This window comes from Enterobacter cloacae complex sp. HYC033_NIDB (assembly GCF_056673335.1).
Genome location: NZ_CP115123.1, coordinates 858410 through 973215, shown reverse-complemented (window position 1 = coordinate 973215; position 114806 = coordinate 858410). Strand labels below are relative to the sequence as shown.

General features: G+C 55.1%; 110 protein-coding genes and 5 tRNA genes (2 of these 115 running past the window's edge). 52 read left to right on the top strand and 63 right to left on the bottom strand.

Annotation, left to right across the window (positions count from 1 at the left end; all coding sequences use genetic code 11):
- Nucleotides 1-797, bottom strand: the 5' portion of a protein-coding gene (dapF, locus tag O1721_RS04640; RefSeq protein WP_017383590.1) for a diaminopimelate epimerase. The gene continues 28 nt to the left of window position 1, outside the view; only the first 797 of its 825 coding nucleotides appear in the window; the start codon lies at nt 795-797; its stop codon lies beyond the left edge, outside the window.
- A 35-nt stretch (nt 798-832) separates the two neighbouring features.
- Nucleotides 833-1036, bottom strand: coding sequence for an LPS translocon maturation chaperone LptM (gene lptM, locus O1721_RS04635; RefSeq protein WP_003860815.1), 204 nt, complete (start codon nt 1034-1036; stop codon nt 833-835).
- Nucleotides 1037-1171: 135 nt separating this feature from the next.
- Here lptM and cyaY point away from each other — a divergent pair, with 135 nt between their 5' ends.
- On the top strand, nt 1172-1492 hold the full coding sequence (cyaY, locus tag O1721_RS04630; protein ID WP_006812374.1) for an iron donor protein CyaY: 321 nt from the start codon (nt 1172-1174) through the stop codon (nt 1490-1492).
- Nucleotides 1493-1583: 91 nt separating this feature from the next.
- Here cyaY and cyaA read toward each other — a convergent pair whose 3' ends face one another.
- On the bottom strand, nt 1584-4127 hold the full coding sequence (gene cyaA / locus O1721_RS04625; protein ID WP_017383591.1) for a class I adenylate cyclase: 2544 nt from the start codon (nt 4125-4127) through the stop codon (nt 1584-1586).
- 350 nt (nt 4128-4477) lie between these two features.
- On the opposite strand from cyaA, the gene hemC reads away from it, so the two are divergent.
- Genes hemC through hemY form a run of 4 tightly spaced genes read left to right on the top strand, consistent with a single transcriptional unit; the run spans nt 4478 to nt 8572 of the window.
- On the top strand, nt 4478-5419 hold the full coding sequence (gene hemC / locus O1721_RS04620; protein ID WP_032646806.1) for a hydroxymethylbilane synthase: 942 nt from the start codon (nt 4478-4480) through the stop codon (nt 5417-5419).
- Nucleotides 5416-6156, top strand: a complete 741-nt coding sequence (gene hemD / locus O1721_RS04615) for a uroporphyrinogen-III synthase (protein ID WP_017383593.1) — start codon at nt 5416-5418, stop codon at nt 6154-6156. Before hemC ends, hemD begins: the two co-directional genes overlap by 4 nt.
- A 20-nt stretch (nt 6157-6176) precedes the next feature.
- On the top strand, nt 6177-7370 hold the full coding sequence (gene hemX, locus O1721_RS04610) for a uroporphyrinogen-III C-methyltransferase (protein WP_015570012.1): 1194 nt from the start codon (nt 6177-6179) through the stop codon (nt 7368-7370).
- 2 nt (nt 7371-7372) lie between these two features.
- Nucleotides 7373-8572: a protoheme IX biogenesis protein HemY gene (gene hemY / locus O1721_RS04605; RefSeq protein WP_026080629.1), complete on the top strand. Its 1200-nt coding sequence runs from the start codon at nt 7373-7375 to the stop codon at nt 8570-8572.
- 538 nt (nt 8573-9110) lie between these two features.
- Here the strand turns inward: hemY and O1721_RS04600 are convergent.
- The 17 genes from O1721_RS04600 to trxA form a co-directional block, all read right to left on the bottom strand.
- Nucleotides 9111-9187: transfer RNA gene (locus O1721_RS04600), tRNA-Pro, on the bottom strand.
- A gap of 44 nt (nt 9188-9231) precedes the next feature.
- Nucleotides 9232-9318 (bottom strand) — tRNA-Leu (locus O1721_RS04595).
- Nucleotides 9319-9339: 21 nt separating this feature from the next.
- A tRNA-His gene (locus O1721_RS04590) sits at nt 9340-9415 on the bottom strand.
- 67 nt (nt 9416-9482) lie between these two features.
- Nucleotides 9483-9559: transfer RNA gene (locus O1721_RS04585), tRNA-Arg, on the bottom strand.
- Between the two features lie 102 nt (nt 9560-9661).
- The gene (gene thrP, locus O1721_RS04580) at nt 9662-11047 is read right to left on the bottom strand and encodes a bifunctional threonine/serine APC transporter ThrP (protein ID WP_017693946.1); all 1386 of its coding nucleotides are present in this window, start codon (nt 11045-11047) and stop codon (nt 9662-9664) included.
- A gap of 197 nt (nt 11048-11244) precedes the next feature.
- Nucleotides 11245-11985: a lipopolysaccharide N-acetylmannosaminouronosyltransferase gene (gene wecG, locus O1721_RS04575; protein WP_032104528.1), complete on the bottom strand. Its 741-nt coding sequence runs from the start codon at nt 11983-11985 to the stop codon at nt 11245-11247.
- A gap of 12 nt (nt 11986-11997) precedes the next feature.
- Nucleotides 11998-13350: an ECA oligosaccharide polymerase gene (wzyE, locus tag O1721_RS04570; RefSeq protein WP_017693948.1), complete on the bottom strand. Its 1353-nt coding sequence runs from the start codon at nt 13348-13350 to the stop codon at nt 11998-12000.
- The gene (locus O1721_RS04565) at nt 13347-14426 is read right to left on the bottom strand and encodes a TDP-N-acetylfucosamine:lipid II N-acetylfucosaminyltransferase (protein WP_032646803.1); all 1080 of its coding nucleotides are present in this window, start codon (nt 14424-14426) and stop codon (nt 13347-13349) included. The genes wzyE and O1721_RS04565 overlap by 4 nt, the downstream gene beginning before the upstream one ends.
- Entirely contained in the window at nt 14423-15673 is a 1251-nt protein-coding gene (wzxE, locus tag O1721_RS04560; RefSeq protein ID WP_032646801.1) for a lipid III flippase WzxE, read from the bottom strand. Before wzxE ends, O1721_RS04565 begins: the two co-directional genes overlap by 4 nt.
- Before the next feature lies 1 nt (nt 15674).
- Nucleotides 15675-16805: a dTDP-4-amino-4,6-dideoxygalactose transaminase gene (rffA, locus tag O1721_RS04555; RefSeq protein ID WP_015570019.1), complete on the bottom strand. Its 1131-nt coding sequence runs from the start codon at nt 16803-16805 to the stop codon at nt 15675-15677.
- Between the two features lie 4 nt (nt 16806-16809).
- Nucleotides 16810-17487 (bottom strand): dTDP-4-amino-4,6-dideoxy-D-galactose acyltransferase, encoded by a 678-nt coding sequence (gene rffC, locus O1721_RS04550; RefSeq protein ID WP_032646798.1) that lies wholly within the window; start codon nt 17485-17487, stop codon nt 16810-16812.
- Nucleotides 17484-18746: a UDP-N-acetyl-D-mannosamine dehydrogenase gene (gene wecC / locus O1721_RS04545; protein ID WP_015570020.1), complete on the bottom strand. Its 1263-nt coding sequence runs from the start codon at nt 18744-18746 to the stop codon at nt 17484-17486. Before wecC ends, rffC begins: the two co-directional genes overlap by 4 nt.
- Nucleotides 18743-19873, bottom strand: coding sequence for a non-hydrolyzing UDP-N-acetylglucosamine 2-epimerase (gene wecB / locus O1721_RS04540; protein ID WP_006812390.1), 1131 nt, complete (start codon nt 19871-19873; stop codon nt 18743-18745). Before wecB ends, wecC begins: the two co-directional genes overlap by 4 nt.
- 56 nt (nt 19874-19929) lie before the next feature.
- Entirely contained in the window at nt 19930-20976 is a 1047-nt protein-coding gene (gene wzzE / locus O1721_RS04535; RefSeq protein ID WP_032646792.1) for an ECA polysaccharide chain length modulation protein, read from the bottom strand.
- Nucleotides 20977-20989: 13 nt separating this feature from the next.
- Nucleotides 20990-22111 carry a UDP-N-acetylglucosamine--undecaprenyl-phosphate N-acetylglucosaminephosphotransferase gene (gene wecA, locus O1721_RS04530; protein WP_045324788.1) on the bottom strand — a complete coding sequence of 374 codons (1122 nt, stop codon included), beginning with the start codon at nt 22109-22111 and terminating at the stop codon, nt 20990-20992.
- Between the two features lie 222 nt (nt 22112-22333).
- Complete coding sequence (gene rho, locus O1721_RS04525) at nt 22334-23593, bottom strand: transcription termination factor Rho (RefSeq protein ID WP_001054528.1); 1260 nt, start codon at nt 23591-23593, stop codon at nt 22334-22336.
- Nucleotides 23594-23934: 341 nt separating this feature from the next.
- On the bottom strand, nt 23935-24264 hold the full coding sequence (gene trxA, locus O1721_RS04520) for a thioredoxin TrxA (RefSeq protein ID WP_006812392.1): 330 nt from the start codon (nt 24262-24264) through the stop codon (nt 23935-23937).
- Between the two features lie 144 nt (nt 24265-24408).
- Here trxA and rhlB point away from each other — a divergent pair, with 144 nt between their 5' ends.
- Nucleotides 24409-25677 (top strand): ATP-dependent RNA helicase RhlB, encoded by a 1269-nt coding sequence (gene rhlB, locus O1721_RS04515; RefSeq protein WP_006812393.1) that lies wholly within the window; start codon nt 24409-24411, stop codon nt 25675-25677.
- Between the two features lie 5 nt (nt 25678-25682).
- Entirely contained in the window at nt 25683-27167 is a 1485-nt protein-coding gene (gppA, locus tag O1721_RS04510) for a guanosine-5'-triphosphate,3'-diphosphate diphosphatase (RefSeq protein ID WP_017383602.1), read from the top strand.
- A gap of 51 nt (nt 27168-27218) precedes the next feature.
- On the opposite strand, the gene rep is transcribed toward gppA, so the two are convergent.
- Complete coding sequence (gene rep / locus O1721_RS04505; RefSeq protein ID WP_032646789.1) at nt 27219-29243, bottom strand: DNA helicase Rep; 2025 nt, start codon at nt 29241-29243, stop codon at nt 27219-27221.
- Between the two features lie 85 nt (nt 29244-29328).
- On the opposite strand from rep, the gene ppiC reads away from it, so the two are divergent.
- Nucleotides 29329-29610, top strand: coding sequence for a peptidylprolyl isomerase PpiC (ppiC, locus tag O1721_RS04500; protein WP_006812396.1), 282 nt, complete (start codon nt 29329-29331; stop codon nt 29608-29610).
- 54 nt (nt 29611-29664) lie between these two features.
- On the opposite strand, the gene cysE is transcribed toward ppiC, so the two are convergent.
- From cysE to O1721_RS04475, 5 genes are all read right to left on the bottom strand, one after another.
- The gene (gene cysE / locus O1721_RS04495) at nt 29665-30486 is read right to left on the bottom strand and encodes a serine O-acetyltransferase (protein ID WP_022646641.1); all 822 of its coding nucleotides are present in this window, start codon (nt 30484-30486) and stop codon (nt 29665-29667) included.
- Nucleotides 30487-30561: 75 nt separating this feature from the next.
- Nucleotides 30562-31581 (bottom strand): NAD(P)H-dependent glycerol-3-phosphate dehydrogenase, encoded by a 1020-nt coding sequence (gene gpsA, locus O1721_RS04490; protein WP_006812398.1) that lies wholly within the window; start codon nt 31579-31581, stop codon nt 30562-30564.
- Nucleotides 31581-32048, bottom strand: coding sequence for a protein-export chaperone SecB (secB, locus tag O1721_RS04485; RefSeq protein ID WP_014168079.1), 468 nt, complete (start codon nt 32046-32048; stop codon nt 31581-31583). The genes gpsA and secB overlap by 1 nt, the downstream gene beginning before the upstream one ends.
- Nucleotides 32049-32079: 31 nt before the next feature.
- Entirely contained in the window at nt 32080-32331 is a 252-nt protein-coding gene (grxC, locus tag O1721_RS04480; RefSeq protein WP_003860837.1) for a glutaredoxin 3, read from the bottom strand.
- Nucleotides 32332-32342: 11 nt separating this feature from the next.
- Nucleotides 32343-32774 (bottom strand): rhodanese-like domain-containing protein, encoded by a 432-nt coding sequence (locus O1721_RS04475; protein WP_032646787.1) that lies wholly within the window; start codon nt 32772-32774, stop codon nt 32343-32345.
- A 248-nt stretch (nt 32775-33022) separates the two neighbouring features.
- On the opposite strand from O1721_RS04475, the gene gpmM reads away from it, so the two are divergent.
- The 3 genes from gpmM to O1721_RS04460 are packed head-to-tail and all read left to right on the top strand — an operon-like array spanning nt 33023 to nt 36796.
- Nucleotides 33023-34567 (top strand): 2,3-bisphosphoglycerate-independent phosphoglycerate mutase, encoded by a 1545-nt coding sequence (gene gpmM / locus O1721_RS04470; RefSeq protein ID WP_032646785.1) that lies wholly within the window; start codon nt 33023-33025, stop codon nt 34565-34567.
- Nucleotides 34568-34600: 33 nt separating this feature from the next.
- Nucleotides 34601-35860, top strand: a complete 1260-nt coding sequence (gene envC, locus O1721_RS04465; RefSeq protein WP_026094345.1) for a murein hydrolase activator EnvC — start codon at nt 34601-34603, stop codon at nt 35858-35860.
- 3 nt (nt 35861-35863) lie between these two features.
- Nucleotides 35864-36796 (top strand): divergent polysaccharide deacetylase family protein, encoded by a 933-nt coding sequence (locus tag O1721_RS04460; protein ID WP_017383607.1) that lies wholly within the window; start codon nt 35864-35866, stop codon nt 36794-36796.
- 11 nt (nt 36797-36807) lie between these two features.
- Here the strand turns inward: O1721_RS04460 and O1721_RS04455 are convergent, their stop codons facing one another.
- Nucleotides 36808-37608 carry a glycosyltransferase family 2 protein gene (locus O1721_RS04455; RefSeq protein ID WP_032646783.1) on the bottom strand — a complete coding sequence of 267 codons (801 nt, stop codon included), beginning with the start codon at nt 37606-37608 and terminating at the stop codon, nt 36808-36810.
- Nucleotides 37609-37814: 206 nt separating this feature from the next.
- On the opposite strand from O1721_RS04455, the gene O1721_RS04450 reads away from it, so the two are divergent.
- Nucleotides 37815-39020, top strand: coding sequence for a glycosyltransferase (locus O1721_RS04450; RefSeq protein WP_017693957.1), 1206 nt, complete (start codon nt 37815-37817; stop codon nt 39018-39020).
- Between the two features lie 15 nt (nt 39021-39035).
- Nucleotides 39036-39950: a hypothetical protein gene (locus tag O1721_RS04445; protein WP_015570028.1), complete on the top strand. Its 915-nt coding sequence runs from the start codon at nt 39036-39038 to the stop codon at nt 39948-39950.
- Between the two features lie 26 nt (nt 39951-39976).
- On the opposite strand, the gene tdh is transcribed toward O1721_RS04445, so the two are convergent.
- Together tdh and kbl are read right to left on the bottom strand one after the other, a co-directional pair.
- Nucleotides 39977-41005, bottom strand: coding sequence for an L-threonine 3-dehydrogenase (gene tdh / locus O1721_RS04440; protein ID WP_017383610.1), 1029 nt, complete (start codon nt 41003-41005; stop codon nt 39977-39979).
- A gap of 9 nt (nt 41006-41014) precedes the next feature.
- Complete coding sequence (gene kbl, locus O1721_RS04435; protein WP_015570030.1) at nt 41015-42211, bottom strand: glycine C-acetyltransferase; 1197 nt, start codon at nt 42209-42211, stop codon at nt 41015-41017.
- Between the two features lie 213 nt (nt 42212-42424).
- On the opposite strand from kbl, the gene rfaD reads away from it, so the two are divergent.
- From rfaD to O1721_RS04405, 6 genes are read left to right on the top strand one after another with little or no spacing between them, the layout of a single operon-like run.
- Nucleotides 42425-43357, top strand: coding sequence for an ADP-glyceromanno-heptose 6-epimerase (rfaD, locus tag O1721_RS04430; protein ID WP_003860858.1), 933 nt, complete (start codon nt 42425-42427; stop codon nt 43355-43357).
- 2 nt (nt 43358-43359) lie between these two features.
- Nucleotides 43360-44406, top strand: a complete 1047-nt coding sequence (rfaF, locus tag O1721_RS04425; protein ID WP_015570031.1) for an ADP-heptose--LPS heptosyltransferase RfaF — start codon at nt 43360-43362, stop codon at nt 44404-44406.
- 3 nt (nt 44407-44409) lie between these two features.
- The gene (rfaC, locus tag O1721_RS04420) at nt 44410-45393 is read left to right on the top strand and encodes a lipopolysaccharide heptosyltransferase RfaC (protein WP_032646779.1); all 984 of its coding nucleotides are present in this window, start codon (nt 44410-44412) and stop codon (nt 45391-45393) included.
- A gap of 3 nt (nt 45394-45396) precedes the next feature.
- Entirely contained in the window at nt 45397-46506 is a 1110-nt protein-coding gene (locus O1721_RS04415) for a glycosyltransferase family 9 protein (RefSeq protein ID WP_017693958.1), read from the top strand.
- A gap of 5 nt (nt 46507-46511) precedes the next feature.
- On the top strand, nt 46512-47411 hold the full coding sequence (locus O1721_RS04410) for a glycosyltransferase family 2 protein (RefSeq protein WP_032646777.1): 900 nt from the start codon (nt 46512-46514) through the stop codon (nt 47409-47411).
- Nucleotides 47399-48610 (top strand): O-antigen ligase family protein, encoded by a 1212-nt coding sequence (locus tag O1721_RS04405; protein ID WP_032646775.1) that lies wholly within the window; start codon nt 47399-47401, stop codon nt 48608-48610. The genes O1721_RS04410 and O1721_RS04405 overlap by 13 nt, the downstream gene beginning before the upstream one ends.
- 26 nt (nt 48611-48636) lie before the next feature.
- Here the strand turns inward: O1721_RS04405 and O1721_RS04400 are convergent, their stop codons facing one another.
- Nucleotides 48637-49590, bottom strand: coding sequence for a polysaccharide deacetylase family protein (locus tag O1721_RS04400; RefSeq protein ID WP_032646773.1), 954 nt, complete (start codon nt 49588-49590; stop codon nt 48637-48639).
- A gap of 150 nt (nt 49591-49740) precedes the next feature.
- Here O1721_RS04400 and rfaQ point away from each other — a divergent pair, with 150 nt between their 5' ends.
- The 7 genes from rfaQ to coaD all read left to right on the top strand — a co-directional run bounded on the left by rfaQ (nt 49741) and on the right by coaD (nt 56633).
- Entirely contained in the window at nt 49741-50811 is a 1071-nt protein-coding gene (gene rfaQ / locus O1721_RS04395) for a putative lipopolysaccharide heptosyltransferase III (RefSeq protein ID WP_072199595.1), read from the top strand.
- A complete protein-coding gene (locus O1721_RS04390; protein WP_032646770.1) occupies nt 50808-51935 on the top strand; it encodes a glycosyltransferase family 4 protein in 1128 nt (375 codons plus the stop codon). The genes rfaQ and O1721_RS04390 overlap by 4 nt, the downstream gene beginning before the upstream one ends.
- Before the next feature lie 2 nt (nt 51936-51937).
- Nucleotides 51938-53038, top strand: coding sequence for a glycosyltransferase (locus tag O1721_RS04385; protein ID WP_017693963.1), 1101 nt, complete (start codon nt 51938-51940; stop codon nt 53036-53038).
- An 11-nt stretch (nt 53039-53049) separates the two neighbouring features.
- A complete protein-coding gene (locus O1721_RS04380) occupies nt 53050-54039 on the top strand; it encodes a glycosyltransferase (protein WP_015570038.1) in 990 nt (329 codons plus the stop codon).
- Nucleotides 54040-54105: 66 nt separating this feature from the next.
- Nucleotides 54106-55380, top strand: a complete 1275-nt coding sequence (gene waaA, locus O1721_RS04375) for a lipid IV(A) 3-deoxy-D-manno-octulosonic acid transferase (RefSeq protein WP_003860874.1) — start codon at nt 54106-54108, stop codon at nt 55378-55380.
- Nucleotides 55380-56150 carry a glycosyltransferase family 2 protein gene (locus O1721_RS04370; RefSeq protein WP_032646768.1) on the top strand — a complete coding sequence of 257 codons (771 nt, stop codon included), beginning with the start codon at nt 55380-55382 and terminating at the stop codon, nt 56148-56150. Before waaA ends, O1721_RS04370 begins: the two co-directional genes overlap by 1 nt.
- A 3-nt stretch (nt 56151-56153) precedes the next feature.
- Nucleotides 56154-56633, top strand: a complete 480-nt coding sequence (gene coaD, locus O1721_RS04365; protein WP_015570040.1) for a pantetheine-phosphate adenylyltransferase — start codon at nt 56154-56156, stop codon at nt 56631-56633.
- 2 nt (nt 56634-56635) lie between these two features.
- Here coaD and mutM read toward each other — a convergent pair whose 3' ends face one another.
- From mutM to radC, 4 genes are all read right to left on the bottom strand, one after another.
- The gene (mutM, locus tag O1721_RS04360) at nt 56636-57445 is read right to left on the bottom strand and encodes a bifunctional DNA-formamidopyrimidine glycosylase/DNA-(apurinic or apyrimidinic site) lyase (protein WP_003860879.1); all 810 of its coding nucleotides are present in this window, start codon (nt 57443-57445) and stop codon (nt 56636-56638) included.
- 72 nt (nt 57446-57517) lie between these two features.
- The gene (rpmG, locus tag O1721_RS04355) at nt 57518-57685 is read right to left on the bottom strand and encodes a 50S ribosomal protein L33 (protein ID WP_003024094.1); all 168 of its coding nucleotides are present in this window, start codon (nt 57683-57685) and stop codon (nt 57518-57520) included.
- A 22-nt stretch (nt 57686-57707) separates the two neighbouring features.
- Nucleotides 57708-57944, bottom strand: a complete 237-nt coding sequence (gene rpmB / locus O1721_RS04350) for a 50S ribosomal protein L28 (protein WP_002436699.1) — start codon at nt 57942-57944, stop codon at nt 57708-57710.
- Nucleotides 57945-58161: 217 nt separating this feature from the next.
- Nucleotides 58162-58827, bottom strand: coding sequence for a RadC family protein (radC, locus tag O1721_RS04345; protein ID WP_006812419.1), 666 nt, complete (start codon nt 58825-58827; stop codon nt 58162-58164).
- 173 nt (nt 58828-59000) lie between these two features.
- Here radC and coaBC point away from each other — a divergent pair, with 173 nt between their 5' ends.
- The 3 genes from coaBC to slmA all read left to right on the top strand — a co-directional run bounded on the left by coaBC (nt 59001) and on the right by slmA (nt 61366).
- A complete protein-coding gene (gene coaBC / locus O1721_RS04340) occupies nt 59001-60212 on the top strand; it encodes a bifunctional phosphopantothenoylcysteine decarboxylase/phosphopantothenate--cysteine ligase CoaBC (RefSeq protein WP_168728665.1) in 1212 nt (403 codons plus the stop codon).
- Nucleotides 60190-60648, top strand: a complete 459-nt coding sequence (gene dut, locus O1721_RS04335) for a dUTP diphosphatase (protein ID WP_015570042.1) — start codon at nt 60190-60192, stop codon at nt 60646-60648. Before coaBC ends, dut begins: the two co-directional genes overlap by 23 nt.
- A 121-nt stretch (nt 60649-60769) precedes the next feature.
- Complete coding sequence (gene slmA / locus O1721_RS04330; protein WP_003860901.1) at nt 60770-61366, top strand: nucleoid occlusion factor SlmA; 597 nt, start codon at nt 60770-60772, stop codon at nt 61364-61366.
- An 82-nt stretch (nt 61367-61448) separates the two neighbouring features.
- On the opposite strand, the gene pyrE is transcribed toward slmA, so the two are convergent.
- A complete protein-coding gene (gene pyrE, locus O1721_RS04325) occupies nt 61449-62090 on the bottom strand; it encodes an orotate phosphoribosyltransferase (protein ID WP_015570043.1) in 642 nt (213 codons plus the stop codon).
- Nucleotides 62091-62156: 66 nt separating this feature from the next.
- Entirely contained in the window at nt 62157-62873 is a 717-nt protein-coding gene (gene rph / locus O1721_RS04320; protein WP_015570044.1) for a ribonuclease PH, read from the bottom strand.
- Nucleotides 62874-62998: 125 nt separating this feature from the next.
- On the opposite strand from rph, the gene O1721_RS04315 reads away from it, so the two are divergent.
- Nucleotides 62999-63862: a YicC/YloC family endoribonuclease gene (locus O1721_RS04315; protein ID WP_003860907.1), complete on the top strand. Its 864-nt coding sequence runs from the start codon at nt 62999-63001 to the stop codon at nt 63860-63862.
- Between the two features lie 208 nt (nt 63863-64070).
- Nucleotides 64071-64688, top strand: coding sequence for a trimeric intracellular cation channel family protein (locus O1721_RS04310; RefSeq protein ID WP_015570045.1), 618 nt, complete (start codon nt 64071-64073; stop codon nt 64686-64688).
- 26 nt (nt 64689-64714) lie between these two features.
- Here O1721_RS04310 and etk read toward each other — a convergent pair whose 3' ends face one another.
- The 8 genes from etk to ligB all read right to left on the bottom strand — a co-directional run bounded on the left by etk (nt 64715) and on the right by ligB (nt 74781).
- On the bottom strand, nt 64715-66892 hold the full coding sequence (gene etk, locus O1721_RS04305; RefSeq protein ID WP_017693966.1) for a tyrosine-protein kinase: 2178 nt from the start codon (nt 66890-66892) through the stop codon (nt 64715-64717).
- 22 nt (nt 66893-66914) lie between these two features.
- On the bottom strand, nt 66915-67358 hold the full coding sequence (locus O1721_RS04300) for an arsenate reductase/protein-tyrosine-phosphatase family protein (protein ID WP_023302880.1): 444 nt from the start codon (nt 67356-67358) through the stop codon (nt 66915-66917).
- The gene (locus tag O1721_RS04295; protein ID WP_032646765.1) at nt 67346-68479 is read right to left on the bottom strand and encodes a polysaccharide export protein; all 1134 of its coding nucleotides are present in this window, start codon (nt 68477-68479) and stop codon (nt 67346-67348) included. The genes O1721_RS04300 and O1721_RS04295 overlap by 13 nt, the downstream gene beginning before the upstream one ends.
- A gap of 43 nt (nt 68480-68522) precedes the next feature.
- Nucleotides 68523-70616, bottom strand: a complete 2094-nt coding sequence (locus O1721_RS04290) for a YjbH domain-containing protein (protein WP_072258142.1) — start codon at nt 70614-70616, stop codon at nt 68523-68525.
- On the bottom strand, nt 70616-71353 hold the full coding sequence (locus O1721_RS04285) for a capsule biosynthesis GfcC family protein (protein ID WP_032646761.1): 738 nt from the start codon (nt 71351-71353) through the stop codon (nt 70616-70618). The genes O1721_RS04290 and O1721_RS04285 overlap by 1 nt, the downstream gene beginning before the upstream one ends.
- Nucleotides 71350-71994: a YjbF family lipoprotein gene (locus O1721_RS04280; protein ID WP_032646760.1), complete on the bottom strand. Its 645-nt coding sequence runs from the start codon at nt 71992-71994 to the stop codon at nt 71350-71352. The genes O1721_RS04285 and O1721_RS04280 overlap by 4 nt, the downstream gene beginning before the upstream one ends.
- 115 nt (nt 71995-72109) lie before the next feature.
- Nucleotides 72110-72406: a hypothetical protein gene (locus tag O1721_RS04275; RefSeq protein ID WP_017383628.1), complete on the bottom strand. Its 297-nt coding sequence runs from the start codon at nt 72404-72406 to the stop codon at nt 72110-72112.
- Nucleotides 72407-73110: 704 nt separating this feature from the next.
- Nucleotides 73111-74781 (bottom strand): NAD-dependent DNA ligase LigB, encoded by a 1671-nt coding sequence (gene ligB, locus O1721_RS04270; protein ID WP_032646758.1) that lies wholly within the window; start codon nt 74779-74781, stop codon nt 73111-73113.
- Between the two features lie 250 nt (nt 74782-75031).
- Between ligB and gmk the strand changes: the two genes are divergently transcribed.
- From gmk to recG, 5 genes are read left to right on the top strand one after another with little or no spacing between them, the layout of a single operon-like run.
- Nucleotides 75032-75655 carry a guanylate kinase gene (gene gmk, locus O1721_RS04265; RefSeq protein WP_006177710.1) on the top strand — a complete coding sequence of 208 codons (624 nt, stop codon included), beginning with the start codon at nt 75032-75034 and terminating at the stop codon, nt 75653-75655.
- Nucleotides 75656-75709: 54 nt separating this feature from the next.
- A complete protein-coding gene (gene rpoZ, locus O1721_RS04260; RefSeq protein WP_000135058.1) occupies nt 75710-75985 on the top strand; it encodes a DNA-directed RNA polymerase subunit omega in 276 nt (91 codons plus the stop codon).
- A 19-nt stretch (nt 75986-76004) separates the two neighbouring features.
- Nucleotides 76005-78119 (top strand): bifunctional GTP diphosphokinase/guanosine-3',5'-bis pyrophosphate 3'-pyrophosphohydrolase, encoded by a 2115-nt coding sequence (spoT, locus tag O1721_RS04255; protein WP_003860921.1) that lies wholly within the window; start codon nt 76005-76007, stop codon nt 78117-78119.
- Nucleotides 78120-78123: 4 nt separating this feature from the next.
- The gene (trmH, locus tag O1721_RS04250; protein WP_003860922.1) at nt 78124-78813 is read left to right on the top strand and encodes a tRNA (guanosine(18)-2'-O)-methyltransferase TrmH; all 690 of its coding nucleotides are present in this window, start codon (nt 78124-78126) and stop codon (nt 78811-78813) included.
- Nucleotides 78814-78816: 3 nt separating this feature from the next.
- A complete protein-coding gene (gene recG, locus O1721_RS04245; protein WP_015570052.1) occupies nt 78817-80898 on the top strand; it encodes an ATP-dependent DNA helicase RecG in 2082 nt (693 codons plus the stop codon).
- Between the two features lie 3 nt (nt 80899-80901).
- Here recG and gltS read toward each other — a convergent pair whose 3' ends face one another.
- Nucleotides 80902-82104: a sodium/glutamate symporter gene (gltS, locus tag O1721_RS04240; RefSeq protein ID WP_006812438.1), complete on the bottom strand. Its 1203-nt coding sequence runs from the start codon at nt 82102-82104 to the stop codon at nt 80902-80904.
- 225 nt (nt 82105-82329) lie between these two features.
- Here gltS and xanP point away from each other — a divergent pair, with 225 nt between their 5' ends.
- Nucleotides 82330-83721 carry a xanthine/proton symporter XanP gene (gene xanP / locus O1721_RS04235; protein ID WP_479953628.1) on the top strand — a complete coding sequence of 464 codons (1392 nt, stop codon included), beginning with the start codon at nt 82330-82332 and terminating at the stop codon, nt 83719-83721.
- A 118-nt stretch (nt 83722-83839) separates the two neighbouring features.
- The gene (locus tag O1721_RS04230) at nt 83840-85534 is read left to right on the top strand and encodes an AsmA family protein (RefSeq protein WP_032646756.1); all 1695 of its coding nucleotides are present in this window, start codon (nt 83840-83842) and stop codon (nt 85532-85534) included.
- Nucleotides 85535-85662: 128 nt separating this feature from the next.
- Here the strand turns inward: O1721_RS04230 and yicI are convergent, their stop codons facing one another.
- Entirely contained in the window at nt 85663-87981 is a 2319-nt protein-coding gene (gene yicI / locus O1721_RS04225) for an alpha-xylosidase (protein WP_032646753.1), read from the bottom strand.
- Nucleotides 87982-87993: 12 nt separating this feature from the next.
- A complete protein-coding gene (locus O1721_RS04220) occupies nt 87994-89385 on the bottom strand; it encodes a glycoside-pentoside-hexuronide family transporter (RefSeq protein WP_032646751.1) in 1392 nt (463 codons plus the stop codon).
- Nucleotides 89386-89672: 287 nt separating this feature from the next.
- Between O1721_RS04220 and O1721_RS04215 the strand changes: the two genes are divergently transcribed.
- Nucleotides 89673-89767 (top strand) — tRNA-Sec (locus tag O1721_RS04215).
- A 5-nt stretch (nt 89768-89772) separates the two neighbouring features.
- Here O1721_RS04215 and O1721_RS04210 read toward each other — a convergent pair.
- Together O1721_RS04210 and O1721_RS04205 are read right to left on the bottom strand one after the other, a co-directional pair.
- Nucleotides 89773-90579, bottom strand: coding sequence for a toll/interleukin-1 receptor domain-containing protein (locus O1721_RS04210; protein ID WP_032646750.1), 807 nt, complete (start codon nt 90577-90579; stop codon nt 89773-89775).
- Between the two features lie 23 nt (nt 90580-90602).
- Nucleotides 90603-90794, bottom strand: a complete 192-nt coding sequence (locus O1721_RS04205) for a toxin-antitoxin system HicB family antitoxin (RefSeq protein ID WP_032649915.1) — start codon at nt 90792-90794, stop codon at nt 90603-90605.
- A 125-nt stretch (nt 90795-90919) separates the two neighbouring features.
- Between O1721_RS04205 and O1721_RS04200 the strand changes: the two genes are divergently transcribed.
- Entirely contained in the window at nt 90920-91261 is a 342-nt protein-coding gene (locus O1721_RS04200; protein WP_032646747.1) for a SymE family type I addiction module toxin, read from the top strand.
- A gap of 50 nt (nt 91262-91311) precedes the next feature.
- Nucleotides 91312-92349 (top strand): virulence RhuM family protein, encoded by a 1038-nt coding sequence (locus O1721_RS04195; protein WP_032646744.1) that lies wholly within the window; start codon nt 91312-91314, stop codon nt 92347-92349.
- On the opposite strand, the gene O1721_RS04190 is transcribed toward O1721_RS04195, so the two are convergent.
- The 4 genes from O1721_RS04190 to O1721_RS04175 all read right to left on the bottom strand — a co-directional run bounded on the left by O1721_RS04190 (nt 92339) and on the right by O1721_RS04175 (nt 95235).
- Complete coding sequence (locus O1721_RS04190) at nt 92339-92794, bottom strand: GNAT family N-acetyltransferase (RefSeq protein WP_015570066.1); 456 nt, start codon at nt 92792-92794, stop codon at nt 92339-92341. The two genes, O1721_RS04195 and O1721_RS04190, sit on opposite strands and share 11 nt — an antisense overlap.
- 47 nt (nt 92795-92841) lie before the next feature.
- Nucleotides 92842-93612, bottom strand: coding sequence for a GlxA family transcriptional regulator (locus tag O1721_RS04185; RefSeq protein ID WP_223230145.1), 771 nt, complete (start codon nt 93610-93612; stop codon nt 92842-92844).
- A gap of 353 nt (nt 93613-93965) precedes the next feature.
- A complete protein-coding gene (locus O1721_RS04180) occupies nt 93966-94445 on the bottom strand; it encodes a hypothetical protein (RefSeq protein ID WP_032646742.1) in 480 nt (159 codons plus the stop codon).
- A 1-nt stretch (nt 94446) separates the two neighbouring features.
- Nucleotides 94447-95235: a winged helix-turn-helix domain-containing protein gene (locus O1721_RS04175; RefSeq protein WP_032646739.1), complete on the bottom strand. Its 789-nt coding sequence runs from the start codon at nt 95233-95235 to the stop codon at nt 94447-94449.
- An 834-nt stretch (nt 95236-96069) separates the two neighbouring features.
- Here O1721_RS04175 and O1721_RS04170 point away from each other — a divergent pair.
- From O1721_RS04170 to O1721_RS04145, 6 genes are read left to right on the top strand one after another with little or no spacing between them, the layout of a single operon-like run.
- The gene (locus tag O1721_RS04170; RefSeq protein ID WP_015570068.1) at nt 96070-96672 is read left to right on the top strand and encodes a helix-turn-helix domain-containing protein; all 603 of its coding nucleotides are present in this window, start codon (nt 96070-96072) and stop codon (nt 96670-96672) included.
- 52 nt (nt 96673-96724) lie between these two features.
- Entirely contained in the window at nt 96725-97309 is a 585-nt protein-coding gene (locus tag O1721_RS04165; protein WP_032646736.1) for a fimbrial protein, read from the top strand.
- A 53-nt stretch (nt 97310-97362) separates the two neighbouring features.
- Nucleotides 97363-98040 (top strand): fimbrial biogenesis chaperone, encoded by a 678-nt coding sequence (locus O1721_RS04160; RefSeq protein ID WP_032104018.1) that lies wholly within the window; start codon nt 97363-97365, stop codon nt 98038-98040.
- A gap of 23 nt (nt 98041-98063) precedes the next feature.
- The gene (locus O1721_RS04155; RefSeq protein WP_032646733.1) at nt 98064-100589 is read left to right on the top strand and encodes a fimbria/pilus outer membrane usher protein; all 2526 of its coding nucleotides are present in this window, start codon (nt 98064-98066) and stop codon (nt 100587-100589) included.
- Entirely contained in the window at nt 100580-101098 is a 519-nt protein-coding gene (locus O1721_RS04150) for a fimbrial protein (protein ID WP_022650129.1), read from the top strand. Before O1721_RS04155 ends, O1721_RS04150 begins: the two co-directional genes overlap by 10 nt.
- Nucleotides 101098-102105 (top strand): fimbrial protein, encoded by a 1008-nt coding sequence (locus tag O1721_RS04145; RefSeq protein WP_032646732.1) that lies wholly within the window; start codon nt 101098-101100, stop codon nt 102103-102105. The genes O1721_RS04150 and O1721_RS04145 overlap by 1 nt, the downstream gene beginning before the upstream one ends.
- Nucleotide 102106: 1 nt before the next feature.
- On the opposite strand, the gene O1721_RS04140 is transcribed toward O1721_RS04145, so the two are convergent.
- Nucleotides 102107-102631 carry a lipocalin family protein gene (locus O1721_RS04140; RefSeq protein WP_015570073.1) on the bottom strand — a complete coding sequence of 175 codons (525 nt, stop codon included), beginning with the start codon at nt 102629-102631 and terminating at the stop codon, nt 102107-102109.
- Between the two features lie 117 nt (nt 102632-102748).
- Between O1721_RS04140 and O1721_RS04135 the strand changes: the two genes are divergently transcribed.
- The 5 genes from O1721_RS04135 to O1721_RS04115 all read left to right on the top strand — a co-directional run bounded on the left by O1721_RS04135 (nt 102749) and on the right by O1721_RS04115 (nt 107026).
- Nucleotides 102749-103474 (top strand): MerR family transcriptional regulator, encoded by a 726-nt coding sequence (locus O1721_RS04135; RefSeq protein ID WP_032103799.1) that lies wholly within the window; start codon nt 102749-102751, stop codon nt 103472-103474.
- A 99-nt stretch (nt 103475-103573) separates the two neighbouring features.
- Nucleotides 103574-103984, top strand: coding sequence for a hydroxyisourate hydrolase (gene uraH, locus O1721_RS04130; protein WP_017383647.1), 411 nt, complete (start codon nt 103574-103576; stop codon nt 103982-103984).
- 102 nt (nt 103985-104086) lie between these two features.
- Nucleotides 104087-105046 carry a YbgA family protein gene (locus O1721_RS04125; RefSeq protein WP_032646730.1) on the top strand — a complete coding sequence of 320 codons (960 nt, stop codon included), beginning with the start codon at nt 104087-104089 and terminating at the stop codon, nt 105044-105046.
- A gap of 146 nt (nt 105047-105192) precedes the next feature.
- Complete coding sequence (locus O1721_RS04120) at nt 105193-106281, top strand: AAA family ATPase (RefSeq protein WP_032646728.1); 1089 nt, start codon at nt 105193-105195, stop codon at nt 106279-106281.
- 262 nt (nt 106282-106543) lie between these two features.
- Complete coding sequence (locus O1721_RS04115) at nt 106544-107026, top strand: Hcp family type VI secretion system effector (protein WP_023298995.1); 483 nt, start codon at nt 106544-106546, stop codon at nt 107024-107026.
- Nucleotides 107027-107050: 24 nt separating this feature from the next.
- Here the strand turns inward: O1721_RS04115 and O1721_RS04110 are convergent, their stop codons facing one another.
- From O1721_RS04110 to O1721_RS04070, 9 genes are all read right to left on the bottom strand, one after another.
- A complete protein-coding gene (locus O1721_RS04110) occupies nt 107051-107368 on the bottom strand; it encodes a DUF1493 family protein (RefSeq protein WP_015570079.1) in 318 nt (105 codons plus the stop codon).
- Complete coding sequence (locus O1721_RS04105) at nt 107368-107820, bottom strand: STM2901 family protein (protein WP_032646726.1); 453 nt, start codon at nt 107818-107820, stop codon at nt 107368-107370. The genes O1721_RS04110 and O1721_RS04105 overlap by 1 nt, the downstream gene beginning before the upstream one ends.
- Before the next feature lie 123 nt (nt 107821-107943).
- Nucleotides 107944-109194 carry an HlyD family secretion protein gene (locus O1721_RS04100; RefSeq protein WP_017693988.1) on the bottom strand — a complete coding sequence of 417 codons (1251 nt, stop codon included), beginning with the start codon at nt 109192-109194 and terminating at the stop codon, nt 107944-107946.
- Between the two features lie 6 nt (nt 109195-109200).
- A complete protein-coding gene (locus tag O1721_RS04095) occupies nt 109201-109950 on the bottom strand; it encodes a hypothetical protein (protein ID WP_017694789.1) in 750 nt (249 codons plus the stop codon).
- A complete protein-coding gene (locus O1721_RS04090; protein ID WP_017383654.1) occupies nt 109947-112043 on the bottom strand; it encodes a peptidase domain-containing ABC transporter in 2097 nt (698 codons plus the stop codon). The genes O1721_RS04095 and O1721_RS04090 overlap by 4 nt, the downstream gene beginning before the upstream one ends.
- Before the next feature lie 67 nt (nt 112044-112110).
- Entirely contained in the window at nt 112111-112296 is a 186-nt protein-coding gene (locus O1721_RS04085; protein ID WP_001196016.1) for a hypothetical protein, read from the bottom strand.
- Between the two features lie 23 nt (nt 112297-112319).
- Nucleotides 112320-112514, bottom strand: coding sequence for a hypothetical protein (locus O1721_RS04080; RefSeq protein WP_013094846.1), 195 nt, complete (start codon nt 112512-112514; stop codon nt 112320-112322).
- Nucleotides 112515-112587: 73 nt separating this feature from the next.
- On the bottom strand, nt 112588-113241 hold the full coding sequence (locus O1721_RS04075; RefSeq protein ID WP_006812468.1) for a hypothetical protein: 654 nt from the start codon (nt 113239-113241) through the stop codon (nt 112588-112590).
- 6 nt (nt 113242-113247) lie between these two features.
- Nucleotides 113248-114806 carry the 3' portion of a hypothetical protein gene (locus O1721_RS04070; protein WP_023302845.1) on the bottom strand. Its footprint extends 40 nt past the window's final position, so the window shows 1559 of its 1599 coding nt (coding positions 41-1599); its start codon lies beyond the right edge, outside the window; the stop codon is at nt 113248-113250.

The following is a 114806-nucleotide window of genomic DNA, read 5'->3' as shown; positions in this document are numbered from 1 at the left end:
TGTGTCGCCGGGCCAGTCATGTACAGTGGATGACCCGCTCCTTTCCAGGCGATATCAAGCCGACCGCCCGGTAATTCCACGCGAACCTCTTCTGCCAGTAACCCCTGTGAGATACCGACGGCCACCGCCGCACAGGCGCCGCTTCCGCAGGCCTGGGTTTCGCCCGCGCCGCGCTCGTAAACCCGCAGGCGAATGTGTTCACGCTTCACCACCTGCATGAAACCGATGTTCGCCCGCTCCGGGAAGCGCTCGTGGCTTTCCAGCACCGGGCCGAGCGTTTCAACCGCCGCGGTTTGCACATCATCCACCTGAATCACGCAGTGCGGGTTACCCATCGAGACGACGCCGCACAATACTGTCTGCTCGGCGGCACGCATAATATAGGTCTTTTCCGCTTTGTTGGCGCGAAACGGCACGGCAGAGGGGTCGAAGTTCGGCTCGCCCATGTTCACGCGCACCAGTTCGTCGTCGGTGACGCTGAGCACCATCCGGCCGTTGGCGGTGCTGACGCGGATATCGCGCTTGTTGGTCAGCCCTTTCAGCCGAACAAAGCGGGCAAAACAGCGCGCGCCGTTGCCGCACTGGGAAACTTCGCTGCCGTCGGCGTTAAAAATGCGGTAGTGAAAATCCAGGTCAGGATCGTAAGGCGGCTCCACCACCAGCAACTGGTCAAACCCCACGCCCACGTGTCGATCCGCCAGGCGACGGATCAATTCCGGGGAGAAAAAGACATTCTGCGTTACCGCGTCGACGACCATAAAGTCGTTGCCAAGGCCATGCATTTTAGAGAACTGCATCATTTGCTCCATTGCGCGGGTACAGAACGTAATTGTCAGAGATTGACCTGAGTCGGGCCGCCGTTATTGCCGCGATCGTTGGTATCCGGCGTAGATGACTCGATACCACTTTGCACCGGTTTTGTCGGCGGTGGTGCGTTTTTATCCTCTGGCGGGAAGTACAGTGGTCCCTTCAGTCCACAGCCGGTCAGGCTAAACAGAGTGACAAGAACGACAAGCGTTCGGAAGACGTTTTTCATGTAGAGGTTGCCCGTAAGTTCAAATCTGTTTCTATCATCGCAGGAGAAGACACAAAAGCAAGAGTTTGCGGCTTTCCTGCAACGGGAATTATTTAGCGTTATACTGCCGCCATCACGAAAAACAGGAATAAAACCATGAACGACAGTGAATTTCATCGCCTTGCCGATACCCTGTGGATGACCATCGAAGAGCGTATCGACGACTGGGACGGCGACAGCGATATCGATTGTGAAATCAACGGCGGGATCCTGACCTTAAGCTTCGAAAACGGCAGCAAGATTATTATTAACCGTCAGGAGCCGCTTCACCAGGTGTGGCTGGCGGCGAAACAGGGCGGTTATCACTTTGATCTGAAAGGTGACGAGTGGGTCTGCGATCGCAGCGGCGAAACGTTCTGGGATCTGCTGGAGCAGGCGGCGACGGCGCAGGCGGGAGAGGCAGTGAGTTTCAGGTAGTTTCGTTGCCCGGTGGCGGCTACGCCTTACCGGGCCTACAACGACTCGAACCGTAGGCCGGGTAAGCGATAGCGCCACCCGGCGAAAAGCCTCAGGAAAAGTACTGCTGCAACAGCGGCGCAGTTTCCTGGTTAGCGGGCGCCGCAGGGGTAATCGCCTGCGTACGGAACGGGATCACCTGCGCTCGCCCATCCACATTCACAATCTGGTAGAACTGCGGCAGGTTGAAATTGATAAAGCTTGAGCCGTAGGTAAAGCGATCGTGCGAGGACGAATAGAAGCGGCTGACGTCGCGCACCAGCTCCTCTTTGCTGCCTTCACAGTGGTGATACACCTCGGCACGGTTGGTTTCATCCAGAATGTAGATGTTAAACCCGGCGTTATCGCCCGACTCTTCGAAGAAGAACTGAATAATCCCTTCACTCGCAAAGCCATCCACCACCTGCGGCAGCTTAACGTGGTTGGTTTCCACCTGAACCGACAGGCCATGCAGTTTGTTGTGTGAAATCGCACCGTAGAATTCAATGGCGTTTTCCAGCTTCTGCACCGACACGTTCAGGCGCTCAAAGAACAGCCCCCAGGTCTGGCCGGAGACGCGTAGCGCTTTAAAGCGCCCGGTTTCCTGTCGGGTGCTGGAGAGACGCAGTTCGATGCACTCAGACACCAGCTGCTGCACGCGGGTACGAATCAGGCCGCGCAGGTGCTGGCTGTAGCAGAACACCTCCACGCTGTCCGGCGGCGCGGCGTCCTGGTGCATCTTGCCGAGGATCGTTTTCAGCGCCTCGATCATCGCCTGCTCGCCGTTAAAGTGCAGGGTACGCACTTCGTTCCACGAGTTGCGGTACAGCAGATCCACGCTGCCCACCAGGCAGTTTTGCTGCTCGCCAAAGCTAAAGACGTCCAGCTTGCGGAAGTCAAAGTGAACCACCTGATTGCGGAAGGCCGCCGTCGGGTCGTATTCCAGGTTGACGATGATCGCCAGATGGCGAATCTCACACGGGCTGTAGAGCGCTTTTGGCGTCGGCGCAGGCAGACGCAGCGGGAAGTGGTGCGAGACATCCGCCACCATCTCCTGCAACTTGGCTAAATCGACCACCTCGTTGCCTTTGATAAACAACCGGGTGCGTGAGGTGAGAAGGCCGTTAAACCAGGCCCAGGCCACCAGCTTGTTCAGGTAGCGGTTATATTCCAGCGGCTGATGGCTGATGATCGAATCCATGCTTGGCGCACGGTTGTACAGATACCACCCGGTGCGGTTCGCGCGGCCCGGCGGCACGTAGATAAAGGTCAGATTCGGTTCAGACAGGTCAGGCGAAATCTGTGGGTTAACCAGCGTTACCTTGCCCGGCAACGCTTCAAACGCGGCGTACAGTTTACGGGTCAGCACCCCGATATCCTGTGGGCTGGCAGAAACGCTAAGGTTGTTACGGCGGGCAAAGCGGATCAGGTTGCGGTAGCTCTGCATCATCGCATCAAGCAGTTCGTTGTGCGCCTCACGCACCTGATCGATCTTCCAGTTGGCGCGGTTGTCGAGCATGGCGAGACGCTCTTCGTCCCATCCCCACTCTTTGACTAACTGGCTGACGACTTCACGACGCCAGCCCACGCAGGCGCGTTCGCGGCTCAGTTTTTCACAGACTTTGAGATAGAAACATCGACGCACCAGGTCAAGACGCGTGGCGTCCTCAATGGCTGTCAGGTATTCGGTGACGCGCTCCAGCATCATGCAGTAGGCATCAAGCCCGTAGGAGACGATCTCCCCGTCGTGCAGACGCTGTTTGATATCTTTCGCCAGCAGGCGCGGCGTGGGGTATTCCCAGGAGTAGGCTTCCAGCAGCAGGGTTTTCAGCACCGCTTTGTACGGTGAATCAATGCTCTTATAGAGCTGCCAGAGGCTTGCGCCAAAGTACTCTTCGGCGGACAGGGAACTCAGACCGCCCAGATCCAGCCACTCGTTTGGCGTCAGAACGCCCTGCGAGTAAAGCGACATGACGTAGTCGTCATAATTCTCTTCTTCATCGCACGGCACCATATTCCACAGAATACGTTTCCCGGCCAGGCGAACGGCAGTACGGTAAAACTCATCCAGCAACAGGATGTGCTGAGTCGAGCCGCAGTCTTCACCACCCAGACTGCCGCTTTCGTTATGGCGGAAACGGTTTTCATCAATCAGGAAGAAGCTCACTTCCACGCCGAGCGACGCCGCCCAGCTCTCCAGCAGGCTACATTTACGCTGCAACAGCTGGCGCTCTTCATTGTCGAGCCAGGACTGATGGCAGACCCAGATATCCAGGTCAGAAGAGCAACTTTGCCCAACCGATGACGTGCTGCCCATGGAGTAAACCCCGGTAATCGGCAGCTCGCCTTTCGGCGAATCCTGCGGCGGCATACCACGGTAGAGTTCAAGTTCAGTCAGGTAATGCTGTTGGGTTTCATCAGGCGTGAAGAGGCAAATGCCCTGGGGAACGTTACCATCAAGGTAACCCGGCATCAGCGGATGGTGATAGTGCAACAATGTTGGCAGTAGACTGTATACCTGCTGGAAAGCAGGGCCCATGGCAGCAAGCGCGCGATCCACACGCAATTGATTGATGGCATCCAGTCTCTGTTTCAGAGTCTCAATATAGAGGTACAAGACGTATCGCCTGATGTTTCCGGGTGTCGCACGCCAGTCAGAACACAAAAAGCAGCGGACCCGCAGTATTTCAAAAAATAACCGTTACCCTTTTTTCGCCTTTTGCTTTTCTGGTGGTACAGACGAAAAAATGGTCTAAAACGTGATCAATTTAACACCTTGCCGGTTGACCGTAAAGAAAGATGCGCTACATACAAGTGTAGCACCGTTCTTGACGTGTAAATTCCTGAATACGGCGATGGCTGACGAGTACGCCGCCCTGTCCCTCTCACTCTTCATCAACCGTAAAACTGCCATCCGAGTGTCAACAATGTTAGGATGGTTAGCGATTGATAATGACGGTAACAAGCATGTTAGACAATGTTTTGAGAATTGCCACACGCCAAAGTCCTCTTGCACTCTGGCAGGCACATTATGTTAAGCAGCGCCTTGAAGCCTGCCACACCGGATTACGCGTTGAGCTGGTGCCAATGATCACACGTGGCGATGTCATTCTGGATACGCCGCTGGCCAAAGTGGGCGGAAAAGGTCTGTTTGTCAAAGAGCTGGAGCTGGCATTGCTTGAGAACCGCGCCGATATCGCCGTGCATTCGATGAAGGATGTGCCCGTTGAGTTCCCGGAAGGGCTGGGGCTGGTGACCATCTGCGAGCGCGAGGATCCGCGCGATGCGTTTGTCTCTAATCGCTATGACTCGCTCGATGCGTTGCCGGCAGGCAGCGTGGTCGGCACGTCAAGTTTACGCCGCCAGTGTCAGCTGGCTGAACGTCGCCCGGATCTGGTGATCCGTTCGCTGCGCGGGAACGTCGGCACACGCCTTGGCAAGCTGGATAACGGCGACTACGATGCCATTATTCTTGCGGTTGCGGGCCTGAAACGCCTGGGGCTGGAAGAACGCATTCGCGTCGCGTTGCCGCCGGAGCTGTCGCTGCCCGCCGTCGGCCAGGGTGCCGTCGGCATTGAGTGTCGTCTGGTTGATGCGCGCACTCAGGCACTGCTCGCGCCGCTGAATCATGACGATACCGCCGTTCGCGTAAAAGCCGAGCGCGCGATGAATACTCGCCTCGAAGGAGGCTGTCAGGTGCCAATTGGCAGCTATGCTGAATTAACTGACGGTGAGCTGTGGTTGCGTGCGCTGGTTGGCGCGCCGGACGGCTCACAGATGGTTCGCGGTGAACGTCGCGGCAAGCCGCAAGATGCCGAGGCGCTTGGCGTATCGCTGGCGGAAGAGCTGCTGAATAACGGCGCGCGTGAAATTCTGGCTGAGGTCTATAACGGAGAGCCCCCTGCATGAGCATACTTGTCACCCGCCCTTCTCCCGCAGGAGAGCAGTTAGTGAGCCGTCTGCGCGCACTGGGGCAGGTGGCCTGGAGTTTTCCGCTGATTGAATTCTCCCCCGGTCGCGAGCTGCCTGAGCTCGCTGACCAGATGCGTCTCTTACAGGAAGGCGATCTGCTCTTTGCGCTGTCGCAGCATGCCGTGGAGTTTGCCCATGCGCAGCTGCAACAGCATGCCGTTAGCTGGCCTCACGCCCCCCGCTATTTCGCCATCGGGCGCACCACGGCGCTGGCCTTACATACCGCGAGCGGAATCGATGTTCGTTACCCGTTAGATCGGGAAATCAGCGAAGTCTTGCTACAATTACCTGAATTACAAACCATTGCCGGAAAGCGCGCGCTCATTTTGCGCGGCAACGGTGGTCGCGAACTGCTGGGCGAAACGCTGCGCGAACGCGGCGCAGACGTGACGTTTGTGGAGTGCTATCAGCGCTGTGCGAAACACTATGATGGCGCGGAAGAAGCAATGCGCTGGCACGCCCGCGGTATTAATACGCTGGTGGTCACCAGCGGTGAAATGTTACAACAGCTTTGGTCGCTGATTCCGCTTTGGTATCGCGAAAACTGGTTACTCCGCTGTCGGCTTCTGGTCGTCAGTGAGCGTCTGGCGAACCACGCCCGGGAACTGGGCTGGCAGGATATTCGGATCGCTGAAAACGCCGACAACGATGCGCTGCTGCGCGCATTACAATAACTCTCAAATGGGAAGCCATAATGACGGAACACGAAAAATCCTCCGCCGTGGTTGAAGAGACCAGGGAGACTGTGGACACCACGTCACAGCCAGAGACGACAGACACAACCGTTGAGAAGAAAAACGGCAGCAACAAAACCAGCCTCACGCTGAGCGTGATTGCCATCGCGATTGCGCTGGCCGCAGGCGTGGGACTCTACGGACTGGTGAAGAAACAAGGCACCAACCAGACGGCCACCAGCGACGCGCTGGTTAACCAAATCACTGCCCTACAGAAAGCGCAGGAGACGCAAAAAGCTGAGCTGGAAGGCGTGATCAAACAGCAGGCTGCCGCCCTCGCCGACGCGAACAGCAAACGTGAAGAGTTGACCAAACAGCTGAGCGAAGTGCAGGAAAAAGTCGCCACAATTTCGGGAACCGATGCCAAAACCTGGCTACTTTCACAGGCCGATTTTCTGGTGAAACTGGCCGGGCGCAAGCTCTGGAGCGATCAGGATGTCACCACCGCCGCCGCGCTGCTGAAAAGCGCCGACGCAAGCCTGGCGGACATGAACGATCCGAGCCTCATCAACGCTCGCCGCGCTATTACGGAAGATATCGCCAGCCTGTCCGCGGTTTCTCAGGTCGATTACGATGGTATCATCCTTAAGGTAAATCAGCTCTCCAACCAGATTGATAACCTTCAGCTGGCCGATAACAACGACGATGACTCCCCGATGGATTCTGACGGCACCGAGCTGTCCAGCTCCCTGAGCGAATGGCGTATCAACCTGCAAAAGAGCTGGCAGAACTTTATGGACAGCTTTATTACCATTCGCCGCCGCGATGAAACTGCCGTGCCGCTGCTGGCGCCGAACCAGGACGTCTATCTGCGCGAAAACATTCGTTCCCGCCTGCTGGTGGCTGCCCAGGCCGTACCGCGTCACCAGGAAGAGACCTACAAACAGGCGCTGGATAACGTTTCAACCTGGGTACGTGCTTACTACGATACCAATGACGCAACCACGACCGCGTTCCTTGAGGATATCGACAAGCTGAGCCAGCAAAACATCACCATGAACGTGCCGGACAAGCTGGAAAGCCAGCCGATTCTGGAGAAGCTCATGCAGACGCGCGTGCGTAACCTGCTGGCCCAGCCGGGCGTTCCGGCAGAGCGTCCGGCTGAAGCACCTGCCGCCGCGCCAGCGCCTGAAAGCGCGCCGCAAGGAGAGTAATGATGCTAAAAGTCTTCTTACTCTTCATCCTGCTGATCGCCGGGATTGTACTGGGGCCGATGCTCGCGGGTCACCAGGGTTATGTATTGATCCAGACCGATAACTACAATATCGAAACCAGCGTAACAGGGCTGGTAATTATTCTGATCCTGGGTGTGGTCGTTCTGCTGGCAGTGGAGTGGCTCCTGCGTCGTATTTTCCGTACCGGCGTACATACGCGCGGCTGGTTCGTTGGCCGTAAGCGCCGTCGCGCCCGCAAGCAGACCGAGCAGGCGTTGCTGAAGCTGGCCGAAGGCGACTATCAGCAGGTTGAAAAGCTGATGTCGAAAAATGCCGACCATGCAGAACAGCCGGTTGTTAACTATCTGCTGGCCGCTGAGGCGGCGCAACAGCGAGGCGATGAGGCCCGCGCCAATCAGCATCTTGAACGCGCGTCTGAGCTCTCTACTAAAGATCCGATTCCGGTTGAGATCACCCGCGTTCGTCTGCAACTGGCGCGCAATGAAAACCATGCCGCCCGTCACGGCGTTGACCGTCTGCTGGAAATTACCCCTCGTCACCCGGAAGTGCTGCGTCTGGCTGAGCAGGCATATATTAGGACCGGTGCCTGGGGCTCGCTGCTGGACATTATCCCTTCCATGGCGAAAGCCGACGTGGGCGATGATGAACATCGTGATGAACTTCAGCGTCTGGCCTGGATTGGCCTGATGGATCAGGCGCGCGCCGATCTCGGCAGCGACGGCCTGAAAACCTGGTGGAAAAACCAGAGCCGTAAAACGCGCCAGCAGGTTCCTCTTCAGGTGGCGATGGCAGAACATCTGATTGAGTGTGACGACCATGACACCGCGCAGGAGATCCTCCTCGACGGTCTCAAGCGACAGTATGATGACCGCCTGGTGATGGTCATCCCGCGTCTGAAAACCAACAATCCGGAACAAATTGAAAAAGCACTGCGCCAGCAGATCAAAACCGTGGGCGATCGTCCACTGCTGTGGAGTACGCTGGGCCAGTCTCTGATGAAACACGGCGAGTGGCAGGAGGCGAGTCTCGCCTTCCGCGCCGCGCTGAAGCAACGTCCGGACGCATTTGATTACGCCTGGCTTGCTGATTCGCTGGACAAGCAGCATAAGCCGGAAGAGGCCGCAGCTATGCGCCGTGATGGGCTGTTATTGACGTTGCAAAATAACGGAACGCAGCAGTAATTAACAGGAGGCCAGATGGCCTCCTTTTTTACGCCCATAAAAAAACGCCTGCTATAAAAGCAGGCGTTAAAACAGGTCTGTAAGACAACATATTTGGTGCTTCACTCAACGTTGTGTCCATGGTGTCTGATGAGGCCGAAGCGACATCTGTCAGTGGACGATAAGCACCGTAAACGGCTCTGCGTCATTCCTGAGTTTATGAGGCCTTAAGGCGAACATAAGAGATGGAATGAGCATCTACATGCATATTATTGCATGTAATGTGCCAGGTTTACACGCAGAACTTTTACATCGCGCAACATTTTAAGATAAAAGGAAATTATGCTGTTAAGAGCCGCCTTACGCCATACAACATTGCGCTAAAGACGGTGGTCTGTCGTCACCAGGAGACAGGTTAAGAGGTAAAACAATAAACTCTTTAATATTAACGGTTTATATGTCGCTGAATCGCGACAAGGATGTAGAGTGTTGTCGGGGAATGGCTACAGGATAAAAAAACGCAGAAAACAAAAAACCCCGCCTAAGCGGGGTTCAAAATTGGTCGGCGAGAGAGGATTCGAACCTCCGACCCACTGGTCCCAAACCAGTTGCGCTACCAAGCTGCGCTACTCGCCGATGTACTGCTTTTTTGAATTTTTAGTTCAACTCATTAAAAGTCGTGGTGCGAGGGGGGGGACTTGAACCCCCACGTCCGTAAGAACACTAACACCTGAAGCTAGCGCGTCTACCAATTCCGCCACCTTCGCAATTCACAACTCTTTCAATAATGGGGTGGCTAATGGGATTCGAACCCACGACAACTGGAATCACAATCCAGGGCTCTACCAACTGAGCTATAGCCACCACTGTATTCTTTCACGCGGTTCTGACTACTTCTCAGACCACCGCAGCTCTAGCGCCGGGACTAAAATGGCGCGCCCGACAGGATTCGAACCTGAGACCTCTGCCTCCGGAGGGCAGCGCTCTATCCAGCTGAGCTACGGGCGCTTAGCGCCGTTGCGGGGCTGGATATTACGTACCTCCGTCCCCGCTGTCTAGTGCTTTTTTGAAAAAAATGCGCGTTTGGTTATGGTTTGCACATTTTGCCGCTTATTCCTCCACTTTATGGGCGGAGCCACGGCGGCCCAGGCCAAAAAGTTTATATGCAGCTGTGACGGCAGCCAGGAAGATCATCCCGACAAACAGCGACATGCGGGTATCTTCATTAAAGTACATTCCAATTAATACGCAAATCAGGAACGCCATCGTCAAATAGTTCGCATACGGGAACAGAATGGAGCGGAACGGATGGCTGGCGATCGCTTTTTTGTGCGCCTGCCGGAAACGCAGCTGGCTAATCAAAATGACAAACCACGGTACCATCCCCGGCAGCACGCTGGCGCTATAGACGTAAACAAACACGCGCTGCGGATTCGGGATGATGTAGTTCAGGCAAGAGCCAATCAGCAGAATCACAATCGACACCGCGACGCCCGCCACCGGTACACCCACGCGGGAGACTTTACCCATCACCGCCGGCAGTTGTTTGTTTTGCGAGAGCGCGTAAAGCATACGCCCGCAGCTGTACATTCCGCTGTTACAGCCGGAGAGCGCCGCCGTCAGCACCACAAAGTTGATAATGGCGGCTGCCGCCGTGATGCCAATCTTAGCGAAGGTTAAGACAAACGGGCTGCCGGTGGTGCCGATCTCGTTCCATGGGAAAATGGTCACGATAACGAAGATCGCGCCCACATAGAAAATCAGGATACGCCACAGCACCTTGCCTACCGCGCTACGCAGCGTGACCTGCGGGTTTTTCGCCTCACCGGCGGTAATGCCGATCAGCTCAACGCCCTGATAGGAGGCGACAACGATACAGAGCGCCGTCAGGAAGCCTTTCCAGCCGCCGGCAAAGAAACCGCCGTGCCCGGTCAGGTTACCGAAACCAATCGCGTGCCCGCCGTTACCGAAACCAAAGAAGATGACACCCAGACCCACAACAATCATCACGATAATGGTGGTGACTTTGATCATCGCAAACCAGAACTCGATTTCACCGTAAAGGCGAACGGCGGCAAGGTTCGCCAGCGCCACCAGCCCTACGGCGATGAGCGCGGGTATCCACTGGGCCATCTCCGGGAACCAGAACTGCACGTAGACCCCGATGGCTGTGATCTCCGAAATCCCGACGGCCATCCACATAAACCAGTACGACCAGGCCGTGAGATAGCCAAAGAACGGGCTCATATAACGGTGGGCGTAAACGGCGAAAGAGCCCGTTACCGGCTCCAGAAACAACATTTCGCCCATTGAGCGCATGATGAAAAAGACGAACAGCCCGGCAATAATATACGCCAGCAGAACGGAAGGCCCCGCCCATTTCAGCGTGCTTGCCGAGCCCATAAACAGGCCAACGCCAATAGTCCCGCCCAGCGCGATCAATTCAATATGTCGAGCTTCCAGCCCACGCTGAAGCTCCGGTTTTTTCTCTGCCATAATTCCTCGGTTGTGTTTGCTGTTTCCCGACTTATTGCCGGGTATTGTTTTGAGGGGTACTGAAATACGGAGCGAATGGTTTCTTAAATTCTGGCAAATGGCAAACAATGCATTAAAAAAATGAATGCATTGCACAGAAATTCAGCAGCTTTGCAGGGGGCGTTGCAGCGCGAACAGCAGAACGCGCTGCATATTGATTACATTTTCCCGGTGTAGTGCCAGGCGAGGTAGCGCAGCAGACGAATCTGTCGTTTGATACGCGTCGGTTGAGAAAGCAGGCGGTAGAGCCACTCCAGCCCCAGGTTTTGCCAGACTTTGGGCGCACGCTTAACGTGGCCGGTAAAGACGTCGTAGGTGCCGCCAACGCCCATATAGAGCGCATCCGGGCTGACCAGACGGCAATCGCGCATCAGAATTTCCTGGCGCGGCGACCCCATGGCGACAGTGACAATTTTCGCCCCACTGTCGCGCACGCGCTCATATAACGCCTGGCGATCTTCCGGCCTGAAATAGCCATCCTGACTGCCCACGATGTTAACATTCCACTGGCTACGCAGCTTTTGTTCGGTCTGCGCCAGCACCTCTGGCTTGCCGCCGATCAAAAATACCGGCGTGCCTTCAGCGCCTGCGCGTTCCATAAGCCGTTCCCAGAGGTCAGCTCCCGCCACGCGAGACACATTAGCGCCTGGAAACTTTTTACGAATTGAACGCACCACGCTAATACCGTCTGCGTATTTAAACTCCGCGGCTTCAATCAGGCTTTTCACTTCCGCATTATCTTCAACCGCCAGCATTTTTTCTGCGTTGATGGCCACCAGCGTGCCCGATTTCATCTGCCCGTCCGCGAACAGGAAATCCAGCGCGTGTTGCATGTCACGCCAGCCAATAAGCTGTAGCCCACGCAGCGCGTAACGCGGGGCTGAAGTTGTATCCGTCATGATAATCCCTACTCAGACTTGCGACAGCGTTGTGCTGCCCTGTGGCTCACGTCTGTGCACAAGCCCTGCACTGTCAAACAACCAGTACAACAGTTTTGCCAGCAGCAGACAGAGACCGAAAACGACCATAAAGAACACCACGCGTGAGACGAATGAATCCAGCCCCTCGCGCGCCAGAACGATCATATTGAAAATGGCACCGAAACAGAAACTGTGCAAAACAGCGGCTTTGTAGCGGTTGGTCTCTTCGTTACCCAGCGTATATAGCCAGTCGAACCATTTTATGATCAGCCCGACCGCGATCGCGCCAGGCAGGATAAACCACGTTCCGCCCATCACTACCAGCGAGCCAATCAGTGTTGGGGAAATCGCCAGGCCCGAATGGTTGTTCAGCACTTCCCAGGTAAAGTAGTTCGCCGTGTTCAGGACAATACCGGGACGGTCAGGCCACAGCCACGTCGGTATAAAGACATAGAAATCGCGAACAATCGGCGCTAGCCCCTGGAATTCGATTTTGTCGTAGTTTTGCAGCAGTAATGCCAGGTTTTCCCACGGCGAGAAGGTGTCGCGCGTCAGATACAGGAAGGTATAAAACGCTTCGTCGCCCGCCACGTTCAGTCCGTAGCGCTTCAGCGCCAGCCAGAACATCCCCACAATGCCAAAGACCCCTGCCGCCGCCAGCATCCACAGCGAGATCCAACCGCGAATAATGCCGATAAACAGGAAAATCGCGAAGGCGATAATGATGTTAGCGCGGGTGCCGCCGACGATCATGTAGGTCAGAATGCCAAATGCGACGGTGCTGACCAGGAAGAACAGCCAGGCTTTGCTGTCCTGACGCAGGAAAAAGACCACCAGCATCGCCGGAATGAAGAAATAAAAGAAACGCTTGAGCGCGACGCCGGAGACTTCGGCGGAGAAAATCTGGCTATAGGACTGCAACTTAAACAGTAAAAAGCCGTTATGCATGAAGAAAATCGCCACGCTGACGAGGGCGATAGTCATCAGCATAACCCACGTCAGATGGGTTTCTACCCGGTTCATTGTAAACAGCGGACGACGGGGTGTGGTGTCTTTCGCCGCGCGCAGGCGCGTTTTATAGGTGACGTAATACACCGCGTAGAAGCAGGTCGCAGAGAGCAGCGCCTGCAACAAGATTTCCGGCGGAGCGACGCCAACATCAAAGCGGAACACGAGGATGCTGGTCAGCGGGAAGCCAAAGAAAAAGGTCAGCAAAAACAGCAGCGAGAAGAATACGTTGAAGTTAAAACGTACGCGCCGGAATTCAAACCAGGTGAGCGTGGCGATAAACAGCGTGCTCAGCAGCCAGACCACCAGCAAGCCGCTAAATTGCAACTGGCTCATGCGTTGTCTCCTGAAGCAATACGCAGCGCGCGGTGCCACGGCGTGAGATAGTTCGGGCTGAAAAAGTCGATGCTATTTTTATCCACCAGCGTGAGCTGACGCTGCGCTTCCCGTACCACCTCGACATTAAGCGTGTCAGAGGTAAACAGCACCGGAATATGCTGTTCGGCCATGTCCTGCCAGAACGGGTTTTTGCGGTTGAGCACGCACGGTACGCCCGCCTGAATCAGCAGACACAGCGTACCAATCCCCTGCTGACGGGCAAAGATGAAATAGCCCAGATCGCATTTTCGCAGCAGCGCGAGATAGTCATCAAATTCCAGCTTATCGCTGAGAATGTGCAGATTTTCCGCGCTAAACAGCGCAAGCCCCTGCTGGCGAACTTCATCGATGTAGGCGTCGTTATTGGCGGGATAGCCCATCGGCACCACCACGTTCACCGTATCGCCAAACTGCTGATGCACCGCCCGCAGCGCCGCGACATGCTCGTTACTGCGATCGCCGGAATTTCCCACCAGGATGGTCAGTTTGCCCTTACGAACCGCGTCATTCGCCATGGTATTCAGTGCCGGATCCATACGGGTCGGAAAATAGAGCAGTTCCCCGCGAACCTTCGGGTGCTGTTTAGCAAAATAGTTGAGGTCGCCACGGGTAGCAAAAACGCAGCCCACGCGCGCCTGCGCCAGACGACGCAGCGGATAGAAAAGACGGAACTTCCAGCCGTGGGAGACTTCGTAGAGATCCGCTCCCCAGATATGCCAGCTGAACTGGGAAGGTTTTATCCCGCCGCTTAACAGCGCCAGCCACAGCCCGGTATTGAATTGTCCGTGGAAGAAGAAACGCTGGCTTCGGTCCGCTTTGGCTTTCGCGACAACGGCTTTGGTCAGGGCCGCTTTGTCTGGCCAGAAGGTGATGTGCAATGCCGGACACGCCGCGCTCAGGCCGTTATCGCGTCCAACGACCATAAACTCGCGCGCATCGGGCGTGCCGGATGCCAGTTCATCGTTGAAGAACCGCAGAACGGTCTGGTTATGATGCGGGATATCCGATCCCAGTATGTGTATCAGTGCAGTCATGCGCGTTTACGCCAAAGTAAAAATACGCCGCAACAGGCAGCGAAATAAACGATATAAGTTGCCATATAGGCCTGAGCCGCCCCCAGCGCACCGTGGGTGGGGATCAGCCAGTGAGAAAATGCCGTCAGCAGCGCAAACTGGCCGATCTCTGCCAGGATATACAACCGCAGCGAAGCCTTAGCAATCACCAGATAGCCGAAAACGTATGCCCCCACTTTCAGCACATCGCCGACCAGTTGCCAGGCAAACAGATCGCGCATGGCGGTAAACTTCGCCGAAAACAGCAGCCAGATGGCGAAATCACGCAGTAACCAGACGGTAAAGCTGGCGATCGCAACCGCCGGCAATACAAAACGCAGGGAGCGAAAAATCTCGCGGGTAATATCCTGCCTGGAAGTCAGGCGCGATAAGGTTGGCAGTAAATAGACGCTAAAGGAAGCCGTAATAAATTGGAGGTAAGCATCTGAAATGCTGCTCACGCCCTGCCAGATCCCCACTTCATCCCAGCTGTAATGCGCTGCCAGCAGGTTTCGCATCATCACGTAGGCAACGGGAAGCGTTACCGAAGTGATGAGCGCCATCAGGGTAAACTTTCCTAGCTGCCCCGCCAGCATCTTGTCCCACTGCGGTTTCAGGTAATTCAGCGGGACATTGCCTCTGCGCATCAGCATAAACGCTGCCGGAATGACAACGAGCGCAGGCACCAGCGCCAGCCCCAGCAGCGCGCCTTCATAGCCGCCCAGCCGATAGCTAAAGTAGTAGGCGATAACGCCGATGATGCTGCCGAGAATCAGCGCCAGCGCATTCCCGGCGGCATCACGGAAGCCTTTCATCAGCGCCAGCAGCAGGTTTGCCCAGGCGATCCCCATCTGAACGAGCGCCACCAGGCGCACCAGCCCCTGATAGTGCGTGTGTCCGAACAGTCCCTGGCTGATGGGTGCCGCCGCCAGCAAAAAGACGACGGCCAGCAACGTAGAAAAGCCCAGCACCATAGCAGAGGAGGTGCCCACCACCGTGCGGAGCTTTTCGGCATCGTCATGATGCTGCGCGACGTATTTGGTGACGCCATTGAATATCCCGGCTCCCGCCAGCACGCCAAGCACCGTGACCAGCTGGCGGAAGTTCCCTGCCAGCCCAACGCCTGACGGACCAAATGAGACGGCCAGCAGCTTTACGACCAGTAACCCGGCGCCAATTTTTACAAGCGTGGACGCTGCCGTCCACACCGACGCTTTTGCCAGAGACATATCAGGCGAAATAACTCAGAAGCGAATTGATCACCGTACGCTGGTTCACCGGCGCGAGGTTGTAGAACAGGGGCAGGCGGAGCAGACGTTCGCTCTCTTTGGTGGTGTAGCGGTCTTCACCGGCAAACATCCCGAAGGCTTCGCCAGCCGGGCTGGAGTGCAGCGGAATATAGTGGAATACCGCCATAATTTCCGCCTCTTTCAGCCAGGCAATCAGCTTGCTGCGATCGTCGTTATCGCGCAGCTTGATGTAGAACATGTGAGCGTTGTGGATGCAGTCTGCCGGAATAGTCGGCAGTTCAATACGTCCGGCTTTTGCCAGCGGCTCCAGCGCGTCGTAGTAGGTTTGCCACAGGGAGAGGCGTTGCAGATTGATTCGCTCTGCCGCTTCCAGCTGCGCCCAGAGATACGCGGCCTGCAAATCCGCCATCAGGTAGCTTGAGCCGATATCGCGCCAGGTGTACTTATCCACCTGACCGCGGAAGAACTGGCTGCGGTTGGTCCCTTTTTCACGGATCACTTCCGCACGCTCCACCAGGGCACGATCGTTAATCAGCGTCGCGCCGCCTTCTCCGCCTGCGGTGTAGTTTTTGGTTTCGTGGAAGCTAAAGCAGCCGATATGACCAATGGTGCCCAGCGCGCGCCCTTTGTAGGTGGACATCACGCCCTGCGCGGCGTCTTCCACCACAAACAGGTTGTGCTTTTTAGCGATGGCCATGATGGTGTCCATCTCACAGGCCACGCCCGCGTAATGCACCGGCACAATCGCCCGCGTTTTATCGGTGACCGCCGCTTCAATCAGCGTTTCGTCGATGTTCATAGTATCCGGACGGATATCCACAAACACAATTTTCGCCCCGCGCAGGACAAACGCGTTCGCCGTGGAGACGAAGGTGTAGCTCGGCATGATCACTTCATCGCCGGGCTGGATATCCAGCAACAGCGCCGCCATCTCAAGCGATGCGGTACAGGACGGCGTCAGCAGTACCTTGGCACTGTGAAAACGTTGCTCCATCCACTGCTGGCAGCGGCGGGTAAAACCGCCATCGCCACAGAGCTTGCCGCTGCCCATAGCAGACTGCATGTAATCAAGTTCAGTGCCCACAACGGGAGGCGCGTTAAATGGAATCATCTTGTCACCTGTATAACCAGTAGGCGGTGGCGTCGATGCTGGCACCACTCGCAATATAACGTTTAAGCGCAGCGGTGTTGCCCATCTGGGTTGCGACCCGCAGCGTCGATACCTGTTGTTGCTCCGCCCAGTGCAGCGCCGCCTGCATGAGTTTCTCGCCCATGCCGCGCCCGGCTAACAATCCGATGCGCGCCTCGTGCTCGTTGAGCCTGCGAAGCGAAACAAAACCCTGAATCTGCCCCCCGGCAGTACGGAACACCAGACAGACGTGGTCAAACGTACCTTTGACCGCATTCTCTATCCACTGGGCATAAAAGCGGCCGCTGTCATCGGGCGCATACCAGGGCGCCCGGAAACGGCTCTGAGCGAAGGCCAGCGCCGCCATCTTGCGCAGCGCGGGGATATCCTGCTCCGTTGCAATTTCCGCGCCCGGTGAGGCGTGGAGAGCCACGGTAACAGAGAGATCAACCTCACCCTCGACCAGCCGGAATCCGTGCTGCTGGAGGGCGTCCAGCAGATCGGCGCGGTCCGCCGGGATCTTAGCCTGTACGCGCTGCCAGGCGCTGAAGTCTGCTTCCTGCAACGCAGGGGCATTGTCGCGCAGACGCACTATCGCTGAGGGACGCGCAAAGAATGCGCTTTCCCACTCAAGGGACTCCAGCACGCCGTTGAGGATACTCAACGCCACACGCCTTTGGTATCAACAACATACTGCTGACGTACGGCATCACCGGAAACCGCTTTGAACGCATTGTGATCCACCAGCAGCACCAGCACATCCGCCGTCGCCAGCGCGTCATCCAGGGCGGTAAGGGTGCAGTGACCGGCAAGTTTTGCCGGCAGCGCATGAATATTCGGCTCAACCACCAGCGTTTCACCGCTGTGCCAGGCAGCGATCATTTCGGCAATTTCCATCGCCGGGCTTTCGCGCAGATCGTCAATATTCGGTTTGAATGCCAGACCAAAGCAGGCAATTTTCAGCTCACTGGCGCGTTTGCCGCTGTCGGCCAGGCAATCCGCGACCGTGGCTTTGACCTGGTTGATGACCCAGTGCGGTTTGTGGTCGTTTACTTCGCGCGCGGTACGAATCAGGCGTGCCTGTTCCGGGTTCTGCGCCACGATAAACCACGGATCGACCGCGATGCAGTGCCCACCCACGCCCGGCCCCGGCTGAAGGATGTTCACGCGGGGGTGACGGTTGGCAAGGCGAATAAGTTCCCAGACGTTAATCCCCTGATCGGCGCAAATCAACGACAGTTCATTCGCAAACGCGATGTTAACGTCGCGGAAGCTGTTTTCGGTCAGTTTGCACATCTCGGCGGTGCGGGAGTTAGTCACCACACATTCGCCTTCAAGGAAGATCTTATACAGCTCGCTGGCGCGCGCGGAGCAGACTGGCGTCATGCCGCCAATCACGCGGTCATTTTTGATCAGTTCCACCATCACCTGGCCTGGCAGTACGCGCTCAGGGCAGTAGGCGATATTGATATCGGCCTGGTCGCCCGCCTGCTGCGGGAAGCTGAGATCAGGACGCGCCTCGGCCAGCCACTGTGCCATCTGCTCGGTTGCCCCAACGGGTGAAGTGGACTCAAGGATAACCAGCGCCCCTTTCTTCAGCACAGGCGCAATGGATTTTGCCGCCGCCTCGACGTAAACCATGTCAGGCTCATGATCGCCTTTAAAGGGCGTAGGAACCGCAATCAGGTACGCATCGGCTTCTACCGGCGTGGTGCTGGCGCGCAGGAAGCCACCGTCCACCGCCTTTTTCACCACGCGATCAAGATCGGGCTCCACGATATGAATTTCGCCACGGTTGATGGTTTCCACCGCGTGCGCGTTGATATCTACGCCAACGACCTGCTTTTGACGAGAGGCAAAGGCCGCCGCAGTAGGCAGCCCGATATAGCCAAGACCAACAACAGAGATGGTAGAAAAACTCATAGCGTTACCCGATTGTGTTTAAGTGCGTGCAAAATACGACCACAAGCCTGCCCGTCACCGTACGGATTGTGGGCCCGGCTCATCGCCTGATACTCTTCATCGTCATGCAGTAAGCGCGTGACCTCTTCGACAATACGACGCGGATCCGTTCCCACCAGACGCACGGTACCGGCAGTAACCGCTTCCGGGCGTTCGGTGGTTTCACGCATCACCAGTACCGGCTTACCGAGGGAGGGCGCCTCTTCCTGAATGCCGCCAGAATCGGTCAGGATCAGCCAGGCGTGGTTCATCAGCCAGACAAATGGCAAATAGTCCTGCGGCTCGATCAGGAGCACGTTTTCCACGTGGCCCAGGATACGGTTGACCGGTTCGCTGACGTTCGGGTTGAGGTGCACCGGATAGACAATCTGCACATCCTCGTTCTGCGCGGCGATTTCAGCGAGCGCGTGGCAAATTTGCTCAAAGCCACGGCCAAAGCTTTCGCGGCGGTGGCCCGTCACCAGAATCGTTTTCTTGCCGTTGTTCAGGAACGGATAGCGCGCAGCAAGTTCTGCCTGAAGCTCGCTGTTAGCCAGCACGCGGTCACGCACCCAAATCAGCGCATCAATGACCGTATTGCCGGTGACGAAGATCTTGCTGTCGCTGATATTTTCGCGCAGCAGGTTCTGACGTGAGTTCTCGGTTGGCGCAAAATGGTACATCGCCAGGTGACCGGTGAGCGTACGGTTGGCCTCTTCCGGCCACGGGGAATAGAGATTGCCGGTACGCAGACCCGCTTCAATATGACCAACGGGGATACGCTGATAGAACGCGGCCAGGCTGGTCGCCACGGTGGTGGTGGTGTCGCCGTGCACCAGCACCACATCCGGCTTGAACGACTCCAGAATAGGCTTTAATTCTTGCAGAATACGGCAGGTGATTTCCGTCAGTCCCTGTCCCGGTTTCATTATATTGAGATCGTAATCCGGGACGATAGAAAAGAGGGTTAAGACCTGATCGAGCATCTCACGGTGCTGGGCAGTCACGCACACTTTCGCTTCAATATCAGGATCTCTGGCCAGCGCATGAACCAGAGGCGCCATCTTGATGGCCTCCGGCCTGGTGCCAAATACGGTTAGTACTTTCACATCGATTCTCTTCGATTAGACGATGAAGGCCGCAGCCTTCATCGTAGACGGCGTTCTTAGTTTGTGCGGCGACGCAATAACGCTACGCCAGCGCCAGTCAGTGCGCCCACAATCCCCCACATGATCATCAGGAATGCGCGACGCGGACTATCGCGTTTTACAGGCTCTTCAGGCGTTCTTAAATAACGATAGGTCTGAAAACGCGGGTCCAGCGTTGGACCGACGTTGAGCGTATTGAGCATGGCGCGGTTTTGGTCGTAATCAAGGTCAAAGTCAGGGCCAACGGCCTGGATATTTTCCAGACGTGCCTGAAGCATTGGGCGACCAAGAAGGAACATTTCTGAATCTGGGAGTTCGTCAGCCGGAACATCCGTTTCGCTACGGGAAATATTGTGCTGTTCCGCAATCTTCAGCGCCTGCTCAATATTATGTACGCGACGGGCGAAGATAGCCTTAGCGACCTCTTCCTGACGTTTGACCTGCGCTTTCATCTGAATAGTACGCGCAGCCCAGGCGCCTTTCAGCTCGTCATTCAGATGACTGGCCGCGCGCTGGCTGGCAAAAGCAACGTACTGACGCAACAGGTTATTGGCGTCCGGCGCCGTTTCCGCAATCAGCTTCACGCTGTCGCTAACGTTACGGAGCACATCGCCAGGCATAAACTGAATGTTATTAATCAGGTCATCCAGCAGCGCGGCATCCGCTTTGCTGTTACCGACCATACGCTGCTTGTAGTAGTCCGTCTGGGACCAGAAATCGCGACGTGTATCCCACGACGCCAGCTGCATCACAAACTCTTTGTAGGATTCATCCATCACCGAGGCCTGATCCGGGGTCGCCAGATTGGCCTTGATATCAAGATTACGCAGGAATTGCTGCTGGGAGTAGTAGCCTCCAAGCATATTCACCGTTGGTCGGTCTGTGATCGCCGCGGCGCTCCACTCTTGTTTTGCAAAGAAGGTGTAGGCAAGCGCTAACAGCACGAACCCCAGGGCAATCCCCACAATCCACAGTTTGCCCTGCCATAACACGCGAAACAAACCACGAATATCCAGCTCGTTCTCAGTGCCCACTGATTTCGCTCCCGCCAACGGTTGAGTCATCATAGTCCCGGTTTTACTTAGTTAATGTTGTGTTTTTGCCACTGTTCCGACGCATCCTGCGTTTTAAACGTTTAATAAAACGCGCGACTTTCCATGCACGCTTGATGCAGTAACCGTACATGAAAAATGCTAGCAAGAATAATACCAACATTACCCATTCAGGAATGAAATGTGCGTATTCCGCGGCAACGCCAATCGCAGCCAGAATAGCAGCCGCAAGCGTAATCAACACAAATGCCTGACGAGACGTGAAGCCGGCGCGCATAATCAGGTGATGAATATGTTGCCTATCGGCAGAAAACGGGCTCATCCCTTTACGCAGACGGCGGTACATAATAGCGACCATGTCCATCAGCGGGATGGCGATAATCCAGAGAGCCGTTACCGGGCTGATAGGGTGAGTTTTACCCTGCGTAGTTTCCAACAAGATCCAGATAATAGTGAAACCAATCAATGTGCTACCCGCGTCGCCCATAAAGACTTTATAGCGACGGCCCAGCGCCCCAAGATTTAACAGGATGTAGGGTAGAATGGCCGCAATCATGGCGAAACACCACATTGCCAGGCTGTATTGACTATCAAACCATAGGATAATGCCAATAGCAGCAAATGAGACACAAGATAATCCGCCCAATAAACCATCTATCCCATCGACCATATTAAAGGCATTGATTGAAACCCATACGGCAAAGAGTGTGAGGAAGTAACCAAATGGTCCGAGCACCATCTCCCAGGAACCAAAAATGTAACCAAGGCTGCTCAAGTGAAGTTTTGCTGCCACCATCATGGCAATACCAACAGCAGCCTGTACGAGAGCTCGAATTTTTACACTGATATCGTAACGATCATCCAGTGCCCCCACAATAACCAGAACCGCCGCGCAGCTGAGGTATAACCTTGCATGAGGGATATAGTAATCAGCGATAGCAAAAGTGAAACAGACACCTGCAAAAACGGAGATACCACCCACCAAGGGGATCATACCCTGATGCCGTTTACGAAAATTGGGTTTATCCACTAACCCCAGATACTTTGCCACCTTGCGCGCGAAAAAAAGAAAGCAAGTAGTAAACAAAAAAATACTGGTTAGTTCAGCAAACGTATCGAATAGGTTCACAATGGATGTTCTCAACATATGTTAGTCAAAGAAGTATAACCATGATGGCATCAAGCCAGAAGGCATAAAGCATACCTCTTGCGACCCATTTGTTTATTATTCAAGCTATTAATATTTTTACTGTGCGAATTATCTCATTCTCGCGCCGACCGGTCAAAATTGGGAGTGTATGGTAATAGCGTATAGTCCATAAATAAAAAACGCCACGTAAAAACGTGGCGTTTACTGGGATTATTTGCGTTACGAGCGTTTCATCATGTCGAAGAAATCGTCGTTCGTTTTGGTCATCGCCAGTTTGTTAATGAGGAATTCCATTGCGTCGATTTCGCCCATTGGATGGATGATTTTACGCAGGATCCACATTTTCTGAAGCTCTTCCTGAGTGGTAAGCAGCTCTTCTTTACGGGTACCGGAACGGTTGTAGTCGATCGCCGGGAAGACGCGTTTTTCTGCGATTTTACGAGAAAGGTGCAGTTCCATGTTGCCTGTACCTTTGAACTCTTCGTAGATAACCTCGTCCATTTTGGAGCCGGTATCGATCAGCGCCGTCGCGATAATGGTCAGGCTACCGCCCTCTTCCACGTTACGCGCCGCACCGAAGAAACGCTTCGGACGATGCAGGGCGTTAGCATCCACACCACCGGTCAGTACTTTACCGGAAGCCGGCACCACGGTGTTGTAGGCACGCGCCAGACGGGTAATGGAGTCGAGCAGGATGATCACGTCTTTCTTGTGCTCAACCAGGCGTTTCGCCTTCTCGATAACCATTTCCGCAACCTGAACGTGGCGAGAAGCAGGCTCGTCGAAGGTAGACGCAACCACTTCCCCTTTCACCAGACGCTGCATCTCGGTCACTTCTTCCGGACGTTCGTCAATCAGCAGCACCATCAGCACACAGTCTGGATGGTTGTAAGCAATGCTCTGCGCGATGTTTTGCAGCAGCATGGTTTTACCGGCTTTTGGCGGCGCCACAATCAGACCACGCTGGCCACGACCAATTGGCGATGCCAGATCCAGCACACGAGCGGTTAAGTCTTCAGTAGACCCGTTACCACGCTCCATGCGCAGACGAGAGTTAGCGTGCAGCGGCGTTAAGTTCTCGAACAGGATCTTATTGCGGGAGTTTTCCGGTTTGTCGTAGTTAACTTCGTTAACCTTCAACAGCGCAAAGTAGCGTTCACCCTCTTTTGGAGGACGAATCTTACCTGAAATGGTGTCACCAGTGCGGAGGTTGAAACGGCGGATTTGGCTAGGGGATACGTAGATGTCGTCAGGGCCGGCGAGGTAGGAGCTGTCTGCGGAGCGGAGGAAACCAAATCCGTCTTGCAGTATCTCCAGCACACCGTCGCCAAAGATATCTTCGCCACTCTTAGCGTGCTGCTTCAGGATGGCGAAAATGATGTCCTGCTTGCGCATACGAGCCTGGTTTTCCAGTCCCATATTTTCGCCGAGAGTGATCAGCTCAGAAACCGGCGTATTCTTTAATTCGGTAAGATTCATAATGGTGTGGGTTCTTAAACTCGGGGTGATTCTCGAACTTAATGTTGTGAATGGTATGGCAGGGTCATCCATGCCTGTTTAGCGGCCATCACCTCATGTCTGTTCGCTGTCTGGTCACAGGGAAAGAACGCAGAACTGAAACGACAAGACGGATTGAGTGACAAGCCCGGAATCTAGCAACTTCACGCACTGTTTAAGTTAACAACGGGAAGTATCGGGTAAAACAAGATTCAAACAACAAGATATGTTTAAAACGTAGTCATAGCTAACTTAGCACGACTAAAGCCGGGCGTCCAGAGCTCGCCGTTAATTAGGCGTTCTGGACGCTCGGCTGAGAAACCTTACGCCAGGTTAGCGTCCAGGAACTCTTTCAGTTGACCTTTGGACAGTGCGCCCACTTTGGTCGCCGCCACGTCACCGTTCTTGAACAGCAGCAGGGTCGGGATGCCACGGATACCGTATTTTGGCGCGGTGCCCGGGTTCTGGTCGATGTTCAGCTTGGCAACGGTCAGTTTGCCCTGATATTCGTCAGCGATTTCATCCAGAATCGGAGCGATCATTTTGCAAGGACCACACCATTCAGCCCAGAAATCAACGAGGATCAGCCCGTCAGCTTTAAGTACGTCCGTGTCAAAACTGTCGTCAGTCAGGTGAATAATTTTATCGCTCATATATAACTCCACAGGAATAAGCCTGGTACGTTGGTTTTGTCTCCACCAACGACGTGTTGATGTCGCATTAACCAACTAAAGGTTGACTTTATTTCACCGGATACGCTTTCGTAAAGCAATAGTAAGCTGATATTCTACCACACTATGAGCAAAACACATTTAACAGAACAGAAGTTTTCCGACTTCGCCCTGCACCCAAAGGTGATCGAAGCCCTTGAAACTAAAGGGTTTCATAACTGCACGCCCATTCAGGCTCTCGCCCTGCCGCTGACGCTGGCCGGTCGCGATGTTGCAGGGCAGGCGCAAACCGGTACTGGCAAAACGATGGCGTTTTTAACGTCAACGTTTCATTATTTACTTTCTCACCCGGCGATTGCAGACCGCAAAGTTAACCAGCCGCGCGCGCTAATTATGGCCCCGACGCGAGAACTGGCGGTACAGATCCACGCAGACGCTGAGCCCCTGGCGCAAGCCACCGGCCTGAAACTTGGCCTGGCCTATGGCGGCGACGGCTACGATAAACAGCTGAAAGTGCTGGAAAGCGGCGTCGATATCCTGATTGGGACCACCGGCCGTCTTATCGACTACGCCAAACAGAATCATATCAACCTCGGCGCAATCCAGGTCGTGGTACTTGATGAAGCAGACCGCATGTACGATCTGGGCTTCATTAAAGACATCCGCTGGCTGTTCCGCCGTATGCCTGCGGCAAACCAGCGTCTGAACATGCTGTTCTCCGCAACCCTGTCATACCGCGTACGTGAACTCGCATTCGAGCAGATGAACAATGCGGAATATGTTGAAGTAGAACCGGAGCAGAAAACCGGGCACCGCATTAAAGAAGAGCTCTTCTATCCTTCTAATGAAGAGAAAATGCGCCTGCTGCAAACCCTGATCGAAGAAGAGTGGCCGGATCGCGCGATTATCTTCGCGAACACCAAACACCGCTGTGAAGATATCTGGGGTCACCTGGCGGCAGATGGTCACCGTGTGGGCCTGCTGACCGGCGACGTGGCGCAGAAAAAACGCCTGCGCATTCTCGACGAATTTACTCGTGGCGACCTTGATATTCTGGTCGCGACCGACGTGGCGGCCCGTGGCCTGCACATTCCAGCCGTGACGCACGTCTTTAACTATGACCTGCCAGATGACTGTGAAGACTATGTACACCGTATCGGTCGTACCGGTCGTGCCGGCGCAAGCGGTCACTCCATCAGCCTTGCGTGTGAAGAGTATGCGCTGAATCTTCCGGCCATTGAGACCTACATCGGTCACTCTATTCCACAGAGCAAATACAATCCGGACGCGCTGTTGAGCGAGCTGCCGCCACCTAAGCGCCTTACCCGTCCACGCTCCGGCAATGGTCCGCGTCGTTCCGGCGGTGCACCGCGTAATCGTCGTCGTTCAGGTTAAAAAATATGCTCAGCTCCACCTCGCTTTATGCGGCAATTGATCTCGGTTCGAATAGTTTTCATATGCTGGTTGTGCGCGAGGTGGCGGGAAGCATACAAACGCTGACGCGCATTAAGCGCAAGGTCCGCCTCGCGGCGGGCCTGAGCAGCGATAATCACCTCTCCCCGGAAGCCATGGAACGTGGCTGGCAGTGTCTGCGTCTGTTTGCAGAACGTTTGCAGGATATCCCGCTCAGTCAAATTCGCGTTGTTGCCACGGCGACCCTTCGTCTGGCGGTTAACGCTGGCGATTTCATTGCCAGAGCACAGGAAATTCTGGGCTGCCCGGTGCAGGTCATCAGCGGTGAAGAAGAAGCGCGTCTGATTTATCAGGGTGTGGCGCATACGACCGGCGGCGACGATCGTCGTCTGGTGGTCGATATCGGTGGCGCCAGTACCGAACTGGTCACGGGCACAGGCGCGCAGGCGACGTCACTGTTCAGCCTGTCGATGGGCTGTGTGACCTGGCTGGAACGCTACTTTACCGATCGAAACCTTGCCAAAGAGAATTTTGACGAGGCGGAAAACGCGGCGCGTGCGGTCCTGCGCCCGGTCATGGACGAACTGCGCTATCACGGCTGGAAAGTGTGTGTCGGCGCGTCCGGAACCGTTCAGGCGTTGCAGGAAATCATGATGGCACAGGGAATGGACGAGCGGATCACGCTTGCCAAACTCCAGCAGCTTAAACAGCGCGCCATCCAGTGTGGTCGTCTGGAAGAGCTTGAAATAGAAGGGCTGACGCTCGAACGCGCGCTGGTTTTCCCCAGTGGGCTCGCCATTCTGATCGCCATTTTTACTGAACTGAATATCCAGTGTATGACCCTGGCAGGCGGTGCGCTGCGCGAAGGTCTGGTCTACGGAATGCTGCACCAGTCGGTCGATCAGGACATCCGTAGCCGTACGCTGCGTAACGTTCAGCGCCGCTTTATTGTTGATATCGACCAGGCACACAGAGTGAGTCAACTGGCGTCACTGTTTGCCGATCAGGTGAAAAAAAGCTGGGATATTGAACCGTTAAGCCGCGATCTGCTGCTAAGCGCCTGTGCGCTACATGAAATTGGTCTCAGCGTGGAGTACAAGCAGGCACCGCTGCACGCGGCCTGGCTGGTGCGTAATCTCGATTTACCGGGCTATACGCCCGCCCAGAAGAAGCTGCTGGCCACCCTGCTGCTAAATCAGACTAACGCCGTCGATCTCTCTTCCCTTCACCAGCAGAACGCTGTACCGCCGCGCGTGGCGGAGCATCTGTGTCGTCTGCTTCGCCTGGCGATCCTGTTTGCCAGTCGGCGTCGTGATGATTTGCTGCCAGCCATTACGCTGGCGGCAGACGATGAGAAACTGACGCTGACGCTACCGGAAAACTGGCTTGAGGATCATCCGCTTGGGGCGGAACTGATTGAGCAGGAGTACCAGTGGCAGAGCTATGTGCACTGGGCGCTTGATGTGAAGTGACCCTTTGAAGCGTGCCGGGTGGCGGCTTCGCCTTACCCGGCCTGCAAATAGTTATCCCTTCTCTTTGGCTTTTGCCAGCATCGCGCGAATGTTTGCCACGTTTGCCTGCCCTTTGTGCATACGCTCTTCAGCGGTAATGACTTTACGCTCCTGCTCCCAGATAAGATCGTCCTGAGGCAACTCCAGCAGAAAACGGCTCGGCTCCGGGCGCACCAGCTCACCATACTGGCGGCGCTCTTTGCACAGCGTAAACGTCAGCTCTTTCTGCGCACGAGTGATCCCCACGTAGGCCAGACGGCGCTCTTCGTCGACGTTATCTTCATCAATGCTGCTCTGGTGCGGCAATAAGCCCTCTTCCATCCCCACCAGATAGACATAGGGGAACTCCAGCCCTTTCGAGGCATGTAACGTCATCAGCTGAACCTGAGCGGCCTCTTCTTCGCTTTCGCCGCGCTCCATCATATCGCGCAGCGTGAAGCGGGTGACCACCTGCGTCAGGGTCATGGGCTCGTCAATCTCAGATCCTTCAAGCATTTCGGTCATCCAGCTGAAGAGCTGGTTCACGTTTTTCATCCGCATCTCGGCTGCTTTCGGGCTGGCAGAGGTTTCATACAACCAGGATTCGTAATCAATGCCGTGGATCAGATCGCGTACTGCCGCCACAGGCTCGCGCTCTGCCAGACGCTGCACCTCACCCAGCCAGTGGGTAAAGCGGGTTAAGGCGTCATAGCCGCGCCCGGTCAGGGTCTGGCTCAGCCCCATATCGAAGCTGGCGGTGAACAGGCTTTTGTTGCGGGTCATCGCCCATTCACCCAGTTTTTGCAGCGTCGCAGAGCCAATCTCGCGTTTCGGCGTATTCACGATGCGCAGGAAAGCGCTGTCGTCATCCGGGTTGGTCAGCACGCGCAGATAGGCCAGCAGATCCTTGATTTCGGGACGCGAAAAGAACGACGTACCGCCGGAGATTTTGTAGGGGATGCGGTTCTGCATCAGCATCTTTTCAAAGACGCGCGACTGGTGGTTTCCGCGATAGAGGATCGCGTAATCCTTGTATTCAGTTTTGTTGACGAAGTGATGGGCAATCAGCTCGCCCGTTACGCGCTCCGCTTCGTGCTCTTCGTTGTTGGCGCTGAGCACTTTCAGCTCGGTGCCGTAACCCAGTTCGGAGAACAGGCGCTTCTCAAAGACGTGCGGGTTATTGGCAATCAGGATGTTCGCCGCCTTCAGGATACGCCCGGAAGAACGGTAGTTCTGCTCCAGTTTAATCACCTGCAACGCCGGGAAGTCTTTGCTCAGTAGCACCAGGTTTTGCGGACGCGCGCCGCGCCAGGAGTAAATCGACTGATCGTCATCGCCTACCACAGTGAAACGCGCGCGTTGCCCTACCAGCAATTTCACCAGCTCGTACTGGCTGGTGTTGGTATCCTGGTATTCATCCACCAGCAGGTAACGGATTTTGTTCTGCCAGCGCTCGCGCACCTCTTCATTCCGCTGAAGCAGCAGCGTCGGCAACAGGATCAGATCGTCGAAATCCAGGACGTTACAGGCTTTCATATGCGCGTCGTACAGACCGTAGCAGTGGGCAAAGATGCGGTCGCGCTCGCCTTTGGCGCTTGCCGCTGCCTGGGCCGGCGTCATCAGATCGTTTTTCCAGTTCGAGATCGTCGAGATCAGCTGTTGCAACAGCACTTTGTCATCTTCGATCAGCCCTTCCGTCAGCTCTTTAAGCAGCGCCACCTGGTCGGTGTCATCGAAGAGAGAAAAGTTGGACTTCATGCCCAGCGCCGCGTATTCGCGCTTGATAATATCCAGACCCAGCGTGTGGAAGGTGGAGATCATCAGCCCGCGCGCCTCTTTACGGCCCAGCGTCTGGCCGACGCGCTCTTTCATCTCACGCGCCGCTTTGTTGGTAAAGGTGACCGCCGCGATATGGCGCGCCTGGTATCCACAACCCCGAATTAAGTGGGCGATTTTGTTGGTGATCACGCGTGTTTTACCGGATCCCGCTCCCGCCAGCACCAGGCAGGGTCCGGTGACGAATTCGACAGCTTGTTGTTGTCCGGGGTTTAAACGCATAAATGATCACTCAATGAAAGTCGGGAGAGGAGGAAAAACGCGTGGTAGTATACCGATCGTAAACTAGTCGACTCAAGGCACGATCATGGCAAAAACAGCAGCAGCACTGCATATCCTTGTTAAAGAAGAGAAACTGGCACAGGATCTGCTCGAACAGATTAAAAACGGCGCCGACTTCGGCAAACTGGCGAAGAAACACTCGATTTGCCCGTCAGGCAAACGCGGTGGTGACTTAGGCGAGTTCCGCCAGGGCCAGATGGTTCCGGCGTTTGATAAAGTGGTCTTCTCCTGCCCGGTGCTGGAGCCAACCGGCCCACTGCATACGCAGTTCGGCTATCACATTATCAAAGTGTTATACCGCAACTAATCAAAAGCCCGGTGCATTGACTCACCGGGCTTTTTTATTTGGCTGTTCCGGGGTTCAGATGCCGTCGCCGTATTCGAAGGTGTGATGAATACCGTTGAAGTGCTGATCCATATCCATCGACGGCTTATCGCTGTCTGGCTTACCGACGATGCGCGCCGGGACGCCAGCGGCGGTGGTGTGCGGCGGTACAGGCTGGAGCACAACCGACCCCGCGCCAATCTTCGCGCCGCGTCCGACTTCAATATTGCCGAGGATTTTAGCGCCCGCGCCAATCATCACCCCTTCACGAATTTTCGGATGGCGATCGCCGCTGGTTTTACCGGTACCGCCCAGCGTAACGGATTGCAGGATCGACACGTCATCTTCGATCACCGCCGTTTCACCAACAACAATGCCGGTGGCGTGATCGAGCATGATCCCGCGGCCAATTTTCGCCGCCGGGTGAATATCGACCTGGAAGGTCACGGAAACCTGGTTTTGCAGGAAGATGGCCAGCGCGCGGCGTCCCTCATTCCATAACCAGTGGCCGATGCGGTACGCCTGTAAGGCGTGGAAGCCTTTGAGATACAGCAGCGGCGTGGAATATTTATCCACCGCCGGGTCTCGCGTGCGCACAGCCTGGATGTCGCAGGCGGCAGAAGCAATCATCTCCGGATCTGCGGCGTAGGCCTCTTCCACCACCTCGCGAATCGCAATAGCAGGCATGATAGGGGAAGCCAATTTATTGGCGAGCATATAGCTCAGGGCGCTGCCGAGATTTTCGTGCTTAAGTAGCGTCGCGTGATAGAAACTGGCCAGCATGGGCTCACAGTCGGCCAACGCTCGGGCTTCGGCTTTAATATTATTCCAGACGATATCCAGTTCTTCACACGGCATTGCTTGCTCCAGACGATAGTTAATGACCAGCCAGTTCTGCGCTGGCTGGGTCATTCAGGTGACGATACTTCCCGGCTAATTGCTGCTGCGCTCGTCCTTGCGCGCACGACCTAATAAGGTCAATGCTGCCTCGCGCGCATTTTTTCCGCAATACAATACCTGATAAATTTCCTCGGTTATTGGCATTTCAACACCGAAACGGTGCGCCAGTTCGCGAACTTCCTTGGTATTGCGATAGCCTTCAACCACCTGACCAATCTTCTCCTGCGCGCTTTTTACATCGCTGCCCTGTCCGAGCATCATGCCAAAGCGGCGGTTACGCGACTGGTTATCGGTGCAGGTCAGCACCAGGTCGCCCAGCCCTGCCATTCCCATAAAGGTGGCCGGATCGGCACCCAGCGCTTCGCCCAGGCGGGACATTTCGGTCAGGCCACGGGTGATCAGCGCAGTACGCGCATTCGCGCCGAAACCGATGCCGTCAGACATCCCGGCCCCGATGGCAATGACGTTCTTCACCGCGCCGCCCAGCTGCACGCCGATAAAATCGGGGTTGCTGTACACGCGGAAGCTTTTGCCGCAGTGCAGCAGTTGCTGAAGATCGTCGGAAAATGCCTGGTCGGTGGACGCCAGAGAAATCGCCGTCGGCAAGCCCGCAGCCAGCTCTTTGGCAAACGTCGGCCCGGAGATCACCGCCAGCGGGATCGCTGTTCCCAGCGCTTCGCGGGCAACGTCCTGCAACAGACGTCCGGTTTCCGCTTCCAGCCCCTTCGTCGCCCACACAATACGCGCATCCGCACGCATCAGCGGCTTAATCTGACGCAGGACTTCGCCAAACACATGGCTTGGCACCACAATCAAAATATTGCGGCTGGCCGCCAGCGCGGTCGCGAGGTCGCTTTCCAGATACAGGGAGTCAGGGAACGGAACGTCCGGGAGAAACGCCACATTGCAGCGGTCGTGTTGCAACGTCGCGATATGTTTTGGATCGTGGCCCCACAGGACCACGTCGTGACCATTTCTTGCCAGGGTGATGGCAAGAGCGGTGCCGTAAGAGCCGGCACCGATCACAGTCATTGACGCATTAACAGTGCTCATCAGGCATCCTGATGTTGTTCGGTACCTTCGCCAGCCTGCTGCTGTAGATAGTTCATGAACAGCGCATCAAAGTTTACTGGCGCAAGGTTCAGTTGCGGGAATGTACCGCGAGAAACCAGGCTGGTGATGCATTCACGGGCATACGGGAACAGGATGTTCGGGCAGTATGCACCCAGGCAATGCGCCATCTGGTTGCCTTCGATGCCGCCGATGGAGAAGATACCGCCCTGCTGAACTTCGCACAGGAATGCGGTTTCTTCGCCCAGAGAGGCGGTCACGGTGACACGCAGTACGACTTCATACACATCATCCGCCAGCTGGGTGGATGCGGTATCCAGATCAAGTTTAACCTCTGGCTGCCAGTCTTTCTGGAAAACGTGCGGCGCATTTGGCGCTTCGAAAGAGACATCCTTGGTGTAGATGCGCTGGATCTGGAAAGTCATCTCGGTGTTGTTTTGTTCTGACATGGAAAAACCCTTTTTAATTGTCCTAAAGTCTCTAGCTCAGCAGCGGATCGAGTCCGCCACGAGCGTCGAGCGCATACAAGTCATCACAGCCGCCAATGTGCTGCGCATCAATAAAAATCTGTGGAACCGTTGTGCGACCACTGCGTTGGATCATCTCTTCGCGTTTAATCGCGTCACCATCGATCGGCAGTTCCTTGAACGTTACGCCTTTGCTGGACAGCAGCGCTTTCGCTCGGTGGCAGAACGGGCACGTTGCTTTGGTGTAGATCTCAATATTGGCCATCACTTAACTCCTTATTTACCGCGCACTAAAGGAAGATTCTCCCCGCTCCAGCCGGAGATGCCTTCTTTCAGCACCATTACGTTTTCAAAGCCTGCTTTATGCAGTGCGCTGGCAGATTCCTGCGCCTGCATGCCAGTGCCGTCAACAACAATAATCGGCTGGGCTTTATGCTTCTCCAGCTCACCAATGTTGTTCGCTTTAATTTCCGCTGGCAGCAGGTTGATAGCACCTGCGATGTGGCCCTTGCGGAAATCGTCGCGCTGACGCAGATCGACAACCACGGCGTCCTCTTTGTTGATCAGACGTGTCGCTTCACCGCGGGTGATCACCTTAATTTTAGACGTCAGTCCCTTAAATGTGGTGAACAGTACAGCGACCAGCAGGCCAATCCACGCGATGCTCAGAACCGGGTGGCGGCTAACGAATTGCATAATTTCTTGCATGGGGGGTAACAACTCCCGACTAAGTGATTAAAAAAACCAGGACAGGAGTATACCTGTGCGCTGTGGCAAATACAGCCAGCGACATAAAGCTAATCTATTTTCTGCGGCATGCCACGTAAAAAAAGCCTCAAAATGGCCTGAGAACAGCATTGCCCCCGCGCTTTCTTTGATCTTCTGCGGCTATTTTATCGATTCAGCTGTAGTAAAATTACGCAAATTTTTTGTCTCTTGAGCATGAGGTTGTCGCAATGTCGGTTTCTAAAAAACCTATGGTACTGGTGATTCTGGATGGCTATGGCTACCGTGAAGATCAACAGGATAACGCCATTTTCAACGCCAAAACCCCGGTAATGGATGCGCTATGGGCAAAACGTCCCCACACCCTGATTGATGCGTCTGGTCTGGAAGTGGGTCTGCCGGATCGTCAGATGGGCAACTCTGAAGTGGGTCACGTTAACCTGGGTGCGGGCCGTATCGTTTATCAGGACCTGACGCGCCTGGACGTTGAAATCAAAGAACGTACATTCTTTGCCAACCCAACGCTCACCGGAGCGGTTGATAAAGCCGTTGCCGCAGGCAAGGCCGTTCACATTATGGGTCTGCTCTCTGCGGGCGGCGTTCACAGCCACGAAGATCACATCATGGCGATGGTAGAACTGGCCGCCGAGCGCGGTGCGGAAAAAATCTATCTGCACGCCTTCCTGGATGGTCGCGATACGCCGCCACGCAGCGCAAAAGGTTCTCTTGAAGCGTTTGAAGATAAATTTGCCGCACTGGGCAAAGGCCGCGTGGCGTCCATCGTTGGCCGTTACTATGCCATGGACCGCGACAACCGCTGGGACCGCGTTGAGCAAGCCTATGATCTGCTGACCCTGGCAAAAGGCGAGTTCCAGTTCCCGACCGCCGTTGAAGGCCTGGAAGCGGCTTACGCGCGTGATGAAAACGACGAATTTGTGAAGGCAACCGTGATCCGCGCTGAAGGCCAGGCCGATGCCGCCATGGAAGATGGCGATGCGCTGATCTTCATGAACTTCCGTGCTGACCGCGCGCGCGAAATCACCCGCGCCTTCGTCAACAGCGATTTCGACGGTTTCGCCCGTAAGAAAGTGGCGAAGATCGATTTCATCCAGTTGACCGAGTATGCAGCGGATATCAAAGCCCCATGCGCGTATCCACCCGCTTCCCTGGAAAATACTTTCGGCGAGTGGATGGCGAAAAACGATAAAACGCAGTTGCGCATCTCCGAAACTGAGAAGTATGCGCACGTGACCTTCTTCTTTAACGGCGGCGTAGAAGAGCCGTTTAAAGGCGAAGACCGCATCCTGATTAACTCGCCGAAAGTCGCCACTTACGATCTCCAGCCAGAAATGAGCTCTGCGGAGCTGACCGAAAAACTGGTGGCCGCGATCGAAAGCGGTAAATACGACACCATCATCTGTAACTATCCGAATGGCGACATGGTGGGCCACACCGGCGTGATGGAAGCAGCCGTTAAAGCGGTTGAAGCGCTGGACCACTGCGTTGAGCAGGTCGCGAAAGCGGTTGAATCCGTGGGCGGCCAGCTGCTGATCACCGCTGACCACGGTAACGCAGAACAGATGCGTGATCCGGCAACCGGTCAGGCGCATACCGCCCATACCAACCTGCCTGTTCCACTGATTTATGTAGGTGATAAATCAGTGAAAGCTGTGGAAGGCGGCAAGCTTTCCGACATCGCGCCAACCATGTTGTCGCTGATGGGTATGGAAATCCCTGAAGAGATGACTGGCAAGCCGCTGTTCATCGTGGAATAATCGCTCCCCATGAGGGGAAAGGCGATTTTTTCAATCACATGGGTCGTGAAGCCGCTTCGGTTATCAGTCAGACCTCTGCTTTGCGCCAGCGCACTCAGCGCTGGCGTATTGCTGTGCGCCGCATCCGCCCACGCGGATGACCGCGATCAGCTTAAATCCATTCAGGCCGATATCGCCGCCAAAGAGCGTGCGGTACGTCAGCAGCAACAGCAGCGCGCCACCCTGCTCGCCCAGCTTAAAAAGCAGGAAGAGGCCATTTCCGCCGCCGCGCGTAAGCTGCGTGAAACACAAAACACCCTTGCCCAGCTCAATAAGCAAATCGATGAAATGAACGCGTCGATTGCGAAACTGGAGCGTCAGCGCGATGCCCAGGAGCGGAACCTTGCTGCACAGCTTGATGCTGCTTTCCGTCAGGGTGAGCACACAGGCCTTCAGCTGATCCTCAGCGGTGAAGAGAGCCAGCGTGGTCAGCGTTTACAGGCCTATTTCGGCTATCTAAACCAGGCGCGTCAGGAGACCATTGCGCAGCTGAAACAGACGCGCGAAGAAGTCACCACGCAAAAAGCCGAGCTGGAAGAGAAGCAGAGCCAGCAGCAAACGCTGCTCTACGATCAGCAGGCGCAGCAGGAGAAGCTTGAGCAGGCGCGCAATGAGCGTAAGAAGACGCTCGCCGGGCTGGAGTCTTCTATCCAGGCAGGACAAAGCCAGCTGAGCGAAATGCGCGCCAACGAATCCAGACTGCGTAACAGCATTGCCCGGGCAGAAGCCGCGGCCAAAGCGCGCGCCGAAAAAGAAGCGCGCGAAGCGCAGGCGGTGCGTAATAAGCAGCAGGAAGCCTCCCGGAAAGGCACCACCTACAAACCGACTGAAAATGAACGTTCCCTGATGTCGCGTACCGGCGGCCTCGGCTCCCCGCGTGGTCAGGCTTACTGGCCCGTTCGCGGTACGATCCTGCATCGCTATGGCGAACAGTTGCAGGGTGAGCTACGTTGGAAGGGGATCGTTATCGGTGCGTCTGAAGGTAGCGAAGTGAAAGCCATCGCCGATGGCCGCGTGATCCTGGCCGACTGGCTACAGGGTTATGGGCTCGTGGTGGTGGTTGAACACGGTAAAGGCGATATGAGTCTTTACGGCTACAACCAGAGCGCGCTGGTCAGCGTTGGCACCCAGGTGCGCGCGGGTCAACCCATTGCCCTTGTGGGCAGCAGTGGCGGTCAGGGCCGCCCGTCACTCTATTTCGAAATTCGTCGTCAGGGTCAGGCGGTCAATCCACAGCCGTGGTTGGGAAGATAGGTTTTGCTTCAATTTCGTCGAATTGTTGTTTCCGTAGTCAGCGCACTGGCGCTGGCTGCACCGGTTTATGCAGGCAAACTCGCGATTGTGATTGATGACTTCGGTTATCGACCACACTATGAAAATCAGGTGCTGGCGATGCCGTCAGCCATCTCTGTCGCCGTCCTGCCTAATGCGCCTCACGCGCATGAAATGGCGACCAAAGCGCACAATGGCGGCCATCAGGTCCTCATCCATCTGCCGATGGCCCCCCTCAGCAAGCAGCCGCTGGAAAAAGATACCCTGCGCCCGGACATGAGCAGCGACGAGATCGATCGCATCATCCGCGATGCGTACAATAAAGTGCCGTATGCCGTGGGTCTGAATAACCATATGGGCAGCGCGATGACCTCCAGCCTGTACGGTATGCTTAAAGTGATGCAGGCGCTGGAGCGTTACAATCTCTATTTCCTCGACAGCATGACCATCGGCAACAGCCAGGCGATGCGTGCCGCTCAGGGGACAGGTGTAAAAGTCATCAAGCGCAAAGTATTCCTGGACGACTCCCAGAACGAAGCGGATATCCGCGTGCAGTTCAACCGCGCGGTACAGCTGGCGCGCCGTAACGGTTCGGCGATTGCCATTGGGCATCCGCATCCGTCTACCGTTCGCGTTTTGCAGCAAATGTTGCCGGGCTTACCCGCCGATATTACGCTGGTGCGTCCGAGCGATCTGCTCAATGAACCTCAGGTGGATACTTCTCGTCCGGGTAGCGCGCAACCACCCGCAACGCAGCCGCGTAATCCATTCCGCGGCGTGAAGAACTGCACGCTGAAACAGCCGCCTGAACCGGTCTATGCAACCCGCTTCTTCTCGGTGATTGGCGAAAGCATCAGCAGCAGTACGCTGGTTAAATACGTCCAGCAACAGTGGCAGGGTTGGGGAAAAAAAGCCTGATCGGCTAACGCCTATTCTGCCAGATAAGAGTCCGACTGCTCTTTTGCAACGGACTCTCTCTTTTCCCGATCCTGATACCAGGCTTTGAAATACTTCAAAAAACTGTACGCCGTGGCATAAAACCCTGTCACCACACCTACTTTGCCCTGACGCCAGGCACCACTAAACAGATACCATTTGAAAAATGCGCCGATAGCGCTGATCGCGCCGCGACCAAGAGAGGGACGTATCGTCTGATATTGAACCAGGCGAGTGGTATATCCGTTTAATTTATTAAAAAGTTCATGCAGCGAATGAAACGTCTCATGTCTGACATAACCTGGAATACGTTCAGAACGGAGAAAACCTTCAACCTGATCGTCTACTGGCCGATTATTAAATCGCGACTGCGTACGGTTAAAAAGACGCACCGGATAATCCGGTGATGAGACGGGATAAATCGTTCGGACATTTTCTCCCAGAACAAACCAGTGACGACATATCCGCCACGCCATATCCGGTTCGGGTTCATCGCCCATTTTTAATTTTAAAATAGCATCAACGGTTTCTTGATCGAGTATTTCGTCACTGTCCATGCACAGCACCCAGTCGTTGTGCGCATGGGATACGGCATGGTTCATCTGCTCGCCGTGCCAGCTATATTTTTTGAATATGGGCGACAATCCATAACTTTGGCAAATATATATCGTCGAGTCTGTACTTCCGGAATCCACTATAACGAATTCATCTGCTATTTTTAAAAGAGGAGGAATAACATCGTGCAACGTTCTTTCGGAGTTAAACGTTAATAAGCAGACCGTTATTTTAAACATATTTTCACTCTCTCAATAACAACATAAAATTTTTGCACTCATACTATCGAATTGAGAAGAGGCGATTAAAGTCTTAAATCGCACTTTTAAAATAAGCGCGTTTAAAATGTTTTCTTGTAAAAAGACAAAGAAATACAAAAAATCTATTTTATTTCAGTAAATTCTTTATAATGCGGTCAGATGAAGGGTAGCATACGGATTCAGACATGCCGCAAAAACGTAAAATCCTCCTCCTGGACACGGGCAAAGAATGGGGGGGAGGTACCAACAGTATGCTTGAGCTTCTGAAGCGAATCAACCGCGACAAATTCGACATTACCTGTTGTTTTTACAGTGATTATAGTCGTGCTGAAGGTCAAACGATTGGCCAGGTGCTCAATAGCATTGGGATCCCGCTACTCGTTATCCCTCAACGTAAGCAACCGGCATGGGCAAAACTACTGAAAGAAGCGGGACGTGGTCTGCTGTTTTTTTCGCGTTCAGCGCGCAAAGCATTTACGCGGCATATCGATACCCTGTGGCGCATTCGCCCCAACGTCAGCAAGATCGAGACCATTTTCAGGGAAGGTGGATTCGATACGCTGTATATGAACAACCAGCCAGGCTCTAACGAAGAAGGGTATCTGGCGGGCGCAAACCTGCATGCGCGGATAATCCAGCACTGCCGGATTGAACCGGTGCTGACCCCGCCGCTGGTGAAGTTGGTCAATGCGCATGCCACAAAAATCATCGCCGTCTCGCACGGCGTTGAACGCGTGTTGCTTCAGCATGGCGTCCGGCCAGCGCTGTGTACCACGGTCAACAACGCCATCGACATCCACCAGCCTTTGCCCGACCGACGCGCGATGCGCCAGCGCCTGAACATTGATGACGACACGTTTGTGTTCGGCAGCATTGGCTCGCTAATCCCTCGCAAAGCCAACCACCATACGCTGGAGGCGCTGGCACAGTTCAGCCAGAGGCACCCGCAGGCAAAATGGAAGATGGTGCTGGTCGGTGAAGGGGCGGAGCGCGGCGCACTGGCGGCACAGGCTGACGCGCTGGGTATTGCTGAGCACGTCATTTTTACCGGTTTCCAGAACACGCCTTTTGACTATCTCGCCACCTTTGACGCATTTATTCTGGCTTCGAAGAGCGAAGGTCTGCCGCGCGTCGTGCTGGAGGCAATGCTGCTGAATATTCCCGTGATTGGTTCAAAGGTGACCGGCACGGCAGAATTGATCGATCATGAGTCGACCGGCCTGCTGTTTCCCTGGAGCGACGTGTCGCAACTTGCTCAACATCTGGATAATATCTGGCAGGATCCTGCTCTGCGCGCCCGGCTCGCCGCTGCCGCACACCAGAATGTCTGCAACATGTATGCCATTGAAAGCTATGTTAACGGTGTCGAGGCCGTTCTTGGCGCGCAATAACCAAACGAGAAGAACATGTTTAAATTCCTGAATGCTCGCTACCGCCACATTACCGGGCGTCATAACATTCCTTACGCTTCCCTTCCGGTCACGCGCGATCTCGTTGCGGTGGATTCCATTGTGATCCCGTGTACGGGCGCGGATTTCGTCGAAGAGGCGTTATTGTCAGCGACCTTTGCAGAGCGTTATGCCACCGACGTCAGCGAGATTGTTATCGTCAGCGATCAGCCTGAATCCGCTTTCGGCGAGCTGCCGCCAAAAACCCGCGTTGTTACCCTCACGCTTCCAAAACGTGAAGAAGGTTACCGCTATAAGCAGATCTACCTCAGTCGTCTGGTGAAGCTTAACGCTCCGTTGCAGGCGCGCGGTGAAGGTGTGCTGATGATCGACTCCGATCTCAACCTGCTTAAAATGCCAGAGATCAACATGGCGGATATGCACATCTACTCCAGCTTCCGTCAGGGCAAAATGATTGCCAAGCTGGACGGCGCGCCAGCGGAGAAAGTGCCGGCATATTACAAAGAAACGGTGCGTCCGTATCTGGTCGATCACGTTAACGGCGCGTTTCTTGCCGCCACCAAAAAGACCTGGCGCCGTATCTGCCCGCTGTGGCTGACGCTGTTCCAGGATACCTGGGAGCTGATGGACGACACGCAGCCGCCGACCGATCAGCTGCCGCTCGCTGCGCTGCTGGACATGCTGGATGTAAAAACGGTTAACCTGGGCGACTGGATGAACTGGCCGGTCTCCAAGAAGATCGGCGGTCAGGAAGCCGTTGTGCCGAAAGAGGTGATTGGCGCGCACGGTGGTTTCCCGCTTTCCGAATGGCAGAAGTATCTGGAATCGCCGGATAACAAACTGCTGTTCAAAGGCCAGGATTACACCCGCAAGGTGCGTTACCTGACGGACGAAGAGAAAAAGAATCAGTAAAAAAGGGGCCGCTGGCCCCTTTTTAATTACTTATCCCAGCTCAGGATCACTTTCCCTGACTGGCCGGACCGCATTGCGTCAAAGCCCTGCTGGAACTCATCGATGGAGAAACGGTGAGTGATAATCGGGGACAGATCCAGACCGGACTGGATCAGCGCGGCCATCTTGTACCAGGTTTCGAACATCTCACGGCCATAGATGCCCTTAATGAACAGCCCCTTGAAGATGACTTTGTTCCAGTCAATGGACATATCTGACGGCGGAATACCCAGCATCGCGATACGGCCACCGTGGTTCATGGTGTCGAGCATGGTGCGGAACGCCGGTGGCGCGCCGGACATCTCCAGACCCACGTCAAAGCCTTCGGTCATGCCCAGCTCTTCCATCACATCGGTCAGGCTCTCTTTCGAGACATCCACCGCGCGGGTGACGCCCATTTTGCGCGCCAGCGACAGGCGGTATTCGTTCACGTCGGTGATCACCACGTTGCGCGCACCCACATGCTTCGCCACGGCTGCCGCCATAATGCCGATGGGGCCCGCGCCGGAAACCAGCACGTCTTCACCCACCAGGTCGAAGGAGAGCGCCGTGTGTACCGCGTTGCCGAACGGGTCGAAAATGGAGGCCAGATCGTCAGAGATATTGTCCGGGATTTTGAACGCGTTAAACGCCGGGATCACCAGGTATTCCGCGAAGCAGCCCGGACGGTTCACGCCCACGCCGACGGTGTTGCGGCACAGGTGGGTACGCCCACCGCGACAGTTACGGCAGTGACCGCAGGTAATGTGGCCTTCACCGGAGACGCGATCGCCAATGTTGAAGCCTTTTACTTCCTGGCCGATACCCACCACTTCGCCGACATATTCGTGACCGACAACCATCGGTACCGGAATGGTTTTCTGCGACCACTGGTCCCAGTTGTAGATGTGAACGTCAGTACCGCAGATGGCGGTTTTACGAATTTTGATCAGCAGATCGTTATGACCGACTTCCGGCTCCGGCACGTCGGTCATCCAAATCCCTTCTTCCGCTTTCAGTTTGGATAACGCTTTCATCATACGTCCTCAGGCAATGACGCCCAGCTGTTTGCCGATGCGGGTAAAGGCTTCCACCGCACGTTCAATTTGTTCAGGCGAGTGCGCCGCAGACATCTGGGTGCGGATACGCGCCTGACCTTTTGGTACCACCGGGAAGAAGAACCCGGTCACGTAAATCCCTTCTTTCTGAAGCTCACGAGCAAATTTCTGCGCGACAACCGCGTCGCCCAGCATCACCGGAATGATCGCGTGATCGGCACCGGCCAGGGTGAATCCTGCGGCACTCATTTTTTCGCGGAACAGGCGGGCGTTAGCCCACAGGCGGTCGCGCAGCTCAGCCCCGGATTCCACCATCTCCAGCACTTTAATGGAGGCAGCCACAATCGCCGGCGCCAGGGAGTTGGAGAACAGATACGGGCGGGAGCGCTGGCGCAGCCACTCGACCACCTCTTTACGCGCGGCGGTGTAGCCGCCAGACGCGCCGCCGAGCGCTTTGCCCAGCGTACCGGTGATGATATCCACGCGGCCCATTACGTCGCAGTATTCGTGGGAGCCACGACCGTTTTCGCCGACAAAACCGACCGCGTGAGAGTCATCCACCATCACCAGCGCGTCGTATTTATCCGCCAGATCGCACACGCCCTTCAGGTTGGCGATCACACCGTCCATGGAGAACACGCCGTCGGTGGCGATCAGGACGTGGCGAGCCCCTGCTTCACGGGCCTCTTTCAGGCGCGCTTCCAGCTCCACCATGTCGTTGTTGGCGTAGCGGAAACGCTTCGCTTTGCACAGGCGTACGCCGTCGATGATGGAGGCGTGGTTCAGGGCGTCGGAGATAATCGCGTCTTCTGCGCCGAGCAGGGTCTCAAACAGACCGCCGTTGGCGTCGAAGCAGGAGGAGTACAGAATCGCGTCTTCCATTCCGAGGAAGTTCGCCAGCTTTTGCTCAAGCTGCTTGTGGCTGTCCTGCGTACCGCAGATAAAGCGAACGGAGGCCATACCGAAACCGTGGGTGTCCATGCCGTTTTTCGCCGCGGCAATTAGCTCAGGGTGATTCGCAAGACCTAAATAGTTGTTCGCGCAAAAGTTGATCACATGGCTGCCGTCGGCAACGGTGATGTCCGCCTGCTGGGCAGACGTGATAATACGCTCTTCTTTGAACAACCCTTCCGCACGTGCGGTGTCGAGGTCGCTGTTTAACTGTTTGTAAAAATCACCACGCATTGCAATTCTCCAGACTCGGCAAATTTTGGCACATATTACCCAAACCAATAGTTCATGACGAGATGACGCAGTATCTCTTCTCGTTTTTGCAGCATAAATCACGCGTACCCCTGCTGCATATCGGTGAATGGCTGAAGCCTGAGCATTGTGATGATATGATAAAGAGATTAGCGTTCGGGATATTCCCCGACTCATACTTCAAAGGTTACAGTTATGATCATCGTTACTGGCGGCGCGGGCTTTATCGGCAGCAATATTGTTAAGGCCCTCAATGACAAAGGCATCACCGACATTCTGGTGGTGGACAACCTGAAAGACGGCACCAAGTTCGTGAACCTGGTGGATCTGAACATCGCTGACTACATGGATAAAGAAGACTTCCTTATCCAGATTATGGCGGGTGAAGAGTTCGGCGAGATCGAAGCCATCTTCCACGAAGGTGCGTGCTCCTCCACCACCGAGTGGGACGGCAAGTACATGATGGATAACAACTATCAGTACTCCAAAGAGCTCCTGCACTACTGCCTGGAGCGTGAAATTCCGTTCCTGTACGCCTCTTCCGCGGCAACTTACGGTGGGCGCACTTCAGATTTCATCGAATCCCGCGAATATGAGCAGCCGCTGAACGTTTACGGTTACTCCAAGTTCCTGTTTGATGAGTACGTACGTCAGATCCTGCCAGAAGCGAACTCGCAGATTGTCGGCTTCCGCTACTTCAACGTCTACGGGCCGCGCGAAGGCCACAAAGGCAGCATGGCGAGCGTGGCGTTCCACCTGAACACCCAGTTAAATAACGGCGAAAGCCCGAAACTGTTCGAAGGCAGCGACGGCTTCAAGCGTGACTTCGTCTACGTGGGCGATGTGGCGGCAGTAAACCTGTGGTTCCTGGAAAATGGCGTGTCCGGCATTTTCAACCTGGGCACCGGCCGCGCGGAATCCTTCCAGGCGGTGGCAGACGCGACGCTGGCGTACCATAAGAAAGGCAGCATCGAGTACATTCCGTTCCCGGATAAGCTGAAAGGCCGCTACCAGGCATTCACCCAGGCGGACCTGACTAACCTGCGCGCCGCAGGCTACGACAAGCCGTTCAAGACCGTTGCCGAAGGCGTAACGGAATATATGGCCTGGCTGAACCGCGACGCATAAGCATGAAAATTCTGGTGATCGGCCCGTCATGGGTGGGCGACATGATGATGTCGCAAAGTCTCTATCGCACGCTCAAGGCGCGTTATCCCCAGGCGATAATCGACGTGATGGCACCCGCATGGTGCCGTCCGCTGTTATCGCGTATGCCGGAAGTGAACGAGGCGATCCCGATGCCGCTCGGACACGGGGCGCTGGAAATCGGTGAACGCCGCAAACTCGGCCACAGCCTGCGCGAGAAACGCTATGACCGCGCGTACGTGCTGCCTAACTCCTTCAAATCCGCCCTTGTGCCCTTCTTTGCGGGCATCCCGCACCGTACCGGCTGGCGCGGTGAAATGCGCTACGGCCTGCTGAACGACGCCCGGGTGCTGGATAAAGAGGCCTGGCCGCTGATGGTGGAGCGCTACGTGGCGCTGGCCTACGACAAAGGCGTGATGCGCAGCGCGAAAGATCTGCCGCAGCCGCTGCTGTGGCCGCAGCTCCAGGTAAGCGATGGGGAGAAATCCCACACCTGCAACGCATTTGGCATTTCGTCCGAACGCCCGATGATTGGGTTTTGCCCTGGCGCAGAATTCGGTCCGGCAAAACGCTGGCCGCACTATCACTATGCAGAGCTGGCGAAACAGCTTATCGACGAAGGCTATCAGATTGTGCTGTTTGGCTCGGCGAAAGATCATGAGGCGGGCAATGAAATTCTCGCCACGCTGAGCACCGAGCAACAGGCATGGTGCCGCAACCTGGCCGGGGAAACGCAACTCGAGCAGGCGGTTATCCTGATTGCCGCCTGTAAGGCCGTGGTCAGTAACGACTCTGGCCTGATGCACGTCGCCGCCGCGCTGGATCGTCCCTTGGTCGCGCTGTATGGCCCAAGCAGCCCGGACTTCACGCCGCCGCTGTCGCACAAGGCGCGCGTGATCCGTTTGATCACCGGCTACCACAAGGTGCGCAAAGGCGATGCCGCAGAAGGTTACCATCAGAGCCTGATCGACATTACCCCGCAGCGTGTTCTCGAAGAACTCAACGCACTGCTGTTGAGCGAAGAAGGATAACGGATGCGGGTATTGATCGTTAAAACCTCCTCAATGGGTGATGTTCTGCATACGCTGCCGTCGCTGACGGACGCCATGCGGGCCATTCCCGGCATCCGTTTTGACTGGGTGGTGGAAGAAGGCTTCGCGCAGATCCCCACCTGGCATGAAGCGGTTGATCGCGTGATCCCGGTGGCCATTCGCCGCTGGCGCAAAGCATGGTTCTCCGCACAGATTAAAGCCGAACGCAAAGCCTTCCGCGAAGCGGTGCAGGCCCGGCGTTACGACGCGATCGTCGACGCCCAGGGGCTGGTGAAAAGCGCCGCGCTGGTCACGCGTCTGGCGCACGGCGTAAAGCACGGCATGGACTGGCAAACCGCCCGCGAACCGCTGGCGAGCCTGTTCTATAATCGTCGCCACCATATTGCGAAGCAGCAGCACGCCGTGGAACGTACCCGCGAGCTGTTCGCTAAGAGTCTCGGCTATGCAAAACCCGACCTCCAGGGTGACTACGCCATCGCACAGCATTTTCTGCGCGAAACGGACAAGGATATCGCGCCCTATCTGGTCTTCCTGCATGCCACAACGCGCGACGATAAGCACTGGCCGGAAACGCACTGGAGAAGGCTGATTGAACTAATGCAACCTTGCGGTATCCATATTAAACTCCCGTGGGGCGCTGAACATGAGCGGCAGCGAGCGGAACGTCTGGCAGCAGGTTTTTCCCACGTCGAGGTGTTACCCAAACTCACGCTGGCGCAGGTTGCCGCACAGCTGGCGGGCGCTAACGCCGTCGTTTCTGTGGATACAGGGTTAAGCCATTTAACCGCCGCACTGGATCGTCCTAATATCACGATTTTCGGCCCGACCGATCCGGGGTTGATCGGGGGTTACGGTAAAAACCAGCATCAGATGGTCAGCCCTACGCAACAAACGAAGGATATTAGCGCAGATGCTATTTTTTCATTTTTACAGGGCAGCCATCGGCTTTCCAACAGGGATATTTAACCCATGAGTTATGTATTTCTGCTGATTTTACTCTTTCCGGTGAAACTCATCCGGAAGCTGTTTCGAAAGGACACGGGCAAGAACCTTGTCATTCAGACAGCCAAAATCGGTGACTTTATTAATGCGACGCCTCTTCTGGCATATCTGCAAAAAAGCGATGTGTTGATCAGTCGCAGCGTTGGCGCGCTGGCGAAGCATGATGAGACTATTGAGCAGATCTATTTTATTGAGCAGCATAAGCGCAACCTGTGGCGTAAACTGTGCTTCGCGTGCAGGATCATGAACCGCTACGACAACGTCTACCTGCTACAGCCCAACAGCGTGAACCTCTTTTTTGCCGCCGTCTGCAATGCCAAAAACAAACAATTTTTAAGCATTTACACGCGCAGGTGGTATCACGGGATTTTCTATCTCGCGGCCGACGGTACCGTTGAGCATGGCAAAAAAACGCTTTCGGTGACGAACTACCTGAAACTGGCCGACCGCTCGCTCACGTGGCAAGACTCTCCCAAGCACGCCACAAAGCCACTCTTCAAGCCGACGACCTGGCCGGCCATTCTTGATAAACCTGGCGTTATCCGCATCGGCATCAGTATTGCGGCGGGCAATAAAGCCAAAACCGTCCCTCCGGTTATCTGGAAGCGGATTGTTGATCAACTCGCTGATTTACCCTGCGAGTTTTATGTCTTCGGCGCGCCAAACGAACAGTCGTGGATGGACGATATCACCCGTCTTTACGGTGACATCCCCAATTTTATCAATCTTATTGGCAAAATTTCGCTGGAAGAGCTTCCCTGGGCCATTTCTAAGATGGACTGCTATATCGCGTCTGACTCGGGGAATGTCTACATCGCAGACGCCGTCGGCGTGCCGGTGGTCCTGCTGTTTGGACCGTGTTGTCACTATGAACAGCGTCCGCTTGGCAATGTGATGCTGATCGGGAATGACGATAACATTTGTTCTTATGTGTTTGAAACGCGCTATTACTTCCCGCAAGAACGGGAAGCGCTATTCTCTGTCACTGACTCCGCGTTACACGATCTTCAGCAGTTTATCCGTACATTACCAAAAGCCCGCTCACTGGCTAGCGCTACCGACGCTCAAGGAAACTAATTTTTATGGCTTTTTTAAGCGTCATTATTGCTGCGCATAACGCTGAAGCTACGCTGCACGCCACGCTTTCAAGCCTGCTGGCAGCAACCGATCAGGACACTGAAATTATTATTTTCAATGACAGTTCTGAGGATGCCACGCAGGCAATAATTGATGAGTGGTCGCCGAAATTTCCTCAGATCATAACGCGCAACGTGAACTTTCGTAACGTAGGCCGGGTAAGAAACAGCGCTGTCGCGCTGGCATCGGGTGAGTATATTACGATGCTCGACAGTGACGATTGCTTAAAGCCGGGCAGCCTCAGGGACGCAATGGCCTACCTGAAAGCACAACGTCCGGATATGTTACTGACACGTTTGCTTGAGATTCGCGATCCCCGGAGAATGACTTCAGACTGGCAGGGATTTAATCCTGTGCCATTGTCACAACATGAAGCAATTGCTCGTTTCTTACGTCATAAAGACTTTCAGGCACATCTCATTGGCCAGTTTATTCATCGTAGTCTTTACGAGAAAAATCCCATACCTCCGATGTTATGTTATGAGGATTTCGCTGTCTTCCCGGGAATGTTGATGCAATCGAGCAAAATAGCCTATCAACGCCAGGGGCATTATTATTACATCAAGCGTCGCGACAGTTTGTCGAGCAGTCTGGACGCCAGTAAAATTTCAACGCTTGTCGAATGCACGTTACAGATGGAAAGAACATTTCCGTCACGCTACAAACATCTCGTCAATTGCCACTGGTTTGATATTTACAGCAACCATCGGAAATATCTTACAGGTCAGCAGCTCAAAACCGTTAAGTCACGAGTAACAGCACTTTATTCTTTATCATTTTTCTTATCCAGCGATGTTCGCTTCAGCTATAAAAAAAGGGTTATTGAGGCATTATGGAAAAAATAAAGTTAAAAACTTACCAGTTAACACTCGCATTGAGCCTTATCTCTTTAGCTCTTGTCCTTGTTAATTCAGGGAAACAACGAGAGTTTTTCTATATTGCAATATATGCAAGTATCTTGGGTTTGGTGTTTGAGTATAAAAAAATCTCCTGGCATCCTTTTAGTATCGCCTATCCTATTATGCTGGTAGGATTACTTAACCTTATTTGGTATGTCACTTATGAATTGCATAATGAGGGATTAAACGCATACAGTGATTATCTTGGATCGAGTAAAAAATTAATTCTGGCAAGCCTTTTGATTTTTTACCTTGACCGTTTCAAAAATTATGTAACAAAAGATAATTTTGTGAAATACTTCTTAATTAGTACAGCTGTAGGTTATACCCTTGCCACAGCTTATGGCTTTTATCAGGCTGTACAAGGTATTAATCGCGTAGAGATGGCTATAAACCGTCCAACTATCGCAGCGTATGTATATTCTGTTCTATCATTAGCCTTTGTTTACAGCTTATACCTAAAGAAGAATGTGAAATTATACCTTCTGGCAGGCGTCGTAGTCCTGATATCTTTCTTCGTGATTCTTTTGACTGCCACGCGTGCCTCCATGGGCCTTTACCTGTTAATGGCTATTATTCTTACACTTTATCATTTCCGAAAAATTCACCTTAAATCATTAATGATTTTTTTATGCATCGTTACAGGGATCATAGCCGTAAGCTATAAGCCATTGATTTCTCCTAAAATTCAACAAACAGTGACTGAGATAACTAAATATCAGAAAGGGCATGATGCAACTTCTCTGGGGGCTCGTTTTTCGATGTGGAACGTGGGTCTTATGACTGGCATTGCGCATCCACTGGGACAGTCTATTGAAAGCAGGGAATCATGGGTTCGAAATTATGTCGCAAATGGACATCAACATGTTGCAGCAGCGCTCGGTTACATTCGAATTCATTTGCACAATGAATTTATTGAAAAATATTCACTGCAAGGCATTCCTGGACTGCTAATTTTATGCTTCTTTTTTATTTCGATAATAGCTTACTCTATTAGAAGTAAAAACGGTTTGCTGCTGACGTCGATGCTTCTTTTGCTTTTGTATGGACTGACGGATGTCATACTGCTCAGTTCAGAAGCCTTAATCTTCTTTATGATTTTGTTTGCGTTAAGTACACCTTTCTCACAAACAAAACAGCAATAACAAATATGCCCGCCTGGCGGGCATAACTATTTTTTGTACTGGTAAAACTCCGCCAGCGTCATCCCCACGGTCTTATCTGATAACCAGGTAAAGAGCTGCTCCAGATCCTGATACAGCCCCTCAATCGCGGCCTCGTCTTTAAAAGTAGGGCTCCCGCCAGGCATAAATTCCGACGAATGCAGCATGAATTCCACGTAGTCATTCCCCTGAGCCAGGCACTGCTGCGCAACCTTAATCATCTCCGCCGCATTTCCTCCGGACGGACGTAACCAGTTAACTGACGGAGAACGGTATTTACCGCGCAGACGATCATAACCCTGCTTCAGGGAATTCAGCCATGCCGGGTGTTTATACTGGATGCTCATCGGCACTTCGAGGAGAGGGCTGTTTCCCGGCCGGGAAATGTCGTCTACATCCAAAAAGTAGGCACTATCGGGAAAATGCTGGTAATTCGTTCCGCCATTACCCTGCGGGGCACCTTTCGCGTTGCGCCAGTTCACGCGCGGCGTAACGGAACAATCTACCTGATACCCCAGCTCAATCAGCAACTGGGCGTAACGGCTGTCGAATGCCCAGCGCCCGGCGCGATGGCTGAGCATTTTTGTCTGGAAAGTCTCTTCCAGTAAGCGGGTCATGAAGAGCACTTTCTCACGCATGACCTCGTCTGAAAACTCAATCAGATAAGGCTGCCAGCGCCAGTCATCACCGGTCAGATCGTGCTCCGGAGGGCTATTCCAGGCATGGAGATGCATTCCCACCTCACCCTGGCCGCGGGCTATGACCTCTTTCGCGAACTCAATGAATACCGGTTCGACTGCCATCTCGTAGTTGGTCAGCCAGACGGGCTTAAAGCCGAAGCGTTCACAAAGCGCCTGAAACCGCGCCAGGTAGCGCGCGTTTTCCGTTTTGATCACCCGGTGGTTCTGCCAGAGATTATCCCCTTCGGTATCGATCGTGATGATAAACGCTGGTTTTTTCATAATGAGCCCGCAAGACAAAATAGTTAGCGCTATGTTACGCACGCCCGAAAGCAGGAGTAAACCCTTCCAGGGAAATTCCTGACATTATGGAGAAAGAGTGCAAGTCGTTACCAGGTCTATTAGAATTGCCAATAGTACAACGCCGATAAGATGATGATGAATAACTTACCTGACACGCCTGATTTGCGCATTTTACTGATCAAACTTCGCCATCATGGTGACATGTTACTCACCACCCCCGTCATCAATTCATTACGCCAGAAATGGCCTGAAGCCCAAATCGACGTGCTTCTCTATGAAGAGACGCGAGACATGCTCGCCGCGCATCCGGCAATCGGGACGATCTATGGTATCGATCGTAAATGGAAGCAGCTGGGGACGCTGAAGCACCTGCAAAAAGAGTGGCAGTTGCTTCGTGCTTTACGTGCTCAGCATTATCATCTGGTGATCAATCTTGCCGATCAGTGGCGCAGCGCGATTGTTACCCGCTTCACCGGTGCACCGGTTCGGCTCGGGTTCGCCTTTAACAAGCGCAATAATGCCTTCTGGCGTTTTTGTCACAGTGAACTGGTCTCGGTCGCCAGCCATCAGTCGTTGCACACCGTTGAACAAAATCTCTCCATACTGTCAGCGCTGCCGGTAATGGCCAACCCTACCGTGACCATGGCTTATAGCGCGGATGACTGGCGTCATGCTCACCAAAAGCTGACGCAAAAGGGCGTAGGAGACCGCTACATCGTTATTCAACCCACTTCACGCTGGTTCTTTAAGTGCTGGGACGAAGGCAAAATGGCGCAAACTATCGCCGCGTTGCAGCAGGACGGCCACACTATCGTCCTCACGGCGGGACCGGATAAGAAAGAGCTGGCGATGATTGACCGCATTCTTGCCGCCTCCCCGCAGACGGGTGTTGTATCGCTGGCAGGGCAGTTAACCCTGCGCCAGCTGGCCTCGCTAATCGATCACGCGATCCTGTTCATTGGCGTTGACTCCGTACCCATGCACATGGCCGCCGCTCTTCAGACGCCCTGCGTGGCGCTGTTTGGCCCGTCAAAATTGACGTTCTGGTCGCCATGGCAGGTTAACGGAGAGGTCATCTGGGCAGGTAACTACGGCCCGCTTCCCAACCCTGACGCCATTGATACAAAAACGACGGAACGTTATCTCGACGCCATCCCCGTTGATGCTGTCGTCTCCGCCGCAAGGAGATACCTGCAATGAAGCTTCATCGTCTGGCCATTGTGCGCCAAAAATATCGTCCGGATGGGGGAGCAGAACGTTTTGTCTCCAGGGCACTTACCGCGCTGAGCAATCAAAATCTTGAGCTCAACGTCATCACCCGCGAGTGGCAGGGCGAAAAGCAGGACGACTGGCATATTCATATTTGCGATCCCCGGAAGTGGGGCCGCATCAGCCGTGAGCGCGGCTTTGCACACGCCGCACGCGCGCTGTGGCAGCAACAGCAGTTTGATATTGTCCAGAGCCACGAACGTATTCCGGGCTGCGATATTTACCGCGCCGGGGATGGTGTACATCGACGCTGGCTGCTACAGCGTACGCGTATTCTCCCCGCCTGGCGTGCGAAGCTGCTTATGCACGATCGCTATCACCGCTACGTGATGCACGCAGAACGTGAAATGTACCAGGCTCCCGAGTTGAAAGCCGTTATCTGTAATGCGGAGATGATCAAGCGCGAAATCGTCGAAGACTTTGATATTGACGCAAAAAAGATACATGTGATTTATAATTCAATAGATTCCAGCCGCTTCGTTCCGGCAGAAGAGAGGCAACGCGCTGTACTGCGTCAGCAATTTGGCTTACCCGCTGATGCCGTCATTTTCTGCTTCGTGGGTTCAGGGTTTGAACGCAAGGGGCTGGCAAGCGCTATTCGGGCTATAGCAGGAACCTTGGCGTGGCTGGTTGTGGTCGGTCAGGATAAAGCGGAAAGCCGTTATCGCGACCTCGCCCGTTCATTAGGCTGTGAGGGGCAAATCCGTTTCCTGGGGATGCAAAAAGAGACGCTGCCATTTTATCAGCTTTCTGATGGTTTACTGCTGCCGACGCTGTATGATCCTTTCCCTAACGTCATACTTGAAGCAATGGCCTGTGGATTGCCCGTCATTACGTCAGAGAGTTGCGGTGGTTCAGAATTTATTGAGCAAGGCCAGAACGGGTTTTACTGTGATGCACTTGATATCCACACATTGAAGGAGGCCGTCATGTCCATCCCTTCACTGGAAAAAAATAACAATATGGGGCTTGCGGCGCGTGAACGCGTCAGAGAAGCAACCCCTGAAAAACTATCAAGTCAGCTTATTTCGCTTTATCAAAAATTACTGGATTAATAATGCGCATCCTAATGATTATTGATGGTTTACCCGGTGGAGGAGCCGAAAAAACGGTTCTCACCCTCTCCAGCGGACTGACAGAACTGGGGCATCAGGTCACCCTTTTCTCCTTACGGAAGGTGTGCGACTACGCCATTCCGGAAGGCATCGATTTTCAGGTTGTGCAGGATACCTGTAAAAAACCCTGGCGGAAGCTGACCGAGATCCCGCGTCGCGCCCGTTTGCTGGATCGCGCCATCGAGCAGGCAGAACGCAGCGGTAAATTTGATGTCGTCTTCTCACATCTGCATAAAACCGACCGTATCGTGGCGCACAGCCGCGTGCTGGATCGGGATAAGGTCTGGTTCTGCGTACACGGGATGTTCTCCTTCTCCTATTTGCGCCATCGCAGCGGGCTTTCTCGCTGGTTTAAGCATTATAAAATTCGTCATACCTATGAAAACCGCAACGTGGTGGCGGTATCCGGCGCCGTGCTGCACGATCTGTCTGAGGTACTCGCGATCCCCCTGCGGCGCAAAGCGGTTATCCATAACCCCTTTGATATCCCTGAAATTCAGCGTCTGGCGGAAGCGCCCTTTGAGATGCAGGGGCAGGATTACATTATCCACGTTGGCCGTTTTCATGAACATAAACGTCACGACCGGCTGCTGCGGGCGTTTGCGCTGAGCAAGATCGACGCATCGCTGGTGTTGATGGGCAAAGGTTCTGACGCGAAAATAAATCAGCTCAAACAGCTTGCCGCTAAGCTGGGAATTGAAAACAAGATCGTCTTCCGCCCGTTCGAAACCAACCCCTACCCGTGGATCAAAGGGGCACGCCTTTTAGTGTTAAGTTCCGACTGCGAAGGTTTTGGTAATGTACTGGTAGAGTCCATTATCTGTCAGACCCCACCGGTGAGTACAAACTGCCCTGGCGGCCCTGCTGAGATCCTTACTGGCCCCCTGGCGCGTGGTCTGACAGCGTTAACCGACGAATCACTGGCGAAAACACTGGCAGAACTGTATGCCTCTCCGCCGGTTGTTGATCGCGAAACGATCGCATCGTTCGGTATCAACGCCATTTGCCAGCAATACATTGCTTTGGTCGACAACCAAAAATAATCAGGTTTCATATGCAAAATTCAGCGCCTTTATTAAGCGTGGTGGTGGCCGTTTATAACGGTGAAGCTTTTCTCGATCAGTTCTTTACCTGCCTTGTAAATCAACACATCGACAGTATGGAAGTCATCATCGTGAATGACGGCTCCACTGACCGCTCGATGCAGATTGTCGAAAAATGGCGCGAAAAGCTGCCACAGATGCAGGTTATTGAACAACCTAATCAGGGCGTGTCCATCGCGCGTAATACTGGCCTGGCCGTTGCGACCGGGCAGTATCTCTCTTTCCCGGATATTGATGATGTCTTCAAACCCGGCATGTACCAGCGTCTGCTGGATATGGCCGTCACGCAGAACCTGGATGTCGCCACCTGCAATGGCAACTACGTCTGGGAAAATAACAAAAAACCGTCTCGCCCTATTTTCCCTGAAGATAAGCTCGCCTCAACGGGCGTCATGAATGGCGCGGCATGGTTAAAAAAGGCGCTGGATTCACGTAAGTTCCTGCATGTGACCTGGCTGAATATCTATCGTCACGATTTTATTCGTCAGCACGGCTTCCGTTTCGAGCCAGGCCTGCGCCATCAGGATATCCCGTGGACGACTGAGGTGCTGCTTGCCGCGGAACGCGTTCAATACACCAGCGAACGCTTTTACGACTACTACATTCACTCCGCCTCGGTATCGCACACCCCGGATAATGACGACACGCTGATTCGCTCTGCGCGCCATTATATGAAGATCCTGAAGATGCTTGATGCCATTAACCAGCGCTACCCGGATAAAGTGAAAAATATCCCGGCCTGTTACTGGCAAATCGCTAAAGAGGGTCTGGGAATTATTCATACCTTCGACAACATGAAGGATGAGGCGAAGAAATCAATGATAATCAAAGAGTTCTTCGACACCGGGATCTGGAAGCTCATCTGGAAAAGTGCCAAAAGCCCGCGTTTGCGCTGGCGCCTGGGCCGGCGCTACTTCCGTTTAAAACGGTATCTGGCATAAGAGATAGCTTTAGCACGCTTAAATGCTTAGAATTTCCCGGCCGAAACTAAAAAAACGGATAATCGCTTGGAATTGTTGTATACCGCCCTGCTCTACATCATTCAGCCACTGGTGTGGCTGCGACTGTTGCTTCGTAGCCGTAAAGCGCCTGCGTACCGTAAACGCTGGGCCGAACGTTATGGCTACTGCCGCAATAAAGTGGCGCCGGACGGTATTCTGCTGCATTCCGTGTCAGTCGGGGAAACGCTGGCCGCCATTCCACTGGTGCGTGCCCTGCGCCACCGTTATCCGTCACTGCCCATCACCGTCACCACGATGACGCCAACCGGCTCAGAGCGCGTGATGTCTGCCTTCGGTAAAGACGTGCATCACGTCTACCTGCCGTACGATCTCCCCTGCGCCATGAACCGTTTCCTGAATACCGTGCGCCCAAAACTGGTGATCGTCATGGAAACCGAACTGTGGCCGAATATGATTTCCGCCCTGCATGCCCGTAAAATTCCTTTGGTTATCGCCAACGCGCGTCTGTCGGAACGCTCGGCGAAAGGGTACGGCAAGCTGGGTAAATTTATGCGTCGCCTCCTCAGCAAAATCACGCTGATCGCCGCGCAGAACGAAGAAGATGCCGCGCGCTTTATCGCCCTCGGCCTGAAGCGCAACCAGCTTGCGGTCACGGGTAGCCTGAAGTTCGATATTTCCGTCACCCCTGAACTCGCCGCCCGTGCGGTAACACTGCGTCGTCAGTGGGCGCCGCGTCGCCAGGTCTGGATTGCCACCAGCACCCATGACGGCGAAGAAGCCATTATTCTTCAGGCTCACCGCCAGCTGCTGGAAAAATTCCCTGATTTACTGCTGATTCTGGTTCCTCGCCATCCTGAGCGTTTTAAAGATGCCCGCGAGATGGTGCAAAAAGGCGGTTTCAGCTTCACCCTGCGCAGCAGCGGCGAAATCCCCTCTGGCAGCACGCAGGTGGTGATTGGCGATACGATGGGCGAACTGATGCTGCTGTACGGGATCGCCGATCTTGCTTTCGTTGGCGGAAGCCTGGTGGAGCGCGGTGGTCATAACCCGCTGGAGCCAGCAGCCCACGCCATTCCCGTGCTGATGGGGCCACACACGTTTAACTTCAAAGATATCTGCGCGAAATTGCAGCAAGCCGATGGCTTAATCACCGTGACCGACGCGGATTCGGTGGTCAAAGAGGTCTCTACCCTTCTGACTGACGAAGATTACCGCCTGTGGTACGGTCGTCACGCCGTTGAAGTCCTGCATCAGAACCAGGGGGCGCTGACCCGTCTGCTGCAACTTCTGCAACCTTACCTGCCGCAGCGGAGCCACTAATGTCAACGCGTCTGTCGGTCGTGATGATCGCCAAAAACGCCGCCGACCTGCTTTCGGATTGCCTGGCCTCTGTTGCCTGGGCTGACGAAATCGTCATTCTCGACTCCGGAAGTACGGACAACACGGCGGACGTTGCCCGTGCAGCCGGGGCAAAAGTCTTTACCGACACCGACTGGCAGGGCTACGGTATTCAGCGCCAGCGTGCGCAGGGTTACGCCACGGGCGATTACGTGTTGATGATCGATACCGATGAGCGCGTCACCCCGGAACTCCGACAGGCCATTCAAACGGTGCTTGCCGCGCCACAGCCCGGCGCGGTCTACAGTATCGCGCGTCGTAACTATTTCCTGGGCCGCTTTATGCGCCACAGCGGCTGGTACCCCGACCGCGTGATGCGCCTCTATGCGCGCGAGCGTTATCAGTACAACGACAACCTGGTCCATGAATCTCTGGCCTGCGATGGCGCTCAGGTCATCCCCCTGACGGGCGATCTGCTTCATCTGACCTGCCGCGATTTCGCCAGCTTCCAGCGTAAACAGCTGAACTATGCCACCGCCTGGGCACAGGAGCGGCATGCGCGTGGCAAGAAGGCCACGCTGACCGGCATCTTCACCCACACGCTGGGCGCGTTTCTGAAAACGCTGCTGCTGCGTGGCGGCGTGCTGGACGGCAAACAGGGCTGGTTACTGGCCGTAGTGAATGCCCAGTATACTTTCAACAAATACACCGAGCTGTGGGCGCTGAACCGCGGCTACTCAGAGAAAACGTGAGCCATGAGCACAAAAGCGATTTATCCGGGTACCTTCGATCCGATCACTAACGGCCATCTTGATATCATCACCCGTGCGGCGTGTATGTTCGACAAGGTGATTCTGGCCATTGCCGCCAGCCCGAGCAAAAAGCCGATGTTCGACCTGAACGAACGCGTGCAGCTTGCCACCGATGCGATTTCGCATCTGTCGAATGTTGAGGTCGTCGGATTCAGCGACTTGATGGCAAACTTTGCCCGTGACCGGCAGGCCAATATCCTGATCCGCGGTCTTCGCGCGGTAGCAGACTTCGAATATGAAATGCAGCTGGCACACATGAACCGCCATCTTATGCCTGAGCTGGAGAGCGTATTCCTGATGCCCTCCAAAGAGTGGTCCTTCATCTCTTCTTCGCTGGTGAAAGAGGTGGCGCGCCATCACGGGGACGTTACCCACTTCCTGCCGGTTAACGTCCACCAGGCGTTGATGGAAAAGCTAAAGTAACCCTACTTCTGGCACTGACGGCAGTAAAACGTGGCGCGCTGTGCATGCTTCGTGGCAATAATCGGTGTCCCGCAGGCTCTGCACGGCTCACCCTTACGGCCATAAACCTGCAACTCCTGCGCAAAATAGCCCGGCTTCCCGTCGCTTTGCAGGAAATCCTTCAGCGTCGTCCCGCCCTGCTCAATTGAGCGCAGCAGTACCGCTTTAATTACTCTGACCAGCAGCTCGCACTCCTGCGCCGACAGCGAGGAGGCCAGCCGATCGGGATGGATCCCGGCGGCAAACAACGATTCGCTGGCATAGATATTCCCCACGCCCACCACCAGCTTGTTATCCATCAGCCAGGGTTTAATCGGGGTTTTCTTTTTCGCGCACTTCTCTTTGAGATAATCCGCGTTAAACGCCTCTGACAGCGGCTCAGGTCCGAGATGCGCCAGCACGTTGTGTCCTTCCAGCTCTTTGGTCCACAGCCATGCGCCAAAGCGACGCGGGTCGGTGTAACGCAGCACTTTGCCGTTACTCATTACCAGGTCAACGTGGTCGTGCTTTTCCGCAGGCAACTCTTCGGTGAGGATGCGCAGGCTTCCCGACATGCCCAGATGGATAATGATCCAGCCGTCAGGCAGCTCCAGCAGCAGGTATTTCGCGCGGCGCTGTACGCTCAGGACAGGTTTGTCGCTTAACGCATGGATCTCATCGGACACCGGCCAGCGCAGACGCCCGTTGCGAACGACAGCATGAAGAATAGTCGCGCCAACCAGATGGGGCTCAATGCCGCGGCGGCTGGTCTCTACCTCAGGTAATTCAGGCATGGTTCCTCCGTTGAGATACAGAATGCAAAAAACCCCGCAGTTGCGGGGTTTTTCAATACAAGGAGACTAAAATTATTTGATTTTAGCTTCTTTGTACAGTACGTGCTGGCGTACAACTGGATCGAATTTTTTCAGTTCCAGTTTTTCCGGCTTAGTACGTTTGTTCTTCGTGGTGGTGTAGAAGTGACCTGTACCAGCAGAAGAAACCAGCTTGATTTTCTCGCGAATACCTTTAGCCATGATTTATTTCCTCTTTAAGTACTTAGTACTTTTCGCCACGGGCACGCAGTTCGGACAGAACTGTATCGATGCCTTTCTTATCGATTACACGCATACCTTTAGCAGATACGCGCAGGGTGACAAAACGCTTCTCGCTCTCAACCCAGAAACGGTGAGAGTGCAGGTTCGGCAGGAAACGGCGTTTAGTCGCGTTCAGTGCGTGGGAACGGTTGTTACCGGTCACCGGACGCTTGCCAGTAACTTGGCAGACTCGGGACATGTCTATTCTCCAAAAATCAAATTAGCTCGAGCTTCGTATGGGGTATCGGCGCCTCGTCAGGCTTTACAGCCCGGTCATCGCATAGTTCTATTGAACTCTCGATTGCCAGGCCCAAATGCCAAACCCGAGATTCTCAAAGGTGGCGTAGTATACGCTGACTCGGCGGTGTGCTCAAGTCCCGAACAGACAAAGATCCCGATGGATCGCGAGAAAAGGCCTAAATCCAGCCACGTTCGGCAAAAGAAATGTACTCTCCGCGGCCAATTATCAGATGGTCCAGCACACGAATGTCCATGAATTGACAGCATTTGATAATACGTTCGGTAATTGCTTTGTCAGCTCTGCTTGGTTCTGCACAGCCAGAGGGGTGATTATGCGCGAGGATCACGCCGGCTGCATTCACTTTTATCGCTTCCCGCACAATTTCACGCGGATGCACCTCAACGTGACTCAATGTTCCCGAAAAAAGGCGGGTATGTTTCAGTACCCGGTTTTTGTTGTCGAGAAAGATCACCATAAAGATCTCCCGCTCCAGATCGGAGAGCTGGCTTTGCAGAAATTCGCGGGTCATGTCGGGGGTGAGGATCGGGTCTTCTTCCTCCATACGCACGTTGTAAAATCGCCGGGCCAGCTCGGCAATGCCCCGTAACTGGGCATATTTCGCCACGCCAATGCCCTCAACGTGCGTAAACGCCTCCAGCTCAGCGGTCAGCAATCCATACAGTGAACCGAAATGGTCTATCAGTTCTTTCGCCAGCGTAAATACCGTTTTCCCCGGCGTGCCTGTGCGTAAAAAGAGCGCCAGCAGCTCGTCGTCCTTTAACAACGTGACGCCATGACGCAGCATTTTTTCACGCGGTAGCAGCAGTTCAGTCTCTTCCATGCCCGGCCTCCTTCTGTTTGCCATTATGCTGCCACAGGCAAATTCGGGGTTCGACGCTGGCATTTCGTTCTTGCGTAACGCCTCGCAAAGTGAATTAAGGACATCATCACCCCGTTTTAGGGATTGTGATAAAATGCCCGCTCTCTGGTGAAACCCAACAGGAAAGAATCATGATGAGCCTGGCCGGTAAAAAAATCGTTCTTGGCGTCAGCGGCGGTATTGCTGCCTATAAAACGCCAGACCTGGTGCGCCGTTTGCGCGAGCGCGGGGCCGACGTACGGGTCGCGATCACCGAAGGCGGCAAAGCCTTTATCACCCCGCTGAGCCTGCAAGCCGTCTCGGGATACCCGGTATCCGACAGCCTGCTCGACCCGGCGGCCGAAGCCGCAATGGGCCACATTGAGCTGGGGAAATGGGCCGATCTGGTTATCCTTGCCCCCGCCACGGCAGATTTAATTGCCCGCGTGGCAGCCGGTATGGCGAACGATCTGGTAACGACCATTTGCCTCGCCACGCCTGCGCCCGTCGCGGTTGTGCCCGCAATGAACCAGCAGATGTACCGCAACGCCGCTACCCAGCATAATCTGGACACGCTGGCCTCGCGCGGCCTGCTGATTTGGGGACCGGACAGTGGCAGCCAGGCCTGCGGCGACGTTGGGCCAGGGCGTATGCTCGACCCATTGACGATTGTTGATATGGCCGCCGCCCATTTCTCGCCTGTCAACGATCTGCAACATCTCAACATCATGATTACCGCGGGCCCCACGCGCGAGCCGCTGGATCCGGTGCGTTACATCACCAACCACAGCTCAGGCAAAATGGGCTTTGCGATTGCTGCCGCGGCAGCCAAACGCGGCGCGAACGTCACGCTGGTGAGCGGCCCGGTGTCGCTTACCACCCCTGCGTTTGTGCAGCGTATTGATGTAACGACCGCGCTGGAAATGGAAGCCGCCGTACAGGCACATGCTCAACAGCAGCATATTTTTATCGGCTGTGCGGCCGTCGCTGATTACCGCGCCGAAACCATTGCCGACGCCAAAATTAAAAAGCAAGGTGATGAATTAACAATAAAAATGGTGAAGAACCCGGATATCGTTGCCGGTGTCGCCGCATTGAAAACTCATCGACCTTACGTTGTTGGGTTTGCCGCAGAAACGAATAATGTGGAAGAATATGCCCGGCAAAAACGTACCCGCAAAAACCTCGATTTGATTTGCGCGAACGACGTATCGCTGTCCACGCAAGGATTTAACAGCGACAGCAACGCATTGCACCTTTTCTGGCAGGATGGAGATAAAGTCTTACCGCTTGAGCGCAAAGAACTCCTGGGCCAACACTTATTGGACGAGATCGTTACCCGTTATGATGAAAAAAATCGACGTTAAGATTCTGGACCCGCGCGTTGGCGAGCAATTTCCGCTGCCAACGTATGCCACCTCCGGCTCTGCCGGTCTTGACCTGCGCGCCTGTCTTGATGACGCCGTAGAACTGGCGCCGGGTGCAACGACCCTGATCCCGACCGGGCTGGCGATTCACATTGCTGACCCGTCACTGGCAGCGGTGATCCTGCCGCGCTCTGGCCTGGGCCACAAGCATGGCGTCGTGCTGGGTAACCTGGTCGGCCTGATCGACTCTGACTATCAGGGTCAGCTGATGGTATCCGTCTGGAACCGTGGCCAGGACAGCTTCACCATTGAGCCGGGCGAGCGTATCGCGCAGATGGTGTTTGTACCGGTGGTGCAGGCAGAATTTAACCTGGTGGCAGACTTCGACGCTACCGACCGTGGCGAAGGCGGCTTCGGCCATTCCGGGCGCAAATAACTGCCCGACAAACACGCATCTCACAGCGCCATAATGCAATAACAAACCGCAAACGTCAGTTTGCGGGTCGCTGTGTGGTTGCCAGCCTGACAAGTGCTTATTTTCAGGGGTATTTTGTAACATGGCAGAAAAACAAACCGCGAAAAGGAATCGTCGCGAAGAAATACTTCAATCTCTGGCTCTGATGCTTGAATCCAGCGACGGCAGTCAACGCATCACCACCGCAAAACTGGCGGCCTCTGTGGGCGTGTCAGAGGCGGCGCTGTACCGTCATTTCCCGAGCAAAACCCGGATGTTTGACAGCCTGATCGAGTTTATCGAAGACAGCCTGATCACGCGCATCAACCTGATTCTGAAGGATGAAAAAGACACCAGCACGCGTCTGCGTCTGATTGTGCTGCTGATTCTGGGCTTTGGTGAACGTAACCCGGGTCTGACCCGTATTCTGACCGGCCACGCGCTGATGTTTGAACAGGATCGTCTGCAAGGCCGTATAAACCAGCTTTTTGAGCGTATCGAAGCCCAGCTGCGTCAGGTTCTGCGCGAGAAGAAAATGCGGGAGGGCGAGGGATATAATACGGATGAAACCCTGCTGGCAAGCCAGATCCTGGCATTTTGCGAAGGGATGCTCTCCCGGTTTGTGCGCAGCGAGTTTAAATATCGACCAACGGACGATTTTGACGCCCGCTGGCCGTTAGTGGCTGCTCAGTTACAGTAACGCCATCGCCGGATGGCGGCTTCGCCTTATCCGGCCTAAGAACGGGTAGGCCCGGTAAGCGTAGCGCCGCCGGGCAATTGAATTATACGCCAAACTCTTCGCGGTATTGACGCACCGCCGCCAGATGATCAGCCATCTCAGGCTTCTCTTCCAGATACGCAATCAGGTCTTTCAGCGTGATAATCGACGTGACCTTGCAGCCATAATCGCGCTCCACTTCCTGAATAGCAGAGATGTCGCCGCGCCCGCGCTCCTGACGATCGAGCGAAATCAGCACACCCGCAAGCGTTGCGCCGTTAGCCTGGATAATCTCCATCGATTCACGGATCGCGGTACCTGCGGTGATCACGTCATCCACCAGCATCACACGCCCCTGCAACGCACTGCCTACCAGATTGCCGCCTTCACCGTGGGTTTTGGCCTCTTTACGGTTAAAGCAGTACGGTACGTCGCGGTCATGGTGCTCCGCCAGCGCTACCGCCGTGGTGGTTGCGATTGGAATGCCTTTGTACGCGGGGCCAAACAGCAGGTCGAAATCAATCCCGGAATCCACCAGCGCTTCGGCATAGAAGCGGCCTAACAGTGCCAGGTCGCGCCCGGTATTAAACAGTCCGGCGTTGAAGAAATACGGACTTTTACGCCCGGATTTCAGCGTGAACTCGCCAAACTTAAGTACCTGCTTGTTAAGCGCAAACTCAATAAACTGGCGCTGATACGATTTCATGGATTTGCTCCTTTGTCTTTTCAGTCTTACAGGCAAAAAAAAGGCGACTCATTGGTCGCCTTAAAATCAATTTTCTAACGCCGCTTTCTGCGTCGCTACAATAGATTCGATTCCCCCTCGGGCCAACGCCAGCAAGGTGAGCAGTTCTTCGTGGGTGAATGGCTCGCCTTCTGCCGTACCCTGCACTTCAATGATGCGACCATCTTCGGTCATCACCACGTTCATGTCGGTTTCTGCGGCAGAATCTTCAACGTATTCCAGATCGCAAAGCGCCTCGCCGTTAACGATACCAACGGAGACAGCAGCAACCATCCCTTTCATTGGGTTGGTTTTCAGCTTACCGGCGGCAACCAGCTTGTTCAGGGCATCTGCCAGCGCCACACAGGCACCGGTAATAGAGGCCGTACGCGTGCCACCATCGGCCTGGATCACGTCGCAGTCCAGCGTGATGGTGAACTCACCCAGCGTTTTCAGGTCAACCGCGGCGCGGAGCGCACGCGCGATCAGGCGCTGGATCTCCATAGTACGGCCGCCCTGCTTACCTTTTGCCGCTTCACGGGCATTACGAGTATGGGTTGCGCGCGGCAACATACCGTATTCGGCGGTGATCCACCCCTGGCCCTGACCTTTCAGGAAGCGAGGCACGCCCTCTTCAATGGACGCGGTGCAAAGCACCTTGGTGTCACCAAACTCAACCAGCACGGAGCCTTCAGCGTGTTTTGTATAGTTACGGGTCAGGGTGACGGGACGCACCTGGTTGGCGCTACGACCTGCTGGACGCATGATGGATTCTCCGGCTTGAAACGAATGTGGCTGCGCATTATACGGATAAAGGACGCTTATTCCTATCCTGAGAAGCCCCTGAAAGCTATAATCCCCCCATCTCTCCTTTAAAAACGGGAATGTCTATGATCCGCAGTATGACCGCCTACGCCCGGCGTGAAATCAAGGGTAGCTGGGGTAGCGCTACCTGGGAAATGCGCTCGGTAAACCAGCGCTATCTGGAAACGTATTTCCGTATGCCGGAACAGTTCCGCAGCCTGGAGCCTGTGGTGCGTGAGCGTATCCGTACGCGTCTGACCCGCGGGAAAGTGGAATGTAATTTGCGTTTTGAGCCCGATGCCAGCGCACAGGGCGAACTGATCCTGAACGAAAAGCTGGCAAAACAGCTGGTTAATGCGGCGAACTGGGTCAAAATGCAAAGCGATGAAGGCGAGATCAACCCGGTTGATATTCTGCGCTGGCCTGGCGTGATGGCCGCCGGAGAGCAGGATCTGGACGCGATTACCGCTGAGATCCTGGCTGCACTCGACGGCACGCTGGACGACTTTATCGTTGCCCGCGAAACCGAAGGCCAGGCGCTGAAAGCGATGATTGAGCAACGCCTTGAAGGCGTGAGCGCCGAAGTCGCTAAAGTGCGCGCTCATATGCCAGAAGTGCTGCAATGGCAGCGTGAGCGTCTTGTCGCCAAACTGGAAGAGGCGGAAGTTCAGCTGGAAAACAACCGTCTGGAACAAGAGCTGGTGCTGATGGCGCAGCGTGTGGACGTGGCTGAAGAGCTGGATCGTCTGGAAGCGCACGTTAAAGAGACCTACAACATTCTGAAGAAGAAAGAAGCGGTAGGCCGCCGTCTCGACTTTATGATGCAGGAGTTCAACCGCGAGTCGAACACGCTGGCGTCTAAGTCTATCAATGCAGAGGTAACCAATTCAGCGATTGAGCTGAAGGTCCTGATTGAGCAGATGCGCGAGCAGATCCAGAATATCGAGTAATTCCTTTCAGGGTGGTGTTGCCTCGCACACCACCCATTACTTTTTCTAATCCTTATTTAGCCTTACTTTCTTTTCCTCCCGCCTTATCACAAGCCCGCCAGGCATGCGTTGATAAATTTCTGTAGGGCAAACCCCCTCGCCTTAGAAAATCTCAATCGTGATCTTCCGCACAAATCGCTAATCTCCTCCTCTTCATTCCGGAGGGTTTATGCTGCTTCACATTCTCTATCTTATTGGCATTACCGCAGAAGCCATGACCGGCGCGCTCGCTGCCGGACGTCGCCGTATGGACACCTTCGGCGTGATTATTATTGCCACGGCCACTGCGCTCGGCGGCGGATCCGTGCGCGATATCCTGCTTGGCCATTATCCGCTCGGCTGGGTAAAAAACCCTGAGTACGTCATTATCGTGGCAACGGCAGCCGTGCTAACCACGATTGTGGCCCCGGTGATGCCTCATCTGCGCCGCGTGTTCCTGGTGCTGGATGCGCTTGGGCTGATTGTTTTTTCCATCATTGGCGCACAAATCGCTCTCGATATGGGTGAAGGCCCGGTTATCGCCACCATTGCTGCCGTGATCACGGGCGTGTTTGGCGGGGTGCTGCGGGATATGTTCTGCAAGCGTATCCCGCTGGTTTTCCAGAAGGAACTGTATGCCGGCATCTCCTTTGCCGCGGCAGTGCTTTATGTCGCCTTGCAGCACTATGTCACCAGCCACGATGTGGTGGTTATCTCCACCCTGCTGTTTGGCTTCACCGCGCGTATGCTGGCATTGCGCCTTAAGCTGGGCCTTCCCGTTTTTCATTACAAACACAATGCGCATTAATGTCAGAACGGGCAGGCGCCGGATAATCAGTTACTCGAATAGTTGTAACCGTAGTGATGATAGCCGTAGCCGTAAGCGTTGCTTGCCCGCTTAACGACGCCGTTGAGAATCACCCCTTTGGTATTGACGCCACTCTGCTCCAGACGCTGTACACAGACCAGCATCTCCTTCACGCTGTTCATCCCGAAGCGGGCGACCAGCAGCGTGGTGCCTGCGCGACGGCCGACAACAGCCGCGTCGGTGACCGCCAGGATCGGTGGCGTATCGATAATCACCAGATCGTAGCGTTCATTCGCCCAGTCCAGCAGCTGCTGGAAACGCGTATGCATCAGAAGCTCCGCCGGATTAGGGGGGATCTGCCCGCGCACGATGGTATCGAACCCGCCTTTATCGAAGGTCTGAACGCCCTGGGTATACTCCGCCTTACCGGACAACATCTCCGATAAGCCGCAGGTATTGTCGAGCTTAAACAGATCATGGGCATACCCGCGACGCATATCCGCATCAATATAGAGCACTTTCTGGCCCGCCTGCGCCACGACGGCCGCCAGGGTACTGCTGACAAAGGTTTTACCGCTGTCAGGCGTGGCGCCAGAGATCATCAGTATATTGTTCGCTGACTCCATCATCGCAAAATGCAGACTGGTGCGCAGGCCGCGAATCGCCTCCACGGAGAGATCGACCGGGTTATCCGCCGCCAGGAAGGGGATATGTTTGGTCTTATGGCGCAGCCCTGAGGACATAAAGTCTTTTTTGCGCAAACGCATCTTTTTAGCCAGCCATTCCGACAGCGGTACGGTGGCATAGACGTTAATCCCATGCTCCTCCAGCTGCTCCGGCGTTTCAATGCCCATACGCAGCATACTGCGCGCCAGGATCCAGCCCACAGAGACGAACAGACCCAGGAGAACCCCCAGAACGACGACCAGCGCTTTTTTCGGCTTGACTGGCTGCGGCCGGGTCACGGCCGGATCGATAATGCGGACGTTACCAATTGCGCTCGACCGGGCGATGCTCAGCTCCTGTTCGCGGTTAAGCAGCTGCTGGTAGATAACGCGTCCCGACTCCACATCACGGCTCAGGCGCAACACCTCCTGCTGGGTCGACGGCATGGACGATACCCGTTTATTCAGGCGGTTTTTTTCCTGCTCCAGCGTCTGGCGTTTCTCAATCAGCGCCCGGTAGGTGGGGTGATCTTTTTTGTAGAGCTGCGAAATTTCCGCTTCCCGGAAGGTCAGTTCATTGAGCTGATTGTCCGCATTTACAATCTGCTCCAGCACCGCTTTTGCCTCCAGGTTCAGGTCAACGGAGTCATTTTGCTGGCGATAGCGGTTGAGCTTCTCCTCGGCCTGGTCCAGCTCGCTGCGCACCTGCGGAAGCTGCTGCTTCAAAAATTGCAGGCTTTTCGCATCCTGCGCCGCCTGGCGAGCCACGTTCTGTTGTAAATAGTTATCGGCGATGCAGTTAAGCACGCGCGCCATCTCATCGGGATCTTCCCCCGTGATGGTCAGGCCAAGCATCCCGCTGTCCTTGCTGCGCTCGCTCACGGAAAAACGCAGCTGTAGCGCGTCAATGGCCTCCAGCTCGCTCAGCTGTGTAATTGTAAATTGCGTACCCGGCTTCGCCTGGATATCGGCAATGGTAATGGCGATATTCGCCGCGCTCAGCGGCTGTCCCACAACGCCCTGTAACGTCACGTTATCGCCTTCCAGCTGATAGTGGCCCTTCTCGCCGACGGTCAGCGTCAGCTTTTGCGCCCGGCCCGCGACAGGGGGAAGATTGAGCATACTGACATCGAGGATGCCAGGCTGTTGCCCGGTGAGCCGCGCCCAGCCGCGTCCGACAAGGGGAAAATAGTTTTCACTGACCTGCGTGCGCAGGTTCAGGTCATCAATCGTTTTACCGAGGATCATGCGCGACTGGAGAAGCTGAAGCTCCGGCGCCGACTCCGGCGAGGAGTCAGGGATGAACTCGCTAAGGTTACTGAGTAGCGCGTTGCCCTGCTTCTGTTCCACCTGTATCAGCGCATCGGCCTGATAAACCGGTGTGGCAAAGAGCGCATAAAGCAGTGCCGCCAGCGTGAACAGCGTGGTAAGGATGAGAATAAATTTTCGGTGGTCGAGCAGCTCACCCAACAGGCGCACCAGATCGATCTCGTTATTCGCGGCAGACGCATCATGGGCATGAAGGTTATTTGTTGACATAAAACGTAACTATCCCGTGTGATTAACTGAGCCGTTTCGCCCATTCCAGACTGGCCTGCTCCAGCAGCCCATAAACATATTCAAATGCGTCCCGGTTTTTACGGTAGGGGTCCGGGATCTCTTTTCTGCCCGTCCAGTGACCAAAGAGCATCATTTTGCCGCGCGCCTCCGGTGCGATAGCCGTGACCTGCTCGATATGTTCCAGCTCCATCGCCAGAATCAGATCGTAGTCGCGCACCATGGCGGGGGTGAGCCTGCGCGCCACGTGGCCCTCAAGCAGGGTGCCGCGTTCGGCGGCGATCTCTGTCGCCTGTGAATCGGCGGTGCGCCCTTCCAGGCCACAAATTCCCGCTGAATCGACCCGGGCGGTGGGAAGCAGCCGGCGCAGCAGTCGTTCTCCAATGGGGGAGCGGCAGATATTGCCGGTACAGATCACCAGGATGGCGTTAAACGTTAGTTTGGCCATGTTCTGATATATCTCCCTGTTTCAGTCAGGTCATGTACGCCGGTAATGGTCGGCACAAGCTGAGAGATCACGCGGTTCCAGCGCACCAGCGGCGCGGTGGTGACATAGACGATGTCGTAAGGCTCAAGCTGAAATTCGGTGCTCAACACCATCGCGGTGGCATCCCTGGCGTTAAGCTGGTAGACGTTGGCGATTTTGCCGTTCTGCTTGCCCTGCAACGGACGAATCACAAAGATTCCGGTGGCGTCGGCCATATCCTGATTCACGCCCTGCGCATTACCCAGCGCTTCCGCCAGCGTCATGCCGCTACGGTCCATCTTCAGGGTGCTCTGTTTACCCACCTCGCCCATGACAAACACTTTCAGGTCGTCATTGCGGGGAATGAAGAGAATATCGCCCGGATAGAGGAGTTTGTTCTGGGTGAGATCGCCGCGCTGCATCAGCGCGTAGAGCGAAATGTGCGTATCCTGGCCGTTATGGGTCAGCACCACGTGGCGCCAGTCCGCCTCTGACGTCAGGCCGCCTGCCGCATTGATCGCATCCATTATCGTCAGCGGAATGTTGGTGATGGGCTGCTGGCCCGACTTAGCCACTTCGCCCGTCACGTAGGCTTTTTGCGAGCGGAACGCCGCGACGCTGACATCCACCTGCGGGCTCTCAATCACCGAGTCCAGCCGGGCGGCGATCTCATCGCGCACCTGGGCCAGCGTTTTGCCGACGACGCGAATTTTGCCGATATAGGGATAGAAGATCGTGCCATCGGCATTCACCCAGTTGCCCGTATCGCTGGCGCTACGGTACTGACCTGCGGGGGTGGTCAGCTCCGGGTGGTCCCAGACGGTCACCATCAGCACGTCGCCGACGCCGATGCGATATTGGTAGTTCTGGAGCTGGCGATCCAGTTCAGGATTCGCGCGGGAGTCGACTTTGCCAGGCAGCAACTGCTCCACCAGCCCCGGCGTGAGCGGATAGACGTTGACCATCTTATTCAGATCGTAATTGCTGTCAGGCAGATCGATAATATCTTTGCCCTGGGTGCTAAGTCCCTGGCCCGGTACGATAGTACAACCGCTTAACGCCATCATAGCCAACGCAAGCACGGAAAATTTAACGTTTTTCATTCAGGAAAATCATCTGGTTAAGTAATGCCTGTTTCATCCGGTACTACTGCCCTACCGGGGTTTCGCGTTCTGACGTCATGTCATAGAGCTGATATTTACGGCCTAACATCTGGCCGCCATCACGCGTGAGAGGCGTCCAAGAGACCACCGCCCGGTTGCGATTTGGGCCGATCGTCATCAGATCAAGCGGGATCGAGATGTAGAAGCCTTTGCTAAAGCCACCTTCGCCATAATCCTCTTTCGAGACGTTGGTCAGCGCCGCCCAGGCGCCTACCGTCACGCCGCTGTCGAATCGCTTCGCGACGTCGAGGGTGGCGCCTTTATCCTTCGCCAGGTACTGCCCGACGCTCAGCTTCATCAGCACGCTGTTGAGCTTCGCCGGGTTCCAGTAGGCGGTGATAAATCCGGTTGGCGCGCTGTAGTCGGTGAAGCGCATCATGTCGTCCCAGTCGCGCTGCTTGACGTAGTTCGCATCCACGCCCAGCGCCCAGTCGCTATCAAGCGGGCGCCAGAGCGCCTCTGCTCCCACGCCGCCGTACATGGTTTCGAGGTAGCCGCCATAAATCTGGGCATAGAAGCCGTGCCCCAGCGCATCGACATAGTTGGCCTGTAAGTTGTTGATGTAGACGTCATTGCTGACATAATCGCGAATATGGGTTCTGACGCGCGGCAGGCTGGAGTCAGCGGGAAGCAGCGAGGATTTGAACTTGTCGTAGTTGTTATAGAGGTTGGCGAACACGCCGCCGTCGAGCAGCAGACGATCGGTCAGCCAGTAGCTGGCGCTGGCCATCAACCCCACCTGGAACATATAGAAATCTTCCGGACCGCCCAGCGACTGCGCCAGCGTCGGTTTGAAGCTGTAGCTGAAGCGATCGGCGCGAATACGGTAGCCGCGCCCGAACGCTGTAGTATCCACAGGCTCGACGCGCTGCTGTTTGAGCGCCTCCTCCTGGCCGAGCGGCTCTCCCGCCAGCTGTTTGCGCAGGCTGGTGACATCGGTTTGCGTCGTGACCAGCGGCAGATGGTCACGCCGCTGGGTGATAGCGATCGTGTCGACCCCGTCGGGCAGGTTATTGATCAGAATACGGTTGGCGCGATCCACCGCTTCGCGCGGATCGCGATAGCGATACTGTTCGCCGGTCATGTATAAGGTATTGCCGTGCTGAAGGATCTCCGGCGCATCGAAGCCTGCGTTGTACTTAAGCGCGGTGAGCTGGTTTGCCGCCGAGGTATAGTCCAGCGTCTCGCCTGCCGGTGCCGGTTGCCAGGCCGGTTTCGGGTTATCACGCAGCGCGGGGCGCAGATCGTTAAAATTGGTCCGCAGGGTGAAGCCAAACATCAGCGTATTGCCGCGCTCGTAGCTGAGGTTGAGATCGGCCCAGTCGGCAACGCGATAGACCGCCCCCACGTTAATATGGCTCGACTGCTTAATGGAGCCGGCAAAATCATCGGCATAATTGTTGCCGTCATACTCGAGCTTCAGGCGCAGGGGCTGCCAGGGTGTCTGATACTGGAGTCCGCCAAACAGCGACGCCGGCCCACGAAACATATCGCTAAAGCTGATATCCCCGGCATCATGCGATTCGCCGCGGGTGCAATACTTATTGTTGTCGTGGCACAGCGGGTTACCCACGTTGTCGCTATTACCGGGATATCCCCAGGCTATTCCAAAGGTAAAATCGACCGGTCCGGCCATTTTACTGGCAACCAGATATTCACCGTCGAACAGGCCGGTGCCCGCAATATCGCGCTTGTCGAGCGCCACCTGCGGCAGGCTATAGTCCTCTTCCCACAGACGAACCTTAAAATCGAACGACTTATCCTTGTAGCTTTGATCGCCGCTGAAATCCTCGTCGCTGCTGTATTTGCGGGTGCGGACGTCGGTATAACGAATCGTCCCTTCCAGCCACGGAAAGAGCACGACCGAAGAGGAGTAAAAACGATACTGGTTGTTATCGCGATAGTTGACGCTGAATTCCCCTTCCCGACCAAAGCGCGCGTCGGGCATTTGCATCAGGCCGGTGCCGCCAAAGTCGGACTGTGAAGGTCCGGTCGGATCGGGCCAGGTACGCAGTTCCGCGTGGCAGGCAGAAGAGATCGCCAGAGCAAGGCCGCTCAGTAAAAAAAGTTTGTTCATCAGTCAGGTATCCGCCGCGTCAGGAGCGCAACGATTTGCTCATTCAGACCGGTAAAATCGTCCGGCACCGCCCGGGGATCAAACCCCACCCACAGAACAGCGCCCGGCTCTGCTTCAATATGGCGTGCGTTCCAGTACGCCACCGGCGCAACAACCGTACTGCCGTCAGGATCGATAACGGTCACGTTATTCCTGTCGGCGCCAGCCAGCCGCAGCTGCCCCTGTAAGTAATCCCTGATGCTTGCGCCCGGACGCCAGGCCAGTTTCCCCGGTGTGGCGACCGCCCCCATCAGCGTGACGGTGCGGGACGCAGGCGAGACCCACAGATCGTAACGGCCCTCAAGGGAACGATCGCCGCGGGCGTCGGTACGCACGGCGTCTGGATCGAGGCTGATAAACTGCCGCCCGACGATCCGCAGGGAGCGGATCTGTGTAGCGACAGCGCGAATGGTCGCGATCCGCTCGTCATCGGCGCGATTCTGCCAGGCTGAAAGCGACGCCAGCACCTGCTGTTGCGTCTGTTGCGCTCGCCGCGTGGCGGAAGGGGTTGCGATGACAGCGCCCTGCCACCAGACGTTGTTCAGCTGCGGCTGGGTGACCAGCCGGGAGAGCGTATCGGCCTGTCCAGCAGACCACGTTTTGCCCGGCTGATGCACGGTAACGACGCTTGCACATAAGGCGGGCAGGCTGAAGAGAGATAGCCCTACGCCAGGTAACCATTTTCGGAGTCTGTTCATGGGGCGGGCTTCAACATCGTCATGGCGACAGGGAATACGCCCGCGCCGAGCATCTGTTCGCTCTGGCGTACCTGGCCGGTGGCGGAATCAATCCAGAAGGTGTTATGCCAGCGACGATCGAGGCCGTCGGCCTGCACCGTCTCCTGCCAGACCTGACAACGTAGCGTGTTTCCGGCAAGGGTCAGGTTTTCCGTCCCGCTCAGGGAGAAGCGCGAGGTCAGGTGTGCGGAGTGATACCGCCCCTCTTCCTGCCAGCGCACATCACGCGACCACTGGCTGCCGTCGCGGAGCTGCGGCGTGTGGCGCAGCGGATCGTGCTCAAGGTTGGTTACCTCAAGCAGGTTATAAGGGAGCTTGAGCGTGTGGATAAGGCGACCGTTATGCGTGACGATCATCGCATTATCCTGCGATAACCACTTACTGTTTCCCTGTTCGATGTATCCGAGAACCACCAGGATCCTCGGGCCATTATCCAGACGCAGGTACATGGTTGAGTATGGGAGCACCTGAATCTGCCCGTCCGTTACCGTCACATCCTGGCGCCCGTCCAGGCTGGCGTTAAAGGTCTCAATAATGCTCTGCTGGCTCGGCGTACATCCCTGGATCAGTAGAGTCATGATGAGCAGAATAAACAGTCTCACCAGAAATCCTTGATTAAATAACATTGAAATCAATTAAATACCCGGCTTTGATATCGCCACCGGGTCAAGTCGTTGCGCTGTTCAGCGCAAGGCTATATCGCCTTGCGCACCAGCCTTAGCGGGTAACTGTCGTCGTGGAAGTACCATTGCCTGAGTCATCGCCACTGTCGCTTGCCGCGACAACGGCTAACGTCGCTACGCCGGCAATCGCAGCGGTGGTGACAACAGCGGTTGTCCCAATCGCGCCTGCCGCCAGTCCCCCCGTAGTGCCAGCGGTAGTTCCCACCGTTGCTCCGGTTGTTGTACCGGTTGTTGCTGCGCTGGTGCTACCTGCTTCGGTGGTAGCGCCTATAGCAGGCAGGGCAGTCGCCAGCGTGAGTGCCGTCAGCACTGTACAAAGCGTCCTTTTCATTTTTGGTCCTCATTCAAATGAAGGAAAATATGAGCACCTGGAAACCAGGTCCCGGTTAACGGGCATAAAGCCCGGGGCTGAATTCCGGCCCGACAGGGACGGAAAATCATCCATGTAAAAGCCCTGGGCTCTGAACACCAGCGCATATAAACCGCCAGGATATATTTCGGTACCCTTAATTGCTTCAATTGGAGTTCAGATAGTTAACTCCCTCACGGGGTGCAAAAAGAAAGGAAAACGCAGAAGTGATGCGAAATGCACCCCAGCGGTAACTACCTTAAAAATTTTGGATAAGATAATTCTTATAATAATTTGACGCAATGATTTCCGGCAGAATAAATATGACTAATTGTTAACCAGAAAACACTCAACATATTATTAATAAAATAGTTAAACAACTGAAATTAAAAGCAAAAATACGAACAATACTCAGGCTGCATTGCCTATAACTCCTTCATTCCCGGCTATTGCTCTCGATTAATAGTGATTGAGATCAATTAAGCCGTTCTCTCAAAGAAAATAAAAACGCAAGCAGAGCAAATTCTGAAATTGGGTTCAGGGATAATATTTCCTCAAAATATATTTACCATGAATAATTCATTTATATTCATAATTATTGCGTATATAAACCGCGTCTCATAAATACGCTATTCACGGCAGCGGAAGTGTGCCCCCTCGCCAGTCTGTTCAGGAGCGCACGCAGATTAAAATCCACCGATGTGCTCTGCGGCCAGCCATTTTGCCAGGGCATCAATCTGAGGCTGATGCAGCCAGTTTACGATCTGGCGGGCCTTCTCCTGCCCGACACCCGGCAGCATCCGCCACTCCGCTTCGCTTCGCTGAATCAGCGCCTGCCAGGTGCGATCCCCTTCCGCCTTGAGCGTCGACCGGGCCAGCGGTATTCCCATCGCGGTGATCCAGCGGATAAAAGGTCGCTCCCGCGCCAGGTTAAACTGATGCCACAGCGCAGCGCCATGCGATGCCGATATCCCCGGCGTCGCGGTGAGCTGCGCCTGCGTGAGCTGTAGCCAGGAGAAGAGGTGCTCAAACCGATGCGCCTGATAGAGGGTCCGCCATCCTGATTCGCCCATTCCTTCGATATCTAACGCCTGCCTGGAACTTAGCCACGTCAGCCGGGCAAAAAATTGCTCCATGCACTCCGGGGAGGCATAGAAACAGGCTAAGCCGTTATAGCGCGATGAGGGCGGCTGCGGTTTACGGCGATCCACATTGCGCCACACCACGTTATCCAGCCGGGGAATACCTTGTCCCGCCAGGCTTACCAGCACCTGATCGCCGGGGGCAATATCCAGCCTCTGCCAGCGGTTAACCGACCCTAAGCTGACGCGCTGTACGCGTTTATCGTCGAGCATCAGCGGCTCAAGCTGCGCAATCGCGGTGATCCGCCCGGTACGGCCAACGGTAAAGTGAATCGCTTTGACTTCCGTCACCTGGGCCACAGGAAGGTATTTCCATGCGACGATCCAACTCCCTTCCCCCGGCAGCCACTCCTCGCCCGGCGGCTCTGCCGAGGCGCGAACCACAATGCCATCCGTGGCGAAGGGCAACGAAGCCTTAAACCAGGCCGTCCGTTGCGCTTCCACATCAGCCGCGTTTTTAACCGGCAGGGTATAGCGGGCCGTCAGGGTAAAACCTGCCTCCGCCAGCGCGGAAAGGCGTGCTTTCATCGCTTTTGGGCCGTCCGGCCAGGCCCAGATAAAAATGCCTGTCTGCTTCAGCGCTGCGCGATCGGTCGCGCGCATCATTGCCCCCGCTACCTTCGCACGCGCGTTCATCCCCCCCATCCGCTGCTGGATATGCCCGTCGCGCAGCAGAAAAAGTTCACCCTGCAACACGCTGTTGGCAAGCGGCCCGGCCAGCGTTTGCGGAATAGCGGGGATCATTCGCGCCTGTGCCGTCCACTCTTCCCCCTGTAAGCCGTCGCCCCGGCTAATCGCCTGCACCAGCTTGCCGTTTTTGTAGACCAGGGTGACCGCAACACCATCCACCTTTGGCTGTACCCAGAGATCCTGCTGCGTCGCCATCCAGCGGCTAAGCGCCTGCTTGCTTTCTACCTTATGCACGCCGGTATGGGCGAAGGGATGTTTCACCGTCCCACTGGCGGCTGGAAGATCGTCGTGCAGCGGTTCATCGTGAAAACAGCGCTGCCACTGTTTTAAGCGGGCGTTAAGCCTGTCGTAAACGTCGTCGCTCACCTCGCTGCGGCCCTGCTTCCAGTAATCTTCATTCCAGCGGGTCAGCTGCGCCTTCAGGGCCGCGATCTCCTGCCCGGCTTTAGCCGGTGACCAGACCGGGCAAATAGCCATCGCCCCGCTGCTTAAGAAGATCATCAGTATGCTTATCCATTTCACCATTATTACCCCTCCCTGTTTTGCGAAGGGTATACCCTGCCCGTGAGCCGCAGACCAGCTACAAAATTGCATTTTACGAGCGCGCTTCAGCGCATTGTTTTTATTGCAGCAAAAAGAAGGTAAAAGCTGAAAACGGCACGCAAAATTTAATCATCCAGGGGAAAAAGTGTGACAAAGGCTACGTCACACAGCGGCGACGTGTATAATAAGCCCGTATGTAGGACTTCTTCGTTAACACATACAAAAGACTCTCATGGCTCAAGGCACGCTTTATATTGTTTCTGCCCCTAGTGGCGCGGGTAAATCCAGCCTTATTCAGGCACTGTTAAAAACCCAACCGTTGTACGATACGCAGGTTTCTGTTTCTCACACCACGCGAGCACCGCGTCCGGGTGAAGTGCACGGTGAACACTATTTCTTTGTGAATCACGACGAATTCAGAGCGATGATTGGCAGAGACGCGTTTCTTGAACACGCAGAAGTTTTCGGTAACTACTACGGTACTTCGCGTGAAACCATTGAGCAGGTACTGGCGACCGGCGTGAACGTGTTCCTGGATATCGACTGGCAGGGCGCGCAGCAAATTCGTAAGAAAATGCCTGATTCGCGCAGTATCTTTATTTTACCGCCATCGAAAGATGAACTGGATCGCCGCCTGCGTGGTCGCGGCCAGGACAGCGAAGAAGTTATCGCGAAGCGTATGGCGCAGGCAGTTGCAGAAATGAGCCATTACGCGGAATATGATTACCTTATTGTGAATGATGATTTTGATGCCGCGCTGAGCGATCTCAAAACTATCCTTCGCGCAGAACGTCTGCGTATGAGCCGCCAGAAGCAGCGACATGACGCATTAATCACCAAACTGTTGGCAGACTGAACCCACTTTCAGTATCATGCCCAGTCATTTCTTCACCTGTGGAGCATTTTAAGTATGGCACGCGTAACTGTTCAGGACGCTGTAGAGAAAATTGGTAACCGTTTTGACCTGGTGCTGGTCGCCGCGCGTCGCGCTCGTCAGATGCAGGTAGGCGGTAAAGATCCGCTGGTACCGGAAGAAAACGATAAAACCACCGTTATTGCACTTCGCGAAATCGAAGAAGGTCTGATCAACAACCAGATCCTCGACGTGCGTGAGCGCCAGGAGCAGCAAGAGCAGGAAGCCGCTGAATTACAAGCTGTTACCGCTATTGCTGAAGGTCGTCGTTAATTAAACCTGCGGGTCGCCCTTGTATCTGTTTGAAAGCCTGAATCAACTGATTCAAACCTACCTGCCTGAAGACCAGATTAAGCGTCTTCAGCAGGCGTATCTCGTTGCACGTGACGCTCACGAGGGCCAGACACGTTCAAGCGGTGAACCCTATATCACGCACCCGGTAGCGGTGGCCTGTATTCTGGCCGAGATGAAACTCGACTACGAAACGCTGATGGCCGCCCTGCTGCATGACGTGATTGAAGATACCCCTGCCACCTACCAGGACATGGAACAGCTGTTTGGCAAAAGCGTTGCCGAGCTGGTGGAAGGGGTCTCTAAGCTTGATAAGCTGAAATTCCGCGACAAGAAAGAGGCGCAGGCCGAAAACTTCCGCAAGATGATCATGGCGATGGTGCAGGATATCCGCGTCATTCTCATCAAACTGGCTGACCGCACCCACAATATGCGCACGCTGGGCTCACTTCGCCCGGATAAACGTCGCCGCATCGCCCGTGAAACCCTCGAAATTTACAGTCCGCTGGCGCACCGTTTAGGTATTCATCACATTAAAACCGAGCTGGAAGAGCTGGGTTTTGAGGCGTTGTACCCGAACCGCTATCGCGTGATTAAAGAGGTGGTGAAAGCCGCTCGCGGTAACCGTAAAGAGATGATTCAAAAGATCCTCTCTGAAATCGAAGGGCGTTTGCAGGAAGCGGGCATTCCGTGCCGCGTGAGCGGTCGCGAAAAGCATTTGTACTCTATCTACTGCAAAATGGTGCTTAAAGAGCAGCGTTTTCACTCGATCATGGATATCTACGCGTTCCGCGTCATCGTCCACGATTCAGACACCTGTTATCGCGTGCTGGGGCAGATGCACAGCCTGTACAAGCCGCGTCCGGGGCGCGTCAAAGATTACATCGCCATTCCAAAAGCGAACGGATACCAGTCTTTGCACACCTCCATGATTGGCCCGCACGGTGTCCCTGTTGAGGTGCAGATTCGTACCGAAGATATGGATCAGATGGCGGAGATGGGTGTCGCGGCGCACTGGGCTTATAAAGAGCACGGCGGCGAAAGCAGCACCACCGCGCAAATCCGCGCCCAGCGCTGGATGCAGAGCCTGCTGGAGCTGCAACAGAGCGCAGGTAGCTCGTTTGAATTTATCGAGAGCGTTAAATCCGATCTCTTCCCGGATGAAATTTACGTTTTCACGCCGGAAGGGCGCATTGTCGAACTGCCTGCGGGCGCGACACCGGTCGACTTCGCTTACGCCGTGCATACCGATATCGGCCATGCCTGCGTAGGTGCCCGCGTCGACAGGCAGCCTTATCCGCTGTCGCAGCCGCTTTTCAGCGGACAGACGGTGGAGATCATTACCGCGCCGGGGGCACGTCCTAACGCCGCCTGGTTGAACTTTGTCGTGAGCTCAAAAGCGCGCGCAAAAATCCGCCAGCTGCTGAAAAACCTCAAGCGCGACGACTCCGTTAGCCTGGGGCGTCGTCTGCTCAATCACGCGCTGGGTGGCAGCCGCAAGCTGGCAGAGATCCCGCCAGAAAACATTCAGCATGAGCTGGAGCGTATGAAGCTCGCCTCGCTGGATGACCTGCTGGCAGAGATTGGTCTCGGCAACGCCATGAGCGTGGTCGTGGCGAAGAATCTGCAACAAGGCGAAACGACAGCCGTTCCTGCCACCACGCAAAATCATGGTCACCTGCCGATCAAAGGCGCTGACGGGGTGCTCATCACCTTCGCCAAATGCTGCCGTCCTATCCCGGGCGACCCGATTATTGCGCACGTCAGCCCGGGTAAAGGGCTGGTGATCCACCATGAATCCTGCCGTAACATCCGTGGCTATCAGAAAGAGCCTGAGAAGTTCATGGCGGTCGAGTGGGATAAAGAGACGGCCCAGGAATTTATCACTGAAATCAAGGTGGATATGTTCAACCACCAGGGTGCACTGGCGAACCTGACGGCAGCGATCAACACGGCCTCATCCAACATTCAAAGCCTGAATACGGAAGAAAAAGATGGCCGCGTTTACAGCGCCTTTATTCGCCTGACCGCCCGTGACCGCGTGCATCTGGCCAATATTATGCGCAAGATCCGCGTGATGCCGGATGTCATTAAAGTCACCCGTAACCGAAACTAGCATTATGAATTCAAAACGTTACGAGCGAATCTGCGAAATGCTCGCCAGGCGTCAGCCTGATCTGACGGTCTGCATGGAGCAGGTCCATAAACCTCATAACGTCTCTGCTATCGTCCGCACCGCAGATGCCGTCGGCGTGCATGAAGTCCACGCCGTCTGGCCTGGCGCACGTATGCGTACCATGGCCTCCACCGCCGCAGGCAGCAACAGCTGGGTATCCGTGAAAACTCACCAGACTATTGGTGAAGCGGTCTCGCACCTGAAAGGGCGTGGCATGCAGGTTCTGGCAACCAACCTCTCTGCTAAAGCCGTGGATTTCCGTGAGATCGACTACACTCGTCCGACCTGTATTTTAATGGGCCAGGAGAAAACGGGGATCACGCAGGAAGCACTGGATTTGGCCGATCGGGACATCATCATTCCAATGATCGGCATGGTCCAGTCACTCAACGTGTCGGTCGCCTCGGCGCTGATCCTGTATGAAGCGCAGCGCCAGCGTCAGAATGCCGGAATGTACGAGCGCAGCAACAGCATGCTGCCGGAAGAGGAGCAGCAGCGCCTGCTGTTTGAAGGTGGCTATCCGGTGCTGGCTCGCGTTGCGAAGCAGAAGAAATTGCCTTACCCCCACGTCAACGCGCAGGGCGAAATTGAAGCCGATGCCGAGTGGTGGTCCACCATGCAGTACGCGGGGTAAATCATGAAAGGCCGCCTGCTGGACGCCATACCGCTCAACAGCCTGACGGGCGTGGGCGCGGCACAAAGCAGTAAACTGGCGAAGATAGGCCTGCACACCGTGCAGGATCTCCTGCTCCACCTCCCCCTGCGCTACGAAGACCGTACTCAGCTTTATAAGATTGGCGATCTGCTGCCCGCTATTTACGCCACCGTTGAAGGGGAAGTGCTGAACTGCAACATCACCTTTGGCGGACGCAGGATGATGACCTGCCAGATCAGCGACGGCACCGGCATTCTCACCATGCGCTTTTTCAACTTCAATGCGGCAATGAAAAACAGCCTTGCCACTGGACGACGCGTACTTGCGTACGGTGAAGCCAAACGGGGCAAATACGGCGCGGAGATGATCCACCCGGAATACCGCGTGCAGGGTGATCTCAGCTCACCTGAGCTACAGGAGACGCTCACGCCGGTCTATCCAACCACTGAAGGCATTAAGCAGGCTACGCTGCGCAAGCTCACCGATCAGGCGCTGGAGCTGCTCGATACCTGCGCCATTAACGAGCTGCTTCCGCCGGAGCTGGCGCAGGGCATGATGAGCCTGCCGGAGGCGTTGCGCACCCTGCATCGTCCACCGCCAACGCTTCAGCTTGTTGATTTAGAGAGCGGTAAACACCCCGCCCAACGGCGTCTTATCCTTGAGGAATTACTGGCTCACAACCTGAGCATGCTGGCCCTGCGCGCAGGTGCGCAGCGTTTCCACGCGCAGCCATTAAGCCAGCGTGATGAGCTCAAAGATAAGCTGCTGGCCTCACTGCCGTTTAAACCCACCGGCGCCCAGGCGCGGGTGACTGCCGAGATCGAACGCGATATGGCGCTGGATGTGCCAATGATGCGCCTGGTGCAGGGCGACGTGGGTTCCGGTAAAACGCTGGTCGCCGCGCTGGCCGCTTTGCGCGCCATCGCCCACGGTAAGCAGGTGGCGCTGATGGCACCGACGGAACTGCTGGCCGAGCAGCACGCCAACAATTTCCGGAACTGGTTCGCCCCGCTGGGAATTGAAGTGGGCTGGCTGGCCGGGAAGCAGAAGGGCAAAGCGCGCCTTGCGCAGCAGGAAGCCATTGCCAGCGGGCAGGTGCAGATGATTGTCGGCACGCACGCCATTTTCCAGGAACAGGTGCAGTTTAACGGCCTGGCGCTGGTCATTATCGACGAACAGCACCGCTTTGGTGTTCATCAGCGTCTGGCGCTGTGGGAGAAAGGTCTGCAACAGGGCTTCCACCCGCATCAGCTGATCATGACCGCCACGCCGATTCCGCGCACCCTGGCGATGACGGCCTATGCCGATCTGGATACCTCCACCATCGACGAACTCCCCCCGGGTCGTACGCCGGTGACAACGGTCGCCATTCCGGACACGCGCCGCAGCGACATCATTGACCGCGTGCGCAACGCCTGCACCCACGAAGGACGTCAGGCTTACTGGGTCTGTACCCTGATTGAAGAGTCTGAGCTGCTGGAAGCTCAGGCTGCCGAAGCCACGTGGGAAGAGTTAAAACTCGCCCTGCCGGAGCTGAACGTAGGTCTGGTTCACGGGCGCATGAAGCCTGCCGAGAAGCAGGCGGTGATGCAGTCGTTCAAACAGGGCGAGCTGCATTTGCTGGTCGCGACCACGGTCATCGAAGTGGGCGTGGACGTGCCGAACTCCAGCCTGATGATTATTGAGAACCCGGAGCGCCTGGGCCTGGCGCAGCTCCACCAGCTACGAGGCCGCGTGGGCCGTGGCGCGATCGCCTCTCACTGCGTGCTGCTCTACAAAGCCCCTCTGTCGAAAACCGCGCAGATGCGTTTGCAGGTATTACGCGACAGCAATGACGGCTTCGTCATTGCGCAAAAAGATCTGGAGATCCGCGGCCCGGGCGAACTGCTGGGCACGCGTCAGACGGGTAACGCCGAGTTTAAAGTAGCGGATTTATTGCGCGATCAGGCCATGATCCCCGAAGTACAACGCCTTGCGCGTCATATTCATGAACGCTACCCCGAACAGGCGGCAGCGTTAATTGAACGCTGGATGCCGGAAACCGAGCGGTATTCCAACGCCTGACGGTCAGCCAAACATCGGCAGCATCAGGTAGAGCTTAATGACCAGCGCGTTGACGATATCAATGAAGAATGCGCCCACCATCGGCACCACCAGAAACGCCATGTGCGACGGGCCGAACCGTTCGGTGATCGCCTGCATATTCGCGATGGCCGTTGGCGTCGCTCCCAGACCAAACCCACAGTGGCCCGCAGCCAGTACCGCCGCATCATAGTTTTTGCCCATCATGCGCCAGGTAACAAAGATGGCATACAGCGCCATGAACACAGCCTGCACCGCCAGGATCGCCACCATCGGCAGCGCCAGCGAGGCCAGTTCCCACAGCTTGAGGCTCATCAGCGCCATCGCCAGGAACAGCGACAGGCTGACGTTCCCCAGCACGGACACTGCGCGCTCAAAGACGCGGTAGAAGCCCATCTGCGCCAGACCGTTGCTCAGGATCACCCCGATAAACAGCACGCAGACAAAGGTTGGCAGTTCGAAAGCCGTTCCCGCCAGCCATTGCGCAACGATTTTGCCCACGGTAAGGCAGATGGCAATCATGGCGATGGTTTCAATCATCACCAGCGAGGTGATGCTGCGGCCAACGTCCGGTTTTTCAAATGCCGTCGGCACCATTTCATCGTCTGGCCTGCCTTCCGGCGTGGTGGAGTGTTTCACCAGATAGCGCGCTACCGGGCCGCCAATCAGCCCGCCAAGCACCAGGCCAAAGGTCGCGCAGGCCATTGCCACTTCCGTTGCGTTTTCAAAGCCATAGCGTTCGATGAACAGCTTGCTCCACGCCGCGCCCGTTCCGTGGCCACCTGACAGGGTAATCGACCCCGCCAGCAGACCCATCAGCGGATCCAGCCCCAGCAGCGACGCCATACCGATGCCGATGGCGTTTTGCATCAGCAGCAGGCCCACCACAACAATCAGAAACACGCCCAGCACCTTGCCGCCCGAACGCAGGCTTGCGAGGTTAGCGTTCAGGCCGATAGTGGCAAAGAAGGCCAGCATCAACGGATCTTTCAGGGACATATCAAAATCGATTTCCCAGCCCATGCTTTTTTTCAGCACCAGCAGGGCCAGCGCCACCAGCAATCCACCGGCGACAGGTTCAGGAATGGTGTACTTTTTCAGAAAGGAAACACTGTGTACCAGCTTGCGACCAAGCAGAAGAACCAGCGTTGCGGCAACAAGGGTCGACAACGTATCGAGATGAATCATAAAAGGCTCCTGTTATGCGCGTGTTCCATACACACGCGGCGTTATCCTGGGCCGGGTGATGCTCGTCATGAGCCGCCGGCGCGAAAAGTGTAATTTTTTTTTCCTGTTCGTTGTAGAAAACCTGCTCACACCGGCAGATTTTCTCTCTTTTTTTTGCTGGCAATCGTTTGCTTTTACCAGGTGGTCAGCTAAAATGCCCGCTTTTCCACCGTGGGATTGCCGCCGATGTCTGTTAACACTCTGGAGTCTGCTGATGCGCAACCGATTGCGCAGAAGCAAAACAGCGAACTGATTTACCGCCTTGAAGATCGTCCCCCGCTGCCTCAAACCCTGTTTGCCGCCTGCCAGCACCTGCTGGCGATGTTCGTTGCGGTCATCACGCCGGCTCTGCTGATTTGCCAGGCGCTGGGGTTACCGGCGCAGGATACGCAACACATCATCAGTATGTCTCTGTTCGCTTCCGGCGTGGCCTCCATCATTCAAATTAAAGCCTGGGGTCCGGTGGGCTCGGGTTTGCTGTCGATTCAGGGCACCAGCTTTAACTTTGTGGCGCCGCTGATCATGGGCGGTACGGCACTGAAAACCGGCGGCGCAGATGTCCCGACGATGATGGCGGCGCTTTTCGGCACCCTGATGCTGGCAAGCTGCACAGAGATGATCATTTCCCGCGTTCTGCACCTGGCGCGCCGGGTGATCACCCCGCTGGTCTCCGGCGTGGTGGTGATGATTATCGGCCTGTCACTGATCCAGGTGGGTCTGACCTCCATCGGGGGCGGCTACGCGGCAATGAGCGACCATACCTTCGGCGCGCCGAAAAACCTGCTGCTGGCAGGCGTCGTGCTGGCGATCATTAATCTGCTTAACCGCCAGCGTAACCCGTACCTGCGCGTGGCATCGCTGGTGATCGCCATGGCGGCCGGTTACCTGCTGGCGTGGGCGCTGGGCATGCTGCCGGAAAACACCACCCCAACCAACAGCGCGTTGATTACCGTGCCAACGCCGCTCTACTACGGCCTGGGCATTGACTGGAGTCTGCTCCTGCCGCTGATGCTGGTCTTTATGATCACTTCGCTGGAAACCATTGGCGATATCACCGCCACCTCCGACGTGTCCGAGCAGCCGGTCTCCGGCCCACTGTACATGAAACGTCTGAAAGGCGGCGTGCTGGCGAATGGACTGAACTCGTTTGTCTCGGCGGTGTTCAACACCTTCCCGAACTCCTGCTTCGGCCAGAACAACGGCGTGATCCAGCTGACCGGCGTGGCCAGCCGCTACGTGGGCTTCGTGGTGGCGCTGATGCTGGTGGTCCTCGGCCTGTTCCCGGCGGTAAGCGGCTTTGTGCAGCACATCCCTGAGCCGGTTCTGGGCGGAGCAACGCTGGTGATGTTCGGTACTATCGCGGCCTCTGGCGTGCGTATCGTCTCCCGCGAGCCGCTGAACCGCCGCGCAATCATGATTATTGCGCTGTCTCTCGCCGTAGGGCTTGGCGTCTCCCAGCAGCCGATGATTTTGCAGTTTGCCCCGGACTGGGTGAAAAACCTGCTCTCTTCCGGCATCGCCGCGGGCGGTATTACCGCTATTGTGCTGAATCTCATTTTCCCGCCTGAAAAGAACTGATCCCCACACGGCAGGCTGTCAATGCCTGCCGTGACATCTCTTTACACCATTCCCGCCTTGAGCATTGCGCATAAATCGTGCATAACACCCTTATGTGCGTTTCGCGGGAAGGAAGACCATGAAATTTATTGGAAAGCTGCTTATCTATCTTCTGGTAGCCCTGCTCATTGTAGTGCTCGCCTTTTATTTTCTGCTCCAGACCCGCTGGGGCGCATCGCAGGTCAGCAGCTGGATCACGGTGAATACCGATTACGAGCTCAACTTTGACCTGATGGATCACCGCTTTTCATCCCCTTCTCACATCCTTCTGGAAAACGTTACCTTCGGACGAGATGGCAAACCGGCCACGCTGGTCGCTAAAAAAGTGGATATTGGCTTAAGCAGCCGCCAGATCACCGACCCGCTGCATATGGATGCCATCACCCTGTTCGATGGCACGCTGAATTTATCGCCGCAGACGGCGCCGCTGCCGTTCCAGGCCGACCGTCTGCAACTGAATAACATGGCCTTTAACAGCCCGAATACCGAGTGGGATCTCAGTGCGCAAAAGGTGACCGGCGGCGTCAGCCCGTGGCAGCCCGAGGCGGGGAACGTACTGGGAAAAAATGCGCAAATCCAGATGAGCGCCGGGTCGCTCACGCTCAACGGCATACCGGCCAACAACGTGCTGATTCAGGGACAACTCAACGGCAAAGAGGTGGTGCTGAATACCATCGGTGCCGATATGGCGCGCGGCTCGCTGACGGGCTCGGCTCTGCGTAATGCCGACGGTGGCTGGGTTATCAACACCCTGCGTCTGAATGAGATCCGCCTGCAAAGCGACAAATCGCTGCTGGATTTCTTCGCCCCTCTCTCCACCCTGCCTTCGTTACAGATTGGGCGGCTGGAAGTGACCGATGCCCGTCTACAGGGGCCAGACTGGGCGGTAACCGACCTCGATCTCAGCCTGCGTAACCTCACCCTGAGTAAAGGTGACTGGCAAAGCCAGGAGGGACGGTTATCCATGAACGCCAGCGAATTTATCTACGGCTCGCTGCATCTGTTTGACCCTATCCTGAATGCGGAATTCTCCCCGCAGGGCATTGCGCTGCGTCAGTTCACCTCCCGCTGGGAAGGAGGCATGGTGCGCACCTCCGGCAACTGGCTGCGCGAGGGTCAGGCGCTGGTGCTGGACGACGTTGCCATTGCCGGGCTGGAATATACGCTTCCGGAAAACTGGAAAACGCTGTGGATGGACCCGCTCCCGGTATGGCTGAACAGCGTAACACTGAAAAAATTCGGCCTGAGCCGCAACCTGGTGATCGACATCGATCCGGCGTTCCCGTGGCAGATCACCTCCCTCGACGGTTATGGCGCTAATCTGCGGCTGGCGCAGGATCACAAGTGGGGCGTGTGGGGCGGTAACGCAACCCTCAACGGGGCGGCAGCAACCTTTAACCGCGTCGACGTGCGTCGCCCGTCGCTGGCGCTGAATGCCAACGCCGCTACGGTAAATATTACCGATCTGAGCGCCTTTACCGAGAAAGGGATCCTGGAAGCGACCGCCACCGTGTCACAGCTGCCACAGCGACAAACCACCGTGAGCCTGAACGGGCGCGGTGTACCACTCAACGTTATGCAGCAGTGGGGCTGGCCAGCGCTGCCGATTGCGGGCGACGGCAATATTCAGCTCACCGCCAGCGGAAGCGTGCAGGCCAATGCGCCGCTGAAGCCGACGGTGAATGGGAAGCTGAGCGCGGTGAATATGGATAAACAGCAGGTGCAACAGACGATGACCGGCGGGATGGTGTCGACGGTGGCTCCGGCACAGTAAAAAGCCGGGTGGCGGCTTCGCCTTACCCGGCCTACGAGGTTTTGGTTCCTTCTACCGTGGGTGAGGGCATCAGACCGCATAATTACCGTAGGCCCGGTAAGCGAAGCGCCACCGGGCATTTTTCCAGCTCAGAGGTGAACCACCACCTCATCCCCCTCGGCTTTCACCACCACACCCCATTCGCTGCCCGCATGTGAACCGCCTTTTACGCCGCCGACCTTCTGCACGTTGCGCAAGCACACCGACCAGTTTTGCGCATCTCCCGCGCCGGTAAAGGTCACGACGTCGCCCTGACGTGACGCCTTCAGCGCAAACACTACAGAACCGTCCGCCGCAGGCACTTCACTCACCGCCGTTGCGCCATCGCTCAGGTTAAAGAGCTGGAAGGCCGTCCCCTCGTGCCACGCATAGTCCGGCTTCTGGTTATTATTGCCGAGCGCCAGCAGCGTGTTGTCGCGCACATAGACCGGCAGGCTCTGGAAATCGTGCTGCTGCTTATGCCAGCGGCTACCCTCGATTTCATCGTTGTGCCACAGGTGCGTCCAGCGCCCTTCCGGCAGGTAGAACTGCACGTCGCCCGCCTCGGAGAACACCGGCGCCACCATCATTGAATCCCCCAACATGTACTGGCGGTCGAGGTAATCGCACGCCGGATCGTCCGGGAACTCCAGCATCATCGCCCGCAGCATCGGCGTGCCGAACTCGTGCGCCAGCGCCGCCTGACGATACAGGTACGGCATCAGCTGGCATTTCAGCTGCGTGAAGTGGCGCACCACATCGCAGGACTCGTCATCGTACGCCCACGGCACGCGGTAGGATTTGCTGCCGTGCAGGCGGCTGTGGCTGGAGAACAGCCCGAACGCGCACCAGCGTTTGTAGACGTGCGCCGGAGCGGTGTTTTCGAACCCGCCGATATCGTGGCTCCAGAACCCGAAGCCGGACAGCCCAATCGACAGCCCGCCGCGCAGGCTTTCGGCCATCGATTCGTAGTTGGCGTAGCAGTCGCCTCCCCAGTGTACCGGGAACTGTTGCGCACCCACGGACGCGGAGCGGGCAAACAGCACCGCCTCTTCTTCTCCCACCGTCTCTTTCAGCACGTTCCACACCAGTTCGTTGTAGATGTAGGCGTAATGGTTATGCATCTTCTGCGGATCGGAACCGTCAAACCACTGGACCTCCGTCGGGATACGCTCGCCGAAGTCGGTCTTGAAGCAGTCGACGCCGATCTCCACCAGGCCTTTCAGTTTGTCCGCATACCACCTGCACGCGTCCGGGTTGGTGAAGTCGTAGATCGCCAGCCCCGGCTGCCATTTGTCCCACTGCCACAGGGAGCCGTCCGGGCGCTTGAGCAGGTAGCCCTTCTCTTTCAACTCCCGGAAGATCGGCGATTTCTGGCCGATGTACGGGTTGATCCACACGCAGACCTTCAGCCCTTTCTCTTTCAGGCGGCGGATCATGCCTTCCGGATCGGGGAAGGTCACCGGGTCCCACTCGAAGTCGCACCACTGGAAGGCCTTCATCCAGAAGCAGTCGAAGTGGAACACGTGCAGCGGCAGGTCGCGCTCGGCCATGCCGTCGATAAAGCTGTTAACCGTCGCTTCGTCGTAGTTGGTGGTGAAGGAGGTGGTCAGCCACAGGCCGAACGACCAGGCAGGCGGCAGCGCCGGACGCCCGGTGAACTGCGTATAGCGGTTCAGCACTTCTTTCGGCGTCGGGCCGTCGATCACGAAGTACTCCAGATACTCCCCTTCCACGCTGAACTGCACTTTGGAGACTTTTTCGGAGCCGACCTCAAACGAGACGTTCTCGGGGTGATTCACCAGCACGCCGTAGCCGCGGTTGGTCAGGTAGAACGGGATGTTTTTGTAGGACTGCTCGGTGCTGGTGCCGCCGTCGCGGTTCCAGGTTTCGACCGTCTGGCCGTTGCGTACCAGGGCGGTAAAGCGCTCGCCCAGGCCGTAGACCGTTTCCCCCACGCCCAGATCCAGACGTTCAAACACATAGTTGCGATCGGTATTGCTGTCCTGCACGTAGCCGTTGTTTTTCAGCTGGCTGCCGGTAATGCGCTGGCCGTTGCGCAGGAAATCCAGCGCCCAGAACTCGCCTTTGGTAACGCGCACGCTAACGCTGCCGCTTTTCAGCTCGGCAAATTCGGCGTTGTTTTCAATCTCTACCTTCACGTCTTTCAGAACGTTCAGCGGATAGTGCGGGCCGTTATTCAGCGCACCCTGGAAGTGTTCGATGCGCACCCCGACAATTCCTTCCTGCGGGGCAAACAGGCGCACCGTGAACATCAACGTGTCGAGCTGCCAGGTGCGTTCGCGCACGTCACGCGGCGCCACATACACCACCAGGTCACTGCCCTGCTGCTCCACGTCGAACACCTGCACCGGATAGGTCACGTTCAGACCCGGTTGAATAAGCCAGTTTCCATCACTGATTTTCATGCTTACGTCCTCTTAGTTCTGCAATTCTTTGCTGACCGGCAGGTTTTCAAATTCCTGCTGATTACGGCGCGCGCCCTGCGCCAGCTCGCCCAGGATTTTGGTCAGGAAGGGGGTTTTCAGCGTGTAGTAGCGTTTGGCGATGATGGCGCTCAGCACGTAACAGATCGCCGGTGCCAGGGTAAACAGGCCGATGATGATGCTGATGGTCGCGCTGTTCTGGGTTTTGGCTGCCGCGTCGTAGCCGCCGCCTGCCAGCATCCAGCCGATCATCGCCCCGCCCAGCGCCAGGCCGAGCTTCAGCACGAACAGCGTGCCCGCAAAGCTGATGCCGGTCAGTCGTTTGCCGTTGGTCCATTCGCCGTAGTCGACGGTATCGGACATCATAACCCACTGAATCGGCGTCACCAGCTGGTGCAGCACGCCGATAACGAAGATGAAGCCGAACATCAGCACGGTGGCATGCATCGGCACGAAGAACATCGCCACGCTGACCACCGCCAGCGCGGCGTTGGTCCACCAGAAAATGCTGACCTTGCACTTCCAGTCGGTGAGCGGTTTTGCCAGCGCGGAGCCAATCAGGTTACCGACGCAGTAGGTCGTCAGGAACGCGACGAACACCTCCGGCGAGCCCATGATCCAGGTGCAGTAGTACATCATCGCGCCGCCGCGCACGCAGACGGCGAGGATGTTGAGGATGGTCAGCACGCCGACGATGCGCCACTGGTCGTTTTGCCAGATGTCGCGCAGGTCTTCCCGCATGGAGGTGGTGCTCGGCGGCACCTGGATGCGCTCTTTGGTGGTGAAGAAGCAGAACGCCAGCATCAGGAACGCGACCACCGACAGCACGGCGATCCCGCCCTGGAAGCCGAATGCCTTATCGTCGCCGCCAATCAGGTTCACCAGCGGCATCATCAGCACCGTGGAGAGCATGCCGCCCGCCGTCGCCAGCACAAAGCGCCAGGACTGGAGGGAGATACGCTGCGTCGGGTCGTTGGTGATCACGCCGCCCAGCGCGCAGTACGGGATATTGACCACGGTATAGAGCAGGGTCAGCAGCGTGTATGTGATGGCGGCGTAAACCATTTTTCCGTTAAGGCTGAGGTCCGGCGTGGTGTAGGCCAGCACGCAGACGATGCCGAACGGAATGGCGCCGAACAAAATCCACGGACGGAACTTGCCCCAGCGGCTGCGGGTGCGGTCGGCAATCAGGCCCATGCACGGGTCGGAGATCGCATCCAGCGCGCGGGCCAGCAGGAACATGGTGCCGACAAACCCGGCGGGAATACCAAAAATATCGGTGTAGAAAAACATCATATAAAGCATGACGTTATCAAAAATGATATGGCTGGCGGCGTCTCCCATGCCGTAGCCAATCTTCTCTTTTACTGACAGGACTTCGCTCATATTTTTATCCTTCACGCTGTAGGGGGCGCTGAGACCGGTTACCGTTTTTTAAACCATTGTTTCAGGAGCGGGTATTGCGTTTTCTGGTTAAGAGATTACGTTTCTTGTTTTTTGTGATCGGGATAAAAGTTGATGAGCACGAAATGCTAACCTGAGGATTTTCTTAAGAATTAGCTGAAACAGGGGGATTCAGGTCAAAAGAGAGGTGAAAAAAGTGGTGTGGGGTATGTGGTAAATGCCTGAAAGTAGCTATAATGCGCCCCGCCTCCATGTAGCAATGCAGGCGCGGAAGATCGTCATCTCCGGTGAGGTGGCTGGACTTCAAATCCAGTTGGGGGCGCCAGCGTTCCCGGGCAGGTTCGACTCCTGTGATCTTCCGCCAAAAATTCATTTCTTTTTATACAAAGTTTCTAGTGCTTCCAATAAGTCCCTTAATCCACTATTAAAATCATTTCTAAAATCTGCGTATTTTTTTGTTTTTAACAACTCAGGTATTTTGCAATCTTTCAAAAGTAAAGGAAGCACGTGAATACGATTATGTTGAATTTCATTCCAATATTTTGTTTGCCATTCTCTTTCTACCCATTTTGATGAAACCGCATTTCCAGAAAGAATAACAATTACAAAATCAGCTTCTTCTAATCCGTCTGAAATTCGTTCGGGAATACTTTCCCCTACTTTTATGTCCCATTCATCCAACCAAGGAGCATAACCATTTGCTTCAAGGTCCATACATAACATCTTTGCAAACGGTTTATCCAATGATGAATGAGAAATGAAAATTTTTGCCCCGTTAGGTTTATTCATATAGCGCTGCTCCACAATTTGGTTCAGAAGTGTAGTTTCAATGTAATGTAATTCTGAAAAATAACCACACAATTTCTTATATGATATTTTATTGTATGGAGAGCACAGTTTAGTAAGTTCAGCTTTACGATTTACTAAATCGTACATTGATGCATATTCTAAATCATCATAAGAGATTCCATGATGCTCAGTCGCTAGAGAAAAATGGCCAAAATATACGATAGCGACATGGATTATACCCTCTATTGTTTCATCATCGTCATCTTCTTCATTCCATTCATAGTTTTCTGGGAAAATAGAATCATCATCATCGTAATAACCAATACGCCCTTTAAATTTTCCAGATATTACTTTAACGGTACCATATCGATCCATTTCTTTAGGCATGGCTGAATCCTTTATTCATAATTTTAACCCTTAGGTTCAATTTTCCTTAATCGCAAAGCCTCCCTCGCCAGTTCCTTCAACCAGCTGGCGAGACTCACCCCTTCCTCAGCCGCCACTGCATCCAACTGTTCCTTCAATGCCGGATCAATTCGCATCTTAAACTGCGGGGACTGCCCGCCGCCTTTTGGTTTTTTTTCGCGCGATATGATTGACATGAGGCCACCTATCCACCTACTCTGACACACATAGGAGGCCACCTAATCCTCCTGTATTAGCAACGCTCCGAAGTGCGGGAACACAACCGGAGCGTCTAACCTCACCAACTATCAAGGAGTTGATTATGGCTGATTCGCATTCTACCCCAGACACCGACCAATCCGGAACCGAGCGTTCGTTAATTGTGGGATACCGCCCGAATGTTTACGACAAATCTACGCCAAAAATCATCCTTTCCGGCAAGTGGCTGCACGCGGCGGGGTTTGATACCGGGCAGCAGGTCACGGTAAAGGTCATGAAAGGATGCATCGTTCTGGTGGCGTATAACGAGCAGGAGCAGCGTTTGCAGGACGATTATAAACGGACGAAAGCAAAGCTTATTGAGATAGAGGACGCGCTTGCAGCGATCCAAATTCCACATGCTGGAAAGCGCCTCGCAAAATCAAATACAAACCACCTGGCTTAGCGGCTGTTTCTGGCATACTACCTGCCTGGTGCATTAGATGTGGAGGCGACATGGCAGATAAAGACGTAATCCAATCCCCGGCAGGCGAATTTGTTATGTTTGCCAGTGATGATGGAACGGTTCGCATCACATGTCGCTTTGAACATGAAACACTCTGGCTGTCGCAAGCAGCCATTGCGTCTCTTTACCAGGTCACCCCTCAAGCTATTACTCAGCATATTAAAGCCATTTATGAAGAAGGTGAGCTTGAACAAAAAGCAACTTGTAAGGCTTACTTACAAGTTCAGCAAGAAGGTCAGCGCAAGGTCAATCGCAACACACTTCACTATAGCCTGCCCGTCATTCTCGCCATCGGCTATCGCGTCCGATCCACGCGAGGTACGCAGTTCCGCCAGTGGGCCACCCAAACGCTCCAGGAATACCTGGTTAAAGGCTTCGTTATGGACGACGAGCGCCTGAAAAATCCGCCTGTGGGATCTTCCGCCGTCCCTGACTATTTCGATGAAATGCTGGAACGCATTCGCGATATACGGGCCAGCGAACGCCGGGTCTATCTTCGCGTGAGGGAGATTTTCGCATTAGCCGCTGACTATCAGCCGTCGCTCAAAGAAACCACGCAATTCTTTCAGACCATCCAGAATAAACTGCATTTTGCCTGCACTAGGCACACCGCTGCTGAGTTGATTCACCAACGTGCGGACGCCACTCAACCGCATATGGGGCTGACCAGCTATAAAGGCGAAGAAGTCCGTAAAAGCGATGTCACCACCGCAAAAAATTATCTGTCTCAGGATGAGGTGAGCGAGCTTAATCGCGTCGTTAATATGTGGCTCGATTTTGCCGAAGATCAGGCCAAACGCCGCAAGCAGGTATTTTTACGAGACTGGCAAACCAAGCTCGATCAGTTCCTGCAATTCAACGACCGGGACGTTTTAGAAGGCGCAGGAAAAATCAGCAAGAAAGCGGCTGATGAAAAGGCGTGCTCAGAATACATCGAATATGAAAAAAAGCAGCGCCTGCTGAAAGAGGCCGAAGGTGAGAAAGATATTGTCGGCTTAATAAAATGGGATAAGCGGGCTAAGCGCTAATCCCGGTATTTCTGCTCAGCTTCATATGCAACAGCGGAAACGGATTCCCCTGCCCATCCAGTTCCGAACGCCCGACCTGCTCGAACCCCATATGACGATAAAACGCCACCCCCTGCGGATTCTGCTCATTCACGTCCACTTCATTTACGCCGAATTCTGCAATGGCATATTGCAGCAGCATTTTCCCGATACCCTTCCCCCGGCTCGCATCATCCACAAACAGCATTTCAATGCGATTTTTATCCACGCCCAAAAAGCCGTGAATAATACCCACGTCATCCCGGGCAATCACAACCCTGAGATTAGGCAAATATGCGTTGAGCAATAACGGACGCAGCGCCGCGATATCGCTTTCCTGCAAAAAGCGGTGCGTGGCGCGAACGGACGACTCCCAGACTGCGACGAGGCGTTCAAATTGTGAGGGGTGTGCGGCTTCTATTTTCATGATGATATTCCGGTTGAGTAAAGTTTCAGGGCAGCATGTAATGATATTCAGCTCTGCGACGTGCGCCACACGCCAGGCGTACAACCATACTCCGTCTGAAAATGACGAATAAAGTGCGCGCAGTCGCTGAACCCCATCCGCTGCGCAATATCCGTCACGCTTTGCTGTGAGTTCTTCAGCAGCCAGCAAGCATAGCGCAGTCTGGCACTGCGGATAAATTCGCGGGCCGTTTTGCCGAATTCTGCGTGGAACAGACGGTTGAGCTGGCGTTCACTCAATGCCACTTCTCGCGCAAGCCCGGCGGTGGTGAGCGGCCGGGTCAGGAACTGTTCTATCAGCATGACGGCGCGGCGCAACCGCGAGTCAGGGATAAGCGCAAAATTCGCCGGACGCGGGGTGGCAATTTCATGCGGAACGAGCGACAAACGCTGACAGGTGGTGCTGGCGATATCATCCCCGGCATGGGCGCGGATAAGCTCAGTTGCCAGCGTCAGGGTGGAAATACCGCCCGGGCAGGTCAGCACATCGCCATCGTCGATGAAATCATACCCTTGCTCAGCATAAACCAGCGGGAAAGCCTGCCGAAATGCATCAAGGTGGAAAGGATGGATGGACGCTCGTCGTTCATTCAGCAATCCTTCCTGTGCGAGGACAAAACTGCCGGTGCCAATGCCAATGAGCGGAACCCCGGCATGGTGGGCATGTGCCAGATACGCTTTATCCCCCTGATACCCTAAGTCCAGATACTGCAATTCACCGCCGATAACAGCAAGATAGTTAAAACTGTCCGGCGGCGCATGGGGAGAATCTGGTCTCATGATAATCCCCGCATTGCTGATAATCGGGATATCAGGAAATTCACTTATCAGGCTGATTTTAAATGCTAATTTATCCTGAGCTTTCGCTGCATAACGCAGCGCCTCCAGCAACCCGGAGACGGCCAGGAGTGAATAACGGGGCCATAATATCAACCCAATATGCAGACACTTTTCCGGTACTGATTTCCCCCCATCGGAGGAGTCAAATACACTTTTCATTTACTTGCCAAATTTAAAATTAATTACATTATCGCAACATGATCTGTCGCACTTTTTATTTCTAAGGTAATCCTGATATTTTAAATCAAGCATAAATGAGACGGGAGGAAAATATAATGTTTTTCTCGTTTATATCATTCTTTTTTTGAACCACGACACACATATGTCGGTAATGTTCCTAAGGTAAAGATATAGTTACCATTATGTTGTTCATTGATCCGCATATAAATACTCTTGCCCGGATAGACAAAGAATTGCGGTTCATATTTTTCCAGCCAGCTGTCTTCGACATTATCGTCCGGGAACGTCATATTTTTTTCTGACGTCAGCAAATAGAGATGATCTTGTCTCTCCACCCGAAAGGAAATTTTCCTGTCAATGGTTTTACCCGGATCGCTCTTTGCCCGGCCATTCATGCTCAGGGTGCCGAATTTCCCGTCGAAGGTGTAATTCAGCCAGACCGTCAGCGTCTCATCCGGATGGTGCTGTACCAGATTAGCCTGGCATGAAAAAGGCTGAACGTAAGTTCGGTGCCACAGGTAATAGCCCGTCAGCACGCCTGCCGTGACGAGGCCCGTCACGATGATATACAGCATCTGCCGAAAACGAGTCATGCTAGCTATCCTTCAGGAAATAATCAGATATACAGCGGTTCGGTTCTTTCATTGGCCGGTCGCAGCGAATAACCGACGCACGAGGAAGCAGAGCGTACCAGCTGATGTAAACCCAGGGATATTGCGCGCATTCAGCCTTGAATTGTTCCACATAGGTCAGCGCGGAAGCGCGTTCAGCGTGGGTCTGAATGTCGTTCGCAAGATAAACGCGACAGGCTCCGACGGATGCCGCAAAACGGTAATCCTCAACAAAACGGTTTTCTGTGGCGTTCATATATCCCGTCACGCCTGCCCCGGCCAGGATGATCAGCAGCCCCATGACGACAGCCAGCCAGCGCGTGGGCTTCCTGGCAACGGGCGTTGCTGGCTCGGAGGGTGCAGAGACCTCCTCGATCGCTGGCGCCTCCACACATTGTCCCTCTGCGGGTTGAGGCGCGACGGGTGAAGACTCCCTGACAGTTATTTGCGTGTCGCTTGCCAGCGTCAGCCCAATCCGGGGAATGGTAACGATAGGGTCAGTTTCAAAACCAATCTTTTTGAGCCCTTTGCGCAGGATGGAGATGTTCTGGTAATAGGTATTAGAGGAGACAAGCATGCCGCGGCTTTGCCAGACAATATCAAGGAACTCTTGCTGAGTGACAATCGACCCCGCTCTGTCGATTAATAACAGCAGGCATCGGCCTGCTGGCGAATTTAACACAACTACACGGTCAGGATTGTTGATATCACGTAACGTGCTGGCCGCAGGATGAAATTCGACGATATTATTTATAATGTAATGCTTATGCATAGGGGCAGTATGAATTCTCCGGTTAACAGATGTTGAACCTGGGTCACCGCATGTATGGGATGACATTCACGTCGGGATTAATGTGACTGATTAACGTCATGCTGTATATCTTCGCCATTGGCGAAAAATCTTAATTTATATTTCATCCCTTAAGCTTCACTGAACCTGCATAAGAACTCAACCCTTGTAGAATGCGGCTTGCAGAGCCGCTTCATCCGCGATCATCCTCATTATGATGTTTTGTGAAGTGAATTTCCGCTCCACAGAAGTATCTGACTACCGGCAGCATCTCATTTATCAGGGCCTCATCTTTTGGCGCGCTCCTCGCCTCTTGACATTGACAAATATCTACATAAAAAAACATTGTACGCCACGGACATGCGTGTCTGAAATATTCAGCATCCTTAAGCCTTAAGTTTTCTCAACCTGACCAATATCAATAACTTACATGGTTTTTGTATGCTTTTAAGCCACCTTTCTATCAGTTTTTATCGATGATAACATTCGTAAATTGTTATTCCCCGTCAGCAACTTCACACCCGCACTGACACCAGACGACAAACTCCTTACAAAACATTTATCAAAGCTAAATTTTCATTAAAAATAGCGGCTATCATAATTTACAGAAAGCGAAGCGGAATAAGACCAATCAGAGGGAAGCGTCGTAACCGGTCTCGATCTTAGTAATTAATACAATTTTAGATTAATTCAGATTACCTCTTTATTGGCCGACGTATAGTAGGCCTACAGTATGCAATACGTCATTGCTTCGAGAATACTGGCGATAACCTTATAAATAATTCGCCTGATTACTATTATAAATCGAGGAATAACATGACGAACAATAGCCAAATAACACAGCATATAACTGTTGCACTGATGGGCGGCGATCATTATGCAAGAAACGGCATTAAAACGTTATTAAGCAGCATCCGCGACGACCTTCACATCATTATCATCGAAGGAGGTTATCAGGAACTGGATAAGGCGCTGTCGTCGATTCGTATCGATATCTTATTTATATCCGGCGCAGAGAAATACCATACAGGGTATGACTCACTGAAATATTTAAAAAAAATCAAAGTCACGCAGCCTGAAGTGATTATCTGCCTGTACTCAACCTCTGCCCATTCCCTGTTATGGGTCCGGGAAGATATTGATGCCTATATCTCGCTACAGAACACGGTTTATCAGTGGCGGATAAAGCTAGCAAAAATGGTCGATAGCCATTATCGGCCCCAAAAGCAGCCAGCGGCGTTATCGCTGACGCCTGGAGAAAGGAGGGTATTAAAGGAACTCAGGAACGGACTGGATATACGTTACATCGCAGAACTGGAGAAACTTTCTTATCGCCGCGTGAGCGCCTTAAAAAGCTCAGCGATAAGGAAACTCGGGCTCAGGAATAAGACAGATTTGCTGGTCTTTTTAACCAGTTAGACCTGCCGCTTTCAGAGCAAATCTCGTAATAAAAAAATCAAGGAACTATGAAATGAAAGCACGCCTTACTTGCCATTCTCTGCTGGCATTAAGCATTGCCGCCCTGCTGCCAGCGGGCGCAGCACTGGCCGCCACCACCAGCGGCGGCACGGTTAACTTCAGCGGTAAAGTGGTGACCTCCGCCTGTGCCATCAGCGCCGGTAGCGCCAATATCGACGTCGACATGGGTGAAGTGCGTACCGCCACGCTGGCTGCCGCAGGCAGTGAAGCCAGTACCGCAAAAGCCTTCTCCATCACCCTGGAAGATTGCGAAATCGCCGATACCTCGGCGTCCACGGAAGATAACCCTATTGCCGCAACGACCGTGGCTATCACCTTCACCGGTACACCGGACAGTACCGATGTGAATAGCCTGGCCGCGGGAGTAAACGGCGGCGCGGGCTCGGCGCAGCATGTCGCTATCCGTCTTTATGACGAACAGGGCAACGTCGTCAGGCTGGGTGAGCCGGCAGCAGCGATCCCCCTGCGTGCGGGGGCGAACACCCTGAACTTCAGCGCGAAATATTACTCCCCACTGGGTAACGCCACGGCGGGTGATGCCAGCGCGGTCGCCACCTACACCGTGACCTATTCGTAATCTTCAGACCCGGTCTGCTGGCCGGGTCTGACTCAGCTTTCAGGAGACGCACTATGCGCGTAAACACATGGATTTGTCTGGCTGGCACGTTATGTTCATCCGCCGTGTACGCAGGCGGCGTGGGGTTAGGCGCAACGCGGCTGATCTACACCGGCGCGGCTACGCAGACGATGATGCAGGTAAGAAATACCCACCCTGATGCCACGTTTCTGATCCAGTCCTGGATGGAAGACGAGAAAGGGAGCCGTACCAACGACTTCGTCATCACGCCGCCGCTGTACGTCATGAAGCCCGCCAGCGAAAGCGCGGTGAAAATCATGTTCAGCGGCGACGCCCTGCCAGCCGATCGCGAGACGCTGTACTGGATGACGGTCAAAGCTATCCCACAGCAGGTTAAAAACGGTTCCGGCAATTCGCTGCAATTCGCCTCTGCCAACCGCATCAAGGTCTTTTATCGCCCGGAGCGGCTCAGGGAAGGTGCAGGGGAGGCATGGAAAAACCTTGCCGGCGCCTACCGCGCGGGCAAGGTCACGCTGACCAACCCAACGCCGTATTACCTCACCACCATTAACGTGAAAATTGATGGCAGGCCGGTGTCGCCCGTCATGGTGCCGCCGAAATCCAGCGTGACGCTGGCAGACACCTTCAGCCATGCGAGCAGCTTAAGCTACCAGACGATTAACGATTATGGCGCCTGGACGCCCGTTACCCGCACGTCATTGTCCCAATAATAAAAACAGTAAGGCGTGACCACATGAAAATTAAAATCCTGTGCGCCACGGCGATCGCCCTGGTGATTCGGCAAGCCGTGGCTGCCGAAAGCGAGCTGCAATTTAATCCTGCGTTTCTCAACGGCGAGCGCGCCAACAGCGCCGATCTCGCCTGGGTCAACGCCGGGAGCGCGTTGCCGCCGGGCGAGTACAATCTTAACGTGTATATCAACACCCAGTTCGCGTTCACAGGTAACGTCACGTTTCGCGTCGCTGAAAACACCGTCGGTGAAGCCCTGCCGTGCCTTACGCCTGCGCAATTCGCCGCACTTGGCATCGACAGCCGTCAGGCTAAAGGGGGTGAGCTGCCGCCTGCGCAACGCTGCATTTTTTTAACCCGGTCATTCGCCGATACCCGGTTTGATTTTGACCAGAGGACGCTTACCCTCAACTTCACCGTGCCGCAAAGCGCGATGCGCGCTCTGCCGCGCGGGTACGTCAGCCCGGAGAGCTGGGAGTCCGGCATCCCTGCCGCGTGGCTGAACTATGTGGTCAATGGCGCGAATAATGACTACCGGGGCGAGACGCGCACGCGGGAACAACAGCTGTTTGTGAGCCTGAACAGCGGCGCCAACCTGGGCGCATGGCGGCTGCGTGATTTCACCACGTGGACCAAAGAGAGTAACGAGCTCACCCACGTCCAGACCTGGCTACAGCGGGATATCCGCGCCCTGCGTGCCCAGGTTTACGCCGGTGAAACGTTCACCTCCTCGCAGGTGTTTGACGCCATTGGCCTGCGTGGGATTGCCCTGAAGACCGATGACAATATGTTGCCCGCCAGCCTGAGCGGTTACGCGCCCGAAGTGCGCGGCATCGCGCGCGGCAATGCCACGGTGACGGTTCGCCAGAACGGTAACGTCATCTATCAAACCTCCGTTCCGCCGGGGGCGTTTGTGCTGAAAGATCTCTATCCGACCTCTTCCGGCGGCGATCTCGCGGTCACCATTCAGGAGAGCGACGGCAGCCAGACGCAATACACCCTGCCCTTTGCCAGCGTGCCGAATCTGGTGCGTAACGGTCAGGTCAAATATGCTCTGGGGGCAGGGAAATACCGCCCTGCGGGCGATCAGATCTCGCCCTCCTTCGCGCAGGGCGAGCTGTTCCTGGGCTGGCGATACGGCCTCACGTTTTATGGCGGGGCGCAGTTTTCCGATCGCTACAACGGCCTGGCCTTCGGTATCGGGCAGAATCTCGGCCGCTTTGGCGCCTACTCCCTCGACCTCACCCATGCCCGCAGCCAGCTGGCTGATAATCAGCACTACACCGGTGATTCGGTGCGCCTGCGGTACAGCAAGCTGCTGAACAATATCGGTACGCGGGTCAATTTCTTCTCGCTGCGTTACTCAACGGCAGGGTTTTATACCCTCAGCGATACCACTTACAAAGGCATGGCGGGCGGAGCGCCAAAACAGACCGTGGAAGAGGATGGCACCGTCACCACTCACTACGACACGGTTTACAACCTGCATATGTCGCGTAAGGCAAAAAATCAGCTGCTGTTGTCGCAGCCGATGGGCGAATACGGCGCGCTGTCGCTGTCCTGGGATCAACAAACCTACTGGAATACGTCAAAAACCACGCAAAGTTTGCAGTTCGCGTGGAACGCGACGTTTCGTAACCTGTCGCTTGGCATCAGCGCCCAGCGTAGCTCTGGCCTGTACGACAACAAGAAAGACAATATCCTCGCGTTGTCCCTGTCGGTGCCGCTGGGTAACCCGGCGCTGTCGACCCGTCTCCGTTTTACCGCTACCCATGCGGATCCCGCCGGCACCACCGCCAGTACCGGTGTCAGTGGTTATCTGCCGGGGCAGGAGAATCTTTTCTATAGCGTCAACCAGCGCTACAGCGCGCAGCAGCACTACGGCGGCGATGCCGCGCTGCAATACGAGGGCGCGTGGGGAGACTATAACCTGGGCTACAGCTACGCCGGTGACTCCCGCAACCTCAGCTACGGGATGAGCGGCGGTGCGGTGCTGCATGAGGATGGTCTGACGCTGAGCCAGCCGCTCGGGAACACCAATATCCTGGTGAAAGCCTCGGGCGCCAGCCATGTCGCCGTGCTCAACCACAAGGGCATCAAAACCGACAGCCGGGGCTATGCGGTGATCCCGTACGCCACGCCGTATCGCGTTAATCAGGTTGCGCTGGATGTCACCACCGTGGGCAATGACGTGGAACTTGAGAACGCCATCGCCAATAAAATCCCCACCGACGGGGCACTGGTTCTCGCCACCCTCACCACGCGTCAGGGGGCAAAAGCGATGTTTATCGTACGTCACGCTAAAGACGTGCTCCCCTTCGGTACGCTGGTCTCGTCAGAGGATGACAAAGCCAGCGGTATCGTCGGCGACGGCGGCAGCGTGTATCTGACCGGCCTGTCAGCGCAGGGAACATTGCATGCCGTATGGGCACGCGACAGCGCCCAGCGCTGCACGATCCGCTATGCGCTGAACCCGCAGAATTATCACGCCCGCACCGGGCTTTTTTCCCAGGAGGTCATATGTCAGTAACCGTCCGGTTCCTCCCCCTGATCCTGCTGATGGTCATCACCGTTCCCGCGCGCGGCTATGACGTGCTGGTTTCCGTGACCGGCAACGTGATCGGCAATACCTGCATTGTCTCGGAAGATTCGAAGGAGCAAAACGTGCCGCTGGGCACCCTCGGCGTGAAGCAATTTAGCGAGGCGGGGGCGGTCAGCAATATCAAAACGCCCTTCACGCTCACCCTTGAAGCGTGCGGCCCCACCTTTGCTGGCGTGAAAATCCGCTTCAGCGGTACGCCGGATGACGAGAACCCGCAGCTTCTGAAAGTCGCAGACGGCGGCGCGACCGGCGTGGCGGTGCAGATTCTGGATAAAGACAGCGTACTTATCCCGCTGGACACCCAAACCGCTGCTTACGGCGCGGCGGGGGATGACAGCGTAAAAATGACCTTCTATGCGCGACTGGCCGCCACGGGTGCGCCGGTCAATGCCGGAGACGTTTCGGCAGTGGCGACCTGGACGACGGAGTATCAATAATGCGTTTACTGTTTTTAGCCCTGTTTTTCATGTCCTCTCAGGCGCTTGCCCTCTCCTGGACATCGGATATCACCCTTTCGCCAACGCCCATGTCGTGGTCCGGCCCGGCAGACTCCATCGTGCCTGGAAAGACGATCGGCTCTGAATGGAGCGCCACTGCGAGCGTCTCGGAAGTGTTCTGGTGCGGCCTGGTATTTACCTGCACCAAAGGGACGCTGGAGCCGAGCAGCAGTATAACCGCCACCGGCATCACGGTTATTCTTGATGGCGCAAATTACATGGTATTTGAAACGGGCGTGCCCGGCATCGGCTTCATTCTTGGGCTTAAAGATTATAACGGCACCACCTATGTCCCGATGCAGACGGGCATTACGCAGAGCTATCCGGCGGATGGGACTAACGGTTACGCCACCGCACTGGGCTGGTCGGCAAAAGTGACGTTTATCAAGACCGGCGTTCCGCTGAAATCCGGCGTATACCAGACCCCGACCATTAACGCGGCGATCCTGACGGCCTATAACAACGAAGTGAAAACCGCGCAGGTGATCATCAACCCCACCACCATCACGGTGACGGCAAGCGGCTGCACGGTAGGCACAAAAAGCGCCAACGTCGACCTGGGCACCATTGATATTCACACGCTGCCCAGCGTAGGCAGCACCTCGCCGTCGGGGGAGTTTAACGTCAGCCTGACCTGCGATGAGAACGTGGCGGTTAACGCAGTGATGACCGATCAGACCACACCGTCAAATACCTCGTCGGTCGTGACGCTGACCGGGGACTCCACGGCCTCCGGCATTGGCGTACAGTTTTTCTATAACGGTACCGGGCCGCTTATGATGGGGCCGGACAGCTCGTCCGCAGGTACGACGGGACAGTTTTTCATCCAGACCACCAGCTCGGCACAAACGCTGTCCCTGCCGTTCCAGGCGCAGTACATCCGAACCGGTGAACTGGTCCCCGGCTCGGCCAACGCCCTGGCAAGCATCACCTTTTCGTATCAGTAGGTTAGTGCTTCACCCACACCAGCTGATCGACCCGGAAGCCCAGCTCGCGTGCGGTGTTCAGGTAGTCCTGTTTTACCGCATCCGGAATGGTCGGGGTGCGCGATAAAATCCACAGATAGTCGCGGTTCGGGCCGCTGACCAGCGCGTACTGGTACTTATCGTCCAGCTTGATCACGTTATAGCCGCCGTAGAACGGGCCGAAGAACGATACCTTCAGCGCAGCCGTGGTCGGTTCGCCGGTAAAGTACGCCTTTCCTTCGCTCTCATTCCATTTTTTCTTCACCGGATCGTAGCCGCGGTTCAGTACGCTGATACCGCCATCGCTACGCTTGCCGTACGTCGCGGTGACCTGTTCCAGACCGCGCTCGAAGCGATTTTCCAGTCGGGCGACTTCATACCATTTGCCGAGATAGCGGCTGGCATCAAAGCCGGTAATGGGCTGCACGCCTTTCGGCGGCGTGGGAGATTTACAGGCAACCAGCGTCAGCGCAATGGCGACACCGGTAACGACAGGCCATAGCCTCATGAGAACTCCTTTCATTTACGCGGTTGGACGTTAAGTGTAGCGCACCCGTGCGGCGCTTCATCCCGTCGGGGAATATTCGTAGTATATTGAGACAACTCCTTCTCTTCGGATGCAGACATGGCTTACTCCATCGGCGAATTCGCCAGACTCAGCGGCATCACCGCCACCACGCTGCGGGCGTGGCAGCGACGCTATGGCTTGCTCAAACCCGAGCGTACGGACGGCGGTCACCGCCTGTACAGCGATGAGGACGTTCAGCAGGCGCTGAAAATCCTCGACTGGGTAAAAAAAGGCGTACCCATCGGTCAGGTAAAATCACTGCTGGAACGCCCTGCGCCGCGCCGCGCCAATAACTGGCAAACCCTGCAACAGGCCATGCTGCAAAAGTTGCAGGAGGGGAAAATTGAGTCCCTGCGTCAGATGATTTACGACGCCGGACGCGAATACCCAAGGCCAGAGCTGGTCACTAACGTGCTGCGTCCGTTGCGCAGCCAGATATCGGCCAACGTCGCCGCCGCCATGACGCTGCGTGAGATCCTCGACGGCATCCTCATCGCCTATACCTCGTTTTGCCTTGAGGGCGATAAAAAAGCGCCGGGCGATAACATCCTCATCAGCGGCTGGCATCTGAACGACCCCTGTGAGATCTGGCTAGAAGCTCTGACGCGCACCGGCCAGGGCCACCGCATCGACATACTGCCGGTTCCCCCTGCCGCGCTGGCCCCGGAAATTTTCCCGGACCGCAAATGGCTGCTGGTCACCAGCGGTAAACTTACCGCCGTGCGGAAAAAGCAGGTTGCGCAGTGGCAGCAGCAGGTTTCCCTTGAGGTGATTATCCTCTGATTATTTTCTGCTGAGGCAATCTTCACGAAAAGTTGAATATTTTTTCGCACAGCGAGTGCTAACGTTTTCCTGTCACCGACAACTCAACAGGAAAACACGATGAAAAAGACACTCCCTCTGATGATGCTGGCTACAATGGCTTTCGCGCCTGCCGCGTTCAGCGCCCCGGCAGGCACCCTGAGCGTCCACGTTCTGGACCAGCAAACCGGTATGCCGCCAGCGGATGTGGCCGTCACGCTGGAGAAGCAGGAGCAGGACAAGTGGACCCCGATTGCCAGCGGTAAAACCGACCACGACGGGCGCATCAAATCGCTCTATCCGCAGGATCAGGATATGGCGCCTGGCGTGTATAAAGTGACCTTCAAAACCGCCGATTACTTCCACGGTAAAAAGCTGGACTCCTTCTTCCCGGAAGTGCCGGTGCTGTTCACCGTCACCCGCACCAATGAAAAACTGCACATCCCGCTTCTGCTCAGCCAGTACGGTTACTCAACCTACAAGGGCAGCTGATTGCTCTTGATTTTAAAGACGATTTAAAAATAATCCCGCCAATACTTGGACAAATACGCATTGTTGTGTAACTTTTAGGTATGAGATCGGGAGGTGCACACCATGACAACAAAACCTGTGCTGGGTATTAGCGGATGTTTGACCGGTTCCGCCGTTCGCTTTGACGGCGGGCATAAGCGTATGGGCTTTGTGATGGATGAGCTGGCGCAGTGGGTCGCTTTCCGTCCGGTATGCCCTGAAATGGCTATCGGCCTGCCCACGCCTCGTCCGGCGCTGCGTCTGGTGATGACCACCGGCGGCGAGACAGAAATGCGGTTCAGCAAAGCGCCGCACGATGACGTCACGCAGAAGATGGCCGCATTTACGGCAGATTATCTGCCGAAAATCGGCGATCTGGCGGGTTTTATCGTCTGTGCAAAATCCCCCAGCTGCGGCATGGAGCGCGTGCGGCTGTACGACGAAAACGGCAACCGGGGCCGCAAGGAGGGTGTCGGGCTGTTCACCGCCGCCCTCCTTGAAACTTTCCCCTGGCTGCCCGTCGAAGAAGACGGTCGCCTGCACGATCCGGTACTGCGGGAAAACTTTGTTGAGCGCGTTTTCGCTCTCCACGAACTGAACGTAATGCGTAAAAATGGCCTGACGCGCCGTGCCCTGCTGGACTTTCACAGCCGCTATAAGCTTCAGCTTCTGGCGCACCATCAGGCAGGCTACCGTGAAATTGGCCCGTTCGTGGCATCACTGCACGAGTGGGACGATCTGGACGCGTTTTTCGTGGCCTATCGCGACAAGCTGATGACCATTCTGAAAAAACCCGCTTCGCGGAAGAATCACACTAACGTGCTGATGCACATTCAGGGCTATTTCCGTAACCAGCTGAACAGCCGCCAGCGTGGAGAACTGCGTGATGTGATCCTGCATTACCGGGACGGGCTGCTGCCGATCCTCGCGCCGCTGACGCTGCTGAAGCATTATCTGGCTGAATACCCTGACCGGTATCTGATGACGCAAAACTACTTTGATCCCTATCCTGATGATTTGGGTCTGCGTCTGGCCGTTACCTGATAAGAAAGAAGCGAAGGCCCTGTTGATCCACAGAGGCCCAAAGCAGTACCCCGTTTAGACGACACCCTCACTGTCGTCTTTTTTTTGCGCTCAGCGTAAAATACTGTAATTCTGTACAGGTTAAGCGTGCACAGCGGAGTACCCCGATGATCAAAAATTTGCATATTCAGAACTACCGCTCAATTCGCGATATGTCGCTTGAGCTGGAACAGCTCAATATCGTGTTCGGCCCCAACGGCACCGGAAAATCTAATATTTATAAAGCGATTTACCTGATGCACAGCGCGGCGCAGGGGCAATTCTCCCAGGCGCTGGCGAACGAGGGGGGAATTTTGAAAGTGTTCTGGGCGGGAAAAACCCGCAGCGACCAGCTGCGACGCATGAACCTGGCGGTGGAAACGGAAACCTATGAATATGAGCTTCAGGTCGGGTTCGTGGAAAAGCTGCCCTACCCCTCACAGTTTCAGCTCGATCCGGTGATCAAGGAGGAATCTATCTGGCTCGGCGGACAGCACCGTCGCCCGTCGTCACAGCTGATGAAGCGTAAGAATCAGGCGGTATTCCTGAACAACGTGCATCACGAAAAAGTGACCCACAGCGGTACGCTGTATGAGAACGAGTCGGTGTTCGGTCAGCTCGGTGAACCGCACCTCTACCCCGAAGTGTCGCAGATGCGCGAGTCCCTGCGTAACTGGCGATTTTATCACGAGTTTTCCGTCTCATCCGGCTCGGCGATCCGTGCGCCGCAGGTAGGCTTTCGTTCCCCGGTGCTGGCCAGCGACGGCGCGAACCTGGCCGCCGCGTTTCAGACCATTGTCGAAATTGGCGACGAGCTGCTGCTGATGCGCATTCTCGACCAGGCCTTCCCCGGCTGCGCGTTTTACAGCGACAACACCGGCGGGCGCTTCCGCATGATGATGCAGCGCGAGGGGCTGAGCAGACCGCTGGAACCGGCAGAGTTCTCCGACGGCACGCTGCGTTTTTTGTGCCTGGCGGTGGCGCTGTTAAGCCCGCGCCCTCCCGCATTCATCGCCCTCAACGAACCGGAAAACAGCCTGCATCCGCAGATGCTGCCCGCCCTGGCAAGCCTCATTGCCGAGGCCAGCCGCTATTCGCAGATCTGGCTCACCAGCCACTCGCCGGAGCTGGCGCATTTGATTGAGAAGCACCGATCGTTTTCGCTGTATCAGCTGTCGATGGCGGAGGGGGAGACGAGGATGGAGAGGCTGGGGTAATTGCCATCCTCACCGGTAGTGCTGAGAGAACCGCTTTTTATCTTTTCTGGAAGCGTTATAAGTTAACTCCTTATTTTGGTTAAAATTTGCCTGGTCAATGTCTTAAAAGGACATCGATTGGGTGTAAACATGATCTGGTTTCACCTTTCCATGCGTATAGCGGACATACGCTGGAGCGTATTGACATACTTGATGGAAAGGATAGGTATGGGGTTTTAAAGCACAATAATGACGTTATTCAACAAAATAAGGAAATAGAGAAATGTCTATACCAGCATACTTATGGCTTAAGGACGACGGCGGAGCATTAATCAAAGGCGGAGTTGATGTTCAGCACAGAGAGTGCAGCATTGAGGTAAAAGGGTTCCACCACAACCTCATGATCCCAACAGATAACGCAACCGGCAAAATAACCGGTACACGTATGCATTCCCCTATGCTGATCATTAAAGAATTCGACTGCTCTAGCCCATATCTTTATAAAGCAGTTGCGACAGGTCAAAGCCTGGTGTCAGCAGAAATAAAATGGTATCGGATCAACTACTCTGGACAGGAAGAGGAATACTTCAACATGCTGCTTGAAGGCGTGCGAATAGTTTCGATTTCACCAGCAATGGCACCAGGGGATAACCCTAACGAAAACCATATGGAAACGGTCGAACTGCGTTACGAGAAGATTACCTGGAAGCATAACGACGGGAACATTATCTTCAGCGATGCATGGAACGAACGCCAGTCAGCATAGAACGCACAAGGGGCGCTTAGCCCCTTAATCATACAACCAGCGCCCCGCTTTGGCAGACTCAATAATCATTTCGAGCGTTAGCGGCTTGTACTGACGATCTCGAAACTTCTTTCTAAGCCCAAACTGGTACCAAAAAAGCTCGGGCTCAAAGTAGTTATCCATGACAAAGTTGCTGTGCTCAATTTCATACCGGTTGAATAGGTCGAGCAGCATCTCCTCCAGATCTTCAGGGACGAGGTTAAAATGCTCCTGGAAGGTCCATTCCTTAAGGGCAGGACGCTTACGTTCACTGTAATTTTCAGTGATGTAATCTAAAAACTCTTGCTCATCCGGCAACAACATTAGAAATAAGTCCAGGCAATCCGATCTTTCGGTCGGGCAATGAGGTTGTACTTGTTTCTGGTTTCTCTGGCAACTAGGGCAAAGATAATTACCGCCTGGGCATAGCCAACAAAGGGAACTGCTCTTCCCACGACGGCCCCAACCTTATTTGTCTGTCTGGTTTTACCCATACCGATGATCGTCTCCACTCTCATGCCTTCAGGAAAGTGGACCCCCTTTAAAATGCGACGCGCTACCTTAGACGCGATACTTGTACGCGAACCGGACGCACCCAATACCTTACGCTTGGGTAATATAGGCTGCCCCGCCAGGATTGTTGCAGCAGTCTCCACAGTTACGCCCAGATGGTTCGCCAGACCCTCAGCGAATATCAGCAAAAATAGCTCCTGTGGGGTTACGTTCGCATTCCCGTGATAGAAATACGTCCCGCCAGATTCCTCTACTGTGTCCATAGCATAATCCATTAATTAAAGAGATAAAGGTTAAACCCTTATCTTTATTAAGGATAACAAGGCAATACCACTTTGATTAAATTCAGAAAAGTGCCTGCATAAATGCTTTAAAATGAAATCGGGTCAATCGATAAACCGCTTGCGTACCCTTTCCAGCGGCGCAATCAGCAGATTGATAAGCGGCTTACGATCGATAACGATATCGGCGTTCACCGTCATTCCGCCCATCAGCATGCGCTTTTTCTTGTCCGGGTCGGTAAACCAGGAGGGGACGCGCACTTTAGCCAGGTAGTAGTTCTGCCCCTCCTGGAGCGGGATCAGCGCCGAATGGGCATCAATGTTTACCTCATAGAAATCGGACAGCGTTGCCTCCACGGAACCGTATTTGTCCACGGGCCACGAGTCGAAGCGCAGCTTGACCTTATCGCCTTTCGCCACGCGCCCCACCCCCGTTGCCGGAACATACAGGTACCCCTCCATCGTCGCCGCGGTATTTTTACGGATCACCACTACCACCTCGCTATTTTGCGTAATGGCCCGGCCAGGTGGGAAGTTAATCGCCACCACGTAACCATCGGAAGGGGCCAGCATCGCCATGGTGGAACTTCCCCGGCTGGACAGGTTGCGGTCAATTTCGCTGATACGGTTTTTCACATACAGCTGCTCTTCGCTCAGAGAGTCAATTTGCGACTGGGTGCTGTCGGTCAGGCTGGTTTTTCGTGCCTCAAGCTCAAGAATAGTGCTCTCCTCCAGCGTCAGGTTGAGCTGCGCATTGAGCACATCGTTGTGGCTTTTATCGAGATCCACTTTGGAGACATAGCCCTTCCCGGAGACGGATTTCCACGCCTCGTAGGTGTCGGTGCTGTTTTTTAACAACGCGCGCAGCTTCTTCACCTTATCGCGGGAAACGGCGATCTGCTTGTCGGTGAGAGCCAGCTGCTGCGCCAGATTTTTGCGATACGACGCAATCGAGTCCTCAATGGCCTGGATGCGCTGCTCGCTGCGCTTCTTCTCCGCTTCCATCTGCTGGCGGTCAAACTGCACCACCGAGCCCTGCTTGCCGCCATAGTCCTGCGACACGGTGAACAGCGGATCGTTTTCCTTCACGTACTGGCCCGGCCGTACGGCAAAATCCACAAGCGTACCGGACTCTCTGGCGCGGACTTCCACATCGCCCTGCGCCGGGATCAGCACCCCGCGTGCCAGCGTGGTTTCCGAAAAGTTAAAGACAATCGCAAAGACCAGCAGGCAGAGAAAAAAGGTGATGAACAAGGTCAGCACGGCTTTCAGCCGTGGCGCGTTGATGTGATAGCTTTTTGAGAAATGATGCGGGATCAGCGCCCGCCGCTGTCGGCTTCGGTTTTTTAATTTCACGATATGTCATCCATGATAAATCACTGAAAGATCGTCCCATGCACTCCAGAGCGTGGGGGTTTTGCGCAGCGCGTTCAGCGTGTCGGCGGCGGCCTGGCGGTAATCCTCTGGCGCATACGCCTGACTCTCCAGCCCAAACTCCGCCGCGTGCAGCGAACAGATCGGCAGCAGCGTTCGGACGCTGTAGCCATAGCGCGATAAAAACCGCGTTGAGACATCCGTTAACCACGCCTTTTGATCCCCTGCCTGGGTGGAGAACAGCGGCGCATCCGGCAGGCGTTCGTCCATCAGCAGCACCGTCACCAGGCGGTGAGGGGCAAAAAACGAGCTGGCGCGTCGGCCTTCGTGCGCGGCCATCAGCTTATGCAGCGCAGGGTGACGGGTAATAAACTGAAAGCGCACATCGGCTGGCGCGGTGGCGAGCAGCGCATCCACGATCAGACCAAAGCCCGCCCAGCGCATTCCCAGAAGCAGGGTGCGAGATGAACTGTAAAACGCCTGCTCCTGCGTCCACTGCGCCACGTACGCGTGCAGATCGAAGCGGACGTTGCGCGCCCAAAGCGCGGGCGGGAAGATCTGCTCCACGAAGTTAAACCCGCTCAGCTCATGGGCGTTCTGATGCAGAAAATCAGCCGGGACATCGGTCTCCGGGCAGCGCATAAACTGGCTGTAGTTTTGCGTGATCCGGTTTGCCAGCAGCGTGCGCCCGGCCTGGCGCGCGCAGAGTCGCGCATAGAGACGCGGCAGAAACATCATTGCTCACTCTCCCGCAGGGTGCCGTTTTCCATGGTATAGAGACGCCCCTGGCAGCCCACCACGTCCGGCGAGTGGGTGACAAACACCAGGCCAATCCCCAGGCTACGCAGGTTCGCCAGCACTTTCTGCGCGGTCGTTTTATCCAGGTTCGCCGTCACTTCGTCACAGAGCAGAAGCTTAGGCTGGCTGTACAGGGCGCGCGCCAGAACCAGACGCTGCATCTCCCCGGCAGAGAAAAAGGTGTTCCCCGGCAGCATCTCCGTTTCGTAGCCGTGCGGCAGCCTGGCGACGACGTGGTCCACCTCCGCCAGCCGACACGCGGCAATGACCTGCTCTTTATCCGGTGCGCTGTCAAAGCAGGCGATGTTGTCCAGAATCGAGCCGGTAAAGAGAATATCGTCCGCATGGACGATGCGGATGTGCTGACGCAGCGAGGAAAGATCGCACTCCTCAATGGGGATCTTATTGATCCGCAGCGTGCCAGACGATGCCAGCAGCATGCCGGAGATCAGACGCAGCAGCGTGGTTTTTCCCGACCCGCTCTGGCCCACAATCACCGCTTCTTCGCCCTGCTTCAGGGTCATATTGATATGCTGTAGCGTGGCCTCCCGGCCAGGATAGGCAAATGAGACATCCTCAAATTGCAGACAGACCGGCGAGGTGACAATCCGCTTCCCAAACTGGCTGGTTTCAGAGGGGGCAAACAGCAGGTCGCCCACGCGATCCAGCGGCCCCTTGAGGGCATTTTTGTCCAGCAGCTTCTGCGCCACCTGCACCATGGCATCGGAAAAATAGCGCTTATAGCTGATATAGGCGTAAAGCATCCCGATGCTCATCTGCCCTTCCAGGATCAACCACGCGCCAAAGCAGACCACCAGCAGCTGCTCGGCATTGATCACCAGCAGCGAAGCCACGTCAAAGCGGGCCAGCAGCCGCTCTTTACGCATCAGCCCGGCGATGTGTTCGCGCTGGGATTTATCCATCACCGCATCCCGGGCCTGCTCCATATTGTTCGCTTTGAGCGTAATGATCCCTTTCTGCGTCTCCACCAGCAGGGATTCATACTGGGCGGTGCGCTCGATGGAGTCATCCACCGCGCGTTGATAGGGGCCGATCAGCGAAAAGCGGATCAGGAAAAACACGCCCATCAGCAGCATCGTCAGCAGCGCAATTTTGACGTTATACAGCAGCATAAACAGCAGGCTGGTGACGGCGATCAGGCTGGAAAAGAGAATTTGCACGTAACCATTGCTGATGAACTCCGCGCAGGCGTGGAGCGATTTTTCAATGGCCAGCACGATGCCCGGCGGGCGCGAGCGGAACCAGCTGGTCTGGGTGCGCAGCATGTAGTGGCGCACGGACTGGCTTAAATCGTCATAGGCAATGTTACGCATCAGGATCTCAAGCAACTGCTTGAGGAATTTACCGATGACTTCAAAGATAAAGACGATAGCGAAGATCGCGGTGAGCAGGATCACCAGATCGCTGTCGCTGCGGGAAATGGCCTCATCCATAATCAGCTGCACGTAGGTGGGGCTTGCCAGCATGGTGATGAGGGTAAAAATACAGAGCACAAACAGCAGCAGCTGGCGCTGGAACAGGCTCGGGGATTTATTGGCTAACCGGCCAAGCGTGAGCTTTTCATCCGGGGATTTCTTTTCGAAGCACGGCGTGGGCTTAAGCTCAAGAACATAGCCGGAAAAGAGTTTTTCCGCCTCTTTCAGACGGTAACGACGCACGCCGCTGGCGGGGTCGTGAACGGTCACGCTGCGGCTGTCGATCTTCACGATGACCACGAAATGGTTGCCGCGCCAGAAGGCGATGAGCGGCAGCTCAGACGTTTCTATTTCAGTGATTTCGCCTTTAAGCACCCGGCCAGACATATTTTTATCGCTGGCAAGGGTCATCAATTCCGCCATTGAGGTTCCCGCATCGGCGGAAACGGAAATCTCCCGGCGCAGCTGGCTGACGGAGACATGGTGGTCGTAGTGCCCCAACACCATCGCCAGGCAGGCCAGTCCACATTCGGTAAATTCATGCTGGCGAATAACAGGGGTCTTACCCTGTTTTTTATACTGAAAGAGCGAAAACATAATGATCCGTGGCTGAAATAAAAAAATGGCCCGGCAATGCGGGCCATGCGTACAACGTGCTTCTCGCTTAGGCGCTGAAGAAACCGCCGATGAAGCCGCCCACCAGGCCGAACACGCCGCCGATGGTGCCGCCCAGCGCGCCTAACATCTGGCTGCCCGCGTTATAGCCCGCGCTTGCGCCCTGAATAGCGGCAGCAAACGGATCCCAACCACCGATGATGGCCTGTGCTTTTTTGAAATCAATAACTTGCATGAGTCTTTTCCTGTTAACGTGAATTAGTTGTAGCTACCAACCAGCGCACCCAGGAAGCCCATTGCGCCACCCAGAATTCCGCCAACCACACCGCCAACCATGCCCATGATGCTTGCGCCGGTGTCGTAACCCAGCTGTGCACCTTTAACCAGACCAGCGAACGGGTTTAACGCGCCACCGATAATGTCTTTCGCTTCTACGAATGAAATCGCTTTCATTTTTATCTCCTGTAGTGATGGATCTTTAGCATGATGCTAAAGGCTAATTTCCTTTTATGAAGGAAAGCGGTTGCTACGGGCAGGTGGTAAGCGGAATGATTTTATTGCCATAAATAATCATCCGCCTTGCAGCCTGCCCGGCATTATCTATTTCCAGCCGTTGCCCCGGCGGAATATATTTTGAATTGTTGTATTGCGTACTGCACCCGACCGAGGAAACATATTTAAAATAGGTATTCCCGGTATTACTCACCACCCCGTTGCTAAACGCATAATCAAAATGTCGTGTCCATGGACGGACAATCAAAATAGCCTCAAGCGAGACCACCACATCCGACTGGATGCGCTGGCCTTTGCGCGTGATAACCTTTGCCTGGAGCGGCGTCTCGGTGAATTTTACGCGATAGTATCGCTCTTTGTTGTCATGCGGGCCGGTATAATAAAATTTAAAACCCGCGCGTTCACCGCTCCCCAGCGTTAATTGCTTAGGCGAATACATGACTTCGCCGTCTTTTATTTCGGTTTCTTTTCCCTTCTCTTTAGGAACGTCTACCTGAATAAGCGAAACGGTATAATTCTGACGTTCGCTGGTATCGTTTTTTATCGGCTGAAAAACAACTTCTCTTTCGGGAAGAAAATCAATATTCAGACTTTCGATAATTAAAGCATTTGCCCCTGTGGAAATGAAGCAATTTATTGCAAAAATAGCCAGGAATTTTCCAGTCATGGTTGATTAATTCCAGGATGCGCTAACATCTATTCTTCCCTGCGCGGTCACTTCGCCAAACCAGCTATTTCCGTCATAGGTGGTTTTCGATACCGGATTATCCATAACGAACTGGAGGATCAGCGGTGTTTTCCAGAGCCACATATCGGTCACGCCGGAACTCATTTTGTCCCACTCTTCCGCATGGGTGGCCGGCGCCGGGATCGACAGTACTTCGCCTTTACAGTTGTGCGCCATCAGCGTCTGGCTTTTCCCCACCAGCACGTTGCCCGGAATGGGAACCGTGAAACCGTTGCCGCTAAAGGCGCAGTAGTCCACCCCATTCAGGCTTTGGGTAGGCCCGGTGACTTTTACCGTGACCGCAATCGCCGCATCTTTTTGCGCCCCGCTGTAGGTGATGGTGTAGGGGATCTCAATGGGCGCTTCGCCGATAATGCCTTTCCCGGAGCCGCCCAGACCGTCAGGATCGAGGGTGTAATCCGGGTTGTCTGGCACAATCTCCAGCCCGGGCTCGATAGGGTTAATCACCAGGCCGCCCCCCGGCTGGAAGCAGAAATCCGCCGCCAGCGAGCTGTTGCCGGGCGTCAGACACAGGCTGACGATATTGCCAATGTTGCTGCCGTCACCCGCCTGCGCCACGCTCAGAATTAACGCTTTCGGCAAAAAGATTTTAAGGGACGCTTTGCCGCCGTTTTTCTGCGGCGCTGCAAGGAAGGTGTTCGCCAGGACACGCGTATCGCTCAGGATACCGCCGGAGATACTGTACCAGGTGTTTTCATCGAAGGTCAGCTCGGCGGCAAGCCCGGTGCCGCCGCTCATGTGCGATTGCAGCACGCTGTTGACGCGGGAAGAGGTAAGCGCCAGCCCCCCGTTGTAACCGGAGATATCCTCCCCAACAAACGTGTATTCGAGCAGGTCGCACAGGACGCCAGAGACCGTGTTGCGGGTGTATTTGGTGCAGGTGGCCCCCGTTGATCCATCGACAATCGTCACCTCACCGCTGATCGGGTCAATCCCCAGGTTAAGCGCCCTGGCGTTGGTCATGGTCAGCGTGCCCACCTTGTGAAGCGTATTGGTGGTGGTCACTTTGTTGATGGAGCTGATTTGCGGCGTGGAGGTGATGGTCACTTCATCCCCTGGCGCGGCGTTGAGCAGATAGTTAAAGAACGGATCGCCCAGGACCCAGCGCCCGTATGACGTGCCGGGCTCCATCACCGGCGGCTTAACCACCATCGACGTGTCGGTATAGCTGGTCGTCGGGGTGTACCCCGTGTTGCCGCAGGACGAGGAACACGCCGTCCCTTTGAAGAACGGAGAGGCGCTGGAACCGGTCACCGAAAAGTCGATGGTCAGCGCGCTGCCTGCCGGACCGCTGTAGCTGTTGTCCGGGATGTAAGTGGCGATACCGTTATTCGTTTTCGCACTCAGGGTCGGCCACTCGCGCGAACCGTGTAAAAACGCGGTCGACGTGCTGTTCAGACTAAACAGCCCCGCGCTGTTTCCCGTCCCGTTATTGTCCGGGTTATTAATGGCGAAATAGGGCAGCTCCTGCGCCTGGGCCGCCG

Excerpts from the sequence above, each read along its gene's own strand:
- O1721_RS04160 (WP_032104018.1), top strand. The coding sequence starts at position 97,363 with ATGCGCGTAAACACATGGATTTGTCTGGCTGGCACGTTATGTTCATCC.
- ligB (WP_032646758.1), bottom strand. The coding sequence starts at position 74,781 with ATGGTGAAATGGATAAGCATACTGATGATCTTCTTAAGCAGCGGGGCG.
- cyaY (WP_006812374.1), top strand. The coding sequence starts at position 1,172 with ATGAACGACAGTGAATTTCATCGCCTTGCCGATACCCTGTGGATGACC.
- hemD (WP_017383593.1), top strand. The coding sequence starts at position 5,416 with ATGAGCATACTTGTCACCCGCCCTTCTCCCGCAGGAGAGCAGTTAGTG.
- O1721_RS04380 (WP_015570038.1), top strand. The coding sequence starts at position 53,050 with ATGCAAAATTCAGCGCCTTTATTAAGCGTGGTGGTGGCCGTTTATAAC.
- O1721_RS04315 (WP_003860907.1), top strand. The coding sequence starts at position 62,999 with ATGATCCGCAGTATGACCGCCTACGCCCGGCGTGAAATCAAGGGTAGC.
- O1721_RS04445 (WP_015570028.1), top strand. The coding sequence starts at position 39,036 with ATGTTTAAATTCCTGAATGCTCGCTACCGCCACATTACCGGGCGTCAT.
- rpmG (WP_003024094.1), bottom strand. The coding sequence starts at position 57,685 with ATGGCTAAAGGTATTCGCGAGAAAATCAAGCTGGTTTCTTCTGCTGGT.
- trxA (WP_006812392.1), bottom strand. The coding sequence starts at position 24,264 with ATGAGCGATAAAATTATTCACCTGACTGACGACAGTTTTGACACGGAC.
- coaD (WP_015570040.1), top strand. The coding sequence starts at position 56,154 with ATGAGCACAAAAGCGATTTATCCGGGTACCTTCGATCCGATCACTAAC.
- hemX (WP_015570012.1), top strand. The coding sequence starts at position 6,177 with ATGACGGAACACGAAAAATCCTCCGCCGTGGTTGAAGAGACCAGGGAG.
- O1721_RS04400 (WP_032646773.1), bottom strand. The coding sequence starts at position 49,590 with ATGAAAAAACCAGCGTTTATCATCACGATCGATACCGAAGGGGATAAT.
- radC (WP_006812419.1), bottom strand. The coding sequence starts at position 58,827 with ATGGAAGAGACTGAACTGCTGCTACCGCGTGAAAAAATGCTGCGTCAT.
- rho (WP_001054528.1), bottom strand. The coding sequence starts at position 23,593 with ATGAATCTTACCGAATTAAAGAATACGCCGGTTTCTGAGCTGATCACT.
- wecG (WP_032104528.1), bottom strand. The coding sequence starts at position 11,985 with ATGACGGATACAACTTCAGCCCCGCGTTACGCGCTGCGTGGGCTACAG.
- secB (WP_014168079.1), bottom strand. The coding sequence starts at position 32,048 with ATGTCAGAACAAAACAACACCGAGATGACTTTCCAGATCCAGCGCATC.
- coaBC (WP_168728665.1), top strand. The coding sequence starts at position 59,001 with ATGAGCCTGGCCGGTAAAAAAATCGTTCTTGGCGTCAGCGGCGGTATT.
- O1721_RS04290 (WP_072258142.1), bottom strand. The coding sequence starts at position 70,616 with ATGAACAAACTTTTTTTACTGAGCGGCCTTGCTCTGGCGATCTCTTCT.
- rpmB (WP_002436699.1), bottom strand. The coding sequence starts at position 57,944 with ATGTCCCGAGTCTGCCAAGTTACTGGCAAGCGTCCGGTGACCGGTAAC.
- O1721_RS04565 (WP_032646803.1), bottom strand. The coding sequence starts at position 14,426 with ATGACTGCACTGATACACATACTGGGATCGGATATCCCGCATCATAAC.
- ppiC (WP_006812396.1), top strand. The coding sequence starts at position 29,329 with ATGGCAAAAACAGCAGCAGCACTGCATATCCTTGTTAAAGAAGAGAAA.
- O1721_RS04310 (WP_015570045.1), top strand. The coding sequence starts at position 64,071 with ATGCTGCTTCACATTCTCTATCTTATTGGCATTACCGCAGAAGCCATG.
- O1721_RS04085 (WP_001196016.1), bottom strand. The coding sequence starts at position 112,296 with ATGCAAGTTATTGATTTCAAAAAAGCACAGGCCATCATCGGTGGTTGG.
- yicI (WP_032646753.1), bottom strand. The coding sequence starts at position 87,981 with ATGAAAATCAGTGATGGAAACTGGCTTATTCAACCGGGTCTGAACGTG.
- O1721_RS04105 (WP_032646726.1), bottom strand. The coding sequence starts at position 107,820 with ATGGACACAGTAGAGGAATCTGGCGGGACGTATTTCTATCACGGGAAT.
- O1721_RS04075 (WP_006812468.1), bottom strand. The coding sequence starts at position 113,241 with ATGACTGGAAAATTCCTGGCTATTTTTGCAATAAATTGCTTCATTTCC.
- wzxE (WP_032646801.1), bottom strand. The coding sequence starts at position 15,673 with ATGTCTCTGGCAAAAGCGTCGGTGTGGACGGCAGCGTCCACGCTTGTA.
- wzyE (WP_017693948.1), bottom strand. The coding sequence starts at position 13,350 with ATGAGCCAGTTGCAATTTAGCGGCTTGCTGGTGGTCTGGCTGCTGAGC.
- O1721_RS04190 (WP_015570066.1), bottom strand. The coding sequence starts at position 92,794 with ATGAAAATAGAAGCCGCACACCCCTCACAATTTGAACGCCTCGTCGCA.
- wecA (WP_045324788.1), bottom strand. The coding sequence starts at position 22,111 with ATGTTGAGAACATCCATTGTGAACCTATTCGATACGTTTGCTGAACTA.
- O1721_RS04195 (WP_032646744.1), top strand. The coding sequence starts at position 91,312 with ATGGCAGATAAAGACGTAATCCAATCCCCGGCAGGCGAATTTGTTATG.
- O1721_RS04475 (WP_032646787.1), bottom strand. The coding sequence starts at position 32,774 with ATGCAAGAAATTATGCAATTCGTTAGCCGCCACCCGGTTCTGAGCATC.
- rfaF (WP_015570031.1), top strand. The coding sequence starts at position 43,360 with ATGAAAATTCTGGTGATCGGCCCGTCATGGGTGGGCGACATGATGATG.
- wzzE (WP_032646792.1), bottom strand. The coding sequence starts at position 20,976 with ATGACTCAACCGTTGGCGGGAGCGAAATCAGTGGGCACTGAGAACGAG.
- xanP (WP_479953628.1), top strand. The coding sequence starts at position 82,330 with ATGTCTGTTAACACTCTGGAGTCTGCTGATGCGCAACCGATTGCGCAG.
- rep (WP_032646789.1), bottom strand. The coding sequence starts at position 29,243 with ATGCGTTTAAACCCCGGACAACAACAAGCTGTCGAATTCGTCACCGGA.
- gppA (WP_017383602.1), top strand. The coding sequence starts at position 25,683 with ATGCTCAGCTCCACCTCGCTTTATGCGGCAATTGATCTCGGTTCGAAT.
- O1721_RS04120 (WP_032646728.1), top strand. The coding sequence starts at position 105,193 with ATGATCAAAAATTTGCATATTCAGAACTACCGCTCAATTCGCGATATG.
- O1721_RS04145 (WP_032646732.1), top strand. The coding sequence starts at position 101,098 with ATGCGTTTACTGTTTTTAGCCCTGTTTTTCATGTCCTCTCAGGCGCTT.
- O1721_RS04275 (WP_017383628.1), bottom strand. The coding sequence starts at position 72,406 with ATGAAAAGGACGCTTTGTACAGTGCTGACGGCACTCACGCTGGCGACT.
- O1721_RS04300 (WP_023302880.1), bottom strand. The coding sequence starts at position 67,358 with ATGGCCAAACTAACGTTTAACGCCATCCTGGTGATCTGTACCGGCAAT.
- O1721_RS04200 (WP_032646747.1), top strand. The coding sequence starts at position 90,920 with ATGGCTGATTCGCATTCTACCCCAGACACCGACCAATCCGGAACCGAG.
- tdh (WP_017383610.1), bottom strand. The coding sequence starts at position 41,005 with ATGAAAGCGTTATCCAAACTGAAAGCGGAAGAAGGGATTTGGATGACC.
- O1721_RS04295 (WP_032646765.1), bottom strand. The coding sequence starts at position 68,479 with ATGAAAAACGTTAAATTTTCCGTGCTTGCGTTGGCTATGATGGCGTTA.
- rfaQ (WP_072199595.1), top strand. The coding sequence starts at position 49,741 with ATGATGATGAATAACTTACCTGACACGCCTGATTTGCGCATTTTACTG.
- O1721_RS04455 (WP_032646783.1), bottom strand. The coding sequence starts at position 37,608 with ATGTTTAAAATAACGGTCTGCTTATTAACGTTTAACTCCGAAAGAACG.
- O1721_RS04080 (WP_013094846.1), bottom strand. The coding sequence starts at position 112,514 with ATGAAAGCGATTTCATTCGTAGAAGCGAAAGACATTATCGGTGGCGCG.
- O1721_RS04110 (WP_015570079.1), bottom strand. The coding sequence starts at position 107,368 with ATGTTGTTGCCGGATGAGCAAGAGTTTTTAGATTACATCACTGAAAAT.
- gmk (WP_006177710.1), top strand. The coding sequence starts at position 75,032 with ATGGCTCAAGGCACGCTTTATATTGTTTCTGCCCCTAGTGGCGCGGGT.
- O1721_RS04220 (WP_032646751.1), bottom strand. The coding sequence starts at position 89,385 with ATGAGCGAAGTCCTGTCAGTAAAAGAGAAGATTGGCTACGGCATGGGA.
- O1721_RS04370 (WP_032646768.1), top strand. The coding sequence starts at position 55,380 with ATGTCAACGCGTCTGTCGGTCGTGATGATCGCCAAAAACGCCGCCGAC.
- O1721_RS04390 (WP_032646770.1), top strand. The coding sequence starts at position 50,808 with ATGAAGCTTCATCGTCTGGCCATTGTGCGCCAAAAATATCGTCCGGAT.
- O1721_RS04385 (WP_017693963.1), top strand. The coding sequence starts at position 51,938 with ATGCGCATCCTAATGATTATTGATGGTTTACCCGGTGGAGGAGCCGAA.
- O1721_RS04135 (WP_032103799.1), top strand. The coding sequence starts at position 102,749 with ATGGCTTACTCCATCGGCGAATTCGCCAGACTCAGCGGCATCACCGCC.
- etk (WP_017693966.1), bottom strand. The coding sequence starts at position 66,892 with ATGTCAACAAATAACCTTCATGCCCATGATGCGTCTGCCGCGAATAAC.
- O1721_RS04115 (WP_023298995.1), top strand. The coding sequence starts at position 106,544 with ATGTCTATACCAGCATACTTATGGCTTAAGGACGACGGCGGAGCATTA.
- gltS (WP_006812438.1), bottom strand. The coding sequence starts at position 82,104 with ATGATTCATCTCGATACGTTGTCGACCCTTGTTGCCGCAACGCTGGTT.
- O1721_RS04285 (WP_032646761.1), bottom strand. The coding sequence starts at position 71,353 with ATGAACAGACTCCGAAAATGGTTACCTGGCGTAGGGCTATCTCTCTTC.
- O1721_RS04175 (WP_032646739.1), bottom strand. The coding sequence starts at position 95,235 with ATGCATAAGCATTACATTATAAATAATATCGTCGAATTTCATCCTGCG.
- thrP (WP_017693946.1), bottom strand. The coding sequence starts at position 11,047 with ATGGCAGAGAAAAAACCGGAGCTTCAGCGTGGGCTGGAAGCTCGACAT.
- wecC (WP_015570020.1), bottom strand. The coding sequence starts at position 18,746 with ATGAGTTTTTCTACCATCTCTGTTGTTGGTCTTGGCTATATCGGGCTG.
- O1721_RS04125 (WP_032646730.1), top strand. The coding sequence starts at position 104,087 with ATGACAACAAAACCTGTGCTGGGTATTAGCGGATGTTTGACCGGTTCC.
- recG (WP_015570052.1), top strand. The coding sequence starts at position 78,817 with ATGAAAGGCCGCCTGCTGGACGCCATACCGCTCAACAGCCTGACGGGC.
- O1721_RS04155 (WP_032646733.1), top strand. The coding sequence starts at position 98,064 with ATGAAAATTAAAATCCTGTGCGCCACGGCGATCGCCCTGGTGATTCGG.
- O1721_RS04165 (WP_032646736.1), top strand. The coding sequence starts at position 96,725 with ATGAAAGCACGCCTTACTTGCCATTCTCTGCTGGCATTAAGCATTGCC.
- O1721_RS04090 (WP_017383654.1), bottom strand. The coding sequence starts at position 112,043 with ATGTTTTCGCTCTTTCAGTATAAAAAACAGGGTAAGACCCCTGTTATT.
- O1721_RS04170 (WP_015570068.1), top strand. The coding sequence starts at position 96,070 with ATGACGAACAATAGCCAAATAACACAGCATATAACTGTTGCACTGATG.
- pyrE (WP_015570043.1), bottom strand. The coding sequence starts at position 62,090 with ATGAAATCGTATCAGCGCCAGTTTATTGAGTTTGCGCTTAACAAGCAG.
- O1721_RS04095 (WP_017694789.1), bottom strand. The coding sequence starts at position 109,950 with ATGATGTTTCTGCCGCGTCTCTATGCGCGACTCTGCGCGCGCCAGGCC.
- uraH (WP_017383647.1), top strand. The coding sequence starts at position 103,574 with ATGAAAAAGACACTCCCTCTGATGATGCTGGCTACAATGGCTTTCGCG.
- rfaC (WP_032646779.1), top strand. The coding sequence starts at position 44,410 with ATGCGGGTATTGATCGTTAAAACCTCCTCAATGGGTGATGTTCTGCAT.
- mutM (WP_003860879.1), bottom strand. The coding sequence starts at position 57,445 with ATGCCTGAATTACCTGAGGTAGAGACCAGCCGCCGCGGCATTGAGCCC.
- O1721_RS04140 (WP_015570073.1), bottom strand. The coding sequence starts at position 102,631 with ATGAGGCTATGGCCTGTCGTTACCGGTGTCGCCATTGCGCTGACGCTG.
- O1721_RS04410 (WP_032646777.1), top strand. The coding sequence starts at position 46,512 with ATGGCTTTTTTAAGCGTCATTATTGCTGCGCATAACGCTGAAGCTACG.
- hemY (WP_026080629.1), top strand. The coding sequence starts at position 7,373 with ATGCTAAAAGTCTTCTTACTCTTCATCCTGCTGATCGCCGGGATTGTA.
- rpoZ (WP_000135058.1), top strand. The coding sequence starts at position 75,710 with ATGGCACGCGTAACTGTTCAGGACGCTGTAGAGAAAATTGGTAACCGT.
- lptM (WP_003860815.1), bottom strand. The coding sequence starts at position 1,036 with ATGAAAAACGTCTTCCGAACGCTTGTCGTTCTTGTCACTCTGTTTAGC.
- hemC (WP_032646806.1), top strand. The coding sequence starts at position 4,478 with ATGTTAGACAATGTTTTGAGAATTGCCACACGCCAAAGTCCTCTTGCA.
- grxC (WP_003860837.1), bottom strand. The coding sequence starts at position 32,331 with ATGGCCAATATTGAGATCTACACCAAAGCAACGTGCCCGTTCTGCCAC.
- rfaD (WP_003860858.1), top strand. The coding sequence starts at position 42,425 with ATGATCATCGTTACTGGCGGCGCGGGCTTTATCGGCAGCAATATTGTT.
- rph (WP_015570044.1), bottom strand. The coding sequence starts at position 62,873 with ATGCGTCCAGCAGGTCGTAGCGCCAACCAGGTGCGTCCCGTCACCCTG.
- trmH (WP_003860922.1), top strand. The coding sequence starts at position 78,124 with ATGAATTCAAAACGTTACGAGCGAATCTGCGAAATGCTCGCCAGGCGT.
- gpsA (WP_006812398.1), bottom strand. The coding sequence starts at position 31,581 with ATGAGCACTGTTAATGCGTCAATGACTGTGATCGGTGCCGGCTCTTAC.
- O1721_RS04450 (WP_017693957.1), top strand. The coding sequence starts at position 37,815 with ATGCCGCAAAAACGTAAAATCCTCCTCCTGGACACGGGCAAAGAATGG.
- dut (WP_015570042.1), top strand. The coding sequence starts at position 60,190 with ATGATGAAAAAAATCGACGTTAAGATTCTGGACCCGCGCGTTGGCGAG.
- O1721_RS04210 (WP_032646750.1), bottom strand. The coding sequence starts at position 90,579 with ATGCCTAAAGAAATGGATCGATATGGTACCGTTAAAGTAATATCTGGA.
- rffA (WP_015570019.1), bottom strand. The coding sequence starts at position 16,805 with ATGATTCCATTTAACGCGCCTCCCGTTGTGGGCACTGAACTTGATTAC.
- kbl (WP_015570030.1), bottom strand. The coding sequence starts at position 42,211 with ATGCGTGGTGATTTTTACAAACAGTTAAACAGCGACCTCGACACCGCA.
- O1721_RS04180 (WP_032646742.1), bottom strand. The coding sequence starts at position 94,445 with ATGACTCGTTTTCGGCAGATGCTGTATATCATCGTGACGGGCCTCGTC.
- O1721_RS04415 (WP_017693958.1), top strand. The coding sequence starts at position 45,397 with ATGAGTTATGTATTTCTGCTGATTTTACTCTTTCCGGTGAAACTCATC.
- slmA (WP_003860901.1), top strand. The coding sequence starts at position 60,770 with ATGGCAGAAAAACAAACCGCGAAAAGGAATCGTCGCGAAGAAATACTT.
- gpmM (WP_032646785.1), top strand. The coding sequence starts at position 33,023 with ATGTCGGTTTCTAAAAAACCTATGGTACTGGTGATTCTGGATGGCTAT.
- O1721_RS04230 (WP_032646756.1), top strand. The coding sequence starts at position 83,840 with ATGAAATTTATTGGAAAGCTGCTTATCTATCTTCTGGTAGCCCTGCTC.
- O1721_RS04150 (WP_022650129.1), top strand. The coding sequence starts at position 100,580 with ATGTCAGTAACCGTCCGGTTCCTCCCCCTGATCCTGCTGATGGTCATC.
- O1721_RS04205 (WP_032649915.1), bottom strand. The coding sequence starts at position 90,794 with ATGTCAATCATATCGCGCGAAAAAAAACCAAAAGGCGGCGGGCAGTCC.
- O1721_RS04405 (WP_032646775.1), top strand. The coding sequence starts at position 47,399 with ATGGAAAAAATAAAGTTAAAAACTTACCAGTTAACACTCGCATTGAGC.
- rhlB (WP_006812393.1), top strand. The coding sequence starts at position 24,409 with ATGAGCAAAACACATTTAACAGAACAGAAGTTTTCCGACTTCGCCCTG.
- cysE (WP_022646641.1), bottom strand. The coding sequence starts at position 30,486 with ATGCCGTGTGAAGAACTGGATATCGTCTGGAATAATATTAAAGCCGAA.
- O1721_RS04185 (WP_223230145.1), bottom strand. The coding sequence starts at position 93,612 with ATGAGACCAGATTCTCCCCATGCGCCGCCGGACAGTTTTAACTATCTT.